This window comes from Erythrobacter crassostreae, from assembly GCF_019204045.1.
Taxonomy (GTDB): Bacteria; Pseudomonadota; Alphaproteobacteria; order Sphingomonadales; family Sphingomonadaceae; genus Erythrobacter; species Erythrobacter crassostreae.
The window spans coordinates 507,742-620,902 of sequence record NZ_JAGSPC010000001.1; the positions used below are offsets into that span (position 1 = coordinate 507,742).

Consider the following 113,161-nt stretch of genomic DNA (forward strand, 5'->3'; position numbering starts at 1 on the left):
CCATCTGATCAACCGTCGCATCCGTGCCGTCATCATATGTGATGCTGCCTTCGTAAAGCTGAGGAGGCATGGCCAGGTTCACATTTGCAAACCATGGGTTGAAATAGAGGCCAGTCGGGGTTTCGAAACCCTTTTCCTGAGCAGCCGCAAGCTTTTCCGGGTCCGGATCAACATAACCGCTCATAAGCGAATAAACGTAATTCGAACCATCCTTGCGCGCTTTGGTCATCAGCGAGAGATCAGGTGGAATCGCATTGTTGTTCGCTGCTGCGGCTGCGACATTGTTTGGATACGGATTGGGGAAGTAGTCCGTCGGCAGCGCCGGACGCATGACCGCTTCGCCAGTGTTAGGATCGATACCTGGCACATTCCAAGTCGCCGCCTCTGCGCGCACTTGCTCTTCGCTGTAGCCCAGCTCTTCAAGGTTGCGGAACGCGACAAACTTCAGGCCGTGACATGCCGAACAAACTTGCTTGTACACAGAGTAGCCGCGTTGGAGTTGGGCATAATCCCACTTGCCGACCGGACCTGCGAACGAGAAACCGCCTTCTGGCGCATGCGGTTTTTCCTTGAAGGCATAGTAAGCGGGCTTTTCGACCGGAGGACCGCTGACCAGATTGATGACGCCGGGCACCATCGACCAAAGGACCAACACGGCGGTGATGCCGATGCCTACCAATATGCCTGCTAGACGGATTGTCATGACCTAACTCTTTCTCGTTACCGGGTCAGTAAAGTGCGTGTGACCGTGGATTGATCAGGCGGGAAGCGGTTTAACTGCCGCCTGCGGATTGTCACCGCCGCCGTCGGTGCCACCGGGCACATCATCGGAGCCAAGAACGGCTTCGGTGATCGAATACGGCAGCGGCTTGGGCACTTCGATCTGACTGATGATCGGCAGGATCACCAGGAAATGCAGGAAGTAATAGGCCGTTCCGATCTGGCTGAGCAGAACATAGGGCTCTTCTGCTGGAGCGCCGCCGACATACGTTAGCAACAGCATCGCCGGAATCAGGCCAAACCAGAAGAACTTCTTGAACATCGGACGATAGTGGCCCGAGCGAACAGGGCTCTTATCGAGCCATGGCAGGAAGAACCAAACGAGGATCGAACCGAACATCGCGATAACACCCAACAACTTCGCTTCGATCAGCACGATGCCGGTGAAGGGGATCGTGAGGTCGGCGGTGAAGGCACGCAAGATCGCATAGAAGGGCAGGAAGTACCATTCAGGCACGATCAGCGCCGGTGTCGAAAGCGGGTTGGCTTCGATGTAGTTATCCGGGTGACCGAGGAAATTCGGCAGGAAGAACACCATGAAGGTAAAGGCGATCAAAAATACGCCCAGTCCGAAACCGTCTTTCGCCGTGTAATACGGGTGGAACGGAACGGTATCGCTTTCTTTCTTCACTTCAACACCGGTCGGGTTTGACGAGCCCGGAATGTGCAGCGCCCAGATGTGGAGAATAACCACACCAGCAATCACAAATGGCAGCAGGAAGTGCAGCGAGAAAAAGCGATTCAGTGTTGAATCGTTCGGGGCATAGCCACCGACGAGCCAGACCTGTAGCGGCTCACCGATGAACGGGATTGCGCCGAATAGGCCGGTGATCACCTTCGCACCCCAGAAGCTCATCTGGCCCCATGGCAGCACGTAGCCCATAAAAGCGGTCGCCATCATAAGCAGGAAGATGACGACACCAAGCAACCAGATCATTTCGCGCGGCGCCTTGTAAGACGAATAATACAGGCCGCGGAAAATGTGCAGGTAGATCACGATAAAGAAAAAGCTGGCGCCATTGGCATGCGCATACCGCATCATCCAACCCCAGTTCACGTTCCGCATGATGTGCTCTACCTGACCGAAGGCAACCTCGGTGTTCGAAGCATAGTGCATCGCCAGTATGACGCCCGTGACAATCTGCAACACGAGGCAGAAGCCAGCGAGAACGCCGAAATTCCACATATAGTTGAGGTTGCGCGGAACCGGATAGCCTGCGCCGATCGCGTTGTAGACGAGGCGCGGCAAAGGCAGCTTCTCGTCAATCCATTTGGTGAAGCCGCTTTGCGGTTCGTACTGCTTGGCCCAGGCAAAACTCATAATGGTCTCTCGGTTCTCAGCGTGAAATCAGTGTAATACTATCAGCTACGCGGCATCAGCCGACGCGGATGACATCGCCGTTGAAAGCGTAATCGGGAACGGTAAGATTAGTTGGCGCGGGGCCTTTACGGATACGGCCTGCGGTGTCGTAATGTGAACCATGGCACGGGCAGTAATAACCGCCGAATTCGCCTTTGTTCTCACCTTCGGCAGCACCCAGCGGAACACAGCCGAGGTGGGTGCAGACGCCCATCGTAACAAGAATGTCTTCGTGACCTTCAAGCGTACGGTCCGCCAATGTCTCTGGATCGCGAAGTGAACCGGCATCAACATCATTTGCTGCTGCGATCTCTTCAGGCGTCAGACGTTTGATGAAGAGCGGCTGGTCGCGGAAAACCGATTTGATCGATTGACCGACCTGAACCTGCGAAACATCAACTTCAGTCGTACTCGCAGCAAGAACATCGGCGGTTGGAGCCATCTGGCTAACCAGCGGGAAAATCACTGCTGCGCCGCCTACTCCGGCGGTGCCGAGTGCAGCGATGTGGATCCAGTCGCGGCGACGTACGCCGTCTTCGCCTGCCACTTCGCTTGTGGCTTCTACAGTTCCGGCTCCGCTTGTGTCAGCCATCTTGCCTTACCTTACTCGTCTGCCTGCGGAGGCATATAGCCAGCGCGGGATTGAAGTTAAATTCTCATTCCACCGGGTCATCGTTCGATTGCGATACCCCTGAAAGACGAAACTGAAGCGATTTGAACGCTGATAAGTTCCGGCTCGTCGCGCCAATAGCCACAAACACTCGTAAATCCAACCGTGTTTTGAGCACTGATTGTTCGCTTTGGTGCAAGCGCCCCGTAGCCCCTTTGTTATTGAAGGCCGATCATACTGATTTGCCGCCCGTAATTCGGCTCACCCAACTGGGTCGCGCGCCGGTAGGAATAAAAATGATCGCTTTCTCGATAAGTGTCCCTTTCGAGATTCTCAATTTTGCGAATACCGGCAGCGACAAGTCTTGCAGCGCAATAGCCCGGAAGGTCGAAAAGCCATCTTTCTAGGCCACTACGCATCGGTGCTGGCTTAAAATGGTGGGCATCGGCATCGGTGAACTGGTCAAGGAAGGCCCTGTCCACCTCATAGCTCGCCTGCGCGATGGTTGGTCCAATGCCAGCCGCGATGCTCGATCGGTTAGCGCCAAGAGCCTCCATCACGGAGACGGTGTTTTCAATCACGCCAGCATGCGCCCCGCGCCATCCTGCGTGCGCGGCACCAACCACGCCAGCGCCATGATCTGCGAACAAAATTGGCGCGCAGTCTGCCGTAACAATGCCTAAGACGATTCGAGGTGTTGCAGTGACGAGGGCGTCAGCGACCGGGCGGCCAACCGGATTATCTTCCCAAGCCTGATCAACGGTGACGACGTCGGGCGAATGCACCTGATGCGGCGCGGCCAGCTTCGCATCAGGGACCAGCCAACGGACTGCCTCAGCCCGTGACTTTCGGATGGCCGCTGGATCACCGTCCCCGCCGTAGCCGAATTGGTCGGGGCATTCTTTTTGCGTGCTGCCATGCCCGAAAAATCCATGCGCAACATCGCCAAGCGCTTTTGCGGTTAGGGCCTCAAACGGCTCCAAATTCAGCCTCCCAGGCTGCGTGTCACTTGCTCGAACGTGTCGCGCGACAGACCTTCTGCCTCACTTATCCGCTCAAGCTGGGCCTTCATCAATCCGGCGCGAACCGATTCAATTCTCCGCCAGCGGCCAAGCGCAGGAACAAAGCGCGCAGCGGTTTGCGGATTGATGGGATCAAGCGCGAGGATCAGATCTGCGATCATGCGGTACCCTGCACCATCTATCGCGTGGAAACCCTGCGGATTACCGGCGAAGGCCATGTAAAGCGAGCGCACCCGGTTCGGGTTTTTCATCGTAAAATCAGGATGGCTTGCAAGTTCATTGACCTGATCGATCACATCAGGGTGCAGCGAGAAGGCCTGCAACGTAAACCATTTGTCGATCACAAGATCATTGCCTTGATAGCGATCAAAGAACGCCTTGAGCTTTTCGTCGCGCGCCGGTGTTTGCAAGCCGCATAGAACCATAAGCGCGCCCTGGCGGTCTGTCATATTGCCTGCTTCATCAAACTGGCGCGCAGCCATGATCGCCGCTCGTTCGGGATCGCTAGCGGCAAAGATGCCAGCGATGATCGATTTCACCTTTCGCGCTCCTCGCCCGGCCGGATCATCGAAAGCAATGTCGACAACGCGGGCGTAAAGGCTTTCCAATTCTCGTTTCAACGTGACGCCGATCGCAGTTTTCAGCTGCTCTCGTTCATTGTGGATAGCACCGGGATCGGCTTTTCGCATTCCCGACGCCATTGCTTCAAACAGATAGGTTTCGCTCGGCAGCGTCATCAGCTCGCCGCGCATGGCATCATCAAGTTCACTATCAGTTACGACGGCGCGCACCGCGTCACAAATCGCGGTCTTACCCGCCGCACGGCCCGCTTCATCAAGATCACCGCTCGCCGCAGCGACAAGATGATTTACCGCAAGTTCCTGCATGGCTTCATATCGCGCGAAGGGATCATCGTCTGATGCGGCGAGGAACACTAAATCGTCCCGTTCCAAATCGCGTTCGATAACGACCGGCGCGGTAAAGCCGCGATTTATCGAGAGCACCGGCACAGGACCAGAAAGCGGTAGAATGAAGGTCTCTTCATCCAAGGTGAGAACGATCAATTGTTCTTCACCTATCGCACCTGTTTCGCGGCAATGGACGGCAACACGTAGCGGGATCGGCATTGCGCCCTTCGCATCCTGACCCGGCGTATCGGGCACGGTTTGCTTAAGCGTCAGCGCAAGGCCGCCGTCTTTCAATTCCTGACTAACCTCGACACGCGGTGTGCCCGCCTGACGATACCAACGGCGGAATTGCGCAAGTTCCAGGCCTGCTCCGTCTTCGATGGCGGTGACAAAATCCTCGCAAGTCGCAGCTTCGCCATCATGGCGATCGAAATAGAGGTCTGTGCCGAGACGGAATTTTTCAGTTCCCGCCATCGTGCGCATCATGCGGATAACCTCGGCGCCTTTGTTATAGACGGTGGCGGTGTAGAAGTTGCTGATCTCACGGTAACTGTCCGGCCGGATCGGGTGCGCCAATGGCCCCGCATCCTCGGGGAATTGCGCCGCGCGCAGGATGCGAACGTCTTCGATCCGCTTGACCGCCTCTCCCTGCATGTCCTGACTAAACAACTGATCGCGCAATACGGTAAAGCCTTCTTTCAGGCTCAGCTGAAACCAATCGCGGCAAGTGATGCGGTTGCCCGACCAGTTGTGAAAATACTCGTGGGCGATCACGCCCTCTACTGCGTCAAAATCGCCATCGGTCGCGGTATCAATGTCGGCCAGCACATATTTGGTGTTGAACACGTTGAGACCTTTGTTCTCCATCGCGCCCATATTGAAATCGCTGACAGCAACAATGTTGTAGAGATCAAGATCGTATTCGCGCCCGAAAGTCTCCTCGTCCCATTTCATCGACTTCTTGAGCGATTCGACCGCATGATCGGTACGCGGCAGGTCTTCCGCGCGGACCCACACGTTCAATTCGACTTCGCGGCCATTCATGGTGGTGAATGTGTCGGAATTCGCGGCCAAATCGCCTGCTACCAGCGCGAAAAGATAAGACGGCTTTGGCCACGGATCGTGCCATTCAGCCCAATGCATTCCGTCCTCGCCTTCGCCGGAGGCTGTGTTGTTGCCGTTGCACAGCAGAACCGGGAACTGGTCTTTCGGCCCTTCCATCCTGACGGTGTAGGTAGACAAGACATCAGGGCGGTCCGGGAAGAAGGTGATGCGGCGGAAGCCTTCGGCCTCACACTGGGTGCACAGCATCCCGTTCGACGCATAGAGGCCCATCAAGGTTGTGTTTGCGCTTGGGTCGATTGTAGTTTCAATCGTGACTTCGTGCGCCTCACCGGGCAGAGTTATGACAAGATCGGCCTCGTCCATTTCCCAGCAGGTGGCGGTCTCTCCATCGAGCAAGACTGCATCGGCCTTCAGACTGTCGCCATTCAAGCGCAATTCCGCCGAGGCGCCTGCATCCGGGTTCCGTTCGACTGAGAGCGTCGCCGTGACCTTTGTCGAATTGACCCCAAGGTCGAATACTAGCTTCGTTGCCGGGATGAGCCACGGATACGGCGTATAATCCTCACGCCGGATTACGGGCGGGTCGTGGGGAGTGGGTGCGGCATCCGCGATTTCAGGGTTGCCTTCGGGGTTTGTCGGTGTCGTTGCGATGTCCATGGCGCAATGATTTAGGTTGATTTGCGCGCCAGTCCAGCAGCATGGGGTAATGCATGGCGAATTTGTTGATTTTCGGACTGGGCTACACGGCGAAGCGGATCGCAACTGCGATAGAAGCGCGCGGATGGGAAGTGCATGCCACTGGTAGCGACGGGGATGTCGACTTCACAAACATAGATGCGGTTACAGCCGCCCTGAATAGCGCGACCCATGTCCTTTCCTCCGTCCCGCCAGACCGGAAGTCCGGCCTTGATCCGGTGCTCGACACCTATGGTCAGTCATTTGACAAAGCTTGGTACGGATATCTGTCCTCAACGGGGGTCTACGGGGACCAGAAAGGCGCATGGGTCGATGAAACGTCACCAACGGGCACCGGCAGGCGCAATGCGCGGACTGAAGCCGATGATCTTTGGATGAAACTTGGCGCGAGGGTTTTTCGCCTGCCGGGCATCTATGGCCCAGACCGCAGCGCGCTCGACCGGGTCAAAGCGGGCAAAGCACGGCGGATTGATCTGCCAGGGCAAGTTTTCAGCCGGGTCCATGTCGATGATATTGTAAGCGGGGTCGTCGCAGCGCTCACCAGTGATGCACCAGCTGGCGCTTACAATCTGGGCGATGATTTGCCCGCGAGCGGCAACGCGGTGACCGAATATGCCTGCCAATTGCTTGGCATGCGGCAGCCACCATTGCAGACCCTAGAAGAAGCGGACCTGTCCGAAATGGCGCTCGGCTTTTATTCTGAAAACCGACGGGTAGCGAATGGCAAAGCCAAGCGGGTACTAGGCTGGAAGCCGCAATACCCGACTTATGTCGAGGGGCTATCGTCGGTGCTTTGATCTGAGCGCAAACACCATTCCGATCACGGCAAGAACCATTCCGCCAATCGTCAGCGCGGTCCACTGATACCCTTCGAACAGAGTCGAGATCAGCATCGCGACCGAGATCGTCAGGATCGAGTTGTAGGCCGTTCGCCCTGCTCCGATTTCGCGGACCAAATTGTAATGTAGCGGGAACGTGATCACCGACCCGATCAGCGCGAGATAGACGATACCGGCCCAGTAGCTGCCATTGGTAGGCAGCGGCGGAGGTCCGGCGGTCAACAATGCAAAGCCCAGATCGACCAGCATCCCATACAACATCGCCCATGCCAGCAGACTAACCATCGGAACCGCGCGCCCGGTGGGATTGGCCTGAATCACATTGGCGACCGACGCGGCAATAATGCCGAACATCGCCAAAGCGATTCCGAGCGCTACATTGCCGCCCACAACGCCTGCATCAGGGTTTGATTGCCACTCGTGAACCAACAGGAAAGAGACGCCAATGATCGCGATCAGGCTGCCGAATAAAAAACCGCTTTGCACCCGCTCACCCAGAAACAACCGCCCGAACAATGCATTGGGCACCATCAGCAGGCCGAACATCATCGCGACAATACCCGACGTCACATAAAGCTCGGCATGATAGACGAACAGGAAATTGCCGCTGAACTGGAACACGCCGACAAGCGCTGCAAGCTTATGCTCCGGCTTCGTCAAAACCAGCCGACGTTTCATCAGATAAGCGACCAAGAACAGCGCCGGTGTCGCAAGCGCAAATCGGTAAAAGACCGACCATGCCGCAGGCACCCCGTCGATCTGTCCGGTGATGACAAACCACGTCGAACCCCAGATTGAACCGGTCAGGATAAAGGGCAGGATTACCCGCCAGCTAAGCATAGGCGTTTGGGAAGCGCTCAAAGCGAGGATATCGCCTTCGCCAATGCCCGCGCATCTTCTGCCCGCGTGTTCCATGCGGTCACGAAACGAGCCGCATCTGCGCCCCAATCATAGAATTCGAATCCCTGCGCCCGCAAAGTGTCGCGCTCGACCGGCGAAAGCCGAACAAACAGCTCATTCGCCTCAACCGCATGCATAAGCCGATTGCCGCATGCTCCAGCGATGTCCTGCGCTGCTGCGTTCGCGTGGCGCGCATTGGCGAGCCATAGTTCGCCATCGAGCATCGCAAGGATCTGCGCAGCAAGATAACGGCCCTTGCATTGCAGGTGGCCGGCGCGCTTACGCCGGTATTTGACCATCGCTGCCTGTTCGGGATCGAACAGCACGACAGCCTCCGCGCTCATCGCGCCATTTTTGATGAAGCCAAACGCCAGGCTATCCACTCCATGCGCAGCTTCTTTGGCTGAGCCACCGGCTCCGGCCGCCGCATTGGCAAAGCGGGCACCGTCCATATGCAGGCCAAGGCCGCGCGCTTTGGCGAAGTTTGATAGAGCGGCCAGTTCTTCCGGAGTGTACGTCAGACCGTATTCGCTCGCTTGTGTAATTGCGATGGCATGCGGCTGAACCTGATGAACATCGTCGCGGATCGGATCGATCAAGGAAGCAATACCGTCCGGTGTAAGCTTTGCGCCATCACCAGCCGCGAGCATCAGTTTGGCGCCGTGAAGGTAAAAGCCGGGAGCGCCCCCTTCGTCTACCTCAATATGCGATTCTTCATGACACACCACCGCGCCATGCGGCTGGCACATGGTCGCCAGCGCAAGGCAATTGGCGGCAGTCCCGGTGGCGACCCACATCGCTGCACACTCGCGCCCGAACAGATCGCTGAAACGCCCATCAAGCTCAGATGAAAGCGCATCGCCATCATACGGATTGTCGGCCTCATCTGCCTTGCGCATCGCCTCCCACACATTGGGGTGGACGGGGGCAGCGTTGTCGGAATGGAACTTGGTCATGACGCACCGCCTCTAATGGTCCATACATTTCTGGCAAGCAGGAGATATAAGAATGAGCGGATCAAACGAGACAACAATCACCCACCATCCGCGCGGCGAAGGCGGACGGTATGTGGCCGAAATCGCGGGTGAGGAACGCACCGGACATCTGGATTGGGAGCCAGCGGCGGGCGGCATCCGCATTGCGACTCATACAATCGTCCCGCCCGAAATCGGGGGCCGCGGCATCGCAGCACAATTGGTTGACCGATTGACGTCAGATGCCCGCGAGCAAAGCTTCAAGATCATCCCCCAATGTTGGTATGTCGCCAAAAAATTCGACCAGAACCCTGAATGGGCCGACCTGAGAGCCTAACCGGTCTCCAGCTCGGAAAAATCGGTCGCCGCGATTGTTTCAAGCACTTCACGCCGGACTTCGCGAGCCCGCTCAAACGGAATGCCTGGAATCGCAAACTCACCGCCAGCAAGGCCCAGATGCAGCGTCGCATAACCGCGCCAGCGGGCAATCGGCCCTTGCGCTACTTCCGCCGAATGCAGTTTGGTGCGGGTCGCGATCTGGCTACTTGGCGACATGATCCCCGCCCGCGCCATGATCTGCGTATCGTCAAGCGAGTGCCTTTTAAACTGCCAAGAATAAAGCGCTGCGCCTGCTGATAAAGCAGCAAGCCCAAGCAGAATTGCGACCACCAGCAAAAACCAGTCTGGATTGAAGATCCCCAAGACTGTTCCCGCCACAATCGCGGCGATCACGAAAAACAAAGAGTCCACGATCATACTATCCGTGCGATATGCTTCGCTTGCGCGGTGCCAATCGGCATTCTCAGAAGGCAAATGAAACCCCGCCGTTTCAACCACAGTCCTGATCTCGTCCATCTTGGCAAATGGCGCGACATCATGGCTTGATGATCCCGCGTCCTGCGCAAGGCTGACAAATTTGAGGTTGTGCCAGCCAAACCGGTACCGGATCAGCCGCGTCCCGATTTTGAGCGCCTGAACACGGTGGATAGGCATCACGACATCTGTTTTGGTGAACAGGCCCCGGCGGCGGCGAAACCCGCGCGCCGTTCTTTCAAGCAGGAAATCCCATTCGCGGGTAAACACGCGGATCATGCCCGTGGCAGAACCGACCACAAACAAAGCGATGAGGCCGCCGATTGCACTGGCGATCTGGGCGTAAGGGCCGAGCGCGGAGATCGTGCTGCCCTGTTCCTCAAGCACCCCCTGCCACAGATCAGGGTCCCAAATTTCAAAGTCTATGAATGTGTCAGCATATTGCAGCAAACCAAGCAGCACAGCGAATACGGCGAGAGAGAACTCGAACAGGCCGAACTGGAACAATCGCCCGGTTCCCATCGCGAAAATAGGTTCGCCTTCGGCCTCGGGTTCACGCGCCGGGGAAGGAACGCCTGTTTCGGCATCCGGAGCGATCTCATCTTGCGCATCGCGGCGTTCGCGGACCAATTGACGCAGTTCCTCTCCGCTTTCTTCGGTCAGATAGGTAAGGCTTAAATCCTCGCCGCCGCCTGCGCCGGTTTCAAATTTCACCGCCACCAGGCCGAGCAAGCGCGGGATCAATTTCTGTTCAAGGCTTACATCCTGAATGCGCTCATACGGTACAGACCGCGCCGCGCGGCTCAAAACGCCGCTTTCCACACGAATGTCTGACGCACCGATTGTGTAACTAAGCCTGCGCCAACTGATATAACTCGCAACCCCGCCAACCACTGCGATCAACAGGCCTACCCCGATACCGATATACAGGCCCATCCCGCCCAGACCGGTGCCGAATGCGGCCGCAGCAGCGGGAAAGATGGCGTTCTTCAACCCCGCAAGCGTGCCGACCAGCACGCTTAACGGAGCGGTGCGCTGCGGTTCGGGCGTGCTCACATGCTCTCCCGCTTGATATGCGCGCGGATTTCCTCACGCATCTCGGTCGCAAGCTCATGACCCAAGCCGGGTAGGTACACAGAAGCATTGTGACTTCCCGCAGTGTGCAGAGTGAGTGTCGCGATGTCGAAGAAACGGTCAATCGGCCCCTGATCCACATCAATATGCTGGACCCGGCCAAATGGCACGACCGTATCAGACCGCCACAAAATTCCGCGCACCACACGCAGCCTGTCAGTGCTGATCTGGTATCCGCGTGCGGCATAGCGGCGCGAGGGCAGGCGGATGATAAACACCAGCGCCAGAAACACGACCACGCCGATCAATACACCGAAAGGAAGCGGAGATTCGCCTTGCAAGGCCCCTTCGAGCACGAACGCGCCGATAATGAATGGTATCGAGGTAAGCGTCGCCTGAACGCGCAGGGCAGATCGGTAATTCGGGTGGAGCTGCGTCAGCTCGGCATCGTCATCGACCAGCGCACTCGCAGCTGGAACTATGGGCTCAGAAGCATTGATTTCCATAGTGTTCCAGATGGACAATACAGCCACCCACCGCAAGCAGAAACCCGCCTATTTCCGCTGATCGAACCTACGGCCGATCATGGCAGCGGCGATATTGGTCTTTTGCACATCGATCGCGCCGCCCGCGATGCCCCATGCATAGGCATCGCGCAGGCGCTGCTCCATGCCATAATCCTTGTGATAGCCATATCCGCCCATCACTTGCATGCCGAGTGCGGTCACTTCGCGGACAATCTCATTGGCGTAACATTTGGCGACCGAGCTTTCGTAAACGCTCGGCAAGCCATCGTCATTGCTGGCGGAATTGACCGCTGCTCGGTGGATCAAAAGGCGAGCAGCTTCGACTTTCATCGCCATTTCAGCGAGCTTCAACTGTACTGCCTGAAAATCGACAATGGGTTTGCCGAACGCCTCCCGCTCCTGAGTGTAAGCCAGAGCCTGTTCGAGAGCCGCAGCCGCCACGGCGAGGCTTTGCGTTGCATTACCGCAGCGCTCCAACCCGAATGCACTCATCAACTTTCCGAAACCGCCCGCGCCAATGATCACGTTTTCGCCTGGGACTTTCACATTATCGATGGCGTAATCGGCGGTGGGAATACCGCGAAAACCCATCAGCTCCTCGCGCTTGCCAAACTCCATTCCGGCCATGTCTTTTTTAAGCAGGATCGCGCCTATACCTTTTGCGCCTGCATCATCGTTGAAGCGGCAATAGGTGACATAATAGTCCGAATGTCCGCCCCCGCTGGTCCAGCGTTTGTAGCCGTTGACCAGATAACCGTTTCCGTCCGCCACGGCTTTGGTCTTTAGGTCTGTCAGCGCGGTGCCTGCATCCGGTTCTGACATCGAAACCGCGACGATCTTTTCGCCTTTGATCACTTCGGGGAGGATCTTCGCCTTCATATCATCAGAACCAAAGCGTTCGATGGTCCGTACCGGTCCTGTCAGAGCCTCGAAAACCGGAAATGCGACCGCGTTGGAGATTTGCGCAAATTCTTCGAGCACCAAGAGCGCCTCGATATGACCAAGGCCCAACCCGCCATATTGCTCTGGCAGATTGACGCCGAGAAAGCCCATTTCACCAAAAGTGCGCAGCATGTCGTGCGGCACTGGGTAGTCCTTGTCCTCCATGTCACGTGCCAATTCAGGCAATTCCGCCCGCGCAAATTTACGAGCGGTCTCTTGCAGCTCGCGCTGCTCGTCGGTCAGTTGGAAATGCATATTGGGCACTCGTCTTGATGTCAGGTTCGCAGCACGCGTAGCGCATTTGCCGGTCAGGTGTGAATGGGAAAGCTATCGACGTGGGTGCAGCATTCTGGCTACACGCTGCCTCATGACAGTTTCAGTTGATCTTTCGGGGCGAAACGCTCTCATCACGGGCGCGTCTTCGGGGCTTGGCTCGCGATTTGGCCGCATCCTTGCCGCCAACGGCGCCAATGTCGCATTGGGAGCACGGCGCAAAGACAGGTTGGAGGCGCTGGCCAAAGAGATTGGTCCGAATGCGGCGGCGATTGCCATGGATGTCGGGAGCGAAGATGACATCATAGCCGGGTACGAAGCAGCCGAGCAGGCCTTTGGCACCGTCAACACCGTAATTGCCAATGCCGGCATTGATGGTGCGGGCATGGCGACCGAGACCAGCGAGGAAGAGATCGGACGGACGCTTTCGATCAATCTGAAGGGCGCAATCCTGACTGCGCGCGAGGGTGCGAAGCGGATGATCAGTGCGGGAGTTAAGGATGGCCGGATCGTTATGATCGCATCGATCACGGCGTTCGAACCTTCACCGGGATTGGTTGCTTATTCTGCGAGTAAAGCAGGCGTGGTGCAGGCCGCGCGCAGCATGGCAAAGGAATGGGCCCGTGCCGGCATATGCGTAAATACAATTTCGCCAGGTTACATTCGCACAGCCATCAACGACGCATGGTTTGAGACCGAGCAAGGCCAAAAGCAGATCCGGCGCTTTCCAAAAAGACGGCTTATGGGCGAACAGGGATTAGACGGCCCGCTGCTCTTTCTGTGTTCTGATGCATCGGAGTTCGTAACTGGAGCCGATTTCGTGCTCGATGACGGGCAATCATTGTGAGGTTGGGCAGCGCTTCATCCACGATTGATCTGATAGAAGACGACGCCAAGACCTGAGAATTCGCCAGTCACGAGACGCTCACCCAATCAATGGCTATGGACACCGATATGCCGAAGCTGATTGTATTCAACAAACCCTTTGGGGTGCTGTCGCAATTCACCGATCGCGGGACGGAAACGGCTCGCTCGACTTTGTCGGATTTCATTCAGTTGAAAGGGGTCTATCCGGCTGGGCGTCTGGATCGGGACAGCGAGGGATTGCTGCTGTTGTGCGACGATGGCCGCCTGCAAGCGCGCATTTCTGATCCGCGTTTCAAAATGGCGAAAACCTACTTCGTGCAGGTCGAAGGTGACCCGCAAGAAAAGGACCTCGATCAGCTCAGAAAGGGTGTGCGCCTAAAAGATGGCATGACCAGACCGGCAGAGGTCGAACTTATTGCCACTCCCGATTTGTGGCCTCGCGATCCGCCTATTCGTGAACGCAAAACCGTTCCGGACAGTTGGCTAAGAATAACAATCCGCGAAGGGCGGAACCGGCAAGTGCGCAGAATGACCGCGGCTGTTGGTTATCCCACTCTAAGGTTGGTCCGATGGTCTATCGGCGACTGGACAGTTGAGGGTCTCGCCCCCGGTCGATGGCAAGAGGCAACGCCTTAGATATTACAGCTCGAACGCTATGCTTCCTTGGTTGAACAGGTCTCTAATCATCTCCAACAGAGGCAGTGACCCGTCGGAATCGACGCTGAGCCGAACTTCCGCACAAATCCGCTCTGCGAATACCGCTTCCTCGCCGTTGCAGGAAAAGCACTGGCCATCGACGAACAACAGAATTGATGAAGGCGTTTCGCGAATGAAGGAAAAACGGCTGGCGGGATTGCGCATCAACGCCGCGCCTTCGGCCAAGTTCTGCCTGATATCATCAACGTCCACAGGGGTTTCAGGTCGCCAGTCGATATCCGGGTTTTTCGGGCTTGAGTTGTATCGCCCGAACCATTGCGCGAAATTGTTTCGCTCGAGGATAGTATCCGTGATCATGCTGTGCAGTTGAGCGATGGCCTCTACACCGATTTCACCGGGGTTGGCCTGCTGCGCCAAACCGGGATCGGTGTAGCGGTCCTGATCCGGCAAACTGTCCGCTAAGTCGTCCGCCCAATTCTCAATCAACTCGGCGCGCGAGGGGGCACGGAAACCAATTGAATATGTCATGCAATCATCGCCGACCGCTGTGCCGCGATGCGCGAACCGAGGCGGAACGTAAAGAATATCGCCTTCTTCAAGAACCCATTCGTCGGTGGGTTGAAAGTCAGCAAGAAGAAGCAAATTCGAATGCGGAAGAAGTTTGGAATATTCGTCGCATAAACCGCCCAGTTCCCAGCAGCGCCTACCCAGGCCTTGCACCAGAAACACATCGTAATGATCGAAATGCGCACCCACCCCGCCGCCGTCGACAGCGTAGCTGACCATCACATCATCGACGCGCCAGTTCGGCACAAACCGAAAAGAATCGAGGAGAGATGCCGCTGACGGAACATGATGATCGACTGCCTGGACAAGCAAGGTCCACGGGTCTTTGCCTTGCCGTTCAAAACGGTCCTCTGCCAAGGGACCATTTTCCAATTCCCAATCGGTGCTGGATTGCGTGATGAGCCGCGATTCAACATGCGGGTCACAGGCCAAGCCTGCCAGTTCGTCCGGATCGACCGGGTTTGACCATGAAGTCCAAGGCGATCTGATTAAAAGCGGCTTCTTTTGCCAGTACTCACGTAGAAATTTCTCAGTATCGAAATTTCGTAGATGCATTGATCTCTCAGTCACTTGCGGCTTTTGCGCGCAGCATAGCGGGCGTCGCGGGCGGCCTTCAGCTCTGCCTCCGATCGCTTGGGCGGGTTGGCTTTTGCACGTTCTTGCTTCGCCGCCTCACGCTTCTCCTGCGCCAACCGTTGCTTTTCCTGCCTTGCCTCACGAGCAGCGATGCGCTTCTCTTCCGCTTTGGCTTCACGCTCGACCCTTCGGGCAGCTCTCGCGGCCAGCTCGGCCTCGTCAGGCTTAGGCGCGGCCTTCAGCTTGGCTAGAGCCTTATTCTTTGCCTGAGCAGCCGCTGCTACTCTGTCTTGGTGGCTTGGCTCTTTGTAACCCTTCATCAACTTCACTCCATCTCGCGCGCGGATAAAAGGACAGCGCTATTGTTTTGCGATTAAGGAGCGGGAATTTTCAACGTGTCGCGGTTCCTCAATCGGTTGCCCCTATGGTCGCGTACAGGGCGACTGGCTAGTCGATTCAAGAAGTGGCGAAGCCTCGATGTCTGCATTTGGGGCAGGATGGAAGCCTCACACACCCCTCCCAATTCATCAAAAGCCTTGACTGCGAGCCTGTAATTGCATATTTTGTGAATTATGCAATTACAGGCAATGGAACAGACGGCAAATCATGTAAGTGCGCTTTTGAAGCTGCTTTCGCACCGAGATCGTTTGATGGTGCTGTGCCATTTGACGCAGGGTGAAATGTCTGCCGGAGCCATTGCTCAGGCTATTGGCAAAAAGCCGCCTGCAATGTCTCAGCAGCTTTCTGTTTTGCGGCGAGAGGGCATCATTGAAGCCAGGCGCGAAGGCCAGTCGATTTTCTACCGGATCGCAGATCAAGATGCCGTTGCGATCATGGGATTTTTGTATGAGCGCTTCTGCGTAGAGGATGCCGGTCAAGACGTAGAGCTGATTGGAATTAGCAAAGGAGAGCTCGCGTGACAGTCCCTGTCGTAACCTCGTTTTTTGATGAGCTCACCAACAATACCAGCCACGTCGTAGCCGATCCTGAGACTGGACAATGCGCCATTATCGACCCCCTGCTCGATTATGATCACGCCGCTGGCAGAACCTCGCACAAGTCCGCCGATGCGATTATCAAACATGTCAAAGAGGCTGGTCTGACTGTCGCATGGATCATCGATACGCATATCCACGCCGATCACTTATCTGCGGCGCAATATCTCAAAGCCAAGCTTGGCGGCAGGTTGGGCATTGGAGAGGGCATCTCTGAAATTCAAAGCGTGTTTGGCAAGCTCTTCAACGTAGACGCGCAATTTCGATTTGATGGCAGTCAGTTCGATCACCTCTTTAGCGATGGAGAGCGATACAAGGTCGGCAATATCGAAGCGCAAGCAATCCATACACCTGGCCACACACCCGCCTGTATGACTCATGTCATTGGTGATGCGGCCTTTGTCGGCGATACTCTTTTCATGCCAGATTATGGCACCGCTCGCTGCGATTTTCCCGGCGGCGATGCAAGCGCGCTGTACCATTCAATCCAGCGGATATTCGAACTGCCAGAAGACACGCGGATCTTCCTAAATCACGACTATCTTCCGTCGGGCAGAAGCGAATATTGCTGGCAGACCAGCGTGGGCGAGCAGAAGCGGATGAACGTCCACATCCGCGATGGCATTTCCGAGGCGGAGTTCGTCGCCATGCGAAATGGGCGCGACAAAACCCTGTCTGCTCCCAAGCTTATGATACCTTCGGTTCAGGTGAACATGCGTGCAGGTGCGCTTCCTCCGGCAGAGAGCAATGGCATGCGCTACCTCAAAATACCCGTTGACGTTCTATGAGCATCCCTGGGTTTCCTCACGCAATGCCTGTCGAAGGCTTTTTGGGCGGCATTCTTATCGGAGCCGCTGCGGCGCTGATGTTGCTTGGTTCTGGCCGGATCGCGGGCATAAGCGGTATCGCGGCAAGGGCCTTAACGCTGAATAAGTCGAGCCTGCCGATACCGGCTGCGTGGCTATTCTTGGCTGGACTGGTGTTTGCCGCTTTTCTGATCGACGCATATGTGGTGCCAGTCCAATCTTCTTTCCCACCATCAACCGCATTGCTGGTGGCCGGAGGATTGTTAGTCGGAGTCGGTACGCAGCTGGGTAGCGGATGCACAAGCGGGCATGGCGTGTGCGGCATGTCACGTCTTTCGCCCCGCTCATTGATTGCGACCGCAACCTTTATCACGAGCGGCATGGCAACGGTCGCGATTACCAATGCACTGGGATGGGGGTGGTGATGCGCGAGGGAATAGTAGCGCTGCTTTCCGGCTCGTTGTTTGGCGCAGGCCTTGCGGTTTCAGGCATGATGGACCCCAAGCGGGTCAGAGGCTTCCTTGATGTGCTGGGCGACTGGGACCCTACGCTGGCGTTTGTCATGGGCGGCGCTGTGTTGGTTATGACCTGCGCGTGGTTCATCCAGAAACGATTGATACAACCGGTTTTCGCAGACAGCTTCAATCTGCCAAGCACCCGGCTGATTGACCGGCGGTTGATTGGCGGTGCCGTTCTGTTTGGCGTTGGCTGGGGCCTTGCCGGGCTTTGTCCGGGCCCTGCCATTGGCGCATTTGTTGTTGAGCCTTTCTCAGCGTTCGTATTTGTTGGCGGCATGCTCGCAGGCATGGTGATCCACCGCGCCATAAGCGCGTGAGTGCTTGAGGTGGCAGAGCTAGACACCAAAACCGCGAGTTCAAAATCGGGCCTGCGCCGTTACTTGCCCATTCTGGAATGGGGGCGGACTTACAATCGCTCAATTTTGACTGACGATTTGATGGCTGCGGTGATTGTAACGATCATGCTGATCCCGCAAAGCCTCGCCTATGCCTTGCTAGCGGGCTTGCCGCCGGTCGTGGGCCTCTACGCGTCAATCCTGCCATTGCTCCTTTATGCGATCTTTGGAACCAGCCGCACACTGGCGGTTGGCCCAGTTGCGGTGATCTCACTCATGACAGCTTCGGCTGCCAGTGCAGTCGCGGATCAGGGGACGGCGGCCTATCTGGAGGCCGCAATCACGCTTGCTATGCTGTCAGGCATCATGCTGGCCATTTTAGGGCTGCTTCGCGCTGGGTTTCTTGCCAACCTGCTGTCCCACCCTGTTATCAGCGGCTTCATCACCGCGTCAGGCATCCTAATCGCAACAAGCCAGATTAAACATGTTCTGGGCGTCGATGCAGGCGGCGAAAACTGGTTAGCTATGTTGAGCTCCTTGGCGAACGCGATTGATCAGACAAATGTCTGGACATTGGCCGTTGGCGTTCCTGCGATGATGTTCCTATTCTGGGTGCGCAAAGGCGGCAAGCCTGCGTTGCAGTGGATAGGCTTTGGCGAGCGCGCAGCGGATTTGACTGCCAAGGCAGGACCAATCGTCGCCGTCGCCGCGTCAATCCTTGCGGCGGTCTTCTTCGATATGGGGAACAAGGGGGTCAGCCTGACAGGCGCGATTCCGCAGGGACTTCCTCCCTTCGCCATGCCAAGCACCGATGTTGCTCTGATCGAGAAGCTGTGGCTTCCCGCCTTGCTGATCTCAACCATCGGTTTCGTCGAGAGCGTTTCGGTCGCGCAAACTCTGGCTGCAAAGCGGCGCCAACGCATTGCACCTGATCAGGAATTGATCGGGCTGGGCGCTGCAAATGTCGCCAGTGCCTTTTCCGGAGGCTACCCTGTTACTGGCGGTTTTGCGCGTTCGGCTGTCAATTTCGATGCTGGCGCAAAAACGCCTGCGGCAGGAGCTTTCACCGCGGTCGGCATTGCGCTCGCCACGCTCTTCCTGACTCCTCTGCTTTTCAACCTTCCCATTGCCGCTCTTGCAGCAACCATCATCGTTGCTGTTTTGGCTTTGGTCGATTTAAAGACTCCGCTTCAGCTCTGGCGGTATTCCAAAACCGATTTCACGGCTCATGCTGCGACGATTATCCTCACGCTTACAGCTGGCGTCGAAATGGGGGTAATCGCCGGTGTCGTTGTCGGATTGGCGCTGCACCTTTGGCGGACGAGCCGGCCCCATATCGCGATCGTCGGGCGTGTGCCCGAAACAGAGCATTTCCGAAATGTGGATCGACACAAGGTCTTTACCGTGCCGCATGTCCTGTCCATCCGCATCGACGAGGCGCTGACTTATCTCAACGCACATTGGCTCGAAGAATATGTGCTCGAACAAGTTGCGGATCGACCGGCCCTGCGTCACGTGATTTTGATGTGCAGCGCGGTCAATGAAATTGACGCGTCTGGCCTCGAAGCCCTTGAGGCGATGAATCACAGGCTGGGCGATGCAGGGATTGGCCTCCACCTTTCAGAGGTAAAAGGGCCGGTGATGGACAGGCTCAAGCGCACCCAATTCATCGACGAGCTAAACGGAAAGGTGTTTTTGACGCAGGACCGCGCATTTGCCAAAGCCTTGCAGGATACAGGCGAGCCTGCTGATCCGGTTGATCACTATCTGGCACGCGGTTTGATCTAACAATGTGCGGTACGGCCCGAAGCTCAAAGCAATGCCCGCGCGGGCATACACTTTAGGTCCCGACAAGGGAGCTTTTCTGAGCTGAGTTGAAGAAATGGTGCCACGAGAGAGAATTGAACTCTCGGCCTCGTCATTACCAATGACGCGCTCTACCACTGAGCTACCGCGGCCCTCTTTCGAGTGGCGCGCCTATCGTTGGGGCAGCGCCTCTTGTCAAGCCATCCTTGAACCATCGCGCACTTAACGGCAATGGATTGCGCATGAGTGAAGAGCAAAGCAAGAATCTGTCGCGTGAAGAGCGACTTGCCGCAAAACTGCGTGAGAACCTGCGCCGCCGCAAGGCTCAGGGGCGTGAAATGCAAAGCGAATTGGGCGATAACAGGGTTCCCAAGGACGACGCTGAGGGCTAGTGCAACCCGCACATGTTTAGCGGCCTAAGCGCCCGCTCTCAGGAGATACAATGCCTAAGCTCATTCTTGTTCGCCACGGCCAGAGCCAGTGGAACCTGGAAAACCGCTTCACCGGCTGGTGGGATGTCGATCTGACCGACAAAGGTTTGACTGAGGCGAAGGCTGCCGGCGCTTTGATGAAAGACAAGGGCGTTCTCCCGACAACCTGCTTCACCTCACTCCAAACACGGGCAATCAGAACGCTAAATCTCGCGCTCGAAGAGGCGGGAAGGCTCTGGCTGCCGGTCACCAAAGACTGGCGCCTGAACGAGCGGCATTATGGCGGGCTAACGGGCCTCAACAAGCAGGAAACCCGCGACAAGCACGGCGACGAACAGGTCCATATCTGGCGCCGCAGCTTTGATGTGCCGCCCCCGCCAATGGAACCGGGCAGCGAATATGATCCCGGTGCCGATCCGCGCTACGATGGAATTGATGTTCCGTACACAGAGAGCCTCAAGCTCACGATCGAGCGGGTGCTGCCCTATTGGGAAAGCGATATCCTGCCGGTCCTGACGAGCGGCGAGACGGTGATCATTTCCGCCCACGGCAACAGTCTGCGCGCTCTGGTAAAGCACCTCTCCAATATCTCCGATGACAACATTACCGGTCTGGAAATTCCCACGGGCCAACCAATCGTCTACGACTTTGATGACAACATGATGCCGGGTGAACGGTATTATCTGAAAGACAGCTGAGGGGCGCCGCGAAGATGCCGAAAGATGGGGGCGTAAAAGTTGCGATCGTGATGGGCAGCCAGTCCGACTGGCCGACCATGAAGCTCGCCTGTGAAGTTCTGGCCGAACTCGAGGTTGAGCATGACGCACGGATCGTATCCGCGCACCGCACGCCGGACCGAATGAGCGCATTTGCGAAAGGCGCCGAAGGTGAAGGTTTCGATGTTATCATCGCAGGCGCCGGCGGCGCGGCGCATTTACCCGGAATGATTGCGGCAATGACGCATCTGCCGGTGCTTGGCGTGCCGGTTCAGTCAAAAGCGCTTTCGGGGTGGGACAGCCTGCTCTCAATTGCGCAAATGCCCGGCGGGGTTCCCGTCGGCACTTTGGCGATTGGGGAAGCGGGCGCCAAAAACGCCGGTCTTATGGCGGCATCCATTCTGGCTCTGTCAGATGAAGACCTATCCCAGCGATTGCAGGACTGGCGCGCAGCGCGAAGTGCGGACGTCGCAGAAAAGCCGGTTGATTGATGGCAAGCGCGCCTCTCCCTCCCGGCATGACCATTGGCATTCTTGGCGGCGGCCAGCTTGGCCGGATGATGGCAGTGGCCGCGATCCAGCTCGGCTACCGTGTGATCGGTTATGCCCCTGCGGGCGACAATGTTGCGGCTTCGGCATGCGATGATTTCTTTGAAAATGGCTGGGGCGAGAGAGACGCGCTAGCCGCCTTCGCATCGCGCTGTGATGTGGTGACTTGGGAATTTGAGAATGTCCCGCTGTCAGCGGTAGAAGCCATTCCGGAGGCCATGCTTGCGCCGCATCCAAAAGCACTTGGAATCGCGCAGGACAGGCTCAATGAGAAACGGTTCGTCGAGGAGCTCGGCGCAGTTTGTGCACCTTATGTGCGAGTTGAAAACGACCATGATTTTGCCCGCGCTGTCGAGAGAGTTGGCACGCCCGGTATCCTGAAGACCGCGCGGGATGGCTATGACGGCAAAGGCCAATGGCGCATCGGTTCGGCTCATGAGGTTGAAGGAATCCGCTTCCCCGGTCGCGCCTGCATCTATGAAGGCATGGTCGCTTTCGAAACCGAGTTTTCCGTTATCTTGGTGCGCGGCCGTGATGGAGACATCCGTTTTTGGGATTCGTCAGCCAACACGCATGATGGCGGTATGCTGGTCCATTCTGTTCTGCCCGCTGGCGCGCTGGTTGAAGCACAAGTCGAGCAAGCTCGCAAAATCGCCGCCCAAACAGCTGAGGCGCTACGCTATGTTGGCGTCCTAACTCTCGAATTTTTCGCGACCCAGTCCGGACCCATCTTCAACGAAATGGCCCCGCGCGTGCACAATTCGGGACATTGGACGGTTGAAGCTTCGGCAACGAGCCAGTTCGAGAATCACATTCGTGCCATTGCCGGCCTGCCGCTTGGCGGGACCGCCACGCGCTTTGCTAGTGTAGATATGCGCAACATCGTCGGCGAAGACGCTCTGGCTGCGCATGAAATATTGAACGAAGGGGGTGAACCGCACCTTCACCTCTACGGCAAACGCGATGCGCGTGACGGGCGCAAGATGGGCCATGTGACGCGGGTCAGCCACGAAGCCCCGTAAGCCCAATGTCAGAACCCGAAATCGTCTTGATCTATGCGCGCGCAGCCAATGGCGCGATTGGCTATGAAGGCCGCCTCCCGTGGCATCTGCCGGCCGATCTGAAGCGGTTCAAATCGCTGACCATGGGCAAGCCAATGGTGATGGGGCGCAAGACATTTGAAAGCCTGCCGGGCCTGCTGCCTGGCCGCCGCCACATCGTGCTCACGCGCAAAGAACGTTGGGATAGCGAAGGCGCAGAAGTTGTCGGATCGGTCGCTGAAGCAGCGGCTCTCGCTGCCAAAGAGAATTCGACCGGTGAAATCGCAGTGGTCGGTGGCGCAGCAATTTATGACGTGTTTCGGCCACTTGCCGACAGGATCGAAGTCACCGAAATCCACTCCGATTTCAAAGGCGACACCTTCATGAAACCGCTGGGCGCGGAATGGGAAGTGACCGCGCGGGAAGATCATGCTGCGGAAGGCGAGCGTCCCGCTTATTCGTTCGTCACCTACCACCGTTGCGGGGACGATCTGTGATGCGGAAATTTCTGATCGGAGTTTTCGCTCTAGTGGTCATCGCAGCCGCCGGATTCTTCATCTTTGCGCCTGGCATTGCCGACAGGAACATGAACCGCGTTGATGGCAAGGAATTGCCGTCGGTCAGCGATGCCGCGCTGGCGCTCCACAGCACCCTCACAATTGTCGATCTGCATTCGGACAGCTTGTTGTGGAAGCGCGACATGTTAGACAGGCACGACTATGGCCATATGGACCTGCCGCGCCTGCGAGACGGCAATGTCGCGCTGCAAGTGTTCTCCAGCGTCACCAAAACACCCAAAGATCAGAATTACGACAACAACAGCGCCGATGGTGACAACGTGACGATGTTGGTGTTCGGTCAATTGCAGCCGCCCCGCACTTGGACATCGCTTCTGGAACGTTCGCTTTACCATGCGCAAAAGCTGGATGAAGCCGTCGCACAGTCTGACAAAGGCTTGATGACGGTCGCTTCGGCCGATGATGTAGGCGGCTTGATGCTGGTTCGCGCACTTGGTCAAGAAACGACCGGCGCGCTTTTCAGCGCCGAGGGCTTGCACAATCTCGAAGGCGATCTCGACAATCTCGATGTGCTGTATGACGCCGGAATGCGCATGGCGGGCCTCACCCACTTCTTCGATAACAAGCTCGCCGGATCGATGCATGGCGAGGAAAAAGGCGGCCTAACCGATATGGGCCGCGAGGCGATCCGCCGGATGGAAGATATGGGTATGATCGTAGACATCGCTCATTGTAGCCAGACCTGTGTGACCGAAATCCTTGCCATGGCACGGCGGCCCGTCGTCTCCAGCCATGGAGGTGTGCAGGCCACTTGTGATGTGAACCGCAATCTGAACGATGAGCACATTCGCGGAGTGGCCGAAACCGGCGGCATTATAGGTATCGGATATTGGGAAGGCGCTGTGTGTGACACGTCACCTGCTGCGATTGCCAAAGCGATGAAGCATGTCCGGGATCTGGTCGGGATTGAGCATGTTGCGCTTGGCAGCGACTTTGACGGCACAGTGCTCGTACGCTTCGACACAAGCGGGTTGATCCACGTTACACAGGCATTGATCACGGCGGGTTTCAGCGAGGATGAAATCCGCGCGGTTATGGGCGGCAATGCGATCCGCGTGATTGGCGAAGGCTTGATGCCGCTCGCCGATGTTCCGCCGCCTGTTGAGCTAGAGGAAGCCGCCTGATGCGCTGGCTCGATCACCGCGACGACATTACTCAGGCGCTGCGAGGCGCAGTGATTGCGCTTGGCAATTTTGATGGCTTTCACAGCGGGCATCAGGCTGTTGCTGGCGAGGCGATCAAATGGGCCCATGACGAGGGTCGCCCTTCGATCATCGCGACATTCGATCCGCATCCTGTGCGCCATTTCAAACCCGATGTACCGCCGTTTCGCCTGACCACTTTGGAACAACGCCAAGAGCTCTATCTCGCCGCTGGTGCAACCGCGATGCTGGTGTTCCATTTCGACAATGAACTGGCGACCACCAGCGCAGAAGACTTCATCACAGAGATCCTGATCAAACGCTTTGGCGCATACGGCGTAGTAACGGGCGGCGATTTCACCTTTGGCCAAGGCGCCAAAGGGAACATCGACCTCCTCAAAGGTTTTGGCAGCGAGCACGGGTTGCAAAGCAGAGTCGTTGAAGCAATCGAAGGAAAGGGAGATATAGTCTCTTCTAGCCGTGTGCGCGCAGCCTTGCGCGATGGCGACCCACAGCTTGCCGCCGAGCTTCTCACCCGCCCCTTCGCCATTCGCGGTATTGTCGAACATGGCGACAAGAACGGGCGCAAGCTTGGCTATCCGACCGCAAATATCGCCATCGACACCTATTTGCGGCCCCAATACGGGGTCTATGCGGTGACCGGCAAAATCCTCAGCACAGGCGAGGAATTGAAAGGCGCAGCCAATATCGGCATCCGCCCGCAATTCGAACCACCCAAAGAATTGCTTGAACCCTATTTCTTCGATTTCTCCGGCGATCTGTATGGTCAGGAAATCGAGGTGGCGTTCCATCACTTCCTGCGCGGGGAGGCAAAGTTCGACAGCCTGGATGGGTTGATGGAACAGATGGAGCGCGACTGCACTGAGGCTAAACGGCTGCTTTCATGAAAAAATATATCAAATGGGTCGGCATGGCCTTTGCGCTCGCCATCCTTGTTCTTTCCGTCACAAATGCCAGTTGGCTAGCCCCCTATCCGGCGGGCGCGCCTAAGCAGATTGCGAACCGTGCGATGGCACCGCAAGTTCGCGAAGCGTGGGAGGAAAGCTGTCTCGCCACACGTATCGAGGCGCCTTATCACCGCCACATCGCTAACACGCGTGACAGTGTGCTGCGGGCCGACCGCATGGGCGCATGGCTCGTCGAAGTGGACGCGCAATTGACCGTCGATGGCGAAATTGTGCTGCTGACCGAAGACAATCTCGACTGTGCGACAAATGGCGCAGGGTCTATCAAAGACGCGACACTAGAAGAGATTGCGGCTCTAGATGCTGGATATGGCTATCAAATTCAGGATGAAACTGGAACGCAGCATCCGTTTCGCGGCAAAGGCCTGACCATCCCGACGCTGGGCGAGATCGCCAAAGCCATCCCGCGTCAGGCGCGATTGATGGTGCATTTGAACAGCGATGATCCGGCCTTGGCCGATGCGGTCGCCAAATCGTTCAAGGCGATTGACCGCGATCCGCAATCAAAGGGCGATGCCTTTTTTGGAAAGCCTGCGCCGATTGGCCGCATTCGCGAGCTTTATCCCGATGCTTGGGCATTTAATCTTGACGAAGCCCGCCAATGCACAGCCGATTATACCCTGACCGGCTGGACCGGGCTGTTGCCCTCCAGCTGTCAGGGCAGGACGATGCTCATCACGCTCGACGAGCAAGCTTTGCTTTGGGGTTGGCCCAACCGCTTGATTGCCCGCATGGAAGCGCATGAAGGAGAAATCCTGATCGAGGGACCACGCGATGCCGCGATAGGCGAAGTTGCAGGGATCAACCTGCCCGAACAGCTCACCGAAATCCCCAACTCCTTCAACGGATATGTCTGGACGGATGACGCGTTTACGACGCTGCCCGCCCTTATCCAGCGATACGACAATCGCAATCAGGAAGAGATCGACGCGAGCCAAGCGGCGCTTGAAAGACGCAGAAAGCAATAGGCAGCTTGCAATGAGGGTTTATTGCAAGCGCGGAATGTCCTAACGGCCCTCCCTTATGTCTGATCAAAAACGCGACCTTAAAGATACGGTCTTCCTGCCGAAGACTGCGTTCCCGATGAAAGCCGGCCTTCCGCAAAAGGAACCGGGCATTGAGGCGCGCTGGCGCGAGATTGATTTGTACGCGAAATTGCGTGAGGCGCGCAGCGGACGCGAGAAGTTCATCCTGCACGATGGACCCCCTTATGCGAACGGCGATATGCATATCGGCCACGCGCTCAATCACATCCTGAAAGATACGGTCTGCCGCACGCAGAACCTGATGGGCAAAGACGCGCCCTATGTTCCGGGCTGGGATTGCCACGGCCTTCCGATTGAATGGAAGGTTGAGGAGAAATACCGCAAGAAAAAGCTCGACAAAAACGCGGTCGATCCGAAGGAATTCCGCGCCGAATGCCGCGCCTATGCGCAAAGCTGGGTCGACACCCAGCGAGAGCAGCTGAAACGGCTGGGCATCATGGGTGATTGGGACAATCCGTACCTCACGATGGATTTTCAGGCTGAGGGGACGATTGTTTCCGAGCTGATGAAGTTTGCCGAGGCAGGCAACCTCTATCGCGGATCGAAACCGGTGATGTGGTCCCCGGTCGAAAAGACCGCGCTGGCTGAGGCTGAGGTTGAATACGAAGACCTGACAGACTCGCCGCAGATCGACGTGGCGTTTGAGATTGTCGAGAGCCCGATTGAGGAACTGGTCGGCGCATATGCGGTGGTTTGGACGACGACGCCTTGGACGATCCCGGTGAATCAGGCGATCGCTTTTGGGCCGGAGGTTGAGTATGTGCTGGTCGACTTTACCAACACAGGGCTAGCTTTCGTCGGCGATGATGGTGTTCGCTTCTTCAGCGATGAAAACGAATATCGCTTCCTAATAGCCAATGAGTTGCATGAAGCATTCGATGCGCGCTTGGGGCACGGCTGGGGTAGAGGTCAAACAGTTTGGTCAGGCAAAGGCTCCGACCTAGCCGGAACTATCGCCAAGCACCCGATGGCCGACCGCTTCCCGGACAGCGAGTTTTACACCAAGCCGCGCCCCTTCCTCGCAGGCGATTTTGTCACCACCGATAGCGGCACCGGCCTTGTCCATATGTCGCCCGACCACGGCGAGGACGATTTCGACCTGTGTAAGGCAAACGGCCTGAACCCCGTCTTCGCTGTGATGGATGATGGCCGTTACCGCGATGATTGGGAATGGCTGGGCGCGGATGACAAAGACGCGGACGGCAAACCACGCCGCCGCGCGGTCATCAACAAACCGTTCAACGCGCCGGACGGCCCAATCTGCTCCGACCTGCGCGAAGCAGGCGCGCTGCTTTCGGCCTCCGCCGATTACGCGCACTCTTACCCGCATTCATGGCGCTCCAAAGCCAAGGTCATCTATCGCTGCACGCCGCAATGGTTTGTGCCGATGGATAAGGACCTGACCGACGGCGGCACCTTGCGCAGCCGCGCCATGTCAGAAATCGAGCGGGTCGAGTTCATCCCTGAAAAAGGGCAAAATCGCATCGGCTCCATGGTCGAAGGTCGACCCGATTGGGTGCTCTCGCGTCAGCGCGCTTGGGGCGTGCCAATCACCCTCTTCGTGAAGCCTGACGGCACTTATCTGCAAGACCCAGCGGTAAACGCGCGCGTTGTCGCAGCGGTTACCGAAGAAGGCGTCGATGCATGGGAAGAGGCGCGCAAAGCCGAATTCCTCGGCCCCGATCACAACCCAGACGAATACGAGATGGTCACAGACATTCTCGACGTGTGGTTTGACAGCGGCTGCACCCACGCATTTGTGCTGGAAAGCGGACGCTGGCCCGATCTGCAATGGCCCGCCAACCTGTATCTCGAAGGCAGCGATCAGCATCGCGGCTGGTTCCAGTCATCGCTCCTGCAAAGCTGCGCAACGCGGGGCCGCGCGCCCTATGATCAGGTGCTCACCCATGGATTTACCATGGATAAGGCCGGCAAGAAGATGTCGAAGAGCCTCGGCAACACGGTCAGCCCGATCAAAATCATGGAGCAGACCGGCGCGGATATCATCCGGCTTTGGGCGCTCAGCGTCGATTTCACCGAAGATCACCGGATCGGCGATGAAATTCTTAAAGGCGTGGGCGATCAATATCGCCGCCTTCGCAACACGTTCCGCTATTTGCTCGGCGCGCTCGACGGATGGATCGGTGACACATCGGACGGCGGGGAAATCCCGGAGCTGGAGCTCTACGTCCTATCGCTGCTGAGTGAGCTGGATGGAAAGTTGCGTAAAGCCGCGGATGAATACGACTTCAACACTTATACCCGCCTGCTGGTCGATTTCTGCAATGAAGACCTCAGCGCGTTCTTCTTCGATATCCGCAAAGACACGCTCTATTGCGACGGGCCAGATTCGACGACACGCAACGCATACCGCACAGTGCTCGATCTGCTGTTCCATGCGCTGGTCCGTTATGCCGCGCCGGTGCTTGTCTTTACCGCAGAGGAAGTGTGGCAGACCCGCTATCCCGAAGACGGCGAGCAGGAAGGCAGCGTCCACCTGCTCGAATGGCCGAGCGTGCCAACCGTGCCTGCAGATGCCGAGAAATGGGCCAAGCTGCGCGCACTTCGCGAACGTGTGACCGAAGCGATCGAGCCATTGCGCCGCGAAAAGACGATCCGTTCCAGCAACGAAGCTGTCGTCACCGTGCCAGCCGATGCGGTGCCGGACGGCGTTACCGACGAACAGCTCGCCGAATTGTTCATCACGGGTGCAGTCACACGCGGCCAAGGGGACGACGTGATCGTAGCCAAATCAACTGACAGCAAATGCGGCCGCTGCTGGCGCCTGCTGCCCGACGTGCCCGAAGACGGCGCGCTATGCGGCCGGTGTGACAGTGTTGTGTCCGCATTGGATGCAGCTGAATGAGCGGTCTGTTCACCCGTAACCGTGTGATCGGTTTGGTATTTGCGGCCTTTATCGCAATCGTCGATCAGGCGATCAAAGCCTATGTCACAGTCACACTCGGCATCAATCAGATCGGCGACAAAATGGACCTGCTTCCATTTTTCGACCTGACCTATACCGAGAATCGCGGTATTTCCCTTGGCATGCTGCAAGCGACCAATATGGAAATGCGCTGGCTCCTCGTTTTGATGACCGCCGTGATCGCGCTGGTCGTGTTTGTCTGGATGCTGCGAGAAAAGCTGATGGGTGACATTCTTGGTCTTGCGATGATCTTGGGCGGAGCCATCGGCAATATCTACGATCGCTACACTTACGGCTATGTCATCGACTTTGCCGATTTCCACATTGGGGACTTTCGCCCCTTCCTTATTTTCAACGTCGCCGATGCTGCTATCACCATCGGCGTGGTGATCATCCTTGCGCGCAGCCTTTTCCTGAGCGAAAAGGACGACAACGAAATGGACGCATCAGGCGTCCCATCGGAGAATTGAATATGCATAGTCTGAAAACCGTCATCCTGCTTACCACCGGCAGCGCAATGCTGGCATCATGCGGCGGCAGCGGTATTTTCAACCGTGACCGTCCCGATGAGTTCGCTGTTCAGCGTCAGGCTCCGCTGGTTGTTCCACCTGATTTCAGTCTGCAGCCACCAGCGCCGGGCGCTCCGCGTCCGACCGAAGGAACTGCACAAGAACAGGCGCTCGACGCTCTGTTTGGCGGCCCAGCAGCACGCAGTGAAATCGAAAAAAGCGCACTCGATCGCGCCGGTGCGGCTGCTCCAGGAATTCGCAGTCAGGTTGGCGATCCCGGAACAAACACCGTCGCCAAAGGCAGCGTGACACGCGACATCATCGCCGCACCCGAAGGTGACGGCCAGAACGCGCAGACCGTAATTCCTTCGTAATAGAGCGTTGTAGGAGAAGGCTTAAACGCCTCGATTTTCCGACACGTTCTCACGCGTGACCAACAGCTGGTCGATGCGGCGATTGTCCATGTCGACCACCTCAAAGCGCCATCCTTGATCACTGAAGGTTTCGCCCGCATTCGGGAGACGCTTGAGTACAGACAGCGCATATCCTGCGGCGGTTCCAAACTCCCGGTTTTCTGGGTAGGACAGCCCAAGCCTATCTGACAGCGCATCAGCGGATATTGAACCCGATACCAGCAGCGAGCCGTCTTTTCGCTCGATGATCTCCGGCGTATCACCCTGATCTTTGTCGCTGGCAAAGTTACCGGCAATCGCAGTGAGCAGATCGACCGGCGTGACGATGCCTTCGAAATGGCCATATTCATCGTGGACCACCGCCATCGCAATGTCAGATGACTGTAGAACCCGCAGCGCGTCCATGGCGTCGAGCTGATCGGGGACCACTTCGCCTTTATGCATCATATCACGGATCGAGACAGCATTACCTTCGACCAGAGCAGCAAGCACTTCGCGCACCTTCACAATGCCGAGGATTGCATCTGGTGAACCCTCGGCGACTGGCAGGAGAGAATGCGGGCTGTCTTCAATAGTCTGCCGGATTTGCCCGGTATCCGCTTCGATTTCGATCCAGTCGATCTCAGTCCGCGGGGTCATCATTTCCCTGACAGGCCGCTCTGCAAGGCGCACGACGCCGGTTAGAATCTGATGCTGCTCGGCTTCAATCACGCCGGATCGAGTGGCGTCGGCGAAGATCATCTGGAGTTCTTCCGCCGTAACCGAGTTCTGGTTTCCTCTGCGGATGCCGAACAAACGGATGATGCCCGCCGAGCTGGTATCGAGAAGCCAGACGAGCGGCGCAGCAATAGTCGCCAGAATGGCCATCGGGCGCGCCATGACCAGCGAAATCGACACCGCGGAACGAAGCGCAACTTGCTTTGGGACAAGCTCGCCCACGACCACGCTGAAATAGGTGGTCAGAGCAATAACAGTCACAAAAGCGGTCTGTACTGCCATATCTTCAGGCACACCTAAAAGCGCGAGGCGCTGGCCAACCGGCCCTTCCAAGCTTGCGCCTGAATATGCACCGGTGATGATCGCGATCAGCGTAATGCCAATCTGTACGGTCGAGAGAAACTTACCGGGATCAGCAGCGAGCGACAGTGCGATACGAGCACCTGCCGAGCCTTCTTCGCGCTTGGCCTCAAGTGTCGCTGTCTTGGCAGAAACAATCGCCAGTTCAGACATGGCAAACACGCCGTTGAGCACGATGAGCCCGGCGATAATGAACAATTCTGGCCACGGAAACGGTGTCACACCAAGACCGCTAGCACAAAAGGCGCGGCTTGCCAGCCAAACCTTCGCATTGCGCGCCATCATCGGGAACGTGCTTTACAAGACCTTACTTGCGGTTCAGCTTGCAGCAAAGGCAAGTCGCAGACGTAGCGGAACAAGCGCGCGGTCTAGCACTTGTTTCGGTGTAACGCGTGAAGCAAACTTCAGGAGGAGAAGAATAATGAAAACAACACGTATCCTGCTTTCAAGCACAGCGGCGCTCGCGCTGCTTGGCACCAGCGCCTGTGTCACTGATCCAAACACCGGCGAACAGAAAATCTCGCGTACTGCAATCGGCGGTGCTCTCGGCGGAACGCTCGGTTATCTGCTTGGCGGCGCAATCGGCGGCGATGCCGCACGTATCATCGGCGCCGGCATCGGCGGCAGCGCTGGCGCAGTAGTCGGCAAACAGTTCGATGATCAGATCAAAGAGCTCGACGAGCAAACAGCTGGTAGCGGTGTTGATGTCGAAGAAGTCGGCGATGGCGATGCCATCTTGGTCCGTTTGCCCGATGGCGTGACCTTCGCGCGCGGATCGGCCAACATCAATCAAGGGTTTTACGATACACTGAATACGGTTGCAGACAGCCTGATCCAGTATCCGAACAGCTTGATTGACGTGTATGGCTTCACCGATACGACCGGCTCGAACGCGCTTAACCAACGCCTCTCCGAACAGCGCGCTCAGGCCGTTGCGGATTACCTTGCGGCACGAGGTGTAGCGCGCAGCCGTATGGCGACGCGCGGCTTTGGCGAAGACGATGATCAACTGCGCGTGAAAACCGCAGACGGCGTGGATGAGCCGCTCAACCGCCGCGTCGAGATCAAGATTATTCCGATCAGTCAGGAAGACGTAGAGGCTGCGCGTTCGCAGTAATCGGCGACTATCCAAGTATCGAAAGGGTCGGCCTGCAAAGGCTGGCCCTTTCTATTTGAGCTGATTGGCCCGGTCCGCCAGACGCTCAACCGCTGCTCCATGGATACCCGGCGAGCAAACCAGTACGCCAAAGTCGCGCGGATCATGCTTGTTATACGCAAGCGGCTTACCAAAAGCGTCCGACACTTGCGCCCCGGCCTCTCGGGCAATCAAAGCAGCGGCAGCGACGTCCCATTCAAATCCCCAGCGCAGGGTCGCGACCAGATCGGCGCGATCATCGGCCACCATCGCAATACGCAGTGCAATCGAATTGGGCTTCTCGACCATCACGAGATCCGAATCGGCGCTCGGCAATTGATCGATAGGTACCCGAGCGCCGGAAAAATCGCCCCGCGTGCTCGCCGCAAGCGGCTTATCATTCAAAGTCGCCCCTTGACCTGCCACTGCGCACCATTCTTCATTGCGTGCCGGAGCAACTAGAATCCCGATGAGCGGCTTTCCCCCGCTCACCAAAGCAACCGAAATCGCCCAGCCGGGTCTTCCGCGAACAAAATCGCGTGTTCCGTCAATCGGATCAACGAGCCAAAGCAAATCACTGTCAGTACGGGTTTTATCATCGATAGTTTCTTCAGAGAGCCAACCGGCAGATGGCAACAGCGCCGCCAGTTCGCGCCGAAGAAAGCGATCAACCTCCAAATCCGATTCGCTTACCGGATTGCCGGGCGTTTTATCCCAGCTCGTTAGCGCATGCCCATCGCCCGGCCAACGCGCATGAGCAATGCGGCCCGCTTCGCGAACAATCTGGAGAAGGCGGTGTTTGTCGATCATTGAACCCAATCAATCTTGCTACATTCCTCGTGAAGGGCCTCTCACCACTTTTCAAGTCGTGCGAACCTGCCTAGGGCATGCATCAACACTTCTCTCTGCCCCAGCGCAGATTCTACGCGAATACACACAAGGGATCACGACGACATGAACGTCCATGAATATCAGGCCAAGGAACTGCTGAAAGAATACGGGATCGCAATTCCTGCCGGCCACGCTGCTTTGACCGTCGAAGAAGCTGTCGAGGGCGCGAAAAGACTGCCCGGACCGCTTTACGTTGTGAAGGCGCAAATCCACGCTGGAGGCCGCGGCAAAGGCAAATTCAAGGAACTGCCCGAAGATGCCAAAGGCGGCGTTCGCCTCGCATTCTCGCTGGACGAAGTTGAAAGCCACGCAAAGGAAATGCTCGGCAACACGCTTGTGACGATCCAGACCGGTGACGAAGGCAAGCAGGTCAATCGCCTCTACGTCACCGACGGTGTCGATATCGAAAGCGAGTATTACCTCGCCATGCTGGTCGACCGTGCCAGCGGTCAGGTTGCGATGGTTGCCTCGACCGAAGGCGGCATGGACATCGAAGACGTCGCGCATAACACGCCTGAGAAAATCACCACGATCACAATTGATCCGGCACAGGGCTTTATGCCGCATCACGGCCGTGCGGTGGCTTTCGCGCTTGAGCTTTCAGGCGCGCTCAACAAGAAATGTCAGAAACTCGCTGCACAGCTTTATCAGGCCTTTATGGCGAGCGATTGCGAGATGCTCGAAATCAACCCGCTCGTCGAAACGAAGCCGGATTCTGACGGCAACGCTGATCTGCTGGTGCTCGACACCAAGATGAGCTTCGATGGCAATGCGCTTTACCGTCACAAGACAATCGAAGCGATGCGCGACGAGACCGAAGAAGATCCGGCCGAAGTCGAAGCATCACAATACGACCTCGCTTACATCAAGCTAGACGGTAACATCGGCTGCATGGTCAACGGCGCGGGCCTTGCCATGGCGACGATGGACATCATCAAGTTGAACGGCGCATTCCCGGCCAACTTCCTCGACGTGGGCGGCGGCGCGACCACCGAAAAGGTGACCGCTGCGTTCAAGATCATCCTCAAAGACCCGGCGGTCGAGGGTATCCTCGTCAACATCTTTGGCGGCATTATGAAATGCGACATCATCGCCGATGGTATCGTACAGGCGGCGAAGGAAGTGAACCTGTCGGTTCCACTGGTCGTGCGTCTCGAAGGCACCAATGTTCAGGCTGGTAAGGACATTCTGGCCAATTCAGGCCTGCCAATCGTTGCCGCAGACGATCTGGGCGATGCTGCGAAGAAGATCGTCGCAGAGGTGAAGCAGGCGGCGTAAACCACCAGTCAGATTACAGCAGAAGGCCGCGCGGGTTGATGCCTGCGCGGCCTTTTTGCGCTTAACGGCTGGGACGCGGCTCAGGCAGGATAGGCTCGCTCGTATCCTGATAGGTGAGCCAGTTCTGCCAAACAGTATGGGTGTGTTCATCGGTCAACCGAATTGAGCACCGCAGCCACATGGCGTTGCGGATCGAGCCCTCTTTCCAGTTCTCATACACCGCATCACATTCAGCTGAACGATAGGCATCAAATGCGGCGTCGCTCGCTCGGATCATCTTGCCTAAGGCATTGCCATCGGCTGATGAGCCGAGGGCCGCGTCAACATAAGCTCTCTGGCGCGATTTTGATCTCTTGTAGATGCCAGCTAGGCATTCATTGATAGCAATAGTCGTGCCGTCGCAGTCATAAGATATTGGTGTCGAAGCGGCAGCGTCAAACCGGAATATAAGCTCCTGCGGATCCGGCTTGTCGCTTTTCATACGGACTGCCGCAACGATGCCGCTGCCGGGATTGTCGGGATCAGCGCAGCGCAAAGTCAGTGCATTGAAATAAGCGGCACAGGGCTCAATTGCGACGAGGCGGAAGGTAAGCATCCCGTCCTTTTCCTCCCATCCCGTAAGATCGGCGTTGAAATGTTTGAGCTTTAGAGCGAGGCTGCCGCCCTCTTCCGTAAGATACATATGTTCGGTGAACATGATTGAGCCATCGGACGACTCCTGGACAAAAGTACCAACCATTGTTCCACCGCTTTCCGGCAGCCAACTTTCCATTGCCGGTGCGCCTTGGATTCCTGTGCCCGCCCATTGCCCGACTAGCCAACCCACCTGATCCAGCGTCGCGGCAGGCGATTCGAATTCGTCTTCGCCAATCCGCGTTTCGGTTTCGGTTTCGGTCTCCTGAGCGAGCACAGGCATCGCGCAACCAAGCGCCAACCCCGTCAAAGCCATCACAATTGCACGCATTGCACTCCCTCCCGCATAGTTTGACGCATGTTGTGCAACATTAGCGCAAATTGGGCGAAAAGGGAGGCTTGACGTTGGAACGCAGCGAGGCGAGGAACGACGCTAAGGCTCCCGCGAAACGGGAGAGTCAGTAGCCGCAATCCAGTTGACGTTTACGTAAACGCAAGCTAGGGCGCGGTTAGAGAGTTTTTGCTGCGCTCTGCGTTAATGCGGGGGCGGCCTAGGGAAAGGAAATCTCATGAAAATCCTCGTCCCCGTTAAACGGGTGATCGATTACAACGTAAAGCCGCGCGTCAAAGCAGACGGCTCAGGCGTTGATCTTGCCAACGTCAAGATGAGCATGAACCCGTTTGATGAGATCGCTGTCGAAGAGGCGATCCGCATCAAGGAAGCGGGCAAGGCCGAAGAAATCATCGCTGTGTCGGTTGGTCCGGCAAAAGCACAAGAAACGCTGCGCACTGCCCTAGCGATGGGTGCAGACCGCGCGATTCTGGTCGAGACTGACGAAGAAATTGAGCCGCTGGCCGTTGCCAAAATTCTGAAAGCAATCGCTGAAGAAGAACAGCCGGGCCTCGTCCTGCTGGGCAAGCAGTCGATCTCTGATGATAGCAACCAGACCGGCCAGATGCTCGCGGCTCTGATGGGCCGTCCACAAGGTACCTTCGCCAACACCGTCGAAGTTGACGGCGATGCAGTTGTCGTGAAACGTGAGATTGATGGCGGTCTTGAAACCGTAAAACTGACGATGCCTGCCATCGTTACGACCGATCTTCGCCTGAACGAGCCGCGCTATGCTTCGCTGCCGAACATTATGAAGGCTAAGAAAAAGCAGCTCGATGCCAAGACACCGGCCGATTACGGCGTCGACATCGCTCCGCGCCTCACCACCACCAACGTCTCCGAACCGCCCGTCCGTCAGGCCGGTGAAAAGGTCGAAGACGTCGCCGCTCTGGTCGAAAAGATCAAAGCGCTGGGCATCGCGTAAGCGCTGCGAGTAGGAAAGGACACACAGACAATGAACACTCTGGTTCTGGTCGAACACGACAATTCGAGCGTCAACGACGCAACCCTCGCGGTGGTTACCGCCGCAGCGCAAATGGGCGATGTCACTGCGCTGGTCGCTGGTCACGATTGCGGCGGCGCTGCCGAAGCGGCCGCAAAGATCGCAGGCGTTTCAAAGGTGCTGAAGGCCGACGATGCAGCTTACGCTGCAGGTCTGGCTGAAAACGTAGCACCACTGGCTGCGGGTATCATGGCCGATTACGATGCGTTCCTCGCTCCGGCGACGACATCGGGCAAAAACATCGCACCGCGTGTCGCCGCGCACCTCGATGTAATGCAAATTTCCGACATTCTTTCGGTCGAAGGCGACAAGACTTTCACCCGCCCAATTTATGCCGGTAACGCAATCGCAACGGTGCAGTCCTCCGATGCCAAGCTGGTGATCACCGTTCGCGGCACCGCGTTTGAGAAAGCGGCAACCGAAGGCGGCTCAGCTGCAATCGAAGACGCAAGCGGCCCAGGCGATGCAGGCACATCCAGCTTTGTCTCGCGCGAAGTCGCTAAGAGCGAACGCCCTGAGCTGACAGCCGCGAAAGTCATCGTATCAGGCGGCCGCGCGCTGAAAGACGGCGAGACGTTCGAAAGCGTCATCAACCCGCTCGCTGACAAGCTTGGCGCGGCAATCGGCGCATCACGTGCAGCCGTCGATGCGGGCTATGTCCCGAACGACTATCAGGTCGGCCAAACCGGTAAGATCGTCGCTCCCGAAGTGTATATCGCGATCGGTATTTCGGGCGCGATCCAGCACCTTGCCGGCATGAAGGACTCCAAAGTCATCATCGCCATCAACAAAGACGAAGACGCCCCGATCTTCCAAGTCGCGGATATTGGCCTCGTCGCTGATCTCTTCAACGCCGTGCCGGAACTCACCAACGCGTTGTAATTGCAAAAAACCTGTAGGTTGATCAAAGCCTCCGCCGCGCTACCATGCACGGCGGAGGTTTTGTTTATGGTCCGTATTTTTCTATCTTTTGGTATTGCGGTTTCGTTTCTTGCAGCCACGCCTGCAAGCGCCGCGCTGGAGCTTGAGCCCAGCTCAGAATGGCAACTGCGCCAATATGATGACAAGTGCCGGATGACGCGCAAATTCGGCGATGGTGAGGACAATGTAACTCTCTGGATCGATAAGGGTGGTTCTGGTCGCTACGTGAACTTAACAGCTATCGGACGCCCATTCCGCAGCCCATATGGGTCGCGAACCAAGATTTCTTTTCAGCCGGGAGAACCGATCAATAGGGGTTTCCTGAGAAGTACATCAAGCAAAGGGCGGCCGGTTCTAACCATGTTCGGTGTGGCCCCCATAGAGTTTGCAAAGTTGTCAGTAGCAGAAAAGGGCAACGACGACTCTGAGGAAACCGTCGACCTCAAAAGTAGTGACGATTCCGAATTCGCACCTCCTGAAGTTCTCGAAAAGAGGTACAATTCGTTGCAATCGCTGAACCTGTCAGGCGCGCTCGTGCAAGAAGTTTCGCTGAAAACAGGTGGCATGGGGACCATGATGCAGCAACTGCAGCAATGCGCTACCAAACTGATAGAAACGCGGTCGAAAACTCCTGCAGGGGAAACGAAAAAGGGCAAAGGCGCGCGGGATCGTGACACCGCTACTTGGGCGCAGAAGATCCAAGCGAATTACCCTACATATCTGCTTAAGGAGATGGCCCAAAGTACCGTTGGCGTTAGAGTGCAGATAAACCCAGAAGGCCGTGCGACTTTCTGCGAAGTCTTGCAGCACAGTGGCCCAGCGGGTTTTAACGATGCGGCGTGCCTCGCCATGATTCGTTATTCGCGGTTTCATCCCGCGATCAATGAAGACGGAGACCCTGTTTGGGGCACATATCAAACTCGGGTTACCTATCGCATTAACTAAGAGGTTATGGCCTCACATAAAGCTCACGATAAAGTGCAGTGTCATGCCGACGAGCCCGCCCACCAACGTGCCGTTGATACGGATAAATTGAAGGTCGCGGCCAACCGCACTTTCGATGCGTCCTGTGATCGTCGTTGCATCCCAGCGTTTGACCGTTTCTGAGACCAGAGTGACGATTTCGGTGCCGTAACGGGTCGCCACACCCACCGCAGTACGGCGCGCAAAGCGGTTGATCTGCATTTGCAAACGCGCATCGCTGGCCAGCGCTTTGCCCAGATCGGCAAGCCCGTTGCGCATTTCGATGCCCAGCCCGCTATCGGCCTCGCGCGCGCGGCGGATCAGTGATTGGCGGATACGCTCCCAAACGCCCATCCACCATTCGGCCACCGCCGGATTTTCGATGAGGTCACGCTTCATCTCCTCGACCCGCTCGCGGGTTTCCGGGTCGTGTTGAAGATCCTGAGCCAATTTCTCGAGGCCCTCTTCGATTTTGAAGCGCAGCGGGTGATAGGGATCGACCAGCACCTCGGCCAGCAATTTATAGAGACCGTCCAGCACGCTCGCTGAAATCCGCTCGTCCAGCCCCGTCCAGCGCAGCACAGAATTGGCTCGTTTATGGATGATGTCTTTGACCATCTCTTCATTGTCTTCGAGGGTCAGACCGGTCCATCGCACGATCCCGTCAATAAGCGGCCTGTGCTGCCTATCAGCCATCGCGCTCTCGAGCATGCGCCCGGCCAGTGGTGACACATCCAGCTTTTGCAGCTGGCTCGCGAGGCCCGATCGCATTTGATTACCGAGCCTGTCAGGATCGAGCGATTCGAGCACTTCGGCGAGCATTTCTGCCGCGCCGCCAGTGATACGTGACCTGGTATCATCGCCGCCTTCTTCGGGGCTCGCGATGAGAAAATCGCCCACCGCGCGCGCGACATTCATGCCCGACATACGCCGCGCTACAACTGCGGGGGTCAGAAAGTTCTCACGCAGAAACTGCGCCATTGTATCGGCAATACGATCTTTGTTCTCAGGAATGATCGCGGTGTGCGGGATCGGCAGGCCGAGCGGATGCCGGAACAGCGCGGTGACAGCAAACCAGTCTGCCAGACCGCCAACCATAGCCGCCTCGGCGAAGGCATTGACGTAGCCCCAAGCCGGATGGCCGCCCTCTGACAAAGCATGGGTCGAGAAAAACAAAACGGCCATAGCAACCAGCATGCCGGTCGCCGTCCAGCGCATACGCTTGGCACGATCAGCGGTCAGCGGGCCGCCGCCAAATGCAAGGGGAACAGAGCGAACCTCGGACATGCGTGGCTATCTGCCCGAAGCACAGTGAATAGTCATGCCTGACTTCGTAAAAGCACGATTATTCAGCAGGCTCGGCCCCGGGCGGAAGGCGGGTTGCGGGCACAGGCGAAGCGCCGGGATTGCCCGGAAACGGCACATCTGGCACTGGTGCATCATCTGCCGGACCATACGGCTTCGTATCGTCGCCGGGCTTGTAAGTCAGCATCCGCTCTCGCAGCCAAGGACCAACGCGGCGTTCGAAACCATCAGCGAGACTGAAACCTGCAGGCACGATCACCAGCGTCAGGATGGTCGACATGATCAATCCGCCGATAACAACGATGCCCATCGGTTGGCGCCAAGCACCGTCGCCGCTGAGCGATATCGCAGTCGGAACCATACCCGCCGTCATAGCAACGGTCGTCATTACAATCGGTTGTGCCCGCTTGTGTCCAGCCTCCATGATGGCTTCCAGCTTGGATGTCCCGCGAGCCATTTCCTCAATCGCAAAGTCAATCAGCAGGATCGAGTTCTTCGACACGATACCAAGGAGCAAAAGGATACCGATATAAACCGGCATACTTTGCGCCATACCAACCAGCCATACCAGCAAGATGCCGCCGAGCGGTGCAAGAGCCAGCGAGGTCATATTGACCAGCGGACTCATCAGACGCTTGTAGAGCAGGACGAGGCAGGCAAACACCAGCAACACGCCAGCGATAATGGCGATGATCAGGTTCTGAATTAGCTCCTGCTGCCACTCATCCTCGCCCACGACATCGCGGATCACGCCGGTCGGCAATTCTTGCAAGATTGGAAGCGCATCGACCTGTTGCTGCGCCTCACCTTTCAGCACTCCCGCAGCGAGATCAGCGCCAACTAGCGTTCGGCGGTTCTGGTTGTAACGCTGAATCGCAGTCGGGCCCGATCCGAATGAGATATCCGCGACTTGGCTAAGAGGAACGGTGCCACCAGTAGACGTTTGCACCGGCAGATTTTCAATCGTTGTCATGCTGGTCCGCGCTTCTTCCGACAGCTTGACCTTGATCGGGATCTGTCGGTCCGACAGTGAGAAACGAGCCGCATTCTGCTCAATCTCACCAAGCGTCGCGATACGGATCGTTTGCGAAAGCGCGATTGTCGAGATGCCTAGTTCAGCGGCGATCTCTTCCCGCGGCGTGATAATGATCTCAGGCCGGTTGAGATCAGCGCTGATGCGCGGCGCGACGAGACTGTCGAGGCCCTTCATCTGCTCGACGAGTTTGGCTGCCGTATCATCCAGAAGCTCAGGATCGGAGCCTGCCAACATGATCGTCAGATCGCGGCCAGAGCCGAAGCCGCCCGACTGGGAACGGAACCGGACGCGGGCATCGGCAATACTTGCCAATTGCGGCGCAACTTCACGCTCGAATTCGATCGAAGTCCGCTCACGGTCATCGTAGAGTTTGATGAAGATCGTAGAGTTGCCAATGCGAATACGTTGAAGCATCCGCTCGACCTCGGGCTGCTCCTCAAGCAAAGCATAGACGCGATCAGAAACCACTTTCGTACCTGCCAGAGTGGTGCCGGGCACCATCTCGATTTCAATCGTAGAGTTTTCATCGTCGATTGTCGGTTGGAATTGTCCCGGGATTTGACCGAACAGCAGGACCGTAATCAGCAATGAGAACCAGCCCATGCCAAGCATCCAAATGCGGTGATCGTAAAAGCGTGCGGCCATGTACTTTACGCTTTGGCCAAAGCGTCCGCCCAGCTTGCTGAGCAGCTCGATCAACTTGAACACCAGCCAGCCCGCCACAAAAGCGAGCACGGAAACAAACAGGACCAGCACGATATCGAATGTCTTCGACACTAGGAAATGCGATGTGCTGTTTGGATCGCTGGACACCGCTTCTGCCGCGGTTTTCGGAATGTCGAACTCGGCAATGGCTCCAAAGCTGGTGAACATCGCAAACGCCGTTGCGCCAAGCAGCAAGAGCACGGTGAGCAATAGGCCAAGGACATAACCGAAGCGGAACCGCGGCCCCTCCAACCCTTCGCGGCGGCTACGCATCTTTCCGCGGTCAAGAGTCCAGCCGAGCACGGACATATACCGTTCCATCATCGGACCTTCACCGTGGGTTGCGTGGCCCTTCGCCGAGAGGAAGTATGCGGCCATTAACGGCGTTATCATCCGCGCCACAGCCAGCGACATCAGCACGGCGACAACAACTGTCAGACCAAAGTTCTGGAAAAACTGGCCGGAAATCCCCGGCATCAATCCCACAGGCAGGAACACCGCGACAATACAGAAACTGGTTGCCACCACAGGCAGACCAATCTCATCAGCGGCATCGATACTGGCCTGATAGGCGGTCTTACCCATCCTCATATGCCGCACGATATTCTCGATCTCCACGATCGCATCATCGACCAGCACGCCCGCGACAAGACCCAGGGCCAGGAGCGATAGGAAGTTCAGGTTGAACCCGAGCAGATCCATGAAGAAGAATGTCGGAATTGCGGAAAGCGGGATTGCAACCGCGCTGATAAATGTCGCGCGCCAGTCACGTAGGAACAGAAAGACGACCACGATGGCGAGCAACGCGCCCTCTACAAGCGCTCGCATGGAGCTCTTATACTGACCGTCTGTATAGGCGGTGCTGGTGAACATCTTGATGAAGCGGACGCCTTCGGTTTCAGCTTCGATTTTGTCCATCTCCGCAAGGGCGGCGTCATAAACCGTAAGATCAGAGGCCCCGCGCGCGCGGTTCATGAAGAAATTGACAACTTCGCGGTCACCGACTTCGCTGACTGAGTTTCGTTCGGCAAATCCGTCTCGAACCGTAGCCACATCTGCCAAGCGCACCGTACGGCCACCGCCCAGCTGAAGTTGGCGCTGCGAAAGTTCAAACGCAGTGTCATCATTGCCAAGGACACGCAGCGATTGCCGGGTACCGCCAACCTCGGCGAGGCCGCCTGCAGCGTTGACGTTGGAGACACGCAGGACCGAGTTAATCTGCGACGCAGTGACACCGAGTGCCTGCATTTTGGCCGGATCGAGGATCACCTCAATCTCACGGTTTACACCGCCAAAACGGCCAACCTCGGCCATCCCTTCGATTTTGAGTAACCGTTTAGAAACGGTGTCATCGACGAACCAACTCAATTGCTCGATCGTCATATCATCGGCTTCAACCGCGATATAGCCGATTGGATCTCCTGCAACGTCGACCTTTGAGACGCGCGGCTCCAAAATGCCGTCGGGCAAGCTTCCGCGAATACCCGAAATGGCTGTTTCGACCTCGTTGACCGCTTCAATAATCTCGGTGCCGATTTCAAATTCGACAAATGTCCGCGAATTGCCTTCACTTGCGGTCGACTGCAGTGAATTCACTCCGTTGATTGAGCGGAGCGCGCTCTCGACCCGCTGGGTGATCTGGTTTTCGATTTCAGTCGGCGCAGCGCCAGGCTGCGATATGCTGACAATGACCGCAGGAAATTCGACGTCGGGGTTGTTGGTGACGTCCATGCGCAGAAAGCTGACGATGCCGGCGAACAAAAGCGCGGTGAACATCACCAGAGGGATCACCGGATTGCGGATCGACCAGGCGGATAGATTTCTGAAGTTCATGTCTGGCCTGCCTGCTTGCTACGCTGCCGCAAAGTGATGCAGCGATTAATCTGAGTTACTCTCTGAATCGTCTTCGGATGCTTCTACCGCTTCTGCGCTCGCCAACTGCTCGCCTTCGCGCCGCGGTTTAACTGTCTCGCCCGGGTTAAGGAAGCCGCCAGCACGCAGGACAACCTGCTCGGTGCCCGACAGACCATCGGTGATCGTAAGGCCTTGCGCTGTGACCATGCCTGTTGTCACAGACTGGCGTTTGGCGGTGTTGTCATCACCGACAACGTAGACAAAGCTGCCATCATCATCTGACAAGACTGCGCTTTCAGGCAACACCGTTGCTGTCATCGTTCCGCTTTGTATCCGTGCTGTGGCAAAGCCACCGGGGCGAAGTTCGCGCGCGAAAGGCAGCGCGATGCGCGCGGTGCCTTGGCGGCTTTGCGGATCGATCACAGGCGAAAGCTGCCAAACTTGGCCCTGAAAACTTTTATCGGTCCCGGTCGGAGTAACATCGGCCATTACGCCTTGTGAAAGGCTGGCGAGCTGGGTTTCTCCAACCTGTGCCAGCATTTCCATTTCGCCTCCGCGCGCGATGCGGAACAATGACGGTGTGCCGCCGCTAACAGTCTGTCCAGGCTCGACATTGCGCTCAAGAACATAACCTGAGGCAGGTGCTACGACATTTAGACGGGCGTTTCTTGCGCGCAGTTCGGAAAGCTGGGCTTGGGCCACTTTCACGCGGGCACTCGCAGCATCACGGGTTGCAGTGAGGCGATCAACGTCAGCCTTCGACACAAATCCCCGCTCGACCAGCTGCAATGAGCGATCAAGGTTTGATTGCGCAAGCTCGGCATCTGCCCTGGCGACTTCAATCTGGGCAGCTTGCGCTGCGGCTTGCTGGTTTTGAACCGAACGATCAACAACGGCCAGAACCTGTTCCTGACGAACCCAGTCACCAGCATCGACTGGGACCGAAATCACACGGCCGCCCTCACCCACAATGCCGACCGGCATTTCGCGGCGCGCAGCGATTGTGCCCGGTACTTCGACCACTCCATTGATTGTGGTCTGGCCGGGCGCGATAACAGTAACGACAGGGGCCTGTTCATTTTCATCGCCCGCCGCAACAGGAGTGCCGCCCGCGAAGGCGAAATATGCGGCCACGGCCAGCAATAGGCCGAACACAATGAGCGCGCCGATAAGTACGGCACGCGTCGTGCCCGACATGCCCGCTCGCCGCGCGGCTGAGACATCAGCAGGGATATTCTCCGCTGCTTCAGCTTTGATTGTCGTCTCGTAATTCATCGCGGTTGGCCTCTTGCAGGGCTGAATAATGCGCTGGCTCAAATTTTTGTTCCAGCGAAATGGTGCGAGTGTATTACCGGCATAACTCACCAAGTGCAATAGGGCTTAGGCCTGAGGTATTGATGGCGCAATGCGGGGTTCGACTGACGACTTTGAGCTTAGACGAAGGGCGAGCGGCGCTTTTTCACTGCACGAAGCTCAAAGGGCGGCGCAGCCAATAGCCGCACCGCCCTTTGTATTGATCCACAACGTCTAAAAGACGCCTGCTTTTGAAATTAGCGAACGCGTCCGCGCTGGATTAGGTTGATCACGCCAAGCAGCACAACAGCGCCGACAACAGCGACGATCAAACCGGTGATCGAGAATTCCTGCACACTTCCAGCGATGCCGAATTGATTTGCGATCAAGTTGCCCACAACGGATCCAACACAGCCAACAACGATGTTCCAAAAAATGCCCATCGACGCATCACGGTTCATCACCATGCTAGCCAGCCAACCGGCAACGCCGCCTACGATCAGTGCGATAATCCAACCCATATTCCAACCTCCTGTTATTTTCTCAATGGCTTACGCGTCTACAATGCAGAAAACGCAAGCGTGTTCCCAGCTTGTGCGGGAAAATACGAAGGCTTGTCCAGTTTGAATCTGCCGCAAACGACAAACGGGGCCGGTCCAATAGGACCAGCCCCGTTCGACAATAGCAGAAATTTTTAGTACTTCAGTTGGCGCTCATATAGATCGCGATAGTGCTGAATACGGGTCACGCGCAGGCCCTGCATGCCTGAGCGATCAACCGCGCGCTGCCAAGAAGCGAACTCCTCAAGGGTGAGGCCGTAACGCTCGAGCACTTCGTCGATCGTCAACAAACCGCCATTTACTGCCGCGACCACTTCGGCCTTACGCCGAACAACCCAGCGCTTCGTCTTAGGCGAAGGCAGGTCCTTAATCGTAAGCGGCTCGCCGAGCGGGCCGATCACTTGTGCAGGGCGGATGTCTTGGTTTTCAATCATCTATCGTCTCTCGCGTCGCTTGTTGCTGCGTCGTCGCTTGGTTCAAACGTTATGCAACTAGAAGCTTTGCTGCGCTCTAAAGCATCAGGGTTAATAAGCTGTTCGTCATGCTCTAGAGCTTGGAAATAGCTCGCGGCCGCATCGCCAAAGCTGAATGCCGCCTCTTCGATATTGAGACGCGAATCACGCTGAATCAGCAGCCGAAGATCACGCGCCGCAGCCAATCGAGCGGTCAGTTCATTCCACTCGAGAGCCCGCAAAGCACCACCATTGCCGCCGCGCCCACGCGCAACGTCAACATTGCCGATCAGCAATTCGCCACCCCGCGAATCGGACGAATCGCGACCGAATTGAGAAGGGGAAACAGTGATGACTTTTTCAAACATGCCGCTGTCTCTAACCAACGAACGTCAAAAACTTGTAAAACTGGCATTTACTTCGCCTTAGGAAACTCACGAGGTAGCAGCTGGCCCTCGCAAGGCTGGCGCAAAGGCGTGTTGCTGCCTATATGCGCGCAAGTTCCATGACGATGACAACCGCCTCCAAAGCCAGCTCGACCTTCGGGCTTGATACCGCCGCTCTATTCGACCTGCCCCGCCCAGCGGCAGAATGCCGGATTGTGGTCGCCATGAGCGGGGGCGTTGATTCGTCTGTGGTTGCGGCGCTGGCGGCCGATACGGGTGCGGAAGTGATCGGCATCACCCTGCAGCTTTATGACTATGGCGCAGCAACGGGGCGCAAGGGTGCGTGCTGTGCGGGCGATGATATCGCCGATGCGCGCGCAGTCTCCGATCGCCTCGGCATCGCACACTATGTTTTCGATCATGAAAGCGCATTCCGCGAAGATGTGGTTGAGCAGTTCGCTGACGAATATCTCTCCGGACGGACTCCGGTGCCCTGCATTCGCTGCAATATGGGTCCGAAATTCACCGATCTGTTTCGCATGGCGCGAGAATTGGGCGCTGATTGCCTTGCGACCGGCCACTATGTGCGCCGCGTCGAAAGCGAAGGCGGTCCGCATCTCTACCGCGCAAACGATCCGACGCGCGACCAGTCCTACTTTCTATACGCAACGACGCAGGAACAGCTGGATTACATTCGCTTTCCGCTGGGCGGCTTGCCTAAAACACAGGTGCGCGAGCTTGCCGAAGCGGCCGGCCTGCGCAACGCATCCAAGCCAGATAGCCAGGACATATGTTTCGTCCCAGATGGCAATTACGCGAAGATCGTCAAGAAAATGCGGCCCGAAGGCGGCATTGCGGGCGATATTGTGCACGCAACGACTGGCAATGTTCTGGGCGAACACAAAGGCATCGTCCATTATACAGTCGGCCAACGCAAAGGGCTCGAGATCGGCGGACAGCCGGAACCGCTTTATGTCATAGGGCTTGACGCCGCATCGCGGCAGGTGCGTGTCGGGCCAAAGCGTCTGCTCGCAGTCGAATCAGCAGAAGTGATCGAAACAAATCGTATCGGTCCTCTCCCAGGAGGGCCGCTGACAGCAAAAGTGCGCAGCCTCGCAAAGCCGGTCCCCATTACGCTCGAGGGATCATTCGGTGATAATGCAACTATGCGCATCCGCTTTGATACGCCGGAATTTGGTGTCGCGCCGGGTCAGGCCGCGGTGATCTACTCCGGCGAACGGGTCGTCGGCGGGGGTTGGATCGACTCCACACACTCGGTTGCACAGAGCGAAGCTGCAGCCTAAAGCGCGTCCGCCGGGTGCGGGCGACATCGTGCCAACCCTCTCTTCTCTCGATCAGGATCAAGTCTGATATGTACGATCTTAAGGGCAAACGGATTTACGTCGCCGGACACCGCGGCATGGTGGGCGGCGCTGTCGCGCGCCAGCTTGAAGCGCGCGATGTCGAAGTTCTGACTGCCCCCCGCACGGTTGACCTGCGTGATCAAGCTGCAGTTCGCGCTTGGTTTGCGGAGAACAAGCCGGATGCCGTTGTTATGGCCGCTGCCAAAGTTGGCGGAATTCTGGCGAATGACAGCTTTCCCGCGGAATTTCTCTACGACAATCTGATGATCGAAGCGAACGTGATCGAGGCAGCTCATCGCAGCGGGGTCGAAAAGATGCTGTTCCTTGGGTCGTCCTGTATTTATCCAAAACTCGCTCCGCAGCCGATCCCCGAAGACGCGCTTCTTACCGGCCCGCTTGAACCGACCAATGAATGGTACGCGATTGCTAAAATTACCGGGATCAAGCTGTGCGAGGCGTATCGCAAACAATATGGTTCGGATTTCATCAGCGCGATGCCCACCAACCTGTATGGTCCGGGCGACAACTTTGATTTGCAATCCAGCCATGTTCTGCCCGCGCTGATCCGCAAAGCGCATGAGGCGAAACTAGCTGGCGATGACAGCATCATGATCTGGGGCACGGGCACACCGCGCCGCGAATTCCTGCACGTCGATGATCTGGCCGCTGGCTGTATTTTCCTGCTTGAGAATTACTCGGATGCCGGTCACGTCAACCTTGGCTCAGGCACCGATCTGACGATCAATGAACTGGTTGAAACTGTCTGCAGGGTCGTCGGCTTTGAAGGCTCGATCGAACGCGACATCACAAAGCCAGACGGAACGCCGCGCAAATTGATGGATGGCTCCAAAATCGCCGCGATGGGTTGGAAGCCAACGATCAGCCTCGAGGACGGCATCACCGATGCCTATCGCTGGTTCCTCGACAACGTGGCCGAAGGGTAAGGCCTTAGCCTTCCCACTTCTCCAGCACGCACCCATACCCCTCACGGTAGGTTGCTGTGTTGCTTGTGACGAGCGGGAAACGCGCGGTAACGCTTTTCGCTTCTGCATCGTCGGATAAAGTTACCAGTTCCATCCCGCCCAGCTTGTCCTTCTCACAGTCTTCAAGACTGCGCCCAGCGACGAAACGGCAAGAGCATGCGACGCGCGCCGCATAGGAAGTCCCGACATCAGCATAACCGCCTATCGGGGCTCGATAGACATACAGCGCCGATGCAAGCGCCGCGCCTATAATCAGCAGCAGCCACAGTGCAATGCGAGAGGACGAAGTGCGCGGGGTTGGTGATTTAGCCATTGCCTTGGCGTTATCCTTGGGGAATTGAGATCGCAATGACTGATCGCACAACATTGCTTCGTTTCGCCGCTCCGGTTTCACTGATCACAGCCTTGGCTGCATGCGGAGGAACAGCGGAGATAGCTCCGCCTCCCCTAAGTGACGAAGCTCTCGCTGTCGTGACGGACAAAGCCGGTGCGCCGAAAGACCAACTGGCTCGGCAAATCGATGATCTCTTCACCAAACAAGACCTCGGTGAAACCCGTGCCTTGGTGTTGATGGCGGATGGCGAGCTCGCAGCGGAACGCTACTCCGAAGGCTATGATGCAGAAACACGCATGATCAGTTGGTCAATGGCAAAGACCATCACCGCCGTTCTGATTGGAATGCTGGTAGCGGATGGGAAGCTGACCGTGGACGAGCCAGCACCGATCGCCATGTGGCAGCGACCGGGTGATCCACGCGCCGAAATCACTTTGCGGCAATTGCTGCATATGAACTCCGGCCTGCGCCATACAGAGGCGGGCGACCCGCCTTACGATTCCTCAGAGGTTCGCATGCTGTTTCTGGACGGGCGCGATGATATGGCCCGCTGGGCGAAAGAGCAGCCACTTGAGGCTGAGCCGGGCGAGAATTTCGAGTATTCATCCAACACAACCGTCATTCTGGCAGATATCGCGGCGAGCGCCTTGACCGCCAGCGATGATCCCGACGCACGGCGCAAAGCTGTAGACGATTATCTGAAGGAACGGCTGTTCGAACCGCTGGGCATGGCATCCATGGTTGCCGAATATGACGCTTCGGGCACGCTGATCGGGGGCAGCCTAATGCATGCAACTGCGCGCGATTGGGCCAAATTTGGCGAATTTATGCGCAATCAAGGGCGATCCCCCGATGGTGAGCAATTGGTGCCCAGCCGCTGGATCAGCGCTATGATCGAGTCGAGCCCGACCGCGCCCCAATATGGCTTTCAAACCTGGCTAAACCGGCCATTAGGCGCGCAGAACGCAGAAGCGGGCCACCCGCTATTCCCGGAACGCGCTCCGGCAAGCCTGTTTTCACTAATCGGACATATGGGCCAATATGTGCTGGTTTCACCCGAACAAGGCGTAACTATGGTCCGCTTGGGGCACTCAACATCGGCTCAGCGGCCAGCAATGCTGCAGGAAGCCGCTGACGTGATCGCGCTTTATCCGGCGAGGTAGAACGCGCCTTCAACAACCGTGGCGCACTCACCGCCAAGCCAAACCCTTTCCCCGTCCAATCGGCAGTTCAGGTTCCCGCTTCGCTCAGAAGCCTGATGCGCGGTGAAGCTGTCCCGGCCCAATCGCTCGCACCAGAATGGCGTAAGCGCAGCATGTGCAGAGCCGGTCACACTGTCTTCATCGACACCAGCACCAGGAACGAAAATCCGGCTCACAACATCGGTGCTTTCACCGGGTGCGGTGCAATCAAACTGATCAGTCCCGAGCATTCCAAGTGCACGCAAATCAGGGTTAAGTGCGCGCACTTCCGCTTCGGTTTCGAACATGAAGATGTTGTAGCCGATCTGCTCGCCTCCGGACCGGTAGGTTGCGATGGGCTTTCCACCGATCAATGATGCGGCTTCCGGATGCTCTTCGGGATGCGTCGGGATAGCGGGCAAGCCTACCTCATACCCCTCGGCTGTCTTGCGCACTTCCAGCACACCGGACTTGCGCGTTCTGAAGGTGACACGGTCTCCGCCGTCGCGGGTAAGCAAGACATGACCGCTGGCCAAAGTTGCATGGCCGCAAAGCGCAATTTCATAGGTTGGCGTGCACCAGCGCAGCTCCCAGTCTGCCTCGCCGGTTGTATCACGGACGACAAAGGCCGTTTCGGCAAACATGTTTTCTGCGCCGATTTTCACCAACACATCATCGGGCAACCACTCATCGAGCACCATAACCGCAGCCTGATTCCCGCGAAATGGCTCCGAGCTAAAGGCATCAACATGCCAGTACGGGATCTTTTTGGTCATTCGATTTGCCTTTAAGGATAGAGAAGCGTGTCAGACCACGAAAGCGCATCACCGGCACCCTCGAGAGTGAAAAGCCGCCTGTCATGAAGGCGGTTGTCACGGTCGATCCAAAACTCGATTCTTTCGGGTTTCAGTGTGAAGCCGGTCCAGTGTGGCGGACGCGGAACTTTGCCTTCCGCCTTATGCTGCGCCCAAAGCGACGTTACGCGATCCAGATAATCCTGACGCTGATCAAGCGGCCGCGATTGATCGCTGGCGGCAGAGCCAACCTGGCTTTTGTAAGCGCGTGAGTGGAAGTAAGCATCGGCGCGCTCTGGCGTCACTTCGACCAACGGGCCTTCAATGCGGATTTGGCGGCGAAGGCTCTTCCAGTGAAACAGCAGGCTGGCCTGCATGTTGGCGCGGATTTCGCCGCCTTTGCGGCTTTCTGAATTGGTAAAGAAGGTAAATCCGCCTTCCTTTGCGCCGTGCCCCTTGAGCAGGACCATCCGCACTGATGGTGCTCCATCCGGTGTCGCAGTTGCGAGCGCCATGGCATTGGGATCGTTTGGCTCATTGTTCTTGGCGTCAGAAAACCAATCGTCGAACAGGGCAAAAGGATCGGCGCTTGCAGGGATAACGCTATCGGCCAACTGCGCAGAATCGAGACCGGAATTGTCATTCATCGGAAAAGCGGCCTTTCAAACCAGTTCAAGAGCATGCTTCGCTAAGGTGGAAATAATCCCTCAGCCGGAAGGTACAACCGAAAGCTCTGATTGGTTGCACGTTTCTTCAATTCTGCTTCCACGCTTGCACCTGCTCACTGTCTCACCTAGCTAACACGGCATGAAAGATCCTTACGGCACCCTTGGCGTTGCGCGCACCGCTTCTGAGAAAGAGATCAAAAGCGCCTATCGCAAACTCGCCAAAGAGTTTCATCCGGACAAGAACAAGGACAACCCCAAGGCAGCAGAGCGTTTTTCTGAAGCAACCACTGCCTATGATCTGTTGTCTGACAAAGACAAACGCGCCCAATTTGATCGCGGCGAAATCGATGGCGAAGGCAACCCGCTCAATCCGTTTGGTGGAATGGGTGGCGGCTTTGGAAGAGGCGGCAATCCTGGTGGCCGGCCCGGCGGCGGGTTTCGCGATCCCGAATTTGGCGGCTTCACCCCCGACGATATGGATTTGGGCGACCTGTTCGAAGGGTTGTTCGGCGGCGGCAAACCGCGCGGTCAGGCAGGCGGACGCCGCGGTTTCGGCCAACGCCCTCCCCCTCCTCCGCAAAAGCGCGGCGCAGACATTCAGTACAGGCTAGCCGTGCCCTTCGTTGACGCGGCATCCGGGCAAGACCAGCGCATCACGCTGGCCGATGGTAAGGCAATCAATCTGAAACTGCCCGGCGGTGTCGAAGACGGCACCCAAATGCGCCTCAAAGGCAAAGGGCATCAAGGGCCTGGCGGCAACGGTGATGGCATAGTCATTGTCGAAGTTGGCACGCATCCGTTCTTCCGCCGCGATGGCGACCATATCCGTATGGACCTACCGCTCACGCTCGATGAGGCCTTGCGCGGAGCCAAGGTGAAGTGCCCGACAGTCGATGGTCCGGTTATGCTGACAATCAAAGCTGGCACCAATGGCGGCACGGTGATGCGGCTTGGCGGCAAAGGTTGGACTCGCAGCGGAGCAAAGGCGAAAGACGGCAAACCAGCACGCGGCGATCAGCTCGTGACGCTTGAAATTCAGCTTCCCGAAGATCTTGATGCGCTTCAAAAGCAGCTAGGCGATTGGGAAGATCCCGCCAAACCGCGCGAGAAATTCGGCCTTTAAGGCCGAGCCGGGCGCGCTGAATGGTCAAACCGGCCAACATCCCCCCTTCTTCCGAGCGCGAAGTTACGTCGCTTTCGCCAGAAGCACGCCGATTGCGGCCGCAACGCTCCAAGCCGCAGACGCTCACATCCGGCCCGATAAACGACCGAAAGCTGCCCGATTGGCAAGCTGCCATGTCTGCTCTGGCAGGCCCCTTAGCGCCCGGCACGCGCCCGTTCGAGGTCGTTCGCCGGACAGCATACGGCACATATAATGACGGCTTCATCCACGCAGGCAATCTGGCCTATCTGTCGATGCTGGCGATCTTTCCGTTCTTTATCCTTGGAGCAGCCGTTTTCGAGCTGGTTGGAGGACAAGAACTCGCCCAACAGATGGTCGGTGCCGTCATGCTGGCCTTGCCGCCAACTGTCGCCGGTGTGATCGAGCCGGTCGCACAGGACGTGATGTATGCGCGCGAGGGGTGGCTGCTCTGGTTTGGCGCAGGCGTCGCCTTATGGACTGTCTCCAGCCTGATTGAGACCATCCGCGATATATTGCGGCGCGCCTATGGCACCAAAGCGAGCCATGCGTTTTGGAAGTACCGCCTGCTTTCAGCCGGTCTGATACTGGGCGCAGTGATCCTGTTGATAGTCAGCCTGTTCGCGCAAGTCGCCATCGGCACCGCGCAACAGGTGATTGATGCGCGGCTTCCGCAGCTAACGGAGCTGATGGGAACATTGCGGCTGTCGCGGATTGTGCCGGCATTGGGCCTTGGGTTTTCCCTATACCTGCTGTTCTACACTCTCACTCCGGGTGAATACCGGACAAAGCGATACCCCAAGTGGCCCGGAGCGGTGTTCACGGCCGCCTGGTGGCTGGGCGTTACAACCGCCTTGCCGATCATATTGCGCCAGTTTTTTTCCTACAATTTGACCTATGGCAGCCTTGCAGGAATTATCATTGCACTGTTCTTTTTCTGGCTCGTCGGGCTCGGCCTCGTTATTGGCGCAGAATTGAACGCGGCGCTCGCAGAACCTGAGAATGCGAGCCGCACATCTGAGGAGAATGCAACATGAGCACATCAACGGCAAAATTGATGGCCGGAAAACGCGGCCTCATCATGGGACTGGCCAATGACAAGTCGCTCGCCTGGGGCATTGCGAAGCAGCTCGCCGAACATGGTGCGGAATTGGCATTCTCTTATCAGGGTGAAGCGCTGGCCAAACGGGTGAAACCGCTAGCGGAGCAATTGGGCAGCGATTTCTGTTTTGAATGCGACGTGTCTGATATGGATGCGCTGGATCGCGCCTTCGATACGCTTAAGGAGCGTTGGGACACGCTCGACTTCGTGGTTCACGCAATCGGGTTTTCCGACAAGAGCGAGCTGCGCGGCAAATATGTCGACACCAGCCTCGATAACTTCCTGATGACAATGAACATCTCTGCTTATTCGCTGGTCGCAGTCACCAAGCGTGCAGCAGAGATGATGCCGGAGAGCGGCGGAAGCATTATCACGCTCACATATTACGGGGCAGAAAAGGTGGTCCCACATTACAACGTCATGGGCGTGGCGAAGGCAGCGCTAGAAACCAGCGTCAAATATCTCGCCAACGACCTTGGCCCGCGTAACATTCGCGTCAACGCGATCAGTGCGGGGCCGGTGAAAACACTAGCAGCAAGCGGCATCGGTGATTTCCGCTACATCCTGAAATGGAATGAGCTGAACGCTCCGCTGCGCAGGAACATCACTATCGATGACGTTGGCGGGTCAGGCCTATATCTATTGTCCGACCTGTCATCGGGCGTGACCGGTGAGACGCATCATGTCGATGCGGGCTATCATCTGGTCGGTATGAAACAGGAAGACGCCCCGGATATCGCGCTGGGTTGATTTGTAAGTAGTCTTGCAGATCGGCCAAGGGGGCAATCAGTTATCTTGGATGGTGATCTTACTAAGGCTCGCGTTGAGAGTGGGCTCGCCAGAAAATGCGCGAGCGAAAATTGTAAGCAACATCTGTGAACAGTTCGGCTTTGATTCAAAAGTGAATCGGTTTTGGCCTTTATCAAGCGGTTCAACAAAGAATGGCGCGGGGTCACCCGGACATTGAAGCCGGAGCCTTACTGATTCTTTCCGACCTGCCGTTGCATCCAACAGCGCCAATTCAATTGCGAAAGGCCCTTGCGGTGGCGCGACGATGCGCTGCGCTATTACTCCGCCATTGCCAGTACGGGCATAAATTTCCAATTGAGTTTCGTCTGTGCTTGCCTGCCCTCGGAGGTCGGGTTGATCCACGAACTGCCAATGAAACGGAGGAAAGCGAGCCGTCCAGTCGAGCGTTCCGTTTGTGCTTGTATCTTCATCCGCACCAGCGATCGCGAAGAACAGGTCCTGTGCCTCTTCGGCACGTCCCGTTTCAGCAAGCCTTCGTATCAATTGCTGGTCGAAGCGTTCATCAGCCAGCTCTCTCTCCATTCGCAGCTTTGCTACATTGGCCAGCAAGGGCTCTTCACGAACGGCATAATTTGCAAAAAAATCGGTGTGCCAAGGCGAGGTTCCATCAATGTATCTAGCAAATGTGGTTGGGCCCTGATCATCTCGCAAAGCCTCACCCAAGATCGGGAAAAAGTCTGCGCTGTAGCTCGGATGCACACGCAAGATTTGATCCAAGGTTTGTACTGCGCGAGGAGAGTCGTCTTTTTCCAGATAGACCTGCAACATCACACCCTGCAAAGCCAAGTCGCGCCGATTAAGCTTTGACGCAGCAAGCGCCAACGCATCCCGCTTCTCGCCTTTTTCCTGCGCCATGGCGATCAAAACGTGAGCTTTTACTGCTGTTGGGTCATGTCGGAGAGCCTGAAGAGCTTCTTCACGTACGGCCAAGGCGGCTTCGCGCGGTTCGCCGGTTTCAGAAGCCCGCTGCGAGAAGTCATCAAAAGCCGCTCGCTCGATAGCGGCTCCGTTAATCGGAAAAAGCCAGGCAGCGGTGTCTGGCTGCGCTTTGGTCGAAATCATGCTGAAAGTCTGAAGCGCTACAAAAAGGCACGCAATTAAGCCGACGGCTAAAGCCAGAATCAGTCGTACAATATTGAGATTTTTCATCATTTCTACATTACGCAAGCTTCAGCTGGATACGGCGAGGCCGATGCTGTGAGGAGCCTTAATCGTCTGATTTCTCAATTGCTTGGCCGTAGCCATAGCCATAGCCATAGCCATAACCGTAGCCGAATGTTGAGTTGTTTTGATCAAGCTTGGTAACAATCGCGCCAAAGACCATGCCCCCAGTCTCGCGAAGGCGCTTCAGCGCCTGCTCGATTGCACGCAACTTGATTCGATCGGCTTCAATCACATAAATCGCGCCATCCACCACTCGAGAAAGCTCGATAGCGTCCGAAAGCGAAAGCAAAGGTGCACTATCAATTATGATTTGATCGTAGTCTTGCCGAGCTTGATCCAGCAATTCCCTGAAACGCGGACTAGCGAGCAATTCAACTGGGTTTGGAGGTTTCCGACCAGTAGGCAGGAAGTCAAATCCATGATCCGCGACATTGATCAGTGAATCTGCGGAAATCTGCGATGCCCCAGACAGAAGCGCCGTAAGGCCTCGATCTTCAAGCGAATCCCCTCCGACCAATTCGACCATCTTCGAATTTCTCAGATCCGCATCGATAAGAAGCGTCTTCTTACCCAATTGCGCAAAGCTCGCTGCAAGCGCGAAAGACGAAAGGCTCTTACCTTCGCTCGGAACAGATGATGTCACCATTATTACCTGAGGCGCACCATCCGGCGTAAGGAAGGTGATATTTGTTCTGGTCGACTTGTACGCCTCGCTAAGCTCCGAAGATCGTTCGAGCAGCGCTTCGTTGACAGGCCCGCCTTTGTGGGTCGGTATCGCTCCGAGTAGCGGCAGACCAAGTCGGCGTGAGACATCCTGAGGGTCCTTGAGGGTTTGGCTCAACAACACCCGAAGATAGACCAGCACAACGACCAAAATCGCAGCGGTAGCCAAAGCAATAAGCAAATTGAGTGCGAGCGATGGTGAGTACCGCACTTTCGGCGGGGCAGCTCGATCAATCAGGCTAATGTTGTTCTGACCTGCGCCGGATGCCTCAAGACCCTTGTACCGCTGCAACAGCGCATCATAAAGCTCTCGATTGGTATCAACTTCACGCTTGAGAATGCCGTAATCGATGCTCTGCCCTTGTTGGCTGAGGAAGCGTGACTTGGCAGCCTCAAAACGTGCGCGCAGCTCCCTCTCGCGAATTTCAGCAGACCGAAGAACAGATGACGTCTCGCGTGAAATGGAGCTTCTGAGGGCTTCCACCTCGGTTTTTTTGTCAATCAACTCAGGATAAAGAGGGCCGAAGTTTTCGCTTAATCGTGCGAGTTCCGCTTCTGCTCGAATAAGGTCCGCGCGAAGGATGCTGCGCGGATCATTCGCCGGAAAATCGCTCGAAAGCGATGTAGCCCGCGCCTCAATCCGGTCAGACACTGCACTTGCAAGAGCATTGTTGAGCGCTTCAAGATCGTTGGCGATCAATGTCTGGCTCGCGCTATCTGAGCCCGCATCACCGCGTTCGGTTTGTAAGATCAGAATTTCATTGGCGTTCGCGTATTCAATGAGTTCCGTTTCAGACTCGGCCAACTTCTCGCGCAACTCAGCGATTTGCTCGTTTAGAAACTTCCGCGCTTCAATATTCGCACCGAAACGCTTTTCGTAATTTGCGGAAATAAACTCTTCCGCCCAAGAATTCGCAAGGTCTGCCGAGAGAGTTTTCGAGGGACTGGAAAAATGAATATCGACAAGGCTCGACTGGCTGATCGGCTCAACGGTAACATTCTCAAGCAACACGCGCTCGATTGCCTGCTGGTCCGCTTGACCTTCTTCGTCGAGATTGAACAGCTCAAGGAACTCTTCATCCCGGGCCAAATTCTTCGCCTCGGCAACACGCGACGCCATAAAGCGCGAATTGAGCAACTGGTATTGAGTGTTCAGAAAATTCTGCTCATTTCGAAGGGCAACACGAGTTGGGAGGTCTACGTCAGTTACGCTGACTGATTCATCAGACACTTCGATCCGAGCGCTGGCGCGGAACAGGTCGGTTGCGAGCAATGTCGCGAGAACGCCTGCAACAACGCAAAGGGCAATAATTCCTGCGATCCAGAACTTAAGTGCCCGAAACTCGATCCAATACCGCTCGAGATCGAGATGAAACGCTTCGTCTTCCTCGTATTGACCATTGGTCCGTAACTGGTCTTCAAACGCCACCGCGGCAGGGATTTTCTCGTTCATTTCTGATCTTACCGGGAAAGCTGGTTCAAAACGATCGCTGCCGTCGTCAGGACAGGCGAGGCAAGCTCAATAAGTCGATCTATTCGCCTGCGTCCCGGCGAATCTCCGACCATGATTACATCGTCAGCATAGACTAGAGGATCGGCATAATTTCCACGCTCAATCGCACCTATGTCGTAAAGCCCGATATAACTCTGCCCATCGACTGTACGCATTATAATGACTTCATCGTGCCTCGCATAATCAGCGAGACCGCCTGCCTCGTTGACAGCTCGCAACAAAGTCATTTTCCCGCTAGCGGGAAATGAACCTGGTTCTTTGACTTGGCCGCCGACCGATAAGGTATCTTCGGGCAAAGAAGCTGGGATCAAACGCACCTGCGGATCAAGCAGGTAGTCGCCGCGCAAACCGTCAGCAATTACAGCGGCCGCCTCATTCGGTGAAAGGCCGGCAACTTTAACCTTGCCGAGGAAAGGGTAAACAATATCGCCCGCCTCGTCGGTAAGATACGTGCCACTTAGAGCCTCAGCGCCGACGACGGCGATTTCGACAACCTCTTGGCCGCCAAGCCGGTACACTTGACCCACCCCGGGGGCGGGCAATTCCGTTAAATCGGCGATCTCGACGTCTGGCGCGGCTCCATATGTACGATCAACAGTCGCGCAGCCTCCGAGGGCGATAGCCAAGCTCAACGCAAGGATTTGAATTGTCGGAAGTCTCATCATGTCCCTCATCGTCAGGCTCAAGCCATACAATGTTTTATAGCTCGGCCAACTGTTTTGACCGATTAAATTGTCTTCCAGTTGGACGCTCTTGGCGACCATGGGCCTGAACGTCAGCTGCGAACGCAATCGTAAGCCAGATCCCCACCATCTGGAATGCAGGGGTTCTCAACGGATAATCCACTACAGATGCGATAGTCAAAAACAGGATTACAGCCATCCAGAACACGCAGCGGGCAGTAGCTTGCGGGTCGCGCGCGAAAAGTAAGCGGATTGAACGAGCGATCCAAATGATAAAGGCACCAAGTATCACAATCGCAGGCAACCCGCCTTCTATCACCCATTGCGCCCAATCGTTATGAGCTTGATTGACATAGGCTGGCACCAAGAAATTCGTCGGCTCATATATCTGGTAGACGGCGTCGAAAGTGCCAAACCCGGAACCAAGCAGCCAAAATGAACTCATCATATCTGTAAGGATAGGCGTGATCCGCCACCGCAGGTCTACGAATGCATCCTGACTGAACGCCGCCTCTACCCCTGCAGCGCGATCAAACTGGAAAAGGAGGGCGAAAATCGCTCCGACTGTCAAAAAGCCGAGCAAAAGAACGAGGCGTGGGCGCTGTACAAGTATAGCAGCCCGCCCCGCTCTAGATCCGCTCAATTCTGGTTGCTTCAAATGAAGATAGGCCATCACACCGATCACCAGGTAGGCGACAACCGTCAAACCAAGCGCGGCGCGAGAACCGCTTACCAAGGCAACGAGCGTGACAAGTAGGAAAGCGACGGCAAGACCAAGGTTTAATCCAGGGGTTCGATTGAATTTGCCACCGCGCATCGCTGTCCGCGCTATGATCAGTAGCGTCAGTGCCGACAAAACGCCCGAGTGGTTCTCGTTTGCAAACACTCCCACGGGTGCGCCAAAATTTGTTGGAGAATAGAAATACAGCCCAGAGCCCGAACCGCCCGTGATTTGAACCAACCCCAGCGCCGCATCAATGACCCCAAATCCGACCAAAATGATAAAAACAGTGTGCGCCTTAGCCCTAAGGGCGATCAATAAGAGCGCCGCGCTTATCGGGACGATCAAGGACGAAACCGCATTCCAACCCCGCATCGGCACATAAGAGATCGGGCGCCAAATTCCTTCAAGCCCGTTCAACCTGTCCAGCTCCGCTATCAGCTCTCTTTCCGGCAGCGCCTGCCAAATTGAGGGAGGTAACGGCACGAGTTGGAAGACCATCCAAATTGTCAGCACAGCCAAGAGAACCATCGGCACGCGAACCGCAGCCAAACTGCTCTTGGAGATCATGTAAAGTGCGGGGATCAAAAAGAGCGCAAGCAAAGGCCTAAGCGCCGCGGCCTGAACTGCATCAAAGCGTGAGCTCCCGCCCAAAAAAGCAACAATAAGTGCGAACAACGCGAGCCAAATCAAAGGTTTGCGCTGTGAAATCGCCTTAGCCGGCATCGCTCGTGAAGAATTCGCTGAGTTCATAGTTACTCAAATAATGCAGTCAGTGTCGTATGAGTTCAGTTTTCTACGCTTACGGGTAAATCATAGCCGTGCTTTGCAAGCAACGCATGGCGCCGGGCTTCTTTCAGATCGGACGCGACCATCTCTTGGCACATTTCGCGCGCAGTGATTTCAGGCTCCCAACCAAGCTTTTCGCGGGCTTTGGTAGGGTCTCCCAGCAACGTTTCGACTTCCGCAGGGCGGAAATAGCGCGGGTCAATCCGAACAATCACATCGCCGACATTCACAGCAGGCGCTTTGTCACCTTCGATCGCCGCGACGGTGGCGATTTCGTCGACACCTTCGCCGCTAAATTCGAGCGACACACCCAGCTCGTTGGCCGACCAGGTGATAAACTCGCGCACCGTGTATTGCTTGCCCGTCGCAATGACGAAGTCATCAGCTACGTCTTGCTGCAGCATCATCCACTGCATCCGAACGTAATCCTTTGCGTGGCCCCAATCGCGCAGCGCATCGATATTGCCCATATGCAGGCATGGCTCGAGGCCCTGTGCGATATTCGCGAGGCCGCGCGTGATTTTCCGCGTTACAAAGGTTTCGCCTCGGCGGGGACTTTCATGATTAAAGAGGATGCCGTTGCAAGCATACATGCCGTATGCTTCGCGGTAATTCACCGTGATCCAGTACGAATACAGCTTTGCCACGGCATAGGGCGAGCGCGGATAGAAAGGCGTTGTTTCTTTCTGTGGGGTTTCCTGCACCAGACCGTACAGTTCAGATGTGGACGCCTGATAAAACTTGGTCTTTGCCTCAAGCCCCAAGAAACGGATCGCCTCCAGCATCCGCAACGTGCCGATGCCATCGACATCCGCCGTGTATTCAGGTGCTTCGAAACTTACAGCAACATGGCTTTGCGCGGCGAGGTTATAGACCTCGTCCGGCTCAACCTCTTTGATAATCCGGGTCAGGTTCGATGTGTCGGTCAGATCGCCGTAGTGCAATTTCATCCGGCGGCCCTGCTCATGCGGGTCCTGATAGATGTGATCGATGCGCTGCGTGTTGAATAGCGACGCACGGCGCTTGATACCGTGCACTTCATATCCCTTTTCCAGCAGGAATTCTGCCAGATAAGAGCCATCCTGACCGGTGATGCCGGTGATGAGTGCGGTTTTCGTCATCGTCCCGATGTATCCTTCACAAAGAACTGTCCCACTTTACGCAGGTTTTTCTGGATCAGCACACCCACTCCACCAACGCCATTTCTGCGAATGGCTGTCAAATCTTCGCGGCTTTTTTGCACTATGCGCTCCAGCGATCGATTGCTTTCCCCACCAACCCGCATTTTGACGAGCACTTCGGGGATATAAGCGAGCTTGACCCCGCCTTTCGCCAGATAACGAAGCATCGCGTCGTAATCCGCAGCAATCTGGAGGCCGGTATCATATAGACCCAGGCGGTCAAACACTTCGCGGCGCAGATAGACAGTGGGATGCGGCGGCATCCAGCCCTGGCGTAATTTTTGCGCGCTGTATTCGCCTGATTTCCAATGCCGAACCACCTTCGTTGGATCGTCCGCAGCCACATATTGCAGGTCGCCGTAGATGCCGTCGATTGCGGGATCAGAGAGCGCTGCTGCAACTTTCTGGATCACTTCTGGGTCTGCGAAGAAGTCGTCCGAATGCATCAATCCGATCACATCACCACTCGCATTAGAAATGCCGCGATTGATCGCATCATAAATTCCGTGATCCCGCTCCGAAACGATAACGGTTGAGGTGGTCGCAGCCTCGCGCGCGACGTCCAGCGTCCCATCCGTCGATCCGCCATCCTGAATAACGTGCTCGATATTCGAATAGGTTTGCGCATGCACGCTATCGATGGCCGCGCGGAGCGTGTCCGCACGATTATAGACTGCGGTGACGACGGATATCTTCATGTCAAACCGGCGCTAGTTTGCCACGCCGCCCCAATTATGCCCGACCGACCGACGAGTATTCAAAGCCAGCTGCGCGCACATCATCAGGTGTGTAAATATTGCGTAGATCGACCAGAACAGGTGCCTTTGCGGTTGCTTTTACCTTCGCTAGATCAAGTGCGCGGAATGCATCCCACTCGGTCACGATGACGGTTACGTCTGCATCCGTGATTGCCTCATAGGCGTCACTGCACATTTTCACATTCGGCATCAGCGGCTGAGCCAGCTCCATCCCTTCCGGATCATAAGCGGCCACTTCTACGCCTGCGTCCGTCAGCGTTTGCGCCACGGCAATCGCCGGACTGTCGCGCATGTCATCGGTGTTCGGTTTGAACGTCAGACCCAGCAGCGCTGCTTTCTTGCCGCGCGCTCCTTCTGCGCCGCCCAGCGCGTCCAGAACCTTCCGGCCCATAGCGCGCTTGCGACTTTCATTAACCTTGACAACCGCTTCGATGATCCGCGTCGGGCTGTCATAATCTTCTGCGGTTTTAAGGAGCGCCAAAGTATCTTTCGGGAAGCAAGAGCCGCCATATCCCGGGCCAGCATGCAGGAATTTCGCGCCGATCCGTCCATCCATACCGATACCGCGACTGACATCCTGCACATCCGCGCCGACCTTCTCGCACAGATCGGCCATTTCATTGATGAAAGTGATTTTGGTCGCGAGGAAGGCGTTGGCGGCGTATTTGATCAGCTCGCTGGTGCGGCGGCTGGTGAAAAGAATCGGCGATTCGTTGAGAAACAGCGGGCGATACACTTCGTGCATCACGGTTTCGCCAAATTCGCTTTCAGCACCGATCACGATCCGGTCTGGGTGTTTAAAATCATCAATCGCAGCGCCTTCGCGCAGAAATTCTGGGTTTGAAACTACAGCGAACTGATGCGAAGTGCCTGTCTCGGCGATGATCCGCTCTACTTCATCGCCGGTGCCTACCGGAACGGTCGATTTGGTCACAATGACTGCATCATTGGAAAGGTTTTCGCCGACCTCTTTTGCCACCGCGTGAACGAACGACAGATCGGCATGTCCATCGCCGCGGCGGCTTGGAGTGCCGACAGCGATAAAGATAGCCGATGCACCTTTGATACCTTCGGCCAATGAGGTCGTAAAGGATAGGCGACCTGACTTCACGTTGCTTTCGACCAGAGCATCAAGCCCAGGTTCGTAGATGGGCATGATGCCGTCATGCAGGCGATCAATCTTGCTCTGATCCTTGTCGATGCAGACCACATCGTGACCAAAATCGGCAAAACACGCTCCAGAGACGAGGCCCACATAGCCTGAGCCAACCATCGCAATTTTCATACTGCAGCTCCTCTTTCCGTCGCTTTTCTGAACAAGCGCGGTAGAATTGAATCAGCCTCGCGAACATAGACGGCTTCCGCGGGAACGGGTGTCGTCATGCCGTTTCTTGGCTTGTTGGCTGGCCCTTTAGATCAATGTCCAGTGTTTGGGGAGAGGTATTCGCAAGTCCAAGGTCAATTCCGAGAACCCGCTTGATCGCTTCCGGCGCGTCAACTCCCTCAGATCGCATGTGCGATTGCACCTCGTGATATTTCATGTCGACAAGGTAGCGGTACCAAAACCCTTGCAGGAAATGGAATGCAGTACCCTCTCGCCCGTCGAGAAAACCCAACCTAAAGAAATATCGATAGATGAAATATATAAGAGCCCGCATGCCAAGCGGCGCGCGCGTGTATAGGTGTTCTTTAACCCAGCGCTTGAGGCCGGCCTGTTGCCCTCCAGACAGATCCGCAACGGTTTCGGATTCAATAAATCCGTATTCTAGGTTCAACAAATCAACCACTTCTCGCGCAGAATAGGAGTTGTGTTTTTCGGTCCACCAAGTGAGCGAGTTGTGATTGTCATCTATCAGTTCGCCTGTAAATTCTGCGGCATCACCTTCGATGATGATATGCTCATCCATCCAGCGGCTCTCACAGCGACCGCGCCCATATCGAAACAGTCTGGCAACCCTGATGGGAAAAATGCCGCCCCACTTAATCCGACGCCCGAGGAAATGCATTCGCCGCGAAACGTACACGCCAGCAACATTATCGCTTTTGCCGCCCAGCGAACTCTCTATCTCGGCCGCAAGAGGCTTAGTAACATACTCGTCAGCGTCCAGACGCAGCACCCATTTGGTATCTGCAGGCAACTGGCTCAGCGCCCAGTTGAATTGTGTTGAGTAGTTTACCCAAGGGTTGCTTAGCACAGTGGCACCGTTTGCAGCCGCAAGCTCGACAGTACGGTCCGTCGAACCGCTATCAATGACGAAAATTCGCGCAGACACTCCGGCAACCGAGGCAATGGCGCGCTCGATGTGCTTTTCCTCATTTTTCGTAAGGATGATTGTCGTGAGTAGAGGGGCGTCTGACATTGCTTAAGTTGCAGGCTTACGGATCACAGCAATGGTCGATTTTGCTAATGGCCCAATGCGACCAACGCGGTAAAATTTCGGGGCCTCAAAACCAATTTCAGCGAACAGCTCACATAAGGTTTTTTCTGACCAGAACTTGATATGGCCGTGATCCCATAGCGCCGTGAAATGAGCATCCATTTTGCCGGTCAAAGCCATGACCAAGTTCTTCCAATAACCGTGATAAGGGGTTGAAATGATCGCGGTCCCGCCCGGCTCAAGGAGGTTGAAGAGCGTCTCGGCATATTTGCGCGGTGCATATACATGTTCGATCACCTCAAGGCTGGTGACCACGGGAAACTGCCCGTACTCTGATGCCAGATCATCATAGGCCGAACCTTGTTTAAGGTTGAGCTCTGGATGGGTTGCGACGGCCTGTTTAATACCTTGTTCGGAAGGGTCGACGCCGAAAACCTGCCAACCGCGCGCGGCAAAGGTTGCTGCGATACTGCCATTGCCGCAGCCCAGCTCGAACAAGCGCGGCTCGACGTCGCCTAGATTAGCCTTAAGCACATCGAGCTCGCTTATAACTTGCGGCAAAAGATAGTCATGCGACGGGTTGTGCCCCGCTGCCTCGTATTCGTAGCCCGAGATTGCCTTAATTTCTTCCATCTACCTATCCAATCGCTCTGTTGTTTCTTCGCCGCGACCACCAGTTTCCAGAGACCGGATGTGCCGCGCGGGATTTCCCGCGACTATGACGCCGGGATCGACATCTTTCGTTACAACCGCACGCGCGCCAGCAATGGAGCCCTGCCCAATCGTAACACCAGGCCCAACGAAGGCATCAGCGCAAACCCAAGCATCTGATCCAATCTCAATTGGCGGCTTAAGGAGTCTGCGGGCGGAATCTGAAATGTCATGCGATCCCGCGCACAAATGCGCTCCCTGTGAAACGGTTGCCCGAGCACCGATCGTAATCGGGCCGAGTGCATAAAGAATTGCCCCATCGCCCACACCTGCCTCATCACCAATATCGATATTCCACGGGATTGTGATGCGAACGCTTGGATAAATATGCGCGTTTGCGCCGATCTTCGCTCCGAAAAGCCTAAGGAGCATCCGCCTCCAACCCCATAATGGTCGAGGGCTAAGCCGAAACAGAGGACCGGACAGCCACCAGAGTACCCGGCCTATCTGGGCGCGGCGGCTCCATTTGCGCACCGACCGGTTCGCTTCGACATCTGTCAACGCTGATCCTGAACGGGAGATAGTACGTACGCCTTCCAGCAAAAAAATCCGCGCAAACCCGAGGTTGCGATCATCACCAAGCAGCGACGCTTATTTCGGTCGCCGCGATATAAGAATGTTGGCATATTTGCCACCCTAAATTTGCCCGCTAACGCGGCAATAAAACGAGCGCTACCACATCAAACCCCTTTTTCGTCTCCGCTTGACTCTGAGGCGGCCTATCATAAGGCAAGCTCCGCTGGCATCACGCCAAACAGACCGCCGCGCTTTGGTCCGGGCAAGACTGCTGGCAAGGCTGTGTTTGAATTCTCTCGACAAGGGCAAATGATCGAAAATGACCAGTGACCTTACCACACGCTGGCCTGTTCATCACGTCGTGGCCTCAATTGCAGAAGAGGCTTCTGGGCCATCTTATTCAGTACCTGCATTGGCAATGGCGACAGCCGATCTAGGGCGAAAGGTTGCAATTCATACGGTTAGGGGCCGCACCCTACCTTCCAAGGAAGTCACCGTCCAAACTTTCAAGCAAGATTTCGCGACCACCCCGGTCCTGAAATCAATGCTGCTGTCATCAGATCTACGCCAGACCATGATGCAGCTTCCCGGTTCGTCCATCGTGCATGGGCACGGACTGTGGCTGATGCCGAATGTCTCCAGTGCAGCAATAGGCGCGCGACCAGACATATCCGTCATTCATGCACCCAGAGGTATGCTTGGCGCAAACGCGTTGCGGTTTTCCAGACAGCGCAAACGGGTGTTCTGGCATTTGTTCCAGAAACAGGCAGCCAAGCATGTTGCCTGCTGGCATGCCACATCTGAAAAGGAGATCTCGGACATTCGGGATTTCGGTCTGCGTCAGCCCGTTGCGCTTATTCCTAACGGCATTGATTTTCCGAACCTCAAGGCCAGGTCGGTAAGGCCAGAACGCCGCACCGTTCTATTCCTAGGCCGCATTCATCCAAAGAAGGGGATCGATACCCTCCTGAGAGTCTGGAAATCCATCGAAGATAAGTTGCCTGGCTGGCATCTGGCCATAGCGGGTCCTGATGACAACCAATATGCGGACGAATACAAACGCTATATCGAGAAAGAAGGCGCTAAAACCGCGAAGATAGTCGGCCCCGTCTATGGAAGCGATAAGGTACAAGCATATCGCGATGCCGAGCTATTTGTATTGCCAACGCTAGACGAAAACTTCGGCATGACCGTTGCCGAAGCGCTAGTGCAAGAGACACCGGCCATCGTTTCTCACGGCGCTCCGTGGGAGGGCTTAGAGACCAACGACTGTGGTTGGTGGCATGCTATCGGAGAAGCGCCTCTGCGGGACGCTCTGCTGGATGCCACTTCACGCACTGACGAACAACGCATGGCCCTAGGCGCGAATGGTCGCGCATGGATGCAACGCGAATTCGGATGGCCATCTCTCGCGAATGGCATGGAAGATGTCTATTCTTGGCTTTCGGGGCAAGCCGACCAGCCGGATTGCGTAGTTACCGATTGAGGCTGAAAGCCGAACTCAACCCGCTCTAACTTGATGCGGCGGCTTTCGGGCCGAACCCGTCTTTCCAGCCGACGATGCGAGCAGGAGAACCCGCAACAATCGCCCCATCGGGTACATCCTTAACAACAACCGAGCCCGCCCCAACAACCGCAGATTCACCGATTTTTTGACAGCGGGGTAGGATAATCGAGCGCATCCCGATCCAAGAATTTTTCCCGATGGTTTTATTATATGCGGTCGGCTCTGACCGAGGGTCAAGCCCGTGATCATGGGTGTAGAGGAATGAGTTTTCAGAGATTAGCGCGTTGTCTCCGATTTCAAGATGGCCGGTTAAATCGAGTGTGACATTGGGATTGATTTGAGCACCATCACCAATTCGAAGTAGTCCGGCAGGCCCCTCTGCATCGACTGCTATGCCATGCCAAATAAGGCAGTTTTTTCCAATCTCGACTTTCTTGGGTTCGATGAAAAAGACCGAGTGGAAGATCTTTGTGCCCGTCCCGACGCGATTGACGGTTGCTTTGTGAATTTGTGTTGCGATTGCGTTCCGCAATCGCCGTGCGACCGCCAATGCCAGTCGAGGCACCATCAATATGGGCCCTCCAAGCCTGCGCGTATTCATTGACCTAATTTTCCTGACACGCGCCTGTCTCCATTAAATGAGGCTCCTCCAAACTCCGCTTTCTTTCGGCGCGGAGCTCTACTGCCCTGCCGTTTTCGACGACAGAAAAACCAAATTGTCGCCAATGCGAGCGGAACCATAGCAAACATCGAAGTAACGATCCCGCCAAACGATGATTGAGTCGTCGTCGATACAAACAAGAACATGATGGTCGGATACAGGAGCACCCGTCCATATCGATAGGGGCTTTCGCTGAAGATGAAGAGCTCTCCTCGCCGGTACATGAATCCCATTATCAAACCCATTAGACATCCCAGCCATCCGAAATTCCAGAAGGCCTCGCCCGGACCGGTCAGATTAATACCGCCTCCGCCATGTCTCGCAAAAACATCTGTCTTAAGCTTTCCGCCCAGGTCCACCGCAGGCTTATCGGGCCAAAGTGCCCTAGGAATCACTCCGTAGGTCCAAGAGAGGTAAGATTCTCCATCCAACTGGGCGTTTTCGTCCAAACGTGCGATCAAGACAGTTGGAACGTTCACGTCCATGAAATAGGTCGATCCAGTGATCTGCTCGGCCACCACGGTGATCGGATTGTCGTCTGCTTCACCGAGTGTCTGCCCAAATCGCAATTGAGTCATCGCACCTGCCGAGATGACCAAGGCCAGAGCTAGTAGCGCCAATGGCACTGCATTTCGCAAAGAGAATTTCCAGCCAGCGAGCACTGCACCAATGCCTGCGAAACCTGCGATTTCTAGGAGCTCCATTCTATCGCCGTTCAAAATCGCAATGAACGCGAGCAGCATGCCAACGCCAGTCGCAGATCTGATGTCTTTGCCACGCTTCGTGACAAACGCGATCATAACTAGGATGACAAAGATCACTCGCGGGATAGTGTAGAGTGTTCTCAGAATTGCATCACTTGCCTGGACCCCACTCGAATTGACTGCAAAACCCTGACGCTGATTCAACGCCGACAAGGTGTCCATATCGATCGCGCTGAAGCCCCGGCCCGCAAAGATTGCTATGGTAACCGTGAGCGATATTCCGATTGCCACCGGCACTAGTAATTTCTTCCAACGCAGCCGCGCAATTGACGACGCATCAAAATACCGCGGAGCCGCCACTCGTTTCGGACCTGAAACAATATAGCCAGCGCACAGACAGACTATGAACGCGAAAACAAACAATACCCCCGCATGGTGCGCCGTCGATGATGGAACGATAATCTTGTAGAACGCCACATCAGGATCAATCGAGAACACGGCAACCTTCAGCGTTACGCCAAGGAACGCCAGATAGGCGACAATATGGAGCGGCGAGAAATATCTCACACTTCCAAGGCGCGAAGCCACAAGGAATGGCAAAAGCGGGCAAGCCAAGCCGATTAGAAAGATCAGGATCGTCAACATCGTAGAGTCATCGTGGCCAAATCAGGCTGCCGACTGAAGAATCGAAACCGTGGTTTCGATAAACGACCAGCCAAACCAGTCCATACAGCACAATGCTGCCCGCAAAAAGGGCAGCCGCATTTGCATGGACCGCAGAGGGGATGAGCGCGAACAAAATAGCGAGAGCAATCAGATATGCGATGAGACCTGCAAGACGGCAGAACATTGCAGAAGTTTCGAGACCCGAAGTGCTCAAAATTGATGTTCCTGCGAGAAAATGAACTACAATTCCCGCCTGAGCAAGAAGCATTAGAAACAGGAGGAAGAACCCCTCACCTTCGGGGAAAGCGTATAGATAGTCGATTACGACGTAAGCCGGAATTGCGACCAATAGCAGCAAGAACCCCGGGATAGCGCCCAACACAAGCGCCTTGCGATTGGTCGCCAAGACAGCCTCGCGGTCATGCTGGGCGAATGCTCGCGAAAAATCACCAATGGTAGTCCAATTGCTGATTGTCGCTGGCAGTGTCACTAGGTTGGCGATGCGCCTAAGAATATTATAAGCTCCCAACTGAGCTGGAGACAAGAATAGGCCGCCAATTACGATATCAATCTGTGCCCACGCAAGACCGAGAACGGCTGACCCCCAAAAAGCACCCTGCCATCGACCGGCACCGCTGCCATCACCGAAATATTGTTGGCGGAAGTGATGAAACGCCAGAAAGGCAATCACAAAAATCGTGAAAGCCGCCAACAAAATGCAAACGCCAATCAGCACCAGTGTTGCAGGCTGAGCCATAGCTTGAACGACCACAAAAAATGCAACGGCGAGCGCCAAGAGCTGTGGGACAGCATCCCGTTGAAACATAGAATAGCCTTGATAGCCAATGGCATAGACAATGCTTGACAGATTGATGTTGAGATTCATCAAATATGCCAGCCCCAGCAACAGGGCGAAATCCCCTTGCGCGATGCCCCATAGTTCAAGCGAAGCCGATGCTATAGGTATCGATGCAATCGCAAAGAAACCAGCGCAAATCGCGGCAGGCCATAGAACAACCATGGCAGCGGTATAGCCCAAACCAACCCCATCCTTGCCCCAGCGGTCGGCGATCGACAGTTCTTTCATCAGGTAGACCGGCATACCGAGAGAAACGAAGCTGCTCGTTACCGCTGCCATTGCCCATATCAGCACAAAACTACCATAGTCCTCTATTCCGAGGATCAGGGCGAGAAGCAGCATAGCACCAAAGTTGGAGAGAACAGTCACGCCTCGGATAGCATAGATTTGGATGCCATCCCTGAGCACATCAGTCACAGATTGGAGGTTCAAGCGTTCCATATCAGCAAGATTTTGGTTCAATCGCTATTTCGAGGGAACAGAAGAGCGCTACGAGGAACGTCGATCTTTCGAACGCTTAGCAGGTCGATACCCGCCCGCAAGGTATCTTTGCAAGTATGAGCCGTCCCCTCAACCATCTCGAGAAGCTAGATTTTAGAAGCCCAGGCAGGATTGCCTTTTTTCAAAGACGTTATATCGCTACAGCCATGACGGTTCGGGCAGATAGGCGCCGCGTTCCCACCCAATGCTCCGGTCAAGCCCGGGCGCAGGGCTTTCAGATCTGGGTAAAGCGCCGCGTCAAAGATAAGCGACCTCATTGATTGAGAATCATTAGTTCTTTCGCGAAATGGGCAGCTCGGCTTACGCTTGTAATTGCCATTATCGGTTGTTTGTGGTGGTCGCTTTCGCCGAACCCGCCGCCCTTGCCAGGCGACCCCTCGGATTTTTATGTCCACGTGGCGGCGTTTGCCGGTTTCACGCTAGTCGCGCGCATCGCTTTGAACAGTCTTTCCCACCACAAACTGTTTCTTGGTTTGGCGATGCTTGGCGGAGCGATCGAGGTTGCTCAGGCATACCCGGGTTTGCAAAGGCAACCCAGTATGATCGATTGGCTCGCTGACATTATTGGAATCGCGATAATACTGATTCTGATCAAGGGGGCGAGTTATCTGCGGAACTGGCTTTTCACGTCTCCAAAGACTCTAAATAAACCATCAAGCGCGGATGTGGCAAAAAGCCAGAAACAGTGACAAATGCGGCGCTTGCACAAAACTCATGTTACTTGTAGCCGCATCAGGGTTTGCGGACGCTTCGTCCATTGCTGTTGGGACAAGCAGTCATGTCGAATACTATAGTTTCTACGTCGCCAACGGTAGGCGGCTCGATGCTATCAAATGAGAGCCTTCAGTTGCTTTTGTATTTGATGGCAGGGTTGGGAAATCCGGCTGTGATCTGGATTGTGATCCGTGGTCAGTCAGAAAGCGCTCCGTTATTCATTAACACGATCATTGCCCTAGCAATTGCGATCATAGTCGCTTGGCGCGCGCTGACCCGTCTCCGCGAATACGCCAAAGCGAGGCAGCTTTCGTACGTGTTTCCAATTAACATGCTTGCATTTGGCGGCGTACTTGCCGCGATTGCGGTGTTACGCTCTTCGTATTCAGTTTCGCTTTTCGTATCGGGAGCGATGGGAGCGATTATTGTCAGTTACATGCTGACTGTTTACAATCGCCGCTTGCGCCGCCCTCATTATATCGTCGGCGGCGGAAGATCAGCGGAAATCCGGGTCGAGGGTCAATTTGCGCCTGCACCAGATCTCGTGGAGCTCGAAAGTCTGGTCGAGGCAGGGCGTCTCAATGGCGCACTTGTAGCTGATCTGCATCACGATCACCCCAATGAGTGGGAAAGGCTGTTTGCCAAGGCTGCACTCGCCGGTGTGCCAGTCTACCACTACCGCCAGGTGGCCGAAATGCAGAGCGGTCAGGTGAAGATCACCCACCTTGCCGAAAACGACCTCGGCTCGCTCATCCCGAATGTCCCCTACATGGCAACGAAGCGCGCGATCGACGTGATCGGATCGCTCTTACTGCTGCCGTTTCTGTTGGTCGCATTTGTCATTATCGCGGCATTGATACGGCTCGATTCCGCTGGCAATCCAATCTTCCTACAAGAGCGCGTCGGCTTTCGCGGGCGCACTTTCAAAATGATCAAGTTCCGCACAATGCGACCGCGCGGTCCGATTGAAGATGAAACCGCTCAACGCAATGATGCAATGACAAAATCCGATGATGATCGCATTACGCGACTTGGGCATTTCCTGCGTAAGACCCGCATCGACGAACTGCCTCAAGTCTTCAATATTCTCCGCGGTGAAATGAGCTGGATCGGCCCGCGCCCTGAAGCAAAATCGCTTTCAACGTGGTACGAATCCGAGCTGCCCTTTTATTCGTACCGCCATATCGTTCGGCCAGGTGTGACCGGGTGGGCGCAGGTAACACAGGGCCACGTAACTGACGTATCCGATGTGAACTCGAAACTTCGGTTTGATTTCTATTACGTCAAGAACATCTCGCTCTGGCTCGATTTCCTAATCGTTTTGAAGACATTCCGCGTCATACTGACTGGCACCGGCGCGAAATGACACGTATCCGCTAAGCCAGAAACGAGACCCAATCCTTGCGCACTGTACTTATCACCGGAACCGCCGGATTTATCGGCTTCCACCTTGCAAAGCTGCTTTTGGCAGAGGGTTTCCGCGTGGTCGGCTTCGACGGGCTGACCGACTATTACGATGTCCGCTTGAAAGAGCGCAGGCATCAGATGCTGATGCAGAACCAGCATTTCAAAGCCAAAGTCGGCATGCTCGAAGATTTCGATACATTGCGCGAATTGATGATGGCGGAAAAGCCGGATGTGATCGTCCACCTCGCTGCACAAGCAGGCGTGCGGTACAGTCTTGAGAATCCGCGTGCCTATATGGATGCCAACGTCACCGGCACATTCAACGTGATGGAATGCGCGCGCGAACTGGGCGTCGATCATTTGCTGATGGCATCAACGAGTTCAGTCTATGGCGCGAACGAGGAAATGCCGTTTAACGAGCGCGAGAAATGCGACACACAGCTCACGCTTTACGCCGCTACCAAAAAAGCCAATGAAGCGATGGCGCATTCCTACGCCCACCTTTGGAATTTGCCGACCACCATGTTCCGGTTCTTTACCGTCTATGGCCCGTGGGGCCGGCCAGACATGGCGCTGTTCAAATTTACCAAGGGCATCTTGGATGGCACCCCGATCGACATTTACAACAATGGCGAAATGTTCCGCGACTTTACCTATATAACCGATCTGGTGCGCGGCATCCGCCTATTGATTGATGCAGTTCCTGTCCGGCCAGACAGCGCAGACGACATTGATGATTTTGATAGCCTTTCCCCGGTCGCCCCGTGGCGGATCGTCAATATCGGGAACAGCGAGAAAGTCCGCTTGATGGACTATATCAGCGCAATCGAAGCCGAATGCGGGCAAGAAGCGATCAAAAACTTCATGCCGATGCAGAAAGGCGACGTTCCTGCGACATGGGCCGATGCAACCCTGCTGCACGAGCTCACGGGATACAGGCCCGAAACGGGCGTGCAGGAAGGCATTCGCCAATTTGTGGCTTGGTACCGCGACTATTATTCTAAATAGGGCTGCGTAAGCTTCGTGCGGTTTAGCCCTCTGGCCCTTCAGCCTTTGGACCGATCACGGGTGCATCCTCTTCACCCGGCAGCGGCTGATTGCGCTCTCGCTCCAGCCGCTCAAGATATTCGCGTTCAATCTGTTCAACACGGCCCTGCTCGGCAGCGGCATCTTCATCGATGGTCGAAAGGCGCTCCTGCCGCGCTTGCTCAATGAGCTGCCCAAAACGGACTGTTTCCGCCTCGCTTTTCTCAGCATAAGCGGCATCGATAAACTGCTGCGTGCAGCCGGTGAAACCGCCCGCACCGGCAGGAGAGCAACTCATCGCGCCAGATTGGGTAATGTACCGAAGCGTTTCAACTTCGCCGCGTCGCGCAGTATTCTGCGGGGAATCGCTCTGACGCAGATTTGAGGGAATACGATAGCGTTCAGCCTCAACGAGGATTTCACAAACGACAATTTCATTCTCGCCTGCTTCGGGGCATTCATCTTCGTCATAGGCGATGACCATGTTGACCTTGTCACCGGCCTTGTCCTGCGCGGCCGCCGGTGTAGCGGCAATGGCAGCTGCGCTGGCAATTCCGATGGCAGTGGCGGCAGATTTGAACAGTTTGGTCATCGACAGAATCCTCGGATTTCAGGAGCGCAGCACGCATTCACGTACTCTAACATAATCGCTCTCGTAGTCCCATTCCGCTGAATTGCCCATGAATTGCTGCGGGCGTCTGTTTACGATGGGAGGCGTTGTAAATCGTCGGCAAATTCGGCGTGGTTAGCAATATGTTGAGCATATTGAGCCAATGGGCCTGGTATGAATGCTCCATTCCAACCTTCCGTCGGTGCAATTGACGCGCCTGATGCCCAGCAGCGAGAGCGGATCGTGGTGGTCGGCCTTGGCTATGTTGGCCTGCCGGTCGCGGTCGCGTTGGCCGAACGGCTTGGCCCAAACGGGACAGATGTTGTCGGTTTCGACATTTCGAAGCACCGGATCGAAACCCTGCGCGCTGGCAGCGACTTCACGCGGGAAATTGACAACAGCAGACTTGCTGCGTGCGGTCTCGACGTCACGGACAACCCGGAGGTTCTTGCCGGGGCAACCGCCGTTATCGTCACGGTGCCGACGCCAATCACCAAAGAGCGCCGCCCTGACCTTACGCCGCTGAAAAAGGCATGCGAAACAATCGGGCCGCGACTGCAAAAAGGCGCATTGGTGGTTTTCGAATCCACCGTCTTTCCCGGAGCAACCGAAGAGTATTGCGGGCCTTTGCTCGAGCAGCATTCCGGCCTGGCCCAGGGGCGGGATTTCACGCTCGGCTATAGCCCGGAGCGGATTAATCCGGGCGATACCGTTCACCGGCTTGAAACCATCACCAAAATCATTGCCGCTGAGAATGATGACGCGCTGGCGCGAATGCGGGCCATCTACGGCGCAATTGTCGATGTTGGCTTGCATGAAGCCCCCAGCATCAAAGTGGCCGAGGCTGCAAAGGTAATCGAGAACACGCAGCGAGATCTGAACATCGCTCTTATGAACGAGATCGCGTTGATTTTTGACCGGATGGATATCAGTACCAGTGACGTCTTGGCGGCAGCAGGTACCAAATGGAATTTCCTGCCCTTTACGCCCGGCCTCGTCGGCGGGCACTGTATCGGTGTTGACCCATACTACCTGACGGCGGCGGCGGAACGGCTCGACTACCGGCCAGAAGTTATCCTTGCCGGGCGCCGGATTAACGATTCCATGGGTGAAGCAGTGGCGCAGAAGACTGTGAAACTGCTCGCTTCCCAAGGCGTCGCGTTTGGCAAAGCGCGAGTTGGCGTGTTGGGTTTGACGTTCAAGGAAGATGTACCGGACATTCGCAATTCCAAGGTACCCGATGTAGTCGCCGAGCTGCGCGAATATGGTGTGAAGCCGATGGTGGCTGACCCCCTGGCATCGTCTGAAGAGACACAGCACGAATACGGGATCAAACTAACCCCGTGCAACGATTTGACCAAGCTGGACGCGCTGATCCTGGCGGTGAATCACGCTGAGTATGTCGCTGATCAACCCGCGTTGATCGCGCGGATCAAACCGGGCGGCGTTCTGGTGGACGTGAAATCCGCGCTAAACCGCGAAGGTGTACCGAATGGTGTGACGTACTGGAGTTTGTGATTTTTCCGCACTCCATCCGGGTGCGATATACTCGCTCATGCGGCCCAAAGGCCCCGTCGCTGCGGGCGGGCGATCGCCCTTGCGGTGCTTCGCACCGACCTTTTAAACTCTCTCGCTAACTTTGATCGCGATTTTGCAGCCCAAACGAATTGCGCCTGACAGCAGCGGATAAGCCGGAGCCTGCTCTGCGCCATTTGCTAGGGCCGCATCGCGGTGCTCGAGTTCTTCCTCGCGGAAGGTTTCGATCATCTCGGCCAATTCCGGCTCGGAATCGGTTTCAGCCAGCCGCTCAAGCTGCTCCGAATAATGCTTGTCGATCTCTGTTTCGACCGCAGCCGTACAGGCCATCGCCGCTTTGGGTCCGAGCAATGCAGTGCCCGCACCAAGAGCATAGCCAGCAGCCGACCAAAATGGGTGGAGCGCCGTCGGGCGCACGCCGCGTTCCGCCATCAGCGCATCAAATTTCGCGCGGTGAACCTCTTCCTGCTCGGCCATATGGCGAATTTCTGCGGAATGCGGTCCGCGATCACCCATAACTGCCAATTGGCCTTCGTAGATGCGCGTTGCGCCAAATTCGCCAGCCTGATCGACACGGATCATGCGGTGGAGTTCATCTCTGTTCATAGTGCCTTCTCTTTGCCTGTGGCTCTAACGCTTAACGCCAAGATGGCGATCCCGCCCAGTGTTGAGAAGAGGAAATTCCATCCAGCGAGCGAAATTCCGAACAGGCTCCACGGGGCAACATCGCAGCGGACAATGGGCGCAGCCGCAGGGTTCATCACATCAACAGCGCTGCCCAAGGTTGCGCAACCTGTGATCCCTTCCCACCAGCCATATTCAACGCCGGCATGAAATCCGCCGATAAGGCCCGAAGTCAGAATCGCGAGGCCAGCCAAAGCCGTCCAAACCTGTGCCGGTTTTTGGAACAGCGCGAAAACACCCGCGCCCAATGCAGCAAAATGAGGCCAGCGTTGCCACCAGCACATTTCGCACGGGAACAATCCGAAGCCATATTCGGAGATATACGCCCCGCCCAGCAATCCGGCGGAGATCGCAATTGCGAGAAATTGAGCCTGCTTCACACCTGTCATGACAGGCTATCTAGGCCGCTTACTTGACCAGCGCTACCGAACTCTTAGTCGTCCGGCGCAAGGTTTCGAGAGCATAGTGAAGCTGGAAATCCTCGATACCGGCCTCTTCGAGCTGCTCGGAAGTGAGTTTGAAGCGCGGATCATCGATCTGGTCGAGCTCCATTTCCTCATCCTTCACGCCGAGTTCATTGATCAGGTGCCCGCGAAGGTCGCTTTCACGCGTCAGGTATTTCTGGCGCAGAGCAAGATCGGGATCGCTGATCTGCGGTACAGTGATATCGGGTTTGATCCCGCCTTCCTGCACTGAATGTCCTTTTGGCGTGAAATAACGCGCCGTTGTCAGTTTCAGCGCGGCATCGCGGCCCAATGGCAAGAGCGACTGCACAGACCCTTTGCCGAAACTGCGCTCACCCATCACGAGCGCGCGGCGGTGATCTTGCAGCGCGCCCGCAACGATTTCAGAAGCAGAGGCAGAGCCAGCATCGATCAGCACGATAACTGGTACGTCTTCCGCCATATCGCCGCGGAAAACGGTCTCGGCATCATACAACAGCGTTTCACCGCGTGCCCGGCCCCGCTGCGACACAATCCGGCCTTCATCAAGGAACAGATCCGACAATGCGACCGCTTCATCCAGCGAACCGCCCGGATTGGAGCGCAAATCGAGGACCAGTCCGCCAACGCGGCCCGTCGCCTCTTCCTGAATCTTGGTCCATGCGCGGAATACATCTGCACCGACATCGGCAGAGAATTCATTGACCGTAATGAGGCCGATGTTGCCCGAAGACAGCTCGAAAGTGACCGGCTCAAGCTCGATCACGCCGCGTGTCACGGTTAGCTCAAGCGGCACTTCGCGGCCTGGGCGGAAAATGGTCAGGTCGATCGACGTACCCGCTTTACCTCGCATCTGGGCGACAGCATCGTCCAGATCGCCGCCGACGATGAGTTCACCATTGAGGTGCGTGATGAAATCACCCGCTTTGATACCTTCTTTGTCGGCAGGGCTGCCTTTGAACGGTGAAATTACTTTCACCGCGCCGTCTTCCATCACGACGGACAGACCGAGACCCGAATAATTGCCGTCGATCATGGTGTTGAGACGTTGCAACGCGCTGCCATCGAGATAGCCAGAATGCGGATCGAGCGCCGTGAGCATCCCGTCGATCATGCCGCGCGTCAGCACTTCATCATCGACCGGCTCGACATAGCTCGCCTTGATACGTTGATAGACCGCGAAGACTTTCGCAAATTCTGGATCACCGCGCGCGTCGCCTTGGGCGACTACGGTGGTGGTGGTTGCCAATACGGCGCCAGCGGCGACGAGGGCGGTGTTGCGCAGCAATGCAGCGATCTTCATGTGATTCACGGCTCCTTCTCAGGGCGATAGGTATAGGAAGCGCAATCTGAACGCCAGATAACTATGCGATGCGGATAAACCCGTCCCGCGTCGGGGCAAGCGGGCCTCTACGAATGAACGACAGAAGCCGGTTAACCGAGGAACTGGAGCGGATTGACCGCTTCGCCTTCGCGCCGAAGCTCGATTGTGATCGAAGGTTCTTCGGTGTCTGCGACGCCGAGCGGACTGCCACCGATCACCTCATCGCCAACCTCCGCATTGATTCGCGCCAAGCCTGTAACGAGGCTGGTCCAGCCGCCTGCATGTTCGATAATCACGATGCTGCCATAGCCGCGGTAAGGCCCGGCGAACGCAATTCTGCCCTCAGCCGGCGACACAACTTGAGCGCCCGCAGCGGGAGCCAGCGACAATCCAGTGCTGCGCAATCCGCTGTCTCGCATCTCGCCGAAACCAGCGATGGTGCGCCCCTGAACTGGCAATTGAAAACCGCGCGGCGGCGCAGAAGCCGTTGTCGGTGTGGCAGACGGTGTCGGATCAGGTGTCACAGGCGCTGAACCCGTTGTCGCTGCAGCCAAATCGGATGGACGTAGGACCGGTCCTGATAGTGCGGCAAGTTCGCGCCGGAGGCCCGAAGCTGCATCAATTTCGCCCATCAACCCATCGAGATCGCGGGCTTCCTCTGCCAATGCGAGCGCCCTTTCGCTTTCCCGCGTCGCGCTGCTGCGGGCATCGCGCGAAGCAAGCCTCTGGCGCGTTTCAAGCTGGGCAAGCTCCGCTCGTTTGGATTGCAACTCCTGCTCTTTCTCGCGCAAATTCTCCAGCGAAAGAGCAGCCTGTCTTTCAAGCCGCCGCCCCTCTTCGAGCTCGCCGCGCAATGCCGATGTGCGCTGGCGAATTTCCGGAACAGCACTGTCCAACACAGCGCGGACATAGACCAGATCTTTCAGAGATCCGGGTTGCAGCGCCGACAAGGATAGCGGCCTGCGCGCTGTTGTTTGCAATGCGCCAGTCAGCCTGACAAGCGGCTCCTGACGTTTGGAGAGCCTTTGTGACAGGGCCGCGCGATCCGTTTGCGCCAGCGAATACCGCGCCCGCGCTGCTGAAATGTCAGCCTCGGCGCGTTGCACTTGCGCGGCGAGCGATGCTGCCTCGCGCGCTGTCTTGTCAGCCGCCTCATCGGCTTGTTCTGCTTCACGGGACAGGCGCAGTGCCCTGGCTTCGGCGCTTTGGCTTTCACGCGTCGCGCGCTCCAGCTGAGCCTGCGCCTCTTCCGGCTGCAGCAAGCCGACATCACGCTGCGCAGTGCCGGTTGGCACAAACGCGGATAGCGCCATCAGAGCGGCACCGGTTGAAGCAGCAATAAGAGCAAAGCGTTTCGCCATATCGCTACCCTGCCCGATGATAGGGATGTCCTGCAAGAATGCTTGTTGCGCGGTACAGCTGTTCCATCACCATCGCTCGCGCCAAAAGATGCGGCCATGTCGCCGGGCCAAAGGCGAGCAGCAGGTCTGCGTCCGCGCGTTCTGCATCGGAATGACCATCTGCCGCACCTAGGATAAAACGGGTTTCCCGCATTCCGTCATCGCGCCAACGCCCAAGGGTTTCGGCAAGCTTTTCAGATGCCATCGCCTTGCCGCGCTCATCAAGCAGCACGGTTTTGTAGGGCGTCTGAGGATCAGGAATTTTGCCGCCGGTTTCCGGCAATTCGGTTAGCTTTACCGGCCAAGTCAGCCGCTTTTCATACCGCGCAACCAACTCTGCTTCAGGCGAACGGGCGATTTTACCGCGAGCGATGACGTGAAGGAGCAAAGCTTTGAGTCCTTTGTTTGCGCACGCCATCCGGCGCGCGATGTCCTCGGGCCTGTCGACCATGCGGGCGGGCGGTCGCCCTTGCGGCGCTGCGCGCCGTGCTCCGCAGCTTTACCTCACCTTTCGCGCTGGCTCGAAACCGACAGGTTTCGCAAGGCCGACCGGCCACCCGAGCTTATGCGAGGAAGCCAAGTGCGCCGGATGGCCCACGCCCGTCGCTTAAGGGCGTAAAAAGAAAACCTACGCTCTTCCCTGCTGCGGTTCGCCGCCTTCGAAGGACCACATGCGTTCAAGATTATAGAACGTGCGCACTTCGGGGCGGAACAGGTGGATCACCACATCGCCTGCATCGACCAGAACCCAGTCAGCCTGGGGCAGACCCTCGATCCGGACAGGGCCGTGACCGGCGCGTTTGACCGTTTCAGAAAGTTTCTGAGCAATCGAGGCAACCTGTCGCGTCGAACGACCGCTGGCGATCACCATAAAGTCGGCGACCGAGCTTTTGCCTTCGAGCGGGATCGAGACGATTTCTTGCGCCTGATCATCGTCCAGCTGGCTCAAGACCAGATCGTGAAGTTCGTGTTTAGCCATTTCAGCTGCTGCCATCGATTGTGCTGCTTTGTTTGCGGATGCGCCGGGATTGGCCGACGCGGATTGTGCCTGTGTCATAGGCGGACATAAGTCTCCAGTAGGAAGGATGAAAATGGTGACCGACAGGCCGTTTGGCAAGAAAGTTCAATTGAGCGCTTATGCAGCTACTCATGAATCCTCGCTCGAAATCACATGCCTGAAAGTCAGCCGATCGCGCGCCGGTGCACCTCGATATTGCAAGGCCCAATCTGCGTTACCCCGGCGGATGGCCGTGGCAGAACGTGGGTCCGGATCGAAACGCAAAAACACCAGTGCCGGTGCGCTCCATTGCCCCGTGTTACGGAATTTGGCTGCAGACACGGTATAGCGCCTGAGCCATGCCATGGCGGGGCTCGCCAAAGCATCCGCGTTATAGCCGGGCCTTGCGATAACCGCAATCGGCATCATCCGCGCGATCCTGCGCCATTCTTTCCAGCGGTGAAAATCGGCCAGATTGTCTGAACCCATCAGCCACACAAACTCGCGTTTGGGATAGCGCCGTTTCAGCTTTGCGAGCGTGTTCACGGTGTAGCGAGTGCCCAGATGCTGCTCAATCGCGGTTGGCACAATTGGCGCGCGGCGTGCCTGAACTTCTGCAGACTTTAGCCGCGCTGACAGCGGCGCCATTCCCGCCTTTGGCTTCAACGGATTACCGGGCGAAACGAGCCACCACGCCTCATCCAGACCAAGCGCATCAATCGTAAAACGCGTGATTCGCCGATGGCCACCATGCGCAGGATTGAAACTGCCACCAAGAAGTCCGGTTCGGATCAGTGTTTGGCTCCAATATCAGGGACGCGCTTGTCCCGTCCCTCTCACCAGCCATTTATAGGTCGTCAATCCTTCGAGCGCCACAGGTCCACGTGCGTGCAAGCGTCCGGTCGCAATGCCGATCTCTGCGCCAAGCCCGAATTCTCTGCCATCCGCAAATTGTGACGAGGCGTTGTGCATCACAATGGCGCTATCGACGTAGGTAAGGAAGTGCTCAGCGGCGGCATCATCTGACGTCACGATGACGTCAGTATGTGCGGAGGAATGACGGGCAATATGCTCGAGCGCGTCGTCCATCGTGTCGACAATGCCTACCGACAGAACGGCGTCGAGATATTCGGTGCCCCAATCATCGGCGCTCGCAGGGAATATCCGTGTATCGAGCGCTTGGGCTCTCCCGTCACCGCGCAGTTCGCAGCCTGCATCGAGTAGGGAGGCAACCAACGCACCAGGCTCCGCAAAACCGGCATCGATCAACAGAGTCTCCATCGCCCCGCAAATCCCAGTGCGTCGCATTTTTGCATTGAGCGCGATTGTCTTTGCCATCTCGGCGTCAGCGGCGGAATGGATATAGGTATGATTGATGCCATCAAGATGCGCGAGCACCGGAACACGCGCATCGGATTGAACACGCGCGACGAGGCTCCTCCCCCCCCGCGGTACAATCATATCGATCAACCCAGCCGCCGTCAGCATCGAACCGACTGCCGCACGGTCCTGTGTTGGGATCAGTTGAACCGCCTTACTTGGTACGCCGCCCTCTTCGAGACCTGCCGTCAATGCGGCAAGGATTGCGCGGTTCGAATGCACAGCTTCACTGCCGCCGCGCAGCAGGGCCGCGTTGCCAGCCCGAACACACAGTGCGGCGGCGTCTGCGGTCACATTGGGGCGGCTTTCATAGATGATCCCGATCGTACCGATGGGCACACGGACGCGCGACATTTTGAGGCCGTTAGGGCGCTGGGACGATTCGATCACTTGGCCAACGGGATCAGGTAGGCCAGCAACCGCTTCAACACCTGCCGCAATGCTTTCAAGACGGTCTTTATCGAGCGCCAATCGGTCGAGCATGGCAGGCGAAAGCCCACTATCCTGCGCGGCGGCTAGATCTTTCGCGTTGGCCTCCAGAATTGACCCGCTTTCAGCCCTCAAACGCTGCGCCGAACATGTCAAAGCGGATGCCCGCGCCTCGCTCGACATGGCGGCAAGCTGCCGCTGGGCTGCACGCCCCTCACAGGCGAGCTTTTCGATCAAAGCATCAGCGTCGATCACAGCAGAGGCACCGGGTTGAATTGTCATACTTAACATGTGGAGGCTTAACGCGAGCGGTGCAATTCGTTTTGCGGCAAAGTCGGGATGATCACTTGCTGGAGTGTGCGGCGAATCGCTTTGACTGAACCGTCAAGATTCGCGAAAAACCGCCAAAAACTGAACGCAAGGCTCATGAATTCTGCAGGCAATTTTGCGCACATTGCGGGCAAATGAACGACTCATCGCGATTCGCAGTCAGCTCAACCGAAGCGTGAATACATGGATTCGACCCCCTCCCCCTGCTCGGTTACCAAGCGGTCAGAAAACGAGATCAAGAAATCCGGGGCCGCTTTGTCACAATCAAAATCTGCAAAGCCGTGGGGTGAACGGCTCAAGAAGTGGTTCCCTGAGCGCGAGTTTTTTATGCGCTCGCAAGGTCATGTGCGCTTCATCAAAATTTCGCCGAGCCTTCAAATGGGCGCCGCTGGTGCCGTGGCAGCGCTTGCCCTCGTTTGGGGCAGTTCGATGGGCGTTATGGCTTGGAACAAGTACCAGGCCGAAGCCGACCTCGCTTCATTTCAGGATGAAAAAGCCCGCATCGCAAGCACACAGGAACGGCTTGATGCCTATGGCAACGATCTCGATAGCGTTGTTGACGACCTCGATGCGCGTCAGGAATTTCTCGAAGAAATGGCGCGCATGCTGCCCGAGGATGTGCGCGACACCGATACCAATGTAACCGATTCCAGCGCTGAGGCGGCCGAAACCATCAAGAAGGTGGGCGAGGTTATCCCGCAGGCCCGCGGCCTCGCAGAAATTGAAGCGCGCCAGCTTGCCCTCGTTGAGAAGCTGACATTGTTTGCCGATGACCGTGCGAAACGGGCCGAAGCGGCACTACGCAAACTTCAGCTAGACCCACGTATGATGACCCGCAATGTGGTTACGCAATCCGGAGTGGGTGGCCCGCTCGAGGTGCTTGCGACCTCATCGGATGGCTCGATCGATCCTCGCTTTGAGCGGCTAGGCCTTAGTCTGTCGCGCATGAACGCGCTTGAGCGTGCCCTCGCCGGTGTGCCTCAAGTTGTTCCTGCCAGCGTTACCAAGATCACATCGAACTTCGGATACCGCCGCGACCCGTTCAATGGCGGCGGCGCGATGCATAACGGGATTGATTTCAAAGGCGCTTACGGCTCTCCGATCTTTGCGGCAGCCTCTGGCGAGGTTGTGTTTGCAGGTTGGAAAGGCGGTTATGGCAAGACCGTTGAGATCAAGCACGAAAACGGATTGATGACCCGCTATGCCCATATGTCCCGCCTTAGTGTGACAATCGGGCAATCTGTCGATGCCGGAGCAACGCTTGGCGGTTTGGGCAATACAGGCCGTTCAACGGGGCCGCATTTGCATTTCGAAGTCCGCATCAACAACCGCCCGATTAACCCACGCCCGTTCCTGGAGGCAGCCCCCGATGTTCTCAAAGAAGTCCGCGGAGCCGGCGCGCTCCGCTCAAACCCCGCGACCGGTGAGTAAGCCAATGGCCAACAACAATTCTACATTTTCGGTCATCGGTTCCGACATCAATATCAAGGGCAATATCACTGCCTCTGCTGACCTGCATGTTGACGGCACGATCGAAGGCGACATTAAATGCGCTTCGTTGGTTCAGGGCGAAAGCAGCCAGGTCAATGGCGGCGTAACCGCTGACACCGCCCGCCTTGCCGGCCGTGTGACTGGTTCGATCACAGCCAAAGAACTCGTGATTTTGAAGACAGCCAAAATCGAGGGTGATGTGCACTATGATGCGCTTACAATCGAGCAAGGCGCACAGGTCGATGGCCGCTTTGCACCCAATGCTCGTCGCCGTGAGGCAGACAGCAAACCCGCTTCATCAAAAGCTACTGCCGCCTCGGATGTGCAATCGGAGTTGCAGATCGCCAAGTAACCGCGCGATCCAGGCACAATTCAAAAGCGCCGCGTCTCCGATTGGAGCGCGGCGCTTTTGATTCAACTCTCGAAAACGCAAAGCGTCAAAGCACTTCGGCGCGCAAAGCTTTACGGTCCAGCTTGCCAATGATCGTTTTGGGCAATTCGTCCCTGATGACGACTTCGTCAACGCGCTCATGCTTGCCGATCCGTTCGTTCAGCCAAGCGCGCAGAGCATCGGCCTCTATATCACCGCCTGCTTCCAACGTGACAAACGCACGCGGAGCCTCACCGCGATATTCATCGGGCACGCCGATGACCAGCGCCTCTTTGACGGCTTCGTGTTCCACGATCACGTCTTCGACCTGACTTGGGAAAACCTTGAACCCGCCAACCGCGATCATGTCTTTGATCCGGTCGACAATTTTGAGAAACCCTTCTTCATCCATGATCGCAACATCGCCTGTGCGGAGCCATTTCTTACCGTCGTGCTCAGCGAAGGTCTCATTCTCGATATCGGGCTTGTTCCAGTAACCCCGCATGATCTGCGGACCATGAATGCCAAGTTCGCCCGGTACACCTTCGGGTGCGAGCTTTGTCGGGTCTTCCTTATCCAGCAGGATGATCTCTGTACCAGCGACCACTTGCCCGATTGTGCCCTTCTTGCGGGTGCCCTCATATGGATTGACCGAGACGACGCCCGAGCTTTCGGTGAGGCCATATCCTTCGACCACACGGACGCCCGTAATCTCTTCGAATTTGGTATGGACCGGCGCGGGCATTGGCGCCCCGCCGGAAATGCACACCTTGAGCGACGAAAGATCCGTCTTGGCCAGATCAGGGTGATCCAGCATGGCCTGAAACATTGTCGGCACGCCGGGGAAACCGGTTGCCTTGTGTTTGGCAATGGTCTGCAGAACCTGCTTCGTTTCGAACCGCGGGACCATCGCGATCGAAGCACCGCTTACAACCGCATGATTCAGCAAGGCCGCGTTGGCAAAAACGTGAAAGAACGGCAGCGCACCCATGAATACTTCTTGGCGAGGGTTGCCAAACGGATTGATCGCCGCAATTTGCTGCGCGTTCATGACCAATTGGCTGTGGCCAAGCATCGCGCCTTTGGGTCGCCCGGTCGTACCGCCAGTATATTGCAGCAGCGCGAGGTCTACTGCCGGATCGATCACCACATCGGGCGCGGGCTTTGCCGGTGTGCAATCGGCCCATGACAGGATCCGAGGCCCGTAACCCACTGTCGCGATCTGGCTGCGCTTGAACAGTTTCAAGGCCGTGCCTTTGATCCAAGGCAACATATCCGAAAGCCTACCGACGATCAGCGTTTCCAGATCAGATTCGGCCAGAACTTCTTCGGCGGTTTCAAACAGTTCAGGCACGTCGAGCGTAACGAGTACGCGGGTACCGCTATCGCCGACCTGCCATGAAAGTTCTTCAACCGAATAGAGCGGCGAGTAATTCACAACGACCGCTCCCGCCATCATCGCCCCATAATAGGCAGAGGCATAAATCGGAACATTGGGCAAAAACAGTCCGACACGGTCGCCCTTTTTCACGCCAATATCGGCGAGGCCGGCGGCAAAACGCTGCGCTTCTTCGTACATCTCGCCATAAGAATACGTGCGGCCAAGGAAGTGCAGGAAAGGCGCATCGGGATCATGCGCCACTGTCCGCCCAAACATTTCGGGCAGGCTCATCAATTCAAATTCGGCATCCCAAGGGGTCGGGTGATGGTAGGAGGCTTTATTGACATTCATGTCAGTAGACATGGCCGATCACCCGATTTTTCACAAGTAAAACCGGCTCGCAAAGCGCGAGAATTTGCTGTCTTGATCTGGAGTGATCGGGCGCACCACGCTGGGTGCGCCCATTACCAATCCGGTATCCGCTTACTCAGCGGGAGTTTCGCCGTCTTCTTTAGGTGTTTCATCCCCATCCACGTCGGCGTCTACGGCGGCATCTTCGGCTGGCGCTCCAGGCTCAGCCGCAGGTTCTGCTTCGGGATTGGAAGCGACAAAGCCGCTCTCTGGATCAATCAAATCCGCGCCACTTTCTTCCGCTTCGCGTTTCGCAGCCAACCATGCTTCGGCTTCGGCTTCTTGCGCGGCCTGTGCAGCAGCTTTGACGTTGGCTTCGCGCTCTGCACGCAGCTCATCGATCAGCTTGTCTTTATCGCTGCGGGAATCGGCATTTTCGACCGGTTCGACTTCTTCCGTGATGCCAGCGCGCTTGGCGGCCTTGGCAACAACCGCATCGAGCTCGCGCTGCGAACACAGGCCTAGAGTCACCGGATCTTTCGGCTGGATGTTCTGGATGTTCCAGTGGGTCCGCTCACGGATCGCACCGATCGTGTTGCGCGTGGTTCCAATGAGCTTGCCGATCTGCGCATCCGAAATTTCGGGGTGGTTGCGCAGGACCCAAGCGATGCCATCAGGTTTGTCCTGACGTTTGGACACAGGCGTGTAGCGCGGACCCTTTGTGCGGGTTACTTCAACCGGCGCCTTGTGCATTTTGAGCGAGTAGGTTTCGTCTGCCTGACCCAACTCGATCTCTTGCAGCGTCAATTCGCCGGCGTGGACCGGATCGCGGCCGGTATATTTGCTGCCCGCGAGGTCATCAGCCATTGCCTGCACTTCAAGGATATGAAGGCCGCAAAATTCGGCAATCTGCTCAAATGAAAGACCGGTGTGATCAACCAGCCATGTCGCGGTTGCATGCGGCATCAGCGGAGTGGGCTGAGTGTTGGCCTGCGCCATAATTATCTCCGTAAAAAATAGAAGAGCCGCCCCTTTCGGAGCGGCCATTGCACCTGAGCAGATAGGGGAAAGGCCGGCATTGAGCAAGCGAAAGCCGATGCTCTGCAAATTCGGCGGCCCGCGAACAGCCAATCCGCGCCCGGAACTGCGCCCCAGAAACGCTCGCGGCCCTCAATTCTTCCTTAAGGCCTTTGCCCTAAACATCTAAACTTCAACGGGTTTTTGTGGCGAAGGGTTATCAGCATGCACACGATCTATCGCAGAGTTCTGCCAATTCTTGCCATTCCGCTGCTGACCGCATGCGGAGGCAAAGACTTCGTTGTGAAGGTAGATGCCTCTGCCGAACGCGTCGCAGCTGCATCCAAACAATTGAACCCCAACAGCCTGACAAGCGCGGCAGGTGTTCGCCCGGTCAAAATCGTGCGCGAAACCGGCGCAGATTTCCACGCTGTCCGCTACACCCTTCCAAATCCGGACGGCGAAGCAGGCGAAGTGCTGTTTTACATGACCGAAGAGACAGCGGGACGCACAACAATCGACGTTACGGTCGATTTACCCCTGGTAACCCGCGAGACGGCGGCGGGCACGGAATATTTGTCCGAGCCAGAGATCGAAAAAGCGCTCCGAGCGGCGATGCGGAGCTGGGACAGCGACATTGAGAAAGGCAACTCCACCGCCGGATCCGGCGAGGAAGTGGCCGAGGTTATCTCGCTCGCCGCGATTGGCATGCAAGACCTTGAGCAGTTTGAAACGCTCGCTACCACCGCGCTTTATCAGCGGCACCTTAGCGACGCTGCGCAGGCCAATTGGTCGTCTACCACCGATGATTGGGGCGGCGAAGAAGGCGAAACGAGCTGGGCGTATGACAGCGAAGGCGAAGACAATTTCGCCTACGAAGAGGCCTCAACCGAAGGCGGCGGGTGGGGCGACGATTCTTACTAACCGTTGCAACCGATAGACTTCAGGCCATCGGTGCGAAACCGGGCAGGGCTTCGATCCGGGTGATCCATGCCCTTAGGTGCCTGAAACTGCGAAGCGCGAAACCGCCCTCTTCCGCCAGATGCGTGTAAGGAAACAAGGCGATATCCGCGAGCGATACGCTATCACCGCTCAGAAAATCGCGGCCCGCCAAATGCTCGTCCATCACGCGCAGAGCATCGTTCCCTGCGGATCGCTTTGTCTCTATTTGCGCCCGCTGGCGATCTGAAAGATTGGCTTCGCCCACGAACCGCATCCAAAACCGCAGCGTCGCCAAATTGGGTTCATGATTATACTGTTCAAAGAACATCCAGCGCAGCATATCAGCCTGGCCAAGCCGGTCTTGCGGGATCAAACGCGAACCATGGGCCAGATACCAACACACAGCATTGCTTTCAGGCAGAAAGCGGGACTGTCCTCCACCGTCGATTTGCAGAACGGGAATGCGCCCGTTCAAATTGACATTTTCCAGAAAATCTTCCGTCCGCGTCTCCCCGGCGAGAATATCATATTGCTTCGTTTCAAGCGGGGTGCTCAACAGCGCCGCTGTCAGCTTGATCTTATAGCAATTCCCGCTGCAGGGATCTTCATGCAGTGTGTATCGTTCAGACATCGGCGACCTGTAGCACGATTTTACCGATATGTTCGCCAGCTTCCATCCGGGCATGCGCCGCGGCGGCTGCGTCGAGCGGGAATGTCTGGTCCATCACCGGAGCAAGCTCGCCGGACGTGAAGAGCGGCCATGCATTGACGGAAATCTCATCGGCAAGCGCGGTCTTGAATGCATCAGAGCGCGGCCGCAGGGTTGATCCAGTGAGCGTCAAACGCCGCATCATCACCATCGGTATGAACAGTTCCGCCTTTGCTCCGCCCAGAACGGCGATGGTCACATGGCGGCCATCTTCGGCAAGGCATTGCAGATTGCGCGGCACATAGTCGCCCGACACCATATCTAGGACTATGTTCACGCCTTCGCCGCCGGTATGTGCCTTCACCGCCTCGACAAAATCAGCCTCACGATAATTGATCGCAAGGTCCGCGCCGACTTTGCGCGCAGCCTCGCATTTGGCTTCATCGCCGCAGGTCACGATCACTTCGATATCAAACGCTTTGGCCAGCATGATCGCCATCGTTCCAATGCCGCTCGTGCCGCCATGGACCAGCAATCGCTCTCCATCACGGGCCAATCCGCGCTCGAACACATTATGCCACACGGTGAAGAGTGTTTCAGGCAGCGCCGCTGCTGATTTGAGATCCAGACCATCCGGAACAGGCAAACAGTGCCCCCATGGCGCCGTGCAATATTCCGCATACCCACCGCCTGGTGTCAGCGCGGCGACCTTTTGGTCAAGCATTTCTGGGGGAACGTCGCTGCCTACGGCGACCACTTCGCCAGCCACTTCCAGACCAAGGATTGGCGAAGCACCGGGAGGCGCCGGATAATGTCCGGCACGCTGAATGCAATCCGGACGGTTCACTCCGGCATAGGCAACGCGGATCAAAACATCGCTCGCGCCCAGTTCAGGAAGCGCAATCTGCTCTGGCTTTAGAACGTCTGGCCCACCCCGCTCCGCAAAACCAATCGCCGCCATAGTTTCCGGCAGTACCGGACTTTGCTTTTCCACCATCAAGAATGCCCCGTTTGATCGCACAATATGCAATACATTGCGACGAATACCCAGCATGCGCATTGACAGCAAGCCGGTAGGATTAGATGTTACAGGAATATGGACGACGGCGACCTTCCCCGCCCGAAAGGCGACGCCGCGAGCAAGCTCGCAGCCGAGGACCTTGCCCCCTATTCACAAGACGAACTGGACGAGCGAATTGCGACGCTCGAAACCGAAATAGCCCGTGTGAAGGCGCACCGTGACAAAGCCGCAGCGCACAGGCTGGCCGCGGACGCCCTGTTCGGCGGAAAATCCGGGTGAAGTTCAAGCTCCTCTTCCTAGCTTTGTCGGTGATGTTGCTGCCATCCGGTGCGCTGGCTCAGGATCTCCCAAAGGAGCGGTATACCATCCTGCCTGCCCTCGAAATCAATTTGCAGAGGGGTTTGGCGTATTACATCGGTGAGAGCGGGCAGGCTGCAATGCGGATCGAGGATTGTTCTGACGATACGACTCACTGCATCCGGTCAATATGTAAAAGTATGAACGGCTACATTCCGCCGCGTCCCGATTGCGTCGCAGGTTCGCAATTGACGATGATTTGGCCGCGCCAATGTGCCCGCCACGCTGAAATTGGGGATCAGATTGAACAAAACGGCGTCAAAGCGACCATGATCGGATATTATGATCGCATCGTTCATCATACGGGGCTGCGCAGTCGCAGATACGTATGGTCAGTGGAAGGTCAAACCGACATCGCCCTTATCGCGCACAAAGGCCACCTCACCGGGGTGGTCTTGGATACGTCAGAAACCAACCAGATTGCAGCGCGGTTCAGTAAGAATCCAGTGTTCGACGCCAAGGATGCTGGCGATGATGCGTATCCAAACCTAATTGTTACGTGGCCTTTGCCAAACAGTATTGGCGGAGCCTGCGCAAAATGACTGCCTCTCTACAAACGGAGTCGCAATCTCTTGCGACCATACCATATAGTTTACCGTACCTCTCATACGGCTCTGAATTCCCCATCCGTTTCCGCACTCTCAAAGAGACCCCCTGATGCCAAGTTTTGCCCAAAATCTCGAACGCACTCTTCATAACGCTCTCGGCAATGCGTCCGAACGTCGCCACGAATATGCGACGCTCGAGCATCTTCTGCTTGCGCTGATTGATGATGAGGATGCCGCACAGGTCATGGCGTCTTGCGGTGTGGACCTTGCGGAGCTGGGCGAGGTTGTGAAGCAATATCTAGATCAGGAATATCAGTCACTTAAAACTGAAGAAGACGCCGATCCGCAGCCAACCGCCGGTTTCCAGCGGGTCATCCAGCGCGCGATCCTGCATGTGCAATCCTCGGGCAAGGATACGGTGACAGGCGCGAATGTTCTGGTGGCGCTCTTCTCTGAGCGGGACAGTTACGCGGTCTATTTCCTGCAACAACAGGATATGAGCCGTCTCGATGCGGTCAGCTATATCAGCCATGGAATTGGCAAAGGCGGTCGCCAGATCGAAAGCGGCCAGACATCCGGCGCAGAAGATAGCCCCGCCGGCGAACCTGCGGAAGCTGCCAAAGAAGGCGGCAAGCAGAAAGAAACCGCGCTCGACCAATTTACCGTGAACCTGAATAAGAAGGCGGAAGACGGCAGGATCGACCCGCTGATCGGCCGCGGCCCAGAGGTTGACCGGACGATCCAGATCCTGTGCCGCCGTTCAAAGAACAACCCGCTTTACGTTGGTGACCCTGGCGTAGGCAAAACCGCCATCGCAGAGGGCCTTGCGCGCAAAATCGTCGAAGGCGATGTGCCCGAAGTCCTTGAAGAAGCGGTGATTTACTCGCTCGATATGGGCGCGTTGCTCGCGGGCACACGCTATCGCGGCGATTTTGAAGAACGGCTGAAACAGGTTGTGACCGAGCTCGAAGCGATGCCGCATGCGGTTCTCTTCATTGACGAGATTCACACCGTTATCGGTGCTGGCGCGACCAGCGGCGGCGCGATGGATGCATCCAACCTGCTGAAACCGGCGCTTTCAGGCGGGACGATCCGCTGCGTCGGTTCAACCACTTACAAAGAATTCCGCAATCACTTCGAAAAAGACAGAGCGCTGCTGCGCCGGTTCCAGAAAATCGACGTGAACGAGCCGACTATCGAGGACACGATCAAAATCCTCAAAGGCCTGCGGACAGCATTCGAAGATCACCACGGTGTGAAGTACACGCCTGATGCGCTCAAAACCGCCGTTGAATTGTCGGCGCGGTATATCAATGATCGCAAATTGCCCGACAAAGCCATCGACGTGATCGATGAAGTCGGCGCGATGCAGATGCTGGTCCCACCAAGCCGCCGCAAGAAAAAGATCACGGCGCGCGAGATTGAACAGGTCATCGCAACGATGGCGCGCATCCCGCCGAAATCGGTCAGCAAGGACGACAAGAAGGCGCTGCAAAACCTCGACCGCGACCTGAAACATGTCGTGTTTGGCCAGGACGAGGCGATCACCCGTCTCGCAACCGCGATGAAGCTTTCGCGTGCTGGGCTGCGCGATCCCGACAAGCCGATCGGTTCGTTCCTGTTCAGCGGCCCAACCGGCGTCGGTAAAACAGAAGTCGCGCGCCAACTCGCCTCGATCATGGGGATTGAGCTGAAGCGTTTTGATATGTCCGAATATATGGAGCGCCACAGCGTTTCACGCCTGATTGGCGCGCCTCCGGGCTATGTCGGATATGATCAGGGCGGCCTGCTTACCGACGCTGTTGATCAGAACCCGCATTGCGTGCTGTTGCTCGACGAGATCGAGAAAGCGCATCCCGACCTGTTCAATATCCTGCTGCAAGTGATGGATAATGGCCGCCTGACCGATCACCACGGTAAGACAGTTGATTTCCGCAATGTTGTCCTCGTCATGACGACCAATGCCGGTGCATCCATGATGGCCAGTCAGGGCATCGGTTTTGGCGATGTGTCAAAAGAAGATGCAGGCTCCGAAGCGGTGAAGAAGATGTTCACGCCTGAGTTCCGCAACCGTCTCGATGCGATTGTGCCGTTTGCCTATCTGGGCAAAACGACAGTTGCCCGCGTGGTCGACAAATTCATCCTGCAGCTTGAGCTGCAGCTGGCCGAGCAAAACGTCCACATCCAGTTCGATGGCGATGCCCGCGATTGGCTGGCCGAAAAAGGCTATGACAAGCTCTATGGCGCGCGTCCGATGGGCCGCTTGATCCAGGACAAGATCAAACAGCCGCTCGCGGAAGAATTGCTGTTCGGCAAACTGGCCGATGGCGGCGAGGTTCATGTGACGGTGAAGGATGGCAAGCCAAGCTTCGAGCTGACACCGGCCCCGCCCAAGACCAAACCGAAGCGTAAGGCTCCGGCAAAGAAAAAGCCCGCTGCGAAAAAAGCGCCTCCAGCGCAGGATGCGGACACCAAGCCGGAGGAATCAGGCAGCGATAAAGAAACCTGAGACCGGTCAAGCCAATAGAAAGGGCGCGGAAAGGGAAACCTCTCCGCGCCCTTTTCGTTGAAGCACTATGACTGTGCCTTTTTCCTGGATCCGGCCCGAGCCGTGGGGCGTGCATATTGTGCCCGCCGATGTCTGGATTGATCCCGGCCGTGCAGTAGATCGTGCGCTCGTTACCCACGGCCATGCCGATCATGCACGCGGCGGGCACGGCGAAACGATTGCAACACCAGAAACCCTCGCGATCATGGAGTTGCGCTACAAAACGGGCGCGGAGGACGAAGCCGGTGAAATCCCGTCGAAAGCAGTGCCTTGCGCTTATGGTGAGACGATCCGTCTCAAAGGCGGAGTCGATGCGACCTTCATTCCGGCGGGCCATGTGCTTGGCTCTGCGCAAATCCTGCTTGAACATGCGGGCGAGCGAGTTGTGATAACGGGCGACTACAAGCGGCGACCGGACCCTACCTGCGCTCCGTTTGAAGTGACCCCGTGCGATATCTTCATCACCGAGGCGACCTTCGGCCTTCCCGTCTTCATCCACCCGCCAATTGAAGATGAAATGGCAAAGCTGACCGGAGCATTGGAACAGCAACCCGATGGATCGGTTTTGGTCGGCGCATACGCCCTAGGAAAAGCGCAGCGCGTTATCGCGGAGCTGCGCGCCATTGGTCATACCCAGCCGATTTATCTGCATGGCGCGATGGAGAAGATGTGCCGCCTTTATAAAGAGCATGGCGTTGATCTGGGCGAGCTGCCGCTCGTGAGTGATCACACCAAAGACGACATGCGCGGGGCCATTATCGTAGCTCCGCCCAGCGCCATGAACACCACTTGGTCACGCCGCCTGCCCGATCCCGTCACAGCCATGGCGAGCGGGTGGATGCGGGTGCGAGGACGCGCGCGGCAACGCGGCGTCGAACTGCCACTGATTATCTCAGATCACGCCGATTGGAACGAGCTGACGCAGACCATTGAGGATGTGAACCCGCAGGAGACATGGATCACCCATGGCCGCGAAGAGGCGCTGCTGCGCTGGTGCAAGCTTGGTCAACGCAAAGCGCGCGCGCTGGCGCTGGTCGGGCGGGAGGAAGAGGATGATTGAGCATACCCTTCCCCGTCCCGCCGATACCGGATTACTTAATCGCGGCGAGATCCGCCTGGATTTTCTCAAGCATTTCGGGAGTGATGGCGCCCTGCGACCAAGGCTGAAGCGCGGTGAGGCTCATAGTTTTGAACTGGCCATAGGCGGGATGCTTATCGAGGCCTGGAATATGCTTTTCGAGCACGGCCTTCGCGCGTTTGTCAGCAACCAACTGTTCGATCGGCGTATCGGTGGAAAAACCTGCAGCCTTCGTCTGCGCGTGGGCAGTCACGACCATCGCAGGGCTGGTGGCGAGGCCGAGCGCAAGGGCAGCAGCGAGCATTGGGGCTTTCATCAGGGAACTTCCTTCGTTGGGGATTTGAAACAGAACGCTGGCTTTAGCGTGCCTGTATGTCTGCGCGATGAAGCAAGGGCGGGCAAGCGATGATCCGGTTCGCCGCCCTGCTCGATACACTGGTCTACACCACCAGCCGCAACCGGAAGCTCGCTCTGATCGCGGAATATCTTCGCGAAACGCCTGACCCCGATCGCGGTTTTGCGATGGCCGCCTTGACCGGAGAGCTAGATTTTCCCGCAGTCAAATCGTCAACCGTCCGCAATCTGATGAAGGACCGCGTCGATCCTGTTTTGTGGACGCTGAGCCGCGATTTTGTAGGTGATACGGCTGAAACCGCCAGCCTGCTCTGGCCCGGCCCGCAGCAACCCACCGGCGAAGAGCCAAGTGTGGCCCAAGTGGTCGATATGTTGAGCGCGATGAATCGCAACACAGCACCTCAGGAATTGCCGAAACTGCTCGACCGGCTTGATCCGAATGGCCGTTTTGCCTTGATCAAGCTGGCCACAGGAGGGATGCGGATTGGCGTGTCCGCCCGCCTTGCCAAGACAGCGTTCGCACAAGCCTTTGATGTGTCTGTCGAAGATGTTGAAGAGTATTGGCACGCATTGGAAGCGCCCTATCCGGAACTGTTCGCTTGGGCCGCAGATGGCGGCGATCCGCCGGATGTCTCTAACCGCCCGCTGTTCCGCCCGTTCATGCTCGCCCATCCTTTGGAAGAGACCGAAGTCGACCTCGCTGAATACGCCGCAGAATGGAAATGGGACGGCATTCGCGTGCAATTGGTACGGGTTGCAGGCGAATCGAGGCTCTATTCACGCAGCGGTGACGACATTTCTGCGACCTTCCCCGAATTGCTCGATGTGCTTCCGATGGATGCGGTATTGGATGGCGAATTGCTTGTGCGCGGAACTGCGCAGGGCGGTGAAGCGGGCGGCGCGGCCAGTTTCAACGCGCTTCAGCAAAGGCTCGGACGCAAGACGGTATCCAAGAAAATGCTCGCCGAAGCGCCTGCCTTTGTCCGGCTGTATGATGCGATGATTATCGAAGCCGAAGACGTGCGCGAACAGCCATGGAGCGAGCGCCGTAAATCTCTGGAGGCGTTGATGCCGCGCCTGCCGGAAAGCCATTTCGACATCTCCGCCATTGTCGAGGCGCGTGACTTTACTCACCTCGCCGAAATCCGCGAAGGGGCTCGCGATGACGCGATCGAAGGGCTCATGCTCAAACGCCGTGACAGCCCCTACATCGCGGGCCGGAAAGTTGGATATTGGTACAAATGGAAACGCGATCCGCTGCTGATTGATTGCGTCATGATGTACGCGCAGCGCGGCAGCGGCAGGCGATCCAGTTTCTATTCCGATTACACTTTCGGTTGCTGGGACGGTGATCCGGATAAAGGCGCGGAATTGCTTCCCGTAGGAAAAGCCTATTCCGGCTTCACCGATGCCGAGCTTAAAAAGCTCGACAAGCTGGTGCGGCAGACCACGCTCAACAGGTTCGGCCCCGTGCGCGAGGTGGAACGGACGCTGGTGTTCGAAGTTGCATTCGACAGCGTGCACACCTCAAAACGCCACAAAAGCGGCCTCGCCATGCGCTTCCCCCGCATCCACCGTATCCGATGGGACAAACCAGTGCACGAGGCCGACCGGATTGAGGGCTTGCGAGCGCTGATCAGGGATTAGGTTGTAATTTGCAACGGAATTGTTATCTCTGCCGAAAGGGAGAAATCAAATGAATCTCTACGATCAGTCCATCGCCGTATATCGCTCACGCCTCGACACGCTTTCCGACTTGCTGACAAAGGCTGCGGCACATCCGAAAGGTGATGCCCTGCTTGAATCCAAGCTGGCCGACGACATGCATCCGCTTGCAACGCAAATCCGCTTTGTCGCGAACCTTCCCGGAGAGGCCTTGCCCCGTCTCAGCAAACGCGAATTTGCCTCTCGCGATGACAACGAAACGACAATCGCCGGCGCTCAGGCGGTGATCGAAGAGATGAAGGCGCTGCTGGACAGCATCGAGGCATCAGAGCTTGTATCCGCAGATGAAACACTCGTCGTGGACCTGCCAAACGGCATGCAATTCACTCTAACGGCTGAGCAATACGTGCAGGATTGGTCGCTGACCAATTTCTATTTCCACCTCACCACCGCTTATGCGATTTTACGGATGGAAGGGCTCGATATCGGCAAGATCGATTTCATGCCGCACATGATGAAGCATGTCTCGAAGATGCCCGGCTAACGCGCGAAACTTTCCTACTCGGCCCAATCATGCGAGGTCGGTGATGTTCTTTGACATTGTCGATCCCGCGCAAAAGTTGGGAAGTTGTCACCTGTGTCCTACTTATAGGTTTAGCTTCAACTTCAACGCTTTACCTATGTAGGACACGCATGACACTTGCCTGATTTGTCATGTGTTTCCTACAATCAACCCATCGCGTCTTTCACCGCCTCAGCATGGTGTTTTGCGTTTTCGGCATAGTGCGCGGTCCCGATTTTCATGCCAGCGATTGCGCCTTCGCCCAACTCTTTCAGACGCTTCGCCGGACGGCCCGCCCATAGCTCCCGCTCGCCCATCACTTTGCGTTCTGTCAGCATTGCGCCTGCCGCGAGCATAGCGTCGCTACCGATCACGGATTTGTTCATCGCAATCGCGCCAAGACCTACAAAGCCGCGATCATGGATCGTGCAGCCATGCACCATGGCCATGTGGCCGATCAGCACGTCATCACCGATAATCAGGGCCGAGCCTTCTTCATCGCCTGGACGGGGCGGATCGCAGTGCAGGACGCTGCCGTCCTGAACATTGCTGCGTTCGCCAATCCGGATGGTGAATACATCCGCGCGCACCACGCAATTGTACCAGATCGAACTGCCTGCCCCGATCTCGACATCACCAATGATCGTCGATCCCGGCGCGATAAAGGCAGTGTCGTGAATTTTCGGCGTCTTGCCGTGAATCGAAATGATGTTTGCGCCCGGAAATCGCGTATCGGTCATCGTCATCAGGTCGTCTCCCATTGCTCTTTGGTGAGCGAGTATTGAATGGTCGGGTTGTCTTCGGGTGGAAAGGCCGCATCGGAAAAATCGAGGTCTTTTCGGCGTCGCATGCCGAGCTTTTCCATCAATTTCCAGCTGCCGATATTCGCATTGCTGGTAAGCGCGACAAGATACGGGGCACCGATGGAATGGAACGCCCAATCAATCACGCCGCGCATTGCCTCGTGCGCGTAACCACGCCGCCAGCGATCCTCGCGCACCAGCCAGCCAATTTCGAAATCGCCAATGTTTGGTGCGAGCGGATTGTCCACGCGCTTCATCCCGCAATGACCGACGAGATCACCGCTCACCTTCTCGATCATCATCATAAAGCCAAAGCCTTCACGCGCGAACCAGCCCATGCTCTTGGCATGCTTTGCCTCAATTTCGTGAAGCTCAATCACTCCGCCTAGATGTTCCATCACCGCCGGTGTGTTGAGCACCCGATCTTGAAGCACGGCGTCGCCTTCATCAATTTTGCGCAGGATCAGCCGCTCGGTTTCGAGCACAAGGTCACCCATTAAGCTCGTCCCATTCCGCCCGTTCGATCCGGTAGACGATGATTGTTTTGCCCTTTGCCCAGCTAACTGAGTCTGGAAAATCCAGATCGCTCCGACGTTTCATGCCAAGCTTGATCATCAAGCCCCAACTTGGAACATTCTCTTCGACGGTCAAAGCGATGACATGCGACGCATCGAACCGGTCAAAGGCGATAACGAGCGATGCCTGCGCAGCCTCTTTGGCATAGCCGTGACCCCAAGCATCTTCGCGCAATCGCCATCCGGCCTCCATATCGCCGATCGGCCCTTCGGGTTCGTTGCAGCGTTTCAGCCCGCAAAACCCGATTATCTCACCGGACAAATTTCCGCCATCAGCTTTGCGCTCGACAACCCAGAATGTGTGGCCGGCCTCTTTTTTATATTTGAGCAAACGCTCCTGCACGCTTTCGCGGGTCGCTTCATCGGCAAGCCCGCCAAGATGGCGCATGACATTCGGCGTGTTCAGGTGCTTCCAGAAAGGCGCCCAATCCTCATCACGCCAATCGCGCAGGATTAGACGCTCGGTCTCGTGACGAAAGTCAGCCATTTAGAATGCGTGCGGCGACCGGGGCATGATAGGTCAAAACGCCGGAACAACCGGCCCGTTTGAACGCGATGAGCTTCTCCATCAGCAACGCATCGCGGTCTCCGATGCCAGCCGCCTGAGCCGCTTCGATCATCGCGTACTCACCGCTTACTTGATAAGCGAAGACCGGCACGCCGAATTGTTGTTTCACTCGGTAAATTATGTCGAGATAGGCTAGGCCTGGCTTCACCATCACGCTGTCGGCACCCTCGGCAATGTCGAGCTCAACCTCGCGCAGAGCCTCATCTCCGTTAGCAGGGTCCATCTGATAGGTTTTCTTATCGCCTTTCAGCAGGCCGCCCGAACCAACCGCATCGCGAAACGGGCCGTAAAATGCGCTGGCATATTTAGCAGCGTAGCTCATGATCTGGACATTGTGGTGATTGCCCATTTCCAGAGCCATACGGATGGCATGAATGCGGCCATCCATCATGTCCGACGGTGCGATAATGTCGGCGCCCGCTTCTGCTTGATTGATGGCCTGATCGACGAGTGAGGCAACAGTATCGTCATTCAAGACGTACCCCGCATCGTTCAGCAACCCGTCTTGCCCGTGACTGGTATAGGGATCGAGCGCGACATCAGTCAGCACGCCGATATCGTCGCCGCAGGCATCTTTGATAGCCTTAATCGCGCGGCACATCAGATTGTCAGGGTTGTGCGCTTCTTCGCCATTATCACTCCGCTTTTCAGCCGGTGTGTTCGGGAACAGCGCAATGACCGGTATACCAAGATCGACCGCCTCTTTTGCACGCGCCACAATCCCGTCTACCGACCAACGCGAAACACCCGGCAAGGTCGCCACCGGATCCTCGACACCGCTGCCTTCGGTCACAAAAAGCGGCCAGATCAAATCTGTCGGCGCGAGATGATTTTCACGGTGAAGCGCGCGGCTCCAGTTGTTGGCGCGCGTACGGCGCAGGCGTGTATTTGGATATTTTCCCGTCATAACGGCGAGGTGTAGCCGCAATTGGCTCGCCGCCGCAATGCAAAGTCAGAGGATCGTATTTTTCTAGTTGTCGTACCGGGCAGCAAGGTCGATTTTCTCGATCTCACGGGTGGGTTCTTCCAACTCGGTTGGCAATGCCTCGAGGTCAGTTAGCGCCGCTCCGACTTCGATTTCTTTAAGACGGTTCAACTGCTGCTTGAATTCGGCAAGTTCAGTTCCGGAAAGCTGGGCACGGGTGACGAATTTTACGCTGGCCGGATTGATAGAGCGGCCACCGCGATACATCTCGTAATGAAGGTGTGGTCCAGTGGAGAGACCGGTCGAACCGACATAGCCGATCACCTGTCCGCGGCGGACTTGCTGGCCTCGGCTCACCGCCATCCGGCTCATATGGCAATACCGCGTCGATAGGTTTCCGCCATGGTTCAATTTCACCGCATTGCCGCAACCACCGGCGCGCCCGGCCGACGCTACCGTTCCATCTGTTACCGCAACGATCGGAGTGCCCCGGCGCGCACGAAAATCAAGCCCCGAATGCATCCTGCGATAGCCAAGAATCGGATGGCGGCGCATGCCATAGCGCGACGAAATCGGACCGGGCACCGGAGCAACCAGACCGTTGCGCTGTTCACCCACTCCAGAGGCTTCGTAAAAGCGGCCTTGATCACCCCAACGCATCAACTGCGTTTTGGCCTGACCATCGCGGTCGATCCCTGCAAAGAGCAATTGACCCGCCTGCCGTTCGCCGGTTGCGGCACGGCGATAGGCAATCACAATGTCGAATTCGTCAGTCGAGCGGACTTGACGATCCATATCGATCTGATCGTCGAGCGCCTTGATATAATCCTGCACCGCGCTCGCAGGAACTCCGGCGGCGCGCATCGAACGATAGAGGCTGGAGCCCACTTGGCCCCGAACCCGCAACGGCGTGTCATCCACACGGATAACATTTTTCTGAAGCGCAAGCGTGCCGCCCTGATCCGATTGATCGGTCACACCCTGACGAGCGACCTCAAGCTCCAGATCAAACCGCGCGCGGAATTTCAATGCATCGAGAGGGCGCGGAGCTCCTTGCTCTGAACGCCGGCCCAATACGATGTCGATCTGCGTTCCGGGCTCAATCTCGGCAAGTGGCATGGCCTGTCCAACCAATGCGCTCACTTGCCCGATGTCGGTGCCTGAAACACCCGCACGGCGCAGCATGCTCGAGAAACTGTCGCCCGGTGCAAGCGTGGCCAGAAGCGAGATTTGTGGCCGCTCCGGCGCGCTTTCCAACGGGATTACCCTGGTGGTTGGCCCCATCCGGCGGCCGCTATCCGCGCCAAGCGCCAGCGGCATGATCATCTGGCTTCGGAACTCATCACGGATTTCTTCGCTTTCGGGCATCGCGGTGCGCGCTTCGAGCGGGTCCATGCTGGGCCAGAACATCAGCGCCACTGCGCCGAGCCCGATCATCGTGCCCAATCCGCGGAACCACCGGCGGCTGCCGATATCCTCCGCCAAGTCCGGGGTCAGATCGAGGCTTTCCATCCAATTGCTGGTCGAAGCTCTCCATCCATCATAGCGCTCACCAACATTACCGAAGCCGGACAAAAGGCGTTGCTTGACGGAAACAGCTTTGGTCGGCTGGGAATTCTGGACGTAGTGTGCAAGCCCTTCGATAGTCGAAGGATCTAAGCCGGAAGTGCCGCGCGCATCGCCTTCGGCACCGAACAGCTCTTCCTGCTGTTCGGCGGTGCCTCCAGAGATGTCACGCGTGTGATCCAAACTGATATTCCTTATCTGCCACAAATGGCATCTGGCTTTTTGCTCTCTGGCGGAAATCCATGGAGAAACAAAGTAAACGCAGGGTTAAGCAGCGACCAACTGACTCGCGTCTGCGGTGGGCCGATCTACGCAGTTATCCGTATTCGGAAAAGAGACATCAGCAGACCCATTGCGACCTGTCCCTAAGCCTGACACAAGCCGAAATTGTTGTGATCAATCATTCGAGCAATTCACGTGTGCGGGCGGTGCTCGGCCCCACCAATACCGGCAAGACTCATCTCTCGATTGAGCGCATGTGCGCCCATTCGAGCGGAATGATGGGTTTTCCGCTGCGCCTGCTTGCGCGCGAAGTGTACGACCGTGTGCGAGCGATCAAGGGTGACGATTCTGTCGCACTAATCACCGGCGAACAACGGATCGAGCCGCCAAAGGCCCGCTATTTCTGTTGCACGATGGAGGCGATGGATCGGCTCGGCGGGGGCCACGCTTTCGTTGCGATTGACGAAGCGCAGATTGGCGCAGATCCCGAACGCGGCCATATTTTCACCGATAGACTGCTGAATGCGCGCGGGCGGGAAGAAACGATGATCCTAGGCTCGGCTACGCTTGAGCCGATTGTAAAGGCGCTGATCCCGGGTGCGGAAATGGTCGAGCGGCCTCGGTTCTCAACGCTGACGCATTCGGGATCAGCCAAGCTTTCACGCCTCCCACCGCGCAGCGCGGTCGTCGCCTTCTCGACAGAGCAGGTGTACGCGATGGCCGAAGCATTGCGGCGTTTCCGCGGCGGGGCGGCGGTTGTGATGGGGGCGCTTTCACCGGAAACCCGCAACAAACAAGTCGAGCTGTTTCAGAATGGCGAGGTTGATTACATCGTGGCAACAGATGCCATCGGCATGGGATTAAATCTCGACCTCAATCATGTCGCGTTTGCAGCTCTTTCCAAATTCGATGGACGGCGGAAACGGCGCCTCACCCCGGCGGAAATGGCGCAAATCGCGGGGCGCGCGGGGCGGCATCAGCGTGATGGCAGTTTTGGCACACTTACCGGCGGCGGCAGCAGATCGGGCGCGCCGCTCGAATTTACCGATGAAGAAGTTTTCGCGATCGAAGAGCACAAATTCGCTCCGCTGACAAAGCTGCATTGGCGCGAGGCCGAACCCCGTTTTGAAACACTGCAAGTCCTAATCGGCGATCTCGAAAGCCGTCCGCGCCACGATGTCCTTCGCGGTGCCCCGCAAGCCATCGATCTGGCCGTGCTCAAACGTCTGGTAGAAGATCCAATTGCAAAAAGTGTGCGAGGGTCCGGATTGGTTCGCCGATTTTGGGAGGCATGTTCGCTACCGGATTTCCGGCAAATCGGGGTCGATCCGCACTCACGCTTTGTCGCCCGGTTATGGCAGGATTTATCAAAGGGTTATTTGGGCGCGGATTTTGTTGCCGCGCGGATTGCCGAACTCGACCGGACTGGCGGAGACATAGACACTTTGCAGGGCAGGATAGCCGCGATCCGATCCTGGGCTTATATTTGCCAACGGCCCGACTGGGTTCTAGCGCGAGATGAAATGGCTGCTAGGGCGCGTGCAGTCGAAGCGAAACTATCGGATGCGTTGCATGCGCGGCTCACCGAACGCTTTGTCAATCGAAGGACGACAATACTGATGAAATCGCTTGGGCAAGATGCCAGCGCACTCCCTGTAACGCTTGAGACTGATGGCCGCGTGACCGTCGAAGGCGAATTGATCGGCAATCTGGAAGGCTTCCGCTTTACCGTTGATGCCGGAACCGGCCTTGCCGATCGCAAGATGCTGCTTTCTGCCGGAGAGAAAGCCTTGCCCGCCATTTTGGCGCAGCGGGCTGAATGGTTGCTTGGCGAAGGGATTGCGGAGCTGGCAATCGAGCGAGGCGCAATTCGGTGGCAGGGACGCGAGCTTGCAACCATCGAAATGCCAGATGATTTCGCAACCCCGCGCCTGACCCTGTCCCGCGATATCGCGCTGCTAGTTGATCCAGCGCGCGGAAAGCTGGAGGCCGGGCTAACTGAATGGCTGACCGCCAAGCTCGATCCTCTTACCCCTTTGCGCAAACTTGCCGAAGCAGCGCGCAATCCCGAAGCTGGATCGCAGGCACGTGCCCTCTTGATCACGCTGATCGATGCTCGCGGCGTTATCAGCCGAGAGAAAGCTGGCCTTGAACATCTGCCCAAAGAAATGCGCCCCTTTTTGCGAAAGTTGGGTGTTACATTCGGCGCGCTGGATATCTTTGCGCATATGTTGCTCAAACCTGCGCCGCGCCAATTGCTCCACGCGCTAGGCTTGGACAAGCGGCCGTTGCAGGATGCGATGTTGCCAGTGCTAAGTGACGCGAAGAGCCTTCCTGCTGGTTACCGCCCCGCAGGATCGCAGGTAATCCGCGTTGATTTGGCCGAAAAGATCCTGCGCGCGGCATTTGATGCGCGGGCGAAAGCCACAGACAAGACCTCTAAAGACCGCAACCCTCGCTTCCGCCTTAATCTCGCTTTGCCGATTTCCATAGGCTTGGAAGAAGAGAATGCGCGGCGGCTGCTCGGCAGCGCTGGCTTTAAGGTTCAGCGCGCACGGATATTAGCCGAAGACACCCAGGGCCCGCCCGCGCCGGACAGTTGGACGTGGCGACCACGCCGCCCTGGTGAACCATCAAAGCGCCAAGGCAAACCGGATGATCGCAAGGGCAAGGGTCCAGGCAATCGGCGCGGGAAGCCTAAAGGCAAAGGCGGACCTCGTCCGCCAAAACCGCAAGTCGATACCGGTCCGGCGAGAGCCGGCGGCGCATTCGATGGATTGGCGGACTTGCTGGGCGGATGACAGAAGGCGGGGATGCGCAGGAAGTTGAAACGATCCGGTTGGATCGCTTGCTCGTCTACCTTCGCTTTGCCCGCACACGGTCTGCTGCTTGCAAAATAATCGAAAGACAATCCTTTCGCCGCAATCGCCTGCATGTGAAGCGAGTCAGCGAAAATGTCGTGGTCGGAGATGTGCTGACCTTTATGCAAGGTGACACGGTGAGGGTAATCGAAGTCCTCTCATTGCCCGACCGCCGCACATCGGCCGCTGCTGCGAAAGACTATTTTCGCGAGTTGGGTTAAGGGGATGCGTGCAGTCGCTCAGGTCAATCTGACCCTTGACCCCAGAACTGAATTCGCCATAGCAATTCGCGCGAATCTGCACGTAATTTCCGGAAGCCTTGTTCTATGACCTACGTCGTCACCGATGACTGCATCAAATGCAAATACACCGACTGTGTCGAAGTGTGTCCGGTGGATTGCTTTTACGAAGGCGAGAACATGCTGGTGATCAACCCCAGCGAGTGCATCGATTGTGGTGTTTGCGAACCGGAATGCCCGGCAGAAGCGATTCTGCCAGACACGGAAGACGGCCTGGAAAAGTGGCTTGAACTGAACACCAAGTTCTCAGCCGAATGGCCGAACATCACCAGTCAGAAAGAACCGCCTGCGGACGCCGATGATCACAAAGGCGAAAAAGGAAAGTTCGAGAAATTCTTCAGCCCGGAACCCGGCGAAGGTGATTAATTACCGCTGCTCGCTGTCATTTCCTTGATGCAGCGATCAGCCGGTTTGAATTCTCTACCATCTCTTTGGCTTGTTCGCGTGTTTTCGCATCCGGGTCCCGCTCCGCCGCGACTTCGAACCACTTCACAGCACGCCCCATAAGCTCGGATTCGACGAACATCTCTTCGCCCTCTTGGCGGAAACCGCGGCGCGCATAGTTGAGGCCCAGTTGAAACGCAGCATCGAGACGCCCCCATTGATAGGCGCGCTCAAACCATTCGCGCGATAAATGCGTATCCGCTTCGACACCGTCACCTTTTTGATAAATCTGCGCCAGAAGAAATGCAGCATTGGGCTGTTCCTGCACCCCGGCTTGCTCAAGTACAAAGCGTGCCGCGACGGGATCACGGTCAACCCCGACACCCATCAAAAGATAACCGCCGTAATCAGTTTGAGCATCAGGATCGCCTGCCACAGATGTCATACGGCACAAGCGCACGCCCTCGGCCTGATCTTCCGGCCCGCCCTGTCCGCGCACGAGCATGTTTCCATAGGCGCAGAAAGACATACGCCATCCCGCCTCTGCGGCTTTCTTGTACAGCGAGCGCGCCCTGGCCAAGTCCTCGTCTCTACCTCTGCCGCTATAGAAACAGGTGGCGTAATTGTGGAGACCATCTGCACGCCTGCCCTCTTGCCGCTCGAAATAGTCGCAGGCGCGGTTTGCATCATTGGGAAAGCCCCCAAGACCTTCATTGAACATTTCACCAAGCAGCTCGAGCGCACTATCATCGCCGTTCTGTGCCAGCGCCTCCAACTGTGACACGGCATCCTCAACGGGCAATGCGTCCAGTTGTTCGATGACTGCGCGAACTTCCTTTGAAGTTTCTGATTTGTAGAATTCATCAGGCACCGCTTGCAGCTGCAAAGCCACTGATAAAATCATCAAATCGAACATGGGTTTCGCTCCAACTGTAAGAACATTTGTCTGTATCCGGGACGCTATAATGCACACGAGTCGATCAGACTCGCAATATTGTTGCGATTGTGTTATATGATGATGCAACCGCGCTGGTTGGTCCCGGCGCTGGCGATGAAAACCAGAAAGGCCAAAACCCAGCAAACACAGTTATGGACGGTTTCACTCCGGAGTTCGCTTCTTCCTAAAGAAGCGCGCACCGCCGAACAAACCTCTTGTCTGTGTGCGTTTCGGATGGTCACAAGAAAGGAACTCGCATGGCAAGCAATGCGCCCGCCTTTACAGTCGGAGATTATGTTGTTTACCCGAAGCACGGCGTAGGCCGCGTTATCGAACTGCAGAATGAAGAAATTGCTGGCATGCAGCTTGAGCTGTATGTCCTCCGTTTCGAAAAAGAGCGCATGACGCTCCGTGTGCCAACCAACAAGGTTGAATCGATCGGCATGCGTAAATTGTCCTCGGACAAGACGCTGAAAGAAGCCATGGAAACTCTCAAGGGCAAGCCCAAGGTAAAACGCACCATGTGGTCGCGCCGCGCACAGGAATACGAAGCGAAGATCAACTCCGGTGAGATCGTTTTGATCGCCGAGGTGACCCGCGACCTGTTCCGGCCTGAAGACCAGCCGGAGCAAAGCTATTCAGAGCGTCAGATCTTTGAAGCGGCATCAAGCCGTTTGGCCCGTGAACTTGGCGCCATGGAAGAAACCGACGAAGCGACCGCGCTCGAAAAAATCCTCGAAGTCCTGCGTGAGCATGCTCCGCAATATTACGACAATGATGAAGACGACAGCTAAGGCTGATCCTATTTGATCGACACTCAAAGGGCTGCCTGATCGGGCAGCCCTTTTTGATTCGGGTTAAGGCCTGACTGCGCGACTAGCCCTTGCGCTTAGCAGTATGGTGTATTACATCAGCAACACGCTACACAAATTCAGGTGGAGACACAGAAATGATCGGACGAATATTTAAAGGGCTCGCGCCACTTGCCGCTTTGGCCATGGGGGCCACCCTATCGAGCTGCGGCAATGTTGATATGACCATCAACGGGGAAGAGGGTGTGCCGCTTGCCGATCTCGATATGAGCGGCGCTGCGCCGACAGAGCTTGTCGTCGCCACCAACGCAACGGTTGTGGTTACCGAGGGCGATGCACTCAGCATTTCGATCGAGAATGATCCCGAAACCGCGCTGCGCTTCGTCCTTGATGAAAGCACGATTGGTGTGACCAGCGACCCGGACCTTGAAATCAAGGAAGGTAAAGCCATCGTTCGCCTGACAATGCCCGCACCCAAAAGTATGGTGATTGCAGGTTCAGGCTCGATTGAGACCGCAGTGGTCGCTGCCAATTCGGAACTTATGATCGGCGGATCAGGCTCGGTCGTCATGGATGCCATTGCTGCTGAAACGCTGGAAATCAGCATTGGCGGATCAGGCGATGTCAAAGGCAGCGGTACTGCAGACCGGCTTGAAGTGACGATTGGCGGATCGGGCAATGTTGAATTGACCGATCTCAAGGTCGACAAAGCCGAAGTTTCCATCGGCGGATCAGGCAGCGTAAGTTTTGCATCAGATGGCGAAGTTGAAGCCAACATTGCTGGCGCAGGTGATGTGAACGTGACAGGCAATGCCAAATGCACACTCAACAGCTTTGGATCCGGAACGCTTACATGCGAACCGACTGCTGCTGATGCAGAACCCGTCGCAATCGAAGAGGGTTGATCGCCACATTTTCGCATTCAGTTGCACGCGTCCGACTTGCATTCTCGATCAGAGCGCGCATGGTATCGCCCATGCGCGCTCTTTCATTTATCATGCTTGCCGTTGCAGGCGTTTCGCTCTCGGGTTGTCTCAGCACGGTCGCTGATGTCGTGACAGCTCCGGTCAAAGTCGGAAGCAAAGCTGTCGACTTGGCCACCACCAGCCAATCGGAAGCTGATGAGAAACGCGGCCGTGACCTCCGCAAACGCGAAGAAGAATTGGGCAAGCTTGAGCGGCGCTATGGTAAGGAGCTGCGCAAGTGCCAAGATGGCAGCCGGAAAGCCTGCGGGGATGCGCAAGAAACATACCGGGCCATGCAGGAGCTTATTCCAACGATCCCGGTCGCACCGGATAGCGACGACTAATCTACCGGTGCTGCGGCCCGCCGCAATCGATCATTGATCGCCAAGCCAATCCCTTTTTGGGGCACCGGAGCAACCGCGATCGACGTTTTCTCAGACGCAGCACCTTGATGAAGGCAATCGTAGAGGTTTGCCGCGGCTTCAATCAGATCACCTGAAGCCGACAGCATGCAGTCGCCCCGAATGTCGCCAAATCCAATCGAGAACTCGTCTGGCGCAACTTTTGTAGCGTTAAGCCGCACGGGTTTGCCAGGGGCATAGTGGCTGGCGAGCTGGCCCGGTGCTTCGACCGCGACGCCGCTTGATAGATCAGACGAAACTTCGCGAAGCTGAATGGGGCCGGGTCTCAGTTCTTCAATCCTGCCGCCTGCACGAATTGCTGCGATGGTCGATTCCAAACCTGCCTCGGTTGCTCCTCCATCCAGCACCATTTCGATCCTGCCGTCTAAGGACGCTAGAACATGCTCAGCGGTGGTTGGGCTTATAAAACCGCTGCGATTGGCCGACGGGGCAGCAAGTGGAAATGGCACTGCTTCCAACAGGGCACACATGACCGGATGGTCCGGCACCCTCACAGCGAGCGTGGGAAGGCCCGCGCTAACAGCTTTCGCGAGCGCGGCATCTTCACGAATCGGCAGTACAAGCGTGAGCGGACCAGGCCAGTAACGCTCTGCCAGTCGCTTCGCTGTATCGTCGAAATGAGCAAGTTTTGCAGCGTGCCCGGCGTCGCGCGTATGCACGATGAGCGGATTGAAATCTGGGCGGCCTTTTGCCGCGTAAATCTTCGCAACAGCCTTGGCATTATCGGCTCGCGCAGCGAGGCCATAAACGGTCTCTGTCGGGACAGCCACAAGGTCGCCCGATTCAAGAATCGCTGCCGCTCTTGCGATCCCCTGAGTGTCTGCCTGCACCACTTCCGTAACGTTCTTGCCGCTCATCACAGGGTCGCTATATTCTTAGCCAAGCGCTGCCAAGCGAAACGCGCTCTTCCGATCAATTCGCGCCTCCATCAACAGGACGACCAAAGACCGTGACACCTTATACTCCCCCCACCCAGGATCAGTTGCTCGCGATCCGCGTAAATGCCGGAATTGACGAGATTGCCACCTCTGAGAAGTACGCTCATGCTGAGGCTGACTTGGTCGAGGCGATCGTCGAAGGCGTAGGCCAATTTGCCGCTGGAGAATTCGCCCCGCTGAACCGGATTGGCGACTTGGAAGGGGCCAAGCTTGAAAACGGCGTGGTCCGCCTGCCCGAAGGCTTCAAAGAGGCGTACAATTCCTATGTCGAGCAAGGATGGAATGCGATTGCCTCACCCGAGGAGCACGGAGGTCAGGGCCTCCCCTTCACACTTTCCTGCAACGTTCTTGAAAACCTTGGCTCGGCCAATATGGCGTTTTGCCTTCTTCCTATGCTCTCCGTTGGCGCGATTGAGGCGTTGGAACACCACGGCAGCAACGATCAGAAAGCCAAATATCTTCCGGATCTGGTGAGCGGAAAATGGTCCGGCACAATGAACCTGACCGAGCCGGCAGCTGGCAGCGATGTGGGCGCGCTGCGCTCCACCGCAGTTCCGATTGAAGACGGCGAACATGCCGGCAAATACAAGATCGCCGGTCAAAAGATCTATATCACCTGGGGTGAGCATGAATTGGCGGAGAATATTATCCATTTGGTTCTGGCGCGTCTGCCAGATGCACCTGAGGGTTCGCGCGGCATATCGCTGTTCGTAGTCCCCAAATATCACCTCAATGATGACGGATCGCTGGGCAATCACAATGATCTGCGCTGCGTCAGTCTTGAGCATAAGCTCGGCATCAATGCCTCGCCCACATGTGTGATGAGTTACGGCGACAATGACGAGTGCATCGGTGAAATTGTCGGCGAACCGAACCGTGGTTTGATGGCGATGTTCACGATGATGAACAACGCCCGCATTAATGTCGGCAATCAGGGGGCGCAAATCGCAGAGCGTGCGACCCAGCAAGCCATTTCCTATGCAATAGACCGCGTCCAGTCAGCGCGTGCGGGATCACCTGATAAAACACCCGTCGCGATTATCGAACATCCCGATGTTCGCCGCATGATCCTGCGCATGAAATCACTGACAGAGGCGGTGCGCGCTTTGCTCTATTACTGCGCCGGGCAAGTTGACCGCGGCACAATTGGCGATGCGGATGCGAAAAACCGCGCCGAAATCCTAGTGCCGCTACTCAAGGCATGGGGGACCGATATCGGCGTTGAAGTTGCCGGAATTGGTATTCAAATCCATGGCGGAATGGGTTTTGTCGAAGAAACCGGCGCGGCCCAGCATTGGCGCGATTCGCGTATTGCCCCGATCTACGAAGGTACGAACGGTATTCAGGCGGCTGACCTTGTTACGCGCAAGCTAAGCCTTGAAGGTGGTGATGCCATGATCAGCCTGTTCGAAGAGATCGCGCGCGATGCGGCGCACGAAACATCTTTGGCAGCCCTCGCGACCGATTGCGCGCATGTCGTGATCTGGATGCGCGACGAAGCAAGCCTTGATGACAGGCTCGCAGGCAGTGTGCCCTATTGCACCATGGCCGCCGTTGCCGTGGCAGGTTGGCAATTGATGAAGCAGGCTGAAGCCGTCGCAAATGGCGCCGCGCCGTCGCTTTCAGAAACAAAGCCGGTCAGCGTAAGGTTCTTCCTCGATCGGATCGTACCCGAAGCACATGGATTGAAGGCTGGGGCAATCGCCGGTTCTGACCTGCTCTATTCGATCTCGACCGAAAAGCTCGCTGGGTAGATCAAACGCCCATGAGCTGCCCGCAAGAGTGGCACGAATTCAGATTGGTCCGGGCATATAGTCGAGCTTATTCGATTTCCTGGCCAGCCTGCGTACGCAGGTAATCCTCTTCAAACGTGGCACGCGGATCGCGAAGCTCACGCTGTGGGGGAAGGCTTCTGCCTGTCAGCCGCTCGATGCCGGCCCCGGGCTCCGCGTCAGGCGCAACCGCGCGCCAGATGATGCCAGCCGTATCATCCGAAACGAGCAATGAACCGTCGCCGCCCCATTCCACCCAAGTTGGGCGGCCTTTGGTGGTGCCATCTTCATTGAGGAACCCGCCTAGAACACTCACCGGCTTACCAATCGGATTGCCGCGGTCATCAAACTCAACATAGACGACATCGTACCCCGAAGGGGGCTTGCGATTCCAAGAGCCATGGCGAGCGATGAATGCCCCAGTGGCCATTTTATCGCCCATCCTGTGACCTTCGGCCGTAAACACAAGGCCAAGCGCGGCGACATGCGGGCCAAGCGCAAATTCAGGATTCCTCGTATATTCCATCAGGTAAGCAGGCATCGGGGTCTTAACGCGGCGATCGATGTTGTCTTTATAATAGAGCCAAGGCCAGCCGTAGTGCGCACCAACCGGAACATTGGTCAGGTAATCTGGCACCAGATCGGAGCCAAGCATGTCTCGCTCGTTCACGGTCGTCCAAAGCTCACCCGACCACGGGCTGAAATCAAGGCCATTGGCATTGCGAAGTCCAGCTGCAAATTGGCGCTCGCGATTGCTTTCCAGATTGTATTCCCAAATCATCGCGCGGCCCTCTTCGACCGACATCCCGCTTTCGCCAATATTGCTGACAGAGCCAACCGCGATATAAAGCCGGTCACCATCTGGATGGATTTCCATGTTGCGCATCCAGTGACCGCCCCCTGGGGCGAGATCCATCAATTTGCGGCCCTCACCGCTAACAGTATCGCTTCCGAGCTCGTAATCGAAAGCCATCACCGCGTTGTGATTGGCGACATAAAGCGTGCCATCACGCCAGCTTAAGCCAGAAGGGGAATCGAGCCCTTCTTCACGGATAACAATCTGTGTTTCCGCACTGCCATCGCTGTCTTCATCGCGGAGCAGCACAATCTGGTTGGGCGAGTCGCCAGACGCTCCTGCTTCGGAGAACAGGTATGAGGCGACCCAGCCGCGCACCGTACCCATAAAGCCACCCTCACCATCATCTTCGGATTTGGGTGAGCGCGTCAGCGTGACCAAAACATCGCCATTGGGCAGCGCATAGAGCACACGCGGGTGCTCAAGCCCTTCGGCAAAGCGGTTCACAACCAATCCATCGGCAGGAACAGGCAATTCACCCTCTTCCCACCCAACAGGTTTCGCGATCTGGACGGTGGGGAAGCTCTCCGCTTCAGGCGCCTGAAGGGTAGGTTCGGTCCCGGCCACATCATCGACCGATAAATCCGCGGTGTCACCGCGGGAAAGGAAGAAGAAAACTGCGCCCAGAACCAAAATCAGGACAAGCAGAGCGATTGCGAGTTTGCGAAGAATAGCCATGTGGGTGGAAGTAGAGCCGCAAAACGCTTGCGGCAACAGGTGAACGCTCGCAAGGAAGCCCAATGTACGATTTCAAACCTGATCCCGCGCTAAATACGGCAGAGCGTTACCGGCAGCTTTGCAATGCTGTGGATGCTTTGACCTCGGACGAGCCTGATTGCGTCGCCAACATGGCAAATGTTGCAGCATTGATCTGGGAATTCATCCCGGATCTCAATTGGTCGGGCTTCTACAGGGTCGGTGCATCAAAGTCCGGCGATAAAGAATTGGTGCTTGGCCCGTTTGTTGGCAGGCCCGCCTGCATCCGCATCCCTCTTGATAAAGGTGTATGCGGCGCCGCTGTCTCAACCGGGGAAACTCAACTTGTCGAGGATGTGCATGCCTTCCCGGGCCACATCGCCTGCGACGCCGCCAGCCGTTCCGA

General features: G+C 56.6%; 112 protein-coding genes and 1 tRNA gene (2 of these 113 running past the window's edge). 52 read left to right on the forward strand and 61 right to left on the reverse strand.

All coding sequences use genetic code 11. The annotated features are described in order from the left end of the window. The 5 genes from KCG46_RS02545 to pepN all read right to left on the reverse strand — a co-directional run. Positions 1-703, reverse strand: the 5' portion of a protein-coding gene (locus tag KCG46_RS02545; protein WP_218403772.1) for a cytochrome c1. 161 nt of this gene lie to the left of the window's left edge; 703 of the gene's 864 nt are visible here — the first part of the coding sequence; it begins with the start codon at positions 701-703; the stop codon falls past the left edge of the window. 54 nt (positions 704-757) lie between these two features. After that, on the reverse strand, positions 758-2,101 hold the full coding sequence (locus KCG46_RS02550; protein ID WP_218403773.1) for a cytochrome b: 1,344 nt from the start codon (positions 2,099-2,101) through the stop codon (positions 758-760). Between the two features lie 55 nt (positions 2,102-2,156). Continuing rightward, positions 2,157-2,732, reverse strand: coding sequence for a ubiquinol-cytochrome c reductase iron-sulfur subunit (gene petA / locus KCG46_RS02555; RefSeq protein ID WP_218403774.1), 576 nt, complete (start codon positions 2,730-2,732; stop codon positions 2,157-2,159). Between the two features lie 236 nt (positions 2,733-2,968). Beyond that, complete coding sequence (gene pgeF / locus KCG46_RS02560; RefSeq protein WP_218403775.1) at positions 2,969-3,733, reverse strand: peptidoglycan editing factor PgeF; 765 nt, start codon at positions 3,731-3,733, stop codon at positions 2,969-2,971. A gap of 2 nt (positions 3,734-3,735) precedes the next feature. Beyond that, the gene (gene pepN, locus KCG46_RS02565; RefSeq protein ID WP_218403776.1) at positions 3,736-6,402 is read right to left on the reverse strand and encodes an aminopeptidase N; all 2,667 of its coding nucleotides are present in this window, start codon (positions 6,400-6,402) and stop codon (positions 3,736-3,738) included. A 53-nt stretch (positions 6,403-6,455) separates the two neighbouring features. Between pepN and KCG46_RS02570 the strand changes: the two genes are divergently transcribed. Further along, positions 6,456-7,238, forward strand: a complete 783-nt coding sequence (locus KCG46_RS02570; protein WP_218403777.1) for a Rossmann-fold NAD(P)-binding domain-containing protein — start codon at positions 6,456-6,458, stop codon at positions 7,236-7,238. Here KCG46_RS02570 and KCG46_RS02575 read toward each other — a convergent pair. After that, the gene (locus tag KCG46_RS02575) at positions 7,221-8,120 is read right to left on the reverse strand and encodes a DMT family transporter (RefSeq protein ID WP_218405255.1); all 900 of its coding nucleotides are present in this window, start codon (positions 8,118-8,120) and stop codon (positions 7,221-7,223) included. The two genes, KCG46_RS02570 and KCG46_RS02575, sit on opposite strands and share 18 nt — an antisense overlap. A gap of 17 nt (positions 8,121-8,137) precedes the next feature. Further along, a complete protein-coding gene (locus KCG46_RS02580) occupies positions 8,138-9,136 on the reverse strand; it encodes a threonine aldolase family protein (protein WP_218403778.1) in 999 nt (332 codons plus the stop codon). A gap of 52 nt (positions 9,137-9,188) precedes the next feature. Here KCG46_RS02580 and KCG46_RS02585 point away from each other — a divergent pair, with 52 nt between their 5' ends. Then, positions 9,189-9,491: a GNAT family N-acetyltransferase gene (locus KCG46_RS02585; RefSeq protein ID WP_218403779.1), complete on the forward strand. Its 303-nt coding sequence runs from the start codon at positions 9,189-9,191 to the stop codon at positions 9,489-9,491. Here the strand turns inward: KCG46_RS02585 and KCG46_RS02590 are convergent. Genes KCG46_RS02590 through KCG46_RS02600 form a run of 3 tightly spaced genes read right to left on the reverse strand, consistent with a single transcriptional unit; the run spans position 9,488 to position 12,765 of the window. Beyond that, entirely contained in the window at positions 9,488-11,023 is a 1,536-nt protein-coding gene (locus KCG46_RS02590; protein ID WP_218403780.1) for a PH domain-containing protein, read from the reverse strand. The genes KCG46_RS02585 and KCG46_RS02590 overlap by 4 nt on opposite strands. Then, entirely contained in the window at positions 11,020-11,547 is a 528-nt protein-coding gene (locus KCG46_RS02595; protein WP_218403781.1) for a PH domain-containing protein, read from the reverse strand. The genes KCG46_RS02590 and KCG46_RS02595 overlap by 4 nt, the downstream gene beginning before the upstream one ends. Before the next feature lie 48 nt (positions 11,548-11,595). Further along, positions 11,596-12,765 (reverse strand): acyl-CoA dehydrogenase family protein, encoded by a 1,170-nt coding sequence (locus tag KCG46_RS02600; RefSeq protein ID WP_218403782.1) that lies wholly within the window; start codon positions 12,763-12,765, stop codon positions 11,596-11,598. Between the two features lie 112 nt (positions 12,766-12,877). On the opposite strand from KCG46_RS02600, the gene KCG46_RS02605 reads away from it, so the two are divergent. Both KCG46_RS02605 and KCG46_RS02610 read left to right on the forward strand, forming a co-directional pair. Further along, positions 12,878-13,630, forward strand: a complete 753-nt coding sequence (locus KCG46_RS02605) for an SDR family NAD(P)-dependent oxidoreductase (RefSeq protein WP_218403783.1) — start codon at positions 12,878-12,880, stop codon at positions 13,628-13,630. Between the two features lie 107 nt (positions 13,631-13,737). After that, positions 13,738-14,286 carry a pseudouridine synthase gene (locus tag KCG46_RS02610; RefSeq protein WP_218405256.1) on the forward strand — a complete coding sequence of 183 codons (549 nt, stop codon included), beginning with the start codon at positions 13,738-13,740 and terminating at the stop codon, positions 14,284-14,286. A 3-nt stretch (positions 14,287-14,289) separates the two neighbouring features. Here KCG46_RS02610 and KCG46_RS02615 read toward each other — a convergent pair whose 3' ends face one another. Then, complete coding sequence (locus KCG46_RS02615; RefSeq protein ID WP_218403784.1) at positions 14,290-15,429, reverse strand: cupin domain-containing protein; 1,140 nt, start codon at positions 15,427-15,429, stop codon at positions 14,290-14,292. An 11-nt stretch (positions 15,430-15,440) separates the two neighbouring features. After that, positions 15,441-15,770 carry a DUF6481 family protein gene (locus tag KCG46_RS02620; protein WP_218403785.1) on the reverse strand — a complete coding sequence of 110 codons (330 nt, stop codon included), beginning with the start codon at positions 15,768-15,770 and terminating at the stop codon, positions 15,441-15,443. 267 nt (positions 15,771-16,037) lie between these two features. Between KCG46_RS02620 and KCG46_RS02625 the strand changes: the two genes are divergently transcribed. Genes KCG46_RS02625 through KCG46_RS02645 form a run of 5 tightly spaced genes read left to right on the forward strand, consistent with a single transcriptional unit; the run spans position 16,038 to position 19,892 of the window. Next, complete coding sequence (locus KCG46_RS02625; protein ID WP_218403786.1) at positions 16,038-16,370, forward strand: ArsR/SmtB family transcription factor; 333 nt, start codon at positions 16,038-16,040, stop codon at positions 16,368-16,370. Further along, entirely contained in the window at positions 16,367-17,233 is an 867-nt protein-coding gene (locus KCG46_RS02630; RefSeq protein ID WP_218403787.1) for an MBL fold metallo-hydrolase, read from the forward strand. The genes KCG46_RS02625 and KCG46_RS02630 overlap by 4 nt, the downstream gene beginning before the upstream one ends. Continuing rightward, the gene (locus KCG46_RS02635) at positions 17,230-17,676 is read left to right on the forward strand and encodes a YeeE/YedE family protein (protein ID WP_218403788.1); all 447 of its coding nucleotides are present in this window, start codon (positions 17,230-17,232) and stop codon (positions 17,674-17,676) included. Before KCG46_RS02630 ends, KCG46_RS02635 begins: the two co-directional genes overlap by 4 nt. Next, positions 17,676-18,086, forward strand: coding sequence for a DUF6691 family protein (locus KCG46_RS02640; RefSeq protein WP_218403789.1), 411 nt, complete (start codon positions 17,676-17,678; stop codon positions 18,084-18,086). The genes KCG46_RS02635 and KCG46_RS02640 overlap by 1 nt, the downstream gene beginning before the upstream one ends. Next, entirely contained in the window at positions 18,087-19,892 is a 1,806-nt protein-coding gene (locus KCG46_RS02645; protein WP_369410153.1) for a SulP family inorganic anion transporter, read from the forward strand. A 95-nt stretch (positions 19,893-19,987) separates the two neighbouring features. Here KCG46_RS02645 and KCG46_RS02650 read toward each other — a convergent pair. Further along, a tRNA-Thr gene (locus KCG46_RS02650) sits at positions 19,988-20,062 on the reverse strand. 90 nt (positions 20,063-20,152) lie between these two features. On the opposite strand from KCG46_RS02650, the gene KCG46_RS02655 reads away from it, so the two are divergent. From KCG46_RS02655 to KCG46_RS02705, 11 genes are read left to right on the forward strand one after another with little or no spacing between them, the layout of a single operon-like run. After that, positions 20,153-20,302 (forward strand): hypothetical protein, encoded by a 150-nt coding sequence (locus KCG46_RS02655; RefSeq protein WP_218403790.1) that lies wholly within the window; start codon positions 20,153-20,155, stop codon positions 20,300-20,302. 50 nt (positions 20,303-20,352) lie between these two features. Continuing rightward, positions 20,353-21,039, forward strand: a complete 687-nt coding sequence (gpmA, locus tag KCG46_RS02660) for a 2,3-diphosphoglycerate-dependent phosphoglycerate mutase (RefSeq protein ID WP_218403791.1) — start codon at positions 20,353-20,355, stop codon at positions 21,037-21,039. 14 nt (positions 21,040-21,053) lie between these two features. Further along, a complete protein-coding gene (purE, locus tag KCG46_RS02665) occupies positions 21,054-21,548 on the forward strand; it encodes a 5-(carboxyamino)imidazole ribonucleotide mutase (RefSeq protein WP_218403792.1) in 495 nt (164 codons plus the stop codon). Beyond that, positions 21,548-22,627 (forward strand): 5-(carboxyamino)imidazole ribonucleotide synthase, encoded by a 1,080-nt coding sequence (locus tag KCG46_RS02670; RefSeq protein WP_218403793.1) that lies wholly within the window; start codon positions 21,548-21,550, stop codon positions 22,625-22,627. Before purE ends, KCG46_RS02670 begins: the two co-directional genes overlap by 1 nt. A gap of 5 nt (positions 22,628-22,632) precedes the next feature. Continuing rightward, complete coding sequence (locus KCG46_RS02675) at positions 22,633-23,142, forward strand: dihydrofolate reductase (RefSeq protein WP_218403794.1); 510 nt, start codon at positions 22,633-22,635, stop codon at positions 23,140-23,142. Then, positions 23,142-24,347 carry a dipeptidase gene (locus KCG46_RS02680; protein ID WP_218405258.1) on the forward strand — a complete coding sequence of 402 codons (1,206 nt, stop codon included), beginning with the start codon at positions 23,142-23,144 and terminating at the stop codon, positions 24,345-24,347. Before KCG46_RS02675 ends, KCG46_RS02680 begins: the two co-directional genes overlap by 1 nt. Continuing rightward, positions 24,347-25,273 (forward strand): bifunctional riboflavin kinase/FAD synthetase, encoded by a 927-nt coding sequence (locus KCG46_RS02685; protein ID WP_218403795.1) that lies wholly within the window; start codon positions 24,347-24,349, stop codon positions 25,271-25,273. Before KCG46_RS02680 ends, KCG46_RS02685 begins: the two co-directional genes overlap by 1 nt. Continuing rightward, the gene (locus tag KCG46_RS02690) at positions 25,270-26,319 is read left to right on the forward strand and encodes a glycerophosphodiester phosphodiesterase family protein (protein ID WP_218403796.1); all 1,050 of its coding nucleotides are present in this window, start codon (positions 25,270-25,272) and stop codon (positions 26,317-26,319) included. The genes KCG46_RS02685 and KCG46_RS02690 overlap by 4 nt, the downstream gene beginning before the upstream one ends. Positions 26,320-26,374: 55 nt before the next feature. Beyond that, positions 26,375-29,263 (forward strand): isoleucine--tRNA ligase, encoded by a 2,889-nt coding sequence (gene ileS, locus KCG46_RS02695; RefSeq protein WP_218403797.1) that lies wholly within the window; start codon positions 26,375-26,377, stop codon positions 29,261-29,263. Next, positions 29,260-29,793 carry a signal peptidase II gene (gene lspA, locus KCG46_RS02700; protein WP_218403798.1) on the forward strand — a complete coding sequence of 178 codons (534 nt, stop codon included), beginning with the start codon at positions 29,260-29,262 and terminating at the stop codon, positions 29,791-29,793. The genes ileS and lspA overlap by 4 nt, the downstream gene beginning before the upstream one ends. 2 nt (positions 29,794-29,795) lie before the next feature. Beyond that, on the forward strand, positions 29,796-30,206 hold the full coding sequence (locus KCG46_RS02705) for a DUF3035 domain-containing protein (RefSeq protein ID WP_218403799.1): 411 nt from the start codon (positions 29,796-29,798) through the stop codon (positions 30,204-30,206). A gap of 21 nt (positions 30,207-30,227) precedes the next feature. On the opposite strand, the gene KCG46_RS02710 is transcribed toward KCG46_RS02705, so the two are convergent. After that, a complete protein-coding gene (locus KCG46_RS02710; protein ID WP_218405259.1) occupies positions 30,228-31,544 on the reverse strand; it encodes a hemolysin family protein in 1,317 nt (438 codons plus the stop codon). Positions 31,545-31,743: 199 nt separating this feature from the next. Here KCG46_RS02710 and KCG46_RS02715 point away from each other — a divergent pair, with 199 nt between their 5' ends. Next, the gene (locus tag KCG46_RS02715) at positions 31,744-32,439 is read left to right on the forward strand and encodes a YiaD family glycine zipper/OmpA-like lipoprotein (RefSeq protein ID WP_218403800.1); all 696 of its coding nucleotides are present in this window, start codon (positions 31,744-31,746) and stop codon (positions 32,437-32,439) included. A gap of 51 nt (positions 32,440-32,490) precedes the next feature. Here KCG46_RS02715 and KCG46_RS02720 read toward each other — a convergent pair whose 3' ends face one another. Continuing rightward, positions 32,491-33,267 carry a 3'(2'),5'-bisphosphate nucleotidase CysQ gene (locus KCG46_RS02720; RefSeq protein WP_218403801.1) on the reverse strand — a complete coding sequence of 259 codons (777 nt, stop codon included), beginning with the start codon at positions 33,265-33,267 and terminating at the stop codon, positions 32,491-32,493. Between the two features lie 144 nt (positions 33,268-33,411). Here KCG46_RS02720 and sucC point away from each other — a divergent pair, with 144 nt between their 5' ends. Next, entirely contained in the window at positions 33,412-34,626 is a 1,215-nt protein-coding gene (sucC, locus tag KCG46_RS02725) for an ADP-forming succinate--CoA ligase subunit beta (protein ID WP_218403802.1), read from the forward strand. Positions 34,627-34,687: 61 nt separating this feature from the next. On the opposite strand, the gene KCG46_RS02730 is transcribed toward sucC, so the two are convergent. Further along, positions 34,688-35,590: a DUF6265 family protein gene (locus tag KCG46_RS02730; protein ID WP_218403803.1), complete on the reverse strand. Its 903-nt coding sequence runs from the start codon at positions 35,588-35,590 to the stop codon at positions 34,688-34,690. Positions 35,591-35,828: 238 nt separating this feature from the next. On the opposite strand from KCG46_RS02730, the gene KCG46_RS02735 reads away from it, so the two are divergent. The 3 genes from KCG46_RS02735 to KCG46_RS02745 all read left to right on the forward strand — a co-directional run bounded on the left by KCG46_RS02735 (position 35,829) and on the right by KCG46_RS02745 (position 38,519). Beyond that, positions 35,829-36,575, forward strand: a complete 747-nt coding sequence (locus tag KCG46_RS02735; RefSeq protein ID WP_218403804.1) for an electron transfer flavoprotein subunit beta/FixA family protein — start codon at positions 35,829-35,831, stop codon at positions 36,573-36,575. Positions 36,576-36,605: 30 nt separating this feature from the next. Continuing rightward, positions 36,606-37,535, forward strand: coding sequence for an electron transfer flavoprotein subunit alpha/FixB family protein (locus KCG46_RS02740; protein ID WP_218403805.1), 930 nt, complete (start codon positions 36,606-36,608; stop codon positions 37,533-37,535). Between the two features lie 66 nt (positions 37,536-37,601). Then, positions 37,602-38,519 carry an energy transducer TonB gene (locus KCG46_RS02745; RefSeq protein WP_218403806.1) on the forward strand — a complete coding sequence of 306 codons (918 nt, stop codon included), beginning with the start codon at positions 37,602-37,604 and terminating at the stop codon, positions 38,517-38,519. A 12-nt stretch (positions 38,520-38,531) separates the two neighbouring features. On the opposite strand, the gene KCG46_RS02750 is transcribed toward KCG46_RS02745, so the two are convergent. The 6 genes from KCG46_RS02750 to KCG46_RS02775 all read right to left on the reverse strand — a co-directional run bounded on the left by KCG46_RS02750 (position 38,532) and on the right by KCG46_RS02775 (position 46,110). Continuing rightward, positions 38,532-39,824, reverse strand: a complete 1,293-nt coding sequence (locus tag KCG46_RS02750; RefSeq protein ID WP_255551732.1) for a DUF445 domain-containing protein — start codon at positions 39,822-39,824, stop codon at positions 38,532-38,534. A 58-nt stretch (positions 39,825-39,882) separates the two neighbouring features. Then, positions 39,883-43,416 (reverse strand): efflux RND transporter permease subunit, encoded by a 3,534-nt coding sequence (locus KCG46_RS02755; RefSeq protein WP_218403807.1) that lies wholly within the window; start codon positions 43,414-43,416, stop codon positions 39,883-39,885. Between the two features lie 45 nt (positions 43,417-43,461). Continuing rightward, positions 43,462-44,712: an efflux RND transporter periplasmic adaptor subunit gene (locus KCG46_RS02760; RefSeq protein WP_218403808.1), complete on the reverse strand. Its 1,251-nt coding sequence runs from the start codon at positions 44,710-44,712 to the stop codon at positions 43,462-43,464. A gap of 275 nt (positions 44,713-44,987) precedes the next feature. After that, positions 44,988-45,251, reverse strand: a complete 264-nt coding sequence (locus KCG46_RS02765) for a GlsB/YeaQ/YmgE family stress response membrane protein (RefSeq protein ID WP_218403809.1) — start codon at positions 45,249-45,251, stop codon at positions 44,988-44,990. Between the two features lie 173 nt (positions 45,252-45,424). Continuing rightward, entirely contained in the window at positions 45,425-45,724 is a 300-nt protein-coding gene (gene sciP / locus KCG46_RS02770; protein ID WP_142787698.1) for a CtrA inhibitor SciP, read from the reverse strand. Then, positions 45,721-46,110: a hypothetical protein gene (locus KCG46_RS02775; RefSeq protein WP_218403810.1), complete on the reverse strand. Its 390-nt coding sequence runs from the start codon at positions 46,108-46,110 to the stop codon at positions 45,721-45,723. Before KCG46_RS02775 ends, sciP begins: the two co-directional genes overlap by 4 nt. A 143-nt stretch (positions 46,111-46,253) precedes the next feature. Between KCG46_RS02775 and mnmA the strand changes: the two genes are divergently transcribed. Both mnmA and fcl read left to right on the forward strand, forming a co-directional pair. Then, positions 46,254-47,432, forward strand: a complete 1,179-nt coding sequence (mnmA, locus tag KCG46_RS02780) for a tRNA 2-thiouridine(34) synthase MnmA (RefSeq protein ID WP_218405261.1) — start codon at positions 46,254-46,256, stop codon at positions 47,430-47,432. A 68-nt stretch (positions 47,433-47,500) separates the two neighbouring features. After that, the gene (gene fcl / locus KCG46_RS02785) at positions 47,501-48,436 is read left to right on the forward strand and encodes a GDP-L-fucose synthase (protein WP_218403811.1); all 936 of its coding nucleotides are present in this window, start codon (positions 47,501-47,503) and stop codon (positions 48,434-48,436) included. Between the two features lie 4 nt (positions 48,437-48,440). On the opposite strand, the gene KCG46_RS02790 is transcribed toward fcl, so the two are convergent. After that, the gene (locus tag KCG46_RS02790) at positions 48,441-48,788 is read right to left on the reverse strand and encodes a hypothetical protein (RefSeq protein WP_218403812.1); all 348 of its coding nucleotides are present in this window, start codon (positions 48,786-48,788) and stop codon (positions 48,441-48,443) included. Between the two features lie 35 nt (positions 48,789-48,823). Between KCG46_RS02790 and KCG46_RS02795 the strand changes: the two genes are divergently transcribed. Then, a complete protein-coding gene (locus KCG46_RS02795; protein ID WP_218403813.1) occupies positions 48,824-49,972 on the forward strand; it encodes a serine hydrolase domain-containing protein in 1,149 nt (382 codons plus the stop codon). Here the strand turns inward: KCG46_RS02795 and KCG46_RS02800 are convergent. Together KCG46_RS02800 and pdxH are read right to left on the reverse strand one after the other, a co-directional pair. Then, entirely contained in the window at positions 49,957-50,766 is an 810-nt protein-coding gene (locus KCG46_RS02800; protein WP_218403814.1) for a PhzF family phenazine biosynthesis protein, read from the reverse strand. The genes KCG46_RS02795 and KCG46_RS02800 overlap by 16 nt on opposite strands. Before the next feature lie 11 nt (positions 50,767-50,777). Then, the gene (pdxH, locus tag KCG46_RS02805; RefSeq protein WP_218403815.1) at positions 50,778-51,431 is read right to left on the reverse strand and encodes a pyridoxamine 5'-phosphate oxidase; all 654 of its coding nucleotides are present in this window, start codon (positions 51,429-51,431) and stop codon (positions 50,778-50,780) included. A gap of 160 nt (positions 51,432-51,591) precedes the next feature. Here pdxH and KCG46_RS02810 point away from each other — a divergent pair, with 160 nt between their 5' ends. The 3 genes from KCG46_RS02810 to fabI are packed head-to-tail and all read left to right on the forward strand — an operon-like array spanning position 51,592 to position 54,445. Beyond that, positions 51,592-52,575, forward strand: coding sequence for a DnaJ C-terminal domain-containing protein (locus KCG46_RS02810; protein ID WP_218403816.1), 984 nt, complete (start codon positions 51,592-51,594; stop codon positions 52,573-52,575). Between the two features lie 20 nt (positions 52,576-52,595). Further along, positions 52,596-53,630 (forward strand): YihY/virulence factor BrkB family protein, encoded by a 1,035-nt coding sequence (locus tag KCG46_RS02815; protein WP_255551733.1) that lies wholly within the window; start codon positions 52,596-52,598, stop codon positions 53,628-53,630. Then, complete coding sequence (gene fabI / locus KCG46_RS02820; RefSeq protein ID WP_218403817.1) at positions 53,627-54,445, forward strand: enoyl-ACP reductase FabI; 819 nt, start codon at positions 53,627-53,629, stop codon at positions 54,443-54,445. The genes KCG46_RS02815 and fabI overlap by 4 nt, the downstream gene beginning before the upstream one ends. A 36-nt stretch (positions 54,446-54,481) precedes the next feature. Here the strand turns inward: fabI and KCG46_RS02825 are convergent, their stop codons facing one another. The 10 genes from KCG46_RS02825 to KCG46_RS02870 form a co-directional block, all read right to left on the reverse strand. Next, a complete protein-coding gene (locus KCG46_RS02825) occupies positions 54,482-55,657 on the reverse strand; it encodes a tetratricopeptide repeat protein (RefSeq protein WP_218403818.1) in 1,176 nt (391 codons plus the stop codon). Between the two features lie 55 nt (positions 55,658-55,712). Next, positions 55,713-57,845 (reverse strand): GumC family protein, encoded by a 2,133-nt coding sequence (locus KCG46_RS02830; protein WP_218403819.1) that lies wholly within the window; start codon positions 57,843-57,845, stop codon positions 55,713-55,715. Positions 57,846-57,853: 8 nt separating this feature from the next. Beyond that, the gene (locus KCG46_RS02835) at positions 57,854-58,570 is read right to left on the reverse strand and encodes a polysaccharide biosynthesis/export family protein (protein ID WP_218403820.1); all 717 of its coding nucleotides are present in this window, start codon (positions 58,568-58,570) and stop codon (positions 57,854-57,856) included. Between the two features lie 34 nt (positions 58,571-58,604). Continuing rightward, entirely contained in the window at positions 58,605-59,879 is a 1,275-nt protein-coding gene (locus KCG46_RS02840; RefSeq protein WP_218403821.1) for an O-antigen ligase family protein, read from the reverse strand. Between the two features lie 218 nt (positions 59,880-60,097). Continuing rightward, positions 60,098-61,219 carry a GDP-mannose 4,6-dehydratase gene (gene gmd, locus KCG46_RS02845; protein ID WP_218403822.1) on the reverse strand — a complete coding sequence of 374 codons (1,122 nt, stop codon included), beginning with the start codon at positions 61,217-61,219 and terminating at the stop codon, positions 60,098-60,100. After that, the gene (locus KCG46_RS02850) at positions 61,216-61,977 is read right to left on the reverse strand and encodes a glycosyltransferase family 2 protein (protein WP_218403823.1); all 762 of its coding nucleotides are present in this window, start codon (positions 61,975-61,977) and stop codon (positions 61,216-61,218) included. The genes gmd and KCG46_RS02850 overlap by 4 nt, the downstream gene beginning before the upstream one ends. Positions 61,978-62,011: 34 nt before the next feature. Further along, positions 62,012-63,322 carry a UDP-glucose dehydrogenase family protein gene (locus tag KCG46_RS02855; RefSeq protein ID WP_218403824.1) on the reverse strand — a complete coding sequence of 437 codons (1,311 nt, stop codon included), beginning with the start codon at positions 63,320-63,322 and terminating at the stop codon, positions 62,012-62,014. Positions 63,323-63,416: 94 nt separating this feature from the next. Continuing rightward, entirely contained in the window at positions 63,417-64,397 is a 981-nt protein-coding gene (locus tag KCG46_RS02860) for a glycosyltransferase family 2 protein (RefSeq protein WP_218403825.1), read from the reverse strand. A 3-nt stretch (positions 64,398-64,400) separates the two neighbouring features. Then, entirely contained in the window at positions 64,401-65,048 is a 648-nt protein-coding gene (locus KCG46_RS02865) for a class I SAM-dependent methyltransferase (RefSeq protein WP_218403826.1), read from the reverse strand. Further along, a complete protein-coding gene (locus KCG46_RS02870; RefSeq protein ID WP_218403827.1) occupies positions 65,049-65,498 on the reverse strand; it encodes an LbetaH domain-containing protein in 450 nt (149 codons plus the stop codon). It abuts the gene before it with no gap. 463 nt (positions 65,499-65,961) lie between these two features. Between KCG46_RS02870 and KCG46_RS02875 the strand changes: the two genes are divergently transcribed. After that, on the forward strand, positions 65,962-67,128 hold the full coding sequence (locus KCG46_RS02875) for a glycosyltransferase (RefSeq protein WP_218403828.1): 1,167 nt from the start codon (positions 65,962-65,964) through the stop codon (positions 67,126-67,128). 25 nt (positions 67,129-67,153) lie between these two features. Here KCG46_RS02875 and KCG46_RS12700 read toward each other — a convergent pair whose 3' ends face one another. Genes KCG46_RS12700 through KCG46_RS02890 form a run of 3 tightly spaced genes read right to left on the reverse strand, consistent with a single transcriptional unit; the run spans position 67,154 to position 70,480 of the window. Further along, positions 67,154-67,717: an acyltransferase gene (locus KCG46_RS12700; RefSeq protein WP_218403829.1), complete on the reverse strand. Its 564-nt coding sequence runs from the start codon at positions 67,715-67,717 to the stop codon at positions 67,154-67,156. 29 nt (positions 67,718-67,746) lie between these two features. Continuing rightward, a complete protein-coding gene (locus KCG46_RS02885) occupies positions 67,747-69,159 on the reverse strand; it encodes an O-antigen polymerase (RefSeq protein ID WP_218403830.1) in 1,413 nt (470 codons plus the stop codon). Between the two features lie 7 nt (positions 69,160-69,166). Beyond that, positions 69,167-70,480 (reverse strand): MATE family efflux transporter, encoded by a 1,314-nt coding sequence (locus KCG46_RS02890; protein WP_218403831.1) that lies wholly within the window; start codon positions 70,478-70,480, stop codon positions 69,167-69,169. Positions 70,481-71,318: 838 nt separating this feature from the next. Between KCG46_RS02890 and KCG46_RS02895 the strand changes: the two genes are divergently transcribed. Both KCG46_RS02895 and KCG46_RS02900 read left to right on the forward strand, forming a co-directional pair. Then, entirely contained in the window at positions 71,319-72,620 is a 1,302-nt protein-coding gene (locus tag KCG46_RS02895) for a sugar transferase (RefSeq protein ID WP_218403832.1), read from the forward strand. 35 nt (positions 72,621-72,655) lie between these two features. Continuing rightward, positions 72,656-73,669: a GDP-mannose 4,6-dehydratase gene (locus KCG46_RS02900; RefSeq protein ID WP_218403833.1), complete on the forward strand. Its 1,014-nt coding sequence runs from the start codon at positions 72,656-72,658 to the stop codon at positions 73,667-73,669. 22 nt (positions 73,670-73,691) lie between these two features. On the opposite strand, the gene KCG46_RS02905 is transcribed toward KCG46_RS02900, so the two are convergent. After that, positions 73,692-74,279 carry a hypothetical protein gene (locus KCG46_RS02905; RefSeq protein ID WP_218403834.1) on the reverse strand — a complete coding sequence of 196 codons (588 nt, stop codon included), beginning with the start codon at positions 74,277-74,279 and terminating at the stop codon, positions 73,692-73,694. 192 nt (positions 74,280-74,471) lie between these two features. Between KCG46_RS02905 and KCG46_RS02910 the strand changes: the two genes are divergently transcribed. Continuing rightward, positions 74,472-75,815 (forward strand): nucleotide sugar dehydrogenase, encoded by a 1,344-nt coding sequence (locus KCG46_RS02910; RefSeq protein WP_218403835.1) that lies wholly within the window; start codon positions 74,472-74,474, stop codon positions 75,813-75,815. Between the two features lie 102 nt (positions 75,816-75,917). Here the strand turns inward: KCG46_RS02910 and KCG46_RS02915 are convergent, their stop codons facing one another. The 9 genes from KCG46_RS02915 to KCG46_RS12580 all read right to left on the reverse strand — a co-directional run bounded on the left by KCG46_RS02915 (position 75,918) and on the right by KCG46_RS12580 (position 82,918). Next, positions 75,918-76,439 carry a demethoxyubiquinone hydroxylase family protein gene (locus tag KCG46_RS02915; RefSeq protein ID WP_218403836.1) on the reverse strand — a complete coding sequence of 174 codons (522 nt, stop codon included), beginning with the start codon at positions 76,437-76,439 and terminating at the stop codon, positions 75,918-75,920. Then, on the reverse strand, positions 76,436-76,906 hold the full coding sequence (locus KCG46_RS02920) for a disulfide bond formation protein B (protein ID WP_218403837.1): 471 nt from the start codon (positions 76,904-76,906) through the stop codon (positions 76,436-76,438). Before KCG46_RS02920 ends, KCG46_RS02915 begins: the two co-directional genes overlap by 4 nt. 19 nt (positions 76,907-76,925) lie before the next feature. Further along, on the reverse strand, positions 76,926-78,263 hold the full coding sequence (locus tag KCG46_RS02925; RefSeq protein WP_218403838.1) for a S41 family peptidase: 1,338 nt from the start codon (positions 78,261-78,263) through the stop codon (positions 76,926-76,928). Between the two features lie 131 nt (positions 78,264-78,394). Further along, a complete protein-coding gene (locus KCG46_RS02930) occupies positions 78,395-79,645 on the reverse strand; it encodes a murein hydrolase activator EnvC family protein (RefSeq protein ID WP_218403839.1) in 1,251 nt (416 codons plus the stop codon). A 4-nt stretch (positions 79,646-79,649) separates the two neighbouring features. Then, a complete protein-coding gene (locus KCG46_RS02935; RefSeq protein WP_218405263.1) occupies positions 79,650-80,072 on the reverse strand; it encodes a 23S rRNA (pseudouridine(1915)-N(3))-methyltransferase RlmH in 423 nt (140 codons plus the stop codon). Positions 80,073-80,312: 240 nt separating this feature from the next. Next, positions 80,313-80,741, reverse strand: coding sequence for a ribosome silencing factor (rsfS, locus tag KCG46_RS02940; protein WP_218403840.1), 429 nt, complete (start codon positions 80,739-80,741; stop codon positions 80,313-80,315). 90 nt (positions 80,742-80,831) lie between these two features. Beyond that, positions 80,832-81,473, reverse strand: a complete 642-nt coding sequence (locus KCG46_RS02945) for a nicotinate-nucleotide adenylyltransferase (RefSeq protein ID WP_218405264.1) — start codon at positions 81,471-81,473, stop codon at positions 80,832-80,834. Between the two features lie 18 nt (positions 81,474-81,491). After that, positions 81,492-82,772 carry a glutamate-5-semialdehyde dehydrogenase gene (locus tag KCG46_RS02950; RefSeq protein ID WP_218403841.1) on the reverse strand — a complete coding sequence of 427 codons (1,281 nt, stop codon included), beginning with the start codon at positions 82,770-82,772 and terminating at the stop codon, positions 81,492-81,494. Between the two features lie 17 nt (positions 82,773-82,789). Beyond that, complete coding sequence (locus KCG46_RS12580) at positions 82,790-82,918, reverse strand: hypothetical protein (RefSeq protein ID WP_255551734.1); 129 nt, start codon at positions 82,916-82,918, stop codon at positions 82,790-82,792. 85 nt (positions 82,919-83,003) lie between these two features. Between KCG46_RS12580 and KCG46_RS02955 the strand changes: the two genes are divergently transcribed. Next, positions 83,004-84,251 (forward strand): M23 family metallopeptidase, encoded by a 1,248-nt coding sequence (locus KCG46_RS02955; protein WP_255551735.1) that lies wholly within the window; start codon positions 83,004-83,006, stop codon positions 84,249-84,251. 4 nt (positions 84,252-84,255) lie between these two features. After that, a complete protein-coding gene (locus tag KCG46_RS02960) occupies positions 84,256-84,663 on the forward strand; it encodes a bactofilin family protein (protein ID WP_218403842.1) in 408 nt (135 codons plus the stop codon). Between the two features lie 85 nt (positions 84,664-84,748). Here KCG46_RS02960 and KCG46_RS02965 read toward each other — a convergent pair whose 3' ends face one another. Together KCG46_RS02965 and KCG46_RS02970 are read right to left on the reverse strand one after the other, a co-directional pair. Further along, entirely contained in the window at positions 84,749-86,413 is a 1,665-nt protein-coding gene (locus tag KCG46_RS02965; RefSeq protein WP_218403843.1) for a long-chain-fatty-acid--CoA ligase, read from the reverse strand. Between the two features lie 132 nt (positions 86,414-86,545). Beyond that, a complete protein-coding gene (locus KCG46_RS02970; RefSeq protein ID WP_218405266.1) occupies positions 86,546-87,412 on the reverse strand; it encodes a DUF1013 domain-containing protein in 867 nt (288 codons plus the stop codon). 243 nt (positions 87,413-87,655) lie between these two features. Here KCG46_RS02970 and KCG46_RS02975 point away from each other — a divergent pair, with 243 nt between their 5' ends. Further along, entirely contained in the window at positions 87,656-88,354 is a 699-nt protein-coding gene (locus KCG46_RS02975) for a hypothetical protein (protein WP_218403844.1), read from the forward strand. 19 nt (positions 88,355-88,373) lie between these two features. Here the strand turns inward: KCG46_RS02975 and KCG46_RS02980 are convergent, their stop codons facing one another. Next, positions 88,374-89,003, reverse strand: coding sequence for a glutathione S-transferase family protein (locus tag KCG46_RS02980; RefSeq protein WP_218403845.1), 630 nt, complete (start codon positions 89,001-89,003; stop codon positions 88,374-88,376). Beyond that, positions 88,996-89,982 (reverse strand): NAD(P)H-quinone oxidoreductase, encoded by a 987-nt coding sequence (locus KCG46_RS02985; protein WP_218405267.1) that lies wholly within the window; start codon positions 89,980-89,982, stop codon positions 88,996-88,998. The genes KCG46_RS02980 and KCG46_RS02985 overlap by 8 nt, the downstream gene beginning before the upstream one ends. 135 nt (positions 89,983-90,117) lie before the next feature. Here KCG46_RS02985 and KCG46_RS02990 point away from each other — a divergent pair, with 135 nt between their 5' ends. The 4 genes from KCG46_RS02990 (at position 90,118) to KCG46_RS03005 (ending at position 94,555) form a co-directional block, all read left to right on the forward strand. Then, positions 90,118-90,321, forward strand: a complete 204-nt coding sequence (locus KCG46_RS02990; RefSeq protein WP_218403846.1) for a DUF1192 domain-containing protein — start codon at positions 90,118-90,120, stop codon at positions 90,319-90,321. Then, a complete protein-coding gene (locus KCG46_RS02995; protein WP_218403847.1) occupies positions 90,318-90,941 on the forward strand; it encodes a hypothetical protein in 624 nt (207 codons plus the stop codon). Before KCG46_RS02990 ends, KCG46_RS02995 begins: the two co-directional genes overlap by 4 nt. Before the next feature lie 115 nt (positions 90,942-91,056). Further along, entirely contained in the window at positions 91,057-93,456 is a 2,400-nt protein-coding gene (gene clpA / locus KCG46_RS03000; protein ID WP_218403848.1) for an ATP-dependent Clp protease ATP-binding subunit ClpA, read from the forward strand. A 67-nt stretch (positions 93,457-93,523) separates the two neighbouring features. Beyond that, positions 93,524-94,555, forward strand: a complete 1,032-nt coding sequence (locus KCG46_RS03005; RefSeq protein WP_218403849.1) for a ligase-associated DNA damage response exonuclease — start codon at positions 93,524-93,526, stop codon at positions 94,553-94,555. Positions 94,556-94,586: 31 nt separating this feature from the next. Here KCG46_RS03005 and KCG46_RS03010 read toward each other — a convergent pair whose 3' ends face one another. Continuing rightward, positions 94,587-94,889 carry a hypothetical protein gene (locus tag KCG46_RS03010; RefSeq protein ID WP_218403850.1) on the reverse strand — a complete coding sequence of 101 codons (303 nt, stop codon included), beginning with the start codon at positions 94,887-94,889 and terminating at the stop codon, positions 94,587-94,589. 89 nt (positions 94,890-94,978) lie between these two features. Here KCG46_RS03010 and KCG46_RS03015 point away from each other — a divergent pair, with 89 nt between their 5' ends. Next, positions 94,979-96,574, forward strand: a complete 1,596-nt coding sequence (locus tag KCG46_RS03015; RefSeq protein ID WP_218403851.1) for a cisplatin damage response ATP-dependent DNA ligase — start codon at positions 94,979-94,981, stop codon at positions 96,572-96,574. A gap of 49 nt (positions 96,575-96,623) precedes the next feature. Then, positions 96,624-97,136 (forward strand): DUF1993 domain-containing protein, encoded by a 513-nt coding sequence (locus tag KCG46_RS03020; protein WP_218403852.1) that lies wholly within the window; start codon positions 96,624-96,626, stop codon positions 97,134-97,136. 185 nt (positions 97,137-97,321) lie between these two features. Here the strand turns inward: KCG46_RS03020 and KCG46_RS03025 are convergent, their stop codons facing one another. The 5 genes from KCG46_RS03025 to KCG46_RS03045 form a co-directional block, all read right to left on the reverse strand. Then, a complete protein-coding gene (locus tag KCG46_RS03025) occupies positions 97,322-97,894 on the reverse strand; it encodes a gamma carbonic anhydrase family protein (RefSeq protein ID WP_218405268.1) in 573 nt (190 codons plus the stop codon). A gap of 5 nt (positions 97,895-97,899) precedes the next feature. After that, positions 97,900-98,454, reverse strand: coding sequence for a GNAT family N-acetyltransferase (locus tag KCG46_RS03030; protein WP_218403853.1), 555 nt, complete (start codon positions 98,452-98,454; stop codon positions 97,900-97,902). After that, a complete protein-coding gene (locus tag KCG46_RS03035) occupies positions 98,447-99,019 on the reverse strand; it encodes a GNAT family N-acetyltransferase (protein ID WP_218403854.1) in 573 nt (190 codons plus the stop codon). Before KCG46_RS03035 ends, KCG46_RS03030 begins: the two co-directional genes overlap by 8 nt. Further along, complete coding sequence (hemB, locus tag KCG46_RS03040) at positions 99,012-100,007, reverse strand: porphobilinogen synthase (protein ID WP_218403855.1); 996 nt, start codon at positions 100,005-100,007, stop codon at positions 99,012-99,014. The genes KCG46_RS03035 and hemB overlap by 8 nt, the downstream gene beginning before the upstream one ends. Before the next feature lie 63 nt (positions 100,008-100,070). Then, on the reverse strand, positions 100,071-101,774 hold the full coding sequence (locus tag KCG46_RS03045) for a M23 family metallopeptidase (RefSeq protein ID WP_255551736.1): 1,704 nt from the start codon (positions 101,772-101,774) through the stop codon (positions 100,071-100,073). 59 nt (positions 101,775-101,833) lie between these two features. On the opposite strand from KCG46_RS03045, the gene KCG46_RS03050 reads away from it, so the two are divergent. From KCG46_RS03050 to fdxA, 3 genes are all read left to right on the forward strand, one after another. Beyond that, positions 101,834-104,614, forward strand: a complete 2,781-nt coding sequence (locus KCG46_RS03050) for a helicase-related protein (RefSeq protein WP_218403856.1) — start codon at positions 101,834-101,836, stop codon at positions 104,612-104,614. Then, on the forward strand, positions 104,611-104,895 hold the full coding sequence (locus KCG46_RS03055) for a S4 domain-containing protein (protein ID WP_255551737.1): 285 nt from the start codon (positions 104,611-104,613) through the stop codon (positions 104,893-104,895). The genes KCG46_RS03050 and KCG46_RS03055 overlap by 4 nt, the downstream gene beginning before the upstream one ends. Positions 104,896-105,000: 105 nt before the next feature. Then, complete coding sequence (gene fdxA / locus KCG46_RS03060; RefSeq protein ID WP_218403857.1) at positions 105,001-105,339, forward strand: ferredoxin FdxA; 339 nt, start codon at positions 105,001-105,003, stop codon at positions 105,337-105,339. Between the two features lie 16 nt (positions 105,340-105,355). Here fdxA and KCG46_RS03065 read toward each other — a convergent pair whose 3' ends face one another. Next, positions 105,356-106,273, reverse strand: coding sequence for a tetratricopeptide repeat protein (locus KCG46_RS03065; RefSeq protein WP_218403858.1), 918 nt, complete (start codon positions 106,271-106,273; stop codon positions 105,356-105,358). Positions 106,274-106,551: 278 nt separating this feature from the next. Between KCG46_RS03065 and KCG46_RS03070 the strand changes: the two genes are divergently transcribed. The 3 genes from KCG46_RS03070 to KCG46_RS03080 all read left to right on the forward strand — a co-directional run bounded on the left by KCG46_RS03070 (position 106,552) and on the right by KCG46_RS03080 (position 108,415). After that, positions 106,552-107,088 carry a CarD family transcriptional regulator gene (locus KCG46_RS03070; RefSeq protein ID WP_218403859.1) on the forward strand — a complete coding sequence of 179 codons (537 nt, stop codon included), beginning with the start codon at positions 106,552-106,554 and terminating at the stop codon, positions 107,086-107,088. Positions 107,089-107,243: 155 nt separating this feature from the next. Next, positions 107,244-108,011, forward strand: a complete 768-nt coding sequence (locus KCG46_RS03075) for a GIN domain-containing protein (RefSeq protein ID WP_218403860.1) — start codon at positions 107,244-107,246, stop codon at positions 108,009-108,011. 71 nt (positions 108,012-108,082) lie between these two features. Beyond that, positions 108,083-108,415, forward strand: a complete 333-nt coding sequence (locus KCG46_RS03080; protein ID WP_218403861.1) for a hypothetical protein — start codon at positions 108,083-108,085, stop codon at positions 108,413-108,415. On the opposite strand, the gene KCG46_RS03085 is transcribed toward KCG46_RS03080, so the two are convergent. After that, positions 108,412-109,350, reverse strand: coding sequence for an L-threonylcarbamoyladenylate synthase (locus KCG46_RS03085; RefSeq protein ID WP_218403862.1), 939 nt, complete (start codon positions 109,348-109,350; stop codon positions 108,412-108,414). The genes KCG46_RS03080 and KCG46_RS03085 overlap by 4 nt on opposite strands. Positions 109,351-109,442: 92 nt before the next feature. Here KCG46_RS03085 and KCG46_RS03090 point away from each other — a divergent pair, with 92 nt between their 5' ends. Continuing rightward, positions 109,443-111,185: an acyl-CoA dehydrogenase family protein gene (locus tag KCG46_RS03090; RefSeq protein ID WP_218403863.1), complete on the forward strand. Its 1,743-nt coding sequence runs from the start codon at positions 109,443-109,445 to the stop codon at positions 111,183-111,185. Positions 111,186-111,252: 67 nt separating this feature from the next. On the opposite strand, the gene KCG46_RS03095 is transcribed toward KCG46_RS03090, so the two are convergent. Next, entirely contained in the window at positions 111,253-112,737 is a 1,485-nt protein-coding gene (locus KCG46_RS03095; protein ID WP_218403864.1) for a PQQ-dependent sugar dehydrogenase, read from the reverse strand. 62 nt (positions 112,738-112,799) lie between these two features. Between KCG46_RS03095 and KCG46_RS03100 the strand changes: the two genes are divergently transcribed. Then, on the forward strand, positions 112,800-113,161 hold the 5' portion of the coding sequence (locus tag KCG46_RS03100) for a free L-methionine (R)-S-oxide reductase MsrC (protein ID WP_218403865.1). It continues 136 nt past the right edge of the window; only the first 362 of its 498 coding nucleotides appear in the window; its start codon is at positions 112,800-112,802; the stop codon falls past the right edge of the window.

Bases quoted from the DNA above. Each gene is read 5' to 3' on its own strand.
- KCG46_RS03010 (WP_218403850.1), bottom strand. From the start codon at position 94,889: ATGAAAGCCCCAATGCTCGCTGCTGCCCTTGCGCTCGGCCTCGCCACC.
- KCG46_RS02595 (WP_218403781.1), bottom strand. From the start codon at position 11,547: ATGGAAATCAATGCTTCTGAGCCCATAGTTCCAGCTGCGAGTGCGCTG.
- KCG46_RS03020 (WP_218403852.1), top strand. From the start codon at position 96,624: ATGAATCTCTACGATCAGTCCATCGCCGTATATCGCTCACGCCTCGAC.
- KCG46_RS03095 (WP_218403864.1), bottom strand. From the start codon at position 112,737: ATGGCTATTCTTCGCAAACTCGCAATCGCTCTGCTTGTCCTGATTTTG.
- KCG46_RS02635 (WP_218403788.1), top strand. From the start codon at position 17,230: ATGAGCATCCCTGGGTTTCCTCACGCAATGCCTGTCGAAGGCTTTTTG.
- KCG46_RS02705 (WP_218403799.1), top strand. From the start codon at position 29,796: ATGCATAGTCTGAAAACCGTCATCCTGCTTACCACCGGCAGCGCAATG.
- KCG46_RS02720 (WP_218403801.1), bottom strand. From the start codon at position 33,267: ATGATCGACAAACACCGCCTTCTCCAGATTGTTCGCGAAGCGGGCCGC.
- KCG46_RS02690 (WP_218403796.1), top strand. From the start codon at position 25,270: ATGAAAAAATATATCAAATGGGTCGGCATGGCCTTTGCGCTCGCCATC.
- KCG46_RS02655 (WP_218403790.1), top strand. From the start codon at position 20,153: ATGAGTGAAGAGCAAAGCAAGAATCTGTCGCGTGAAGAGCGACTTGCC.
- pdxH (WP_218403815.1), bottom strand. From the start codon at position 51,431: ATGAATGACAATTCCGGTCTCGATTCTGCGCAGTTGGCCGATAGCGTT.
- KCG46_RS02750 (WP_255551732.1), bottom strand. From the start codon at position 39,824: ATGTCCGAGGTTCGCTCTGTTCCCCTTGCATTTGGCGGCGGCCCGCTG.
- fcl (WP_218403811.1), top strand. From the start codon at position 47,501: ATGTACGATCTTAAGGGCAAACGGATTTACGTCGCCGGACACCGCGGC.
- KCG46_RS02920 (WP_218403837.1), bottom strand. From the start codon at position 76,906: ATGACAGGTGTGAAGCAGGCTCAATTTCTCGCAATTGCGATCTCCGCC.
- KCG46_RS02895 (WP_218403832.1), top strand. From the start codon at position 71,319: ATGTCGAATACTATAGTTTCTACGTCGCCAACGGTAGGCGGCTCGATG.
- KCG46_RS02890 (WP_218403831.1), bottom strand. From the start codon at position 70,480: ATGGAACGCTTGAACCTCCAATCTGTGACTGATGTGCTCAGGGATGGC.
- KCG46_RS02910 (WP_218403835.1), top strand. From the start codon at position 74,472: ATGAATGCTCCATTCCAACCTTCCGTCGGTGCAATTGACGCGCCTGAT.
- KCG46_RS02600 (WP_218403782.1), bottom strand. From the start codon at position 12,765: ATGCATTTCCAACTGACCGACGAGCAGCGCGAGCTGCAAGAGACCGCT.
- KCG46_RS02965 (WP_218403843.1), bottom strand. From the start codon at position 86,413: ATGAATGTCAATAAAGCCTCCTACCATCACCCGACCCCTTGGGATGCC.
- gmd (WP_218403822.1), bottom strand. From the start codon at position 61,219: ATGACGAAAACCGCACTCATCACCGGCATCACCGGTCAGGATGGCTCT.
- KCG46_RS02960 (WP_218403842.1), top strand. From the start codon at position 84,256: ATGGCCAACAACAATTCTACATTTTCGGTCATCGGTTCCGACATCAAT.
- gpmA (WP_218403791.1), top strand. From the start codon at position 20,353: ATGCCTAAGCTCATTCTTGTTCGCCACGGCCAGAGCCAGTGGAACCTG.
- KCG46_RS02950 (WP_218403841.1), bottom strand. From the start codon at position 82,772: ATGACAATTCAACCCGGTGCCTCTGCTGTGATCGACGCTGATGCTTTG.
- KCG46_RS02980 (WP_218403845.1), bottom strand. From the start codon at position 89,003: ATGTCTGAACGATACACACTGCATGAAGATCCCTGCAGCGGGAATTGC.
- KCG46_RS02755 (WP_218403807.1), bottom strand. From the start codon at position 43,416: ATGAACTTCAGAAATCTATCCGCCTGGTCGATCCGCAATCCGGTGATC.
- KCG46_RS02835 (WP_218403820.1), bottom strand. From the start codon at position 58,570: ATGATGAGACTTCCGACAATTCAAATCCTTGCGTTGAGCTTGGCTATC.
- KCG46_RS02930 (WP_218403839.1), bottom strand. From the start codon at position 79,645: ATGGCGAAACGCTTTGCTCTTATTGCTGCTTCAACCGGTGCCGCTCTG.
- KCG46_RS02850 (WP_218403823.1), bottom strand. From the start codon at position 61,977: ATGAAGATATCCGTCGTCACCGCAGTCTATAATCGTGCGGACACGCTC.
- KCG46_RS02735 (WP_218403804.1), top strand. From the start codon at position 35,829: ATGAAAATCCTCGTCCCCGTTAAACGGGTGATCGATTACAACGTAAAG.
- KCG46_RS03065 (WP_218403858.1), bottom strand. From the start codon at position 106,273: ATGTTCGATTTGATGATTTTATCAGTGGCTTTGCAGCTGCAAGCGGTG.
- KCG46_RS02790 (WP_218403812.1), bottom strand. From the start codon at position 48,788: ATGGCTAAATCACCAACCCCGCGCACTTCGTCCTCTCGCATTGCACTG.
- KCG46_RS02870 (WP_218403827.1), bottom strand. From the start codon at position 65,498: ATGCTCCTTAGGCTTTTCGGAGCGAAGATCGGCGCAAACGCGCATATT.
- fdxA (WP_218403857.1), top strand. From the start codon at position 105,001: ATGACCTACGTCGTCACCGATGACTGCATCAAATGCAAATACACCGAC.
- KCG46_RS02570 (WP_218403777.1), top strand. From the start codon at position 6,456: ATGGCGAATTTGTTGATTTTCGGACTGGGCTACACGGCGAAGCGGATC.
- KCG46_RS03080 (WP_218403861.1), top strand. From the start codon at position 108,083: ATGCGCGCTCTTTCATTTATCATGCTTGCCGTTGCAGGCGTTTCGCTC.
- KCG46_RS02585 (WP_218403779.1), top strand. From the start codon at position 9,189: ATGAGCGGATCAAACGAGACAACAATCACCCACCATCCGCGCGGCGAA.
- KCG46_RS02610 (WP_218405256.1), top strand. From the start codon at position 13,738: ATGCCGAAGCTGATTGTATTCAACAAACCCTTTGGGGTGCTGTCGCAA.
- KCG46_RS02640 (WP_218403789.1), top strand. From the start codon at position 17,676: ATGCGCGAGGGAATAGTAGCGCTGCTTTCCGGCTCGTTGTTTGGCGCA.
- KCG46_RS02670 (WP_218403793.1), top strand. From the start codon at position 21,548: ATGGCAAGCGCGCCTCTCCCTCCCGGCATGACCATTGGCATTCTTGGC.
- KCG46_RS02580 (WP_218403778.1), bottom strand. From the start codon at position 9,136: ATGACCAAGTTCCATTCCGACAACGCTGCCCCCGTCCACCCCAATGTG.
- KCG46_RS02765 (WP_218403809.1), bottom strand. From the start codon at position 45,251: ATGGGTTGGATTATCGCACTGATCGTAGGCGGCGTTGCCGGTTGGCTG.
- KCG46_RS03005 (WP_218403849.1), top strand. From the start codon at position 93,524: ATGACTGTGCCTTTTTCCTGGATCCGGCCCGAGCCGTGGGGCGTGCAT.
- KCG46_RS02800 (WP_218403814.1), bottom strand. From the start codon at position 50,766: ATGACCAAAAAGATCCCGTACTGGCATGTTGATGCCTTTAGCTCGGAG.
- KCG46_RS02840 (WP_218403821.1), bottom strand. From the start codon at position 59,879: ATGATCTCCAAGAGCAGTTTGGCTGCGGTTCGCGTGCCGATGGTTCTC.
- KCG46_RS02615 (WP_218403784.1), bottom strand. From the start codon at position 15,429: ATGCATCTACGAAATTTCGATACTGAGAAATTTCTACGTGAGTACTGG.
- KCG46_RS02875 (WP_218403828.1), top strand. From the start codon at position 65,962: ATGACCAGTGACCTTACCACACGCTGGCCTGTTCATCACGTCGTGGCC.
- KCG46_RS02815 (WP_255551733.1), top strand. From the start codon at position 52,596: ATGGTCAAACCGGCCAACATCCCCCCTTCTTCCGAGCGCGAAGTTACG.
- KCG46_RS03085 (WP_218403862.1), bottom strand. From the start codon at position 109,350: ATGAGCGGCAAGAACGTTACGGAAGTGGTGCAGGCAGACACTCAGGGG.
- hemB (WP_218403855.1), bottom strand. From the start codon at position 100,007: ATGACGGGAAAATATCCAAATACACGCCTGCGCCGTACGCGCGCCAAC.
- fabI (WP_218403817.1), top strand. From the start codon at position 53,627: ATGAGCACATCAACGGCAAAATTGATGGCCGGAAAACGCGGCCTCATC.
- sucC (WP_218403802.1), top strand. From the start codon at position 33,412: ATGAACGTCCATGAATATCAGGCCAAGGAACTGCTGAAAGAATACGGG.
- KCG46_RS03075 (WP_218403860.1), top strand. From the start codon at position 107,244: ATGATCGGACGAATATTTAAAGGGCTCGCGCCACTTGCCGCTTTGGCC.
- KCG46_RS02550 (WP_218403773.1), bottom strand. From the start codon at position 2,101: ATGAGTTTTGCCTGGGCCAAGCAGTACGAACCGCAAAGCGGCTTCACC.
- KCG46_RS02865 (WP_218403826.1), bottom strand. From the start codon at position 65,048: ATGGAAGAAATTAAGGCAATCTCGGGCTACGAATACGAGGCAGCGGGG.
- KCG46_RS02605 (WP_218403783.1), top strand. From the start codon at position 12,878: ATGACAGTTTCAGTTGATCTTTCGGGGCGAAACGCTCTCATCACGGGC.
- KCG46_RS03030 (WP_218403853.1), bottom strand. From the start codon at position 98,454: ATGGGTGACCTTGTGCTCGAAACCGAGCGGCTGATCCTGCGCAAAATT.
- KCG46_RS02625 (WP_218403786.1), top strand. From the start codon at position 16,038: ATGGAACAGACGGCAAATCATGTAAGTGCGCTTTTGAAGCTGCTTTCG.
- KCG46_RS03050 (WP_218403856.1), top strand. From the start codon at position 101,834: ATGGAGAAACAAAGTAAACGCAGGGTTAAGCAGCGACCAACTGACTCG.
- petA (WP_218403774.1), bottom strand. From the start codon at position 2,732: ATGGCTGACACAAGCGGAGCCGGAACTGTAGAAGCCACAAGCGAAGTG.
- KCG46_RS02675 (WP_218403794.1), top strand. From the start codon at position 22,633: ATGTCAGAACCCGAAATCGTCTTGATCTATGCGCGCGCAGCCAATGGC.
- sciP (WP_142787698.1), bottom strand. From the start codon at position 45,724: ATGATTGAAAACCAAGACATCCGCCCTGCACAAGTGATCGGCCCGCTC.
- KCG46_RS12700 (WP_218403829.1), bottom strand. From the start codon at position 67,717: ATGGTGCCTCGACTGGCATTGGCGGTCGCACGGCGATTGCGGAACGCA.
- clpA (WP_218403848.1), top strand. From the start codon at position 91,057: ATGCCAAGTTTTGCCCAAAATCTCGAACGCACTCTTCATAACGCTCTC.
- KCG46_RS03055 (WP_255551737.1), top strand. From the start codon at position 104,611: ATGACAGAAGGCGGGGATGCGCAGGAAGTTGAAACGATCCGGTTGGAT.
- KCG46_RS02925 (WP_218403838.1), bottom strand. From the start codon at position 78,263: ATGAAGATCGCTGCATTGCTGCGCAACACCGCCCTCGTCGCCGCTGGC.
- KCG46_RS02860 (WP_218403825.1), bottom strand. From the start codon at position 64,397: ATGTCAGACGCCCCTCTACTCACGACAATCATCCTTACGAAAAATGAG.
- lspA (WP_218403798.1), top strand. From the start codon at position 29,260: ATGAGCGGTCTGTTCACCCGTAACCGTGTGATCGGTTTGGTATTTGCG.
- KCG46_RS02730 (WP_218403803.1), bottom strand. From the start codon at position 35,590: ATGCGTGCAATTGTGATGGCTTTGACGGGGTTGGCGCTTGGTTGCGCG.
- KCG46_RS02915 (WP_218403836.1), bottom strand. From the start codon at position 76,439: ATGAACAGAGATGAACTCCACCGCATGATCCGTGTCGATCAGGCTGGC.
- KCG46_RS02745 (WP_218403806.1), top strand. From the start codon at position 37,602: ATGGTCCGTATTTTTCTATCTTTTGGTATTGCGGTTTCGTTTCTTGCA.
- KCG46_RS02620 (WP_218403785.1), bottom strand. From the start codon at position 15,770: ATGAAGGGTTACAAAGAGCCAAGCCACCAAGACAGAGTAGCAGCGGCT.
- ileS (WP_218403797.1), top strand. From the start codon at position 26,375: ATGTCTGATCAAAAACGCGACCTTAAAGATACGGTCTTCCTGCCGAAG.
- KCG46_RS02985 (WP_218405267.1), bottom strand. From the start codon at position 89,982: ATGGCGGCGATTGGTTTTGCGGAGCGGGGTGGGCCAGACGTTCTAAAG.
- KCG46_RS02715 (WP_218403800.1), top strand. From the start codon at position 31,744: ATGAAAACAACACGTATCCTGCTTTCAAGCACAGCGGCGCTCGCGCTG.
- KCG46_RS02740 (WP_218403805.1), top strand. From the start codon at position 36,606: ATGAACACTCTGGTTCTGGTCGAACACGACAATTCGAGCGTCAACGAC.
- KCG46_RS02680 (WP_218405258.1), top strand. From the start codon at position 23,142: ATGCGGAAATTTCTGATCGGAGTTTTCGCTCTAGTGGTCATCGCAGCC.
- KCG46_RS02970 (WP_218405266.1), bottom strand. From the start codon at position 87,412: ATGGCGCAGGCCAACACTCAGCCCACTCCGCTGATGCCGCATGCAACC.
- KCG46_RS03015 (WP_218403851.1), top strand. From the start codon at position 94,979: ATGATCCGGTTCGCCGCCCTGCTCGATACACTGGTCTACACCACCAGC.
- KCG46_RS03070 (WP_218403859.1), top strand. From the start codon at position 106,552: ATGGCAAGCAATGCGCCCGCCTTTACAGTCGGAGATTATGTTGTTTAC.
- KCG46_RS02685 (WP_218403795.1), top strand. From the start codon at position 24,347: ATGCGCTGGCTCGATCACCGCGACGACATTACTCAGGCGCTGCGAGGC.
- KCG46_RS03025 (WP_218405268.1), bottom strand. From the start codon at position 97,894: ATGACCGATACGCGATTTCCGGGCGCAAACATCATTTCGATTCACGGC.
- KCG46_RS02990 (WP_218403846.1), top strand. From the start codon at position 90,118: ATGGACGACGGCGACCTTCCCCGCCCGAAAGGCGACGCCGCGAGCAAG.
- KCG46_RS02795 (WP_218403813.1), top strand. From the start codon at position 48,824: ATGACTGATCGCACAACATTGCTTCGTTTCGCCGCTCCGGTTTCACTG.
- KCG46_RS03035 (WP_218403854.1), bottom strand. From the start codon at position 99,019: ATGGCTGACTTTCGTCACGAGACCGAGCGTCTAATCCTGCGCGATTGG.
- KCG46_RS02775 (WP_218403810.1), bottom strand. From the start codon at position 46,110: ATGTTTGAAAAAGTCATCACTGTTTCCCCTTCTCAATTCGGTCGCGAT.
- KCG46_RS02905 (WP_218403834.1), bottom strand. From the start codon at position 74,279: ATGACCAAACTGTTCAAATCTGCCGCCACTGCCATCGGAATTGCCAGC.
- KCG46_RS02855 (WP_218403824.1), bottom strand. From the start codon at position 63,322: ATGAAAATTGCGATGGTTGGCTCAGGCTATGTGGGCCTCGTCTCTGGA.
- purE (WP_218403792.1), top strand. From the start codon at position 21,054: ATGCCGAAAGATGGGGGCGTAAAAGTTGCGATCGTGATGGGCAGCCAG.
- KCG46_RS02825 (WP_218403818.1), bottom strand. From the start codon at position 55,657: ATGATGAAAAATCTCAATATTGTACGACTGATTCTGGCTTTAGCCGTC.
- KCG46_RS02975 (WP_218403844.1), top strand. From the start codon at position 87,656: ATGCACACGATCTATCGCAGAGTTCTGCCAATTCTTGCCATTCCGCTG.
- KCG46_RS02760 (WP_218403808.1), bottom strand. From the start codon at position 44,712: ATGAATTACGAGACGACAATCAAAGCTGAAGCAGCGGAGAATATCCCT.
- mnmA (WP_218405261.1), top strand. From the start codon at position 46,254: ATGACAACCGCCTCCAAAGCCAGCTCGACCTTCGGGCTTGATACCGCC.
- KCG46_RS02810 (WP_218403816.1), top strand. From the start codon at position 51,592: ATGAAAGATCCTTACGGCACCCTTGGCGTTGCGCGCACCGCTTCTGAG.
- KCG46_RS02830 (WP_218403819.1), bottom strand. From the start codon at position 57,845: ATGAACGAGAAAATCCCTGCCGCGGTGGCGTTTGAAGACCAGTTACGG.
- KCG46_RS02575 (WP_218405255.1), bottom strand. From the start codon at position 8,120: ATGCTTAGCTGGCGGGTAATCCTGCCCTTTATCCTGACCGGTTCAATC.
- KCG46_RS02885 (WP_218403830.1), bottom strand. From the start codon at position 69,159: ATGTTGACGATCCTGATCTTTCTAATCGGCTTGGCTTGCCCGCTTTTG.
- pepN (WP_218403776.1), bottom strand. From the start codon at position 6,402: ATGGACATCGCAACGACACCGACAAACCCCGAAGGCAACCCTGAAATC.
- rsfS (WP_218403840.1), bottom strand. From the start codon at position 80,741: ATGACACAGGCACAATCCGCGTCGGCCAATCCCGGCGCATCCGCAAAC.
- KCG46_RS12580 (WP_255551734.1), bottom strand. From the start codon at position 82,918: ATGAGCCTTGCGTTCAGTTTTTGGCGGTTTTTCGCGAATCTTGACGGT.
- KCG46_RS02955 (WP_255551735.1), top strand. From the start codon at position 83,004: ATGGATTCGACCCCCTCCCCCTGCTCGGTTACCAAGCGGTCAGAAAAC.